Here is a 111,957-nt window from a genome sequence, read left to right on the forward strand (position 1 = left end):
AAGGAGCTTCATCCAAGGACGAGAATCAATCCCAATCTACTGACGCAGGCACCTTGGGGTAGCCTCTAGCAGTGGGTCAGTATTGCGTGATCGCGGTGGGTCAGTTCGATGCAATCGCCAACATGACTTTTCGCCAGATTCACAGGTTCATCAATGAACTGCGCAATGTATTGGGTCAGTTCTGGGGTTCCGAACTGGAAGTAGGTGATTTGGTGCTTGTCACACCAATCCGCATAAGTGGTACTCGACTTCTTGTTGAGCTTGGTCTTGGAGTTCTGGAAGACCATCACTATCTTGATATGCGGGTTCTGGGCGATAACGGCCTTCAACTTCGAGCGATCAGCAGATTCCCATCTGCCCTTGGTTTCGATGAAGTGGTTAGGGGCCAAACACCAGTCTGGTGTGTAGTGGTGGACTACCTTGTAGGCGAAACGCGATTGCTCATACGGTAGAGCAAAACTTTGATGAAACTTCTCTTCCAGCGTGGACTTGAATTTTGTGGCTTGCGACTGCATCCACTATTTAGGACCAAGGGTCGCCGGGAAGCATCGACAAACTCTTGATGCCAAGCCTGTTCCTGCAGCCAAAGCAGCAGCGAGGTCGTTTTCGGGATTCAGGTTTTTGGTTGAAAAGTGAGCCGAAAAATGTTTTGTCGTGTCGATAAGCTGTGCGGGAATAGATTACATATTAGTGAGGTCGCAAATAACCCTTACGGATCAAGCACTTGCATGACCTTCAGCCATCGTGTGCAAATTCCTTGCTAGAACACGGCAACGAGCAGTAGTGAGGGCTCCGTCTAGCATGTCACTAGACGTCATGGATCGTCACTGGTACGTCTTTCACACACCAGATGACGCTACATACACGGTTCATCAACTCGACAGGCGCGGTCTCAACTGAGATACGAAGAAATTGTGTCGTTTGACGGGTCATCTTGCAGGGCCGCTTGACGGGCTGTTCTCCCGTTTCATGTAGTTGAGCAGTTTGTTGCGATTGCCCTTAATGCCGCTTCGTATGGCTTGCTTTTCGCCAAGTCCCTCGCCATTCTCAGTATCAGTACTCCGTCCCGTTCCTCTGAGTATTTGGACTCGTAGTCGGGGATTGCCGGAATTTCCTCTGCCTTAATGCATGGTGTTGGCACTGGCACAAGAACTTCTTTGGGCATCTGCATTGGTTGTTGGGTCGCGCAGCCATATAGGGCCAACAGCAAAGCCAATAGGATTGGTTTCATGGGTTTAACTCCCTCAAGATGTCCCTGACTGCTGGCATTACTTCCGCGCAGGTTGTTTGTGTTTCAACCGGGTGTTGAGCCAGGACTTTCTCTACCCGTTGCTTCTCCACTTTCACCACCTTTAGTTCTTCGTGAACTTTGGTGGTCTTCTCTTCACCACCTTTAGCCAGTTCCTCTACGGCTTTGTTCTGGAGTGCTAGTTCCCTGGATAGGGCCGAGATTTGTTCCGTCTTAACCGCCAGTTCTTTGTTGGCGATGTTCAAGTCCGCTCGTAGGGCCTTGAGCGTCCAGTGTTGGACTGCGATAGTTCCAATCAAAGCCGTTACCAGCAGGGCAACCAGGGTTTGTTTCCAGTAGGTGAGGAGGAGGAGTAAGTTCATATTGCGAATATTTAGCGGGCTCGCCTTGTTGCCCAAGAAGCCGACATTTTTGCCTTCGATTCATCTGAATGTTTCTTGCCCTTCCTTGCTGCAGACATATTTGCCCTGTGTTCCTCTGTGCGCGTTGGCTTTTTCTTCCCCTTCATTGCCGCAGAAATATTTGCCCTGTGTTCCTCTGTGCGCGGTGGCTTTTTCTTCCCCTTCGTGGTGCGACTGTATACGTGTGTGCCTGGAATGCAGCGATTCAAAAGAAGTGGATGCCCCCAATATTCATCTATGACCGCCTGTTCGGCTTCCGCCAGTTCTTCCTTGGTGGTGTGGCAGGAAACAATTTCTTTCAGCCAATTCTCTGGTCGTTCTTTCCTAATGCCGTTTAGAAGTCGGCTGCTTCCCCAATAAGCCGTGTCTAGCTCAGGTGGAAGTTTGTTTGCGCTGCGTTGTCCGAAGTAAAAATTGCCGGTTTTGTGGTTGTGAATTTTGTAGATGTACATGGCTGGAAGAATATTTGTTGACCGGTGGTTAGCATTAATATTTATCAGCCAAAAAAAGGGCAGGTCACAAATAGTGCCTGCCTATAAAGGTGCGGGTTCTCACATTGTTGTTGGCGTCTAAGTACCCCGCAAGAGCCGCCTAGTTTTGCGAGCGTCCTCGCGTATTATCTCATTTAGACTTCATTGGCTGGATTCTCTGCCAGTATCTCCAGCCGCTCGGGCGAGCTAAACGCTACTGCCCAATAACCCAGGCAATGAATGTCCCTAACTTTCCTTCTTGCCACATCCCATGTGCAACCGCTGCTGACGAGTAATAGTCCCTCGCTTAGTTGTTGGACGTTGTGTTTGCTTAGGAATTGGTAAGCCTCAAGTCGCTTAACCGCTTTGAATGTGAAGTTGCCCTTGTCTTCCCTTGCCATTTGTCCTGGCAGCAGCATGATGAAGAAGCCCATGGTGTTATCGCGGATTGGGATAACGGCCAAATCCGCGTCATTGCAGAGCGTGCCATTGGGTTGAGGTGAAGTTGAAATCACCCGTTTTACCTTATGGGCTTCCTCGATTACGTTGAATAGTATTGCAGCCACGTTTTCAGCTTTCAGTTTGTTTGGGGCCGCGAGGATAATGAACGCGTCACAAACCATCAAGGCTTTTCAGTCAGTTTCTCCGCCTTCTGAATCCGTGCCAAGCGGTATGTATTCGGTGTTGAAGTTAATTCGGAATAGGATCGCATCTGACTCGCTCTTGAATGCGCGTGGGTGTGGTTGTTTGCTCCACAGGCCGCAATGGGCCAATGAGTCATCTTCCGCGTGGGTGTTGCACCATTCCTGCTGGTCCACATAGTCATCGGGGTTGCATTTGAAGAAGAAGCGATAGCCGCGTTTCTTCAGCCCAGGCATTACGCGAGCCCTATATGTGTGGAAGGGGTCGAACTCATCGAAGTTGAGCTTTAGCGCGAGGTCAATGGTTTGGGGGTCTGGCTGCTCCGTAACTGCGTTTGCGAGTTGCCAATTGGCTTCCAGTGCAGTGTTTTGCCTAGTCATGCGTTCGGGTTGGGATTTGCCGTGGAACCAATTCCGTAGTGCGCTGAGCAAGATGATCGTGGTGTCTTTGTTCGTCTTCATAAACTTCTCCTTGGCTTTATTGCCTCGGATTATTTATGGGCCGTTGATCACCAGATATGTGAGCAGTTTTCTCGATTCCGTTCCCTGTGTTGCTTCTGGGTTTCTTTGTTTATCCATTTCCTCACCCACTTCTTCCATCGCAGTTGTTCTTTGCGGGCTTTGTTGGTGCCATCCGTCAACATTGCATTGACGGAGAAGATTTGGTTGGTATGGCCCATGCGGTAGAGCAGCAGATGGGCCAAGTAGTGTTCACGTGCGGTGAGCAACACCATATTGGATGGGTGATCGCGTCCGTCCATGGAACTCGGCAGAACATGGTGCCATTCCGAATAACACGTGAGCGTTATTCGCCAGCGGGCTTTGTCCATCAACGAGTCATATGCGGCTTGGTAGTTCACCAGCATATTTAAGACTCCGTTCATCTACCCCAGGTAAGCCGTTTCCTGGCATTCGTTCCACCAAGCAGTTGGAGTTCCGTTCTTCATCGCAACCCAGAAAGGCCAGCATTCCTTTACTTCTTCGTATTTGGTTTTGGCCGCGAAGTCTTCGTGGTCTATATGGGGAATGTTTGCTGCGTGAGTGGTGATGAAGTTGAAAAGTTCGTTTGCCATTTGATTCACCTGTTTGTTTGCCGTAAGTCCATTGGAACTTCGCCATTCAGGTTCATCAAACAATGGTTGAAGAGAGCTTTCAACCCGGTATGTTTCTTTCCAAAAGATAAGGGCCGCAATTAGCGGCCCATTGTGTTTGTGCTGGTTTCGTTTCTTGCCGGTATTTTGAATAAATATTTGTCTCAAGGAGCAACAACAATGTGTATCAAATATGTTTCCACCAAAACCTATGGAGCCGAGCGAGGCTATGCTGTCGCCTACCGTCAATGGCGAGCTGAGTCGCACTGCAACCTCATCCACGGATATGCAATGGGGTTCCACTTCGAATTCGAATCTACTGAACTTGACGTCCGTAACTGGGTCGTTGATTTTGGTTCACTGAAGACACTGAAGGAAAAGATGGACGACTGGTTCGACCACACTTGTCTGGTGGCGCAGGACGATCCAGAGTTTGAATTCTTCGAAACCATGCACAAGAAGAACCTCATCAAGATGGTTGTTGTTGAGCGCACGGGCTGCGAGGGTCTGGCTACCTTCTTGGCCGATTACATCCAGGAAATCTGGTTGCCCGAGAATGGATATGCGGGTCGTGTCAAACTGCGTAAAGTTGAAGTCAGGGAAACACCAAGCAACTCCGCTATGTGGATCAACGAATAAGACGCGTCAAGGTCTGTCACCAGTCACGAAAAGGGCCGCAATTAGCGGCCCTTTGTATTTGTGCTGGTTTCGTTTAGGTTGTTGTTGCAGCAGGTGTTTCTGTCTTTGTCTGCTTCTTGGCTCGTTTGGTGCTGTTGAACACTTCGTCCAGTTCTGAGTTCTCAGATGCTGCTTTTGCGGCTTCCAAAAATTTAATGGCCGCTTCCGCGCTATCTACCGAGAAGTGTGTGTTGCCGTTAAGGGGCATGACGGTATTGCCGTTGCGGAGCGAGATCATGTACTTGTCCTTCAGCTTCTTGAAGAACTTACCCGCTTCGCTTGCGCTTTTAATCAGCTTCACATTCTCGTCAATGTTCTGCGCAAACTTCAATTTGGCGTTTGCCAGCGGGTCTTTCTGAATGCCCATCTGTGCTGCGTCTGTTACTGGCGTTGCCAGTGTTTGCAAGCTTGCCAGGAAACCCAGTGTTGTTGTTTCCGTTGTGGTTTCTTGAGCGGGTTTGTTGCGAGTGCTGGTAGCCATTTGCTGTTCTCCAAGTTGCGGCGTTGTTGCCGTAAAGACATTGGAGCTTCAGGTAAGTGGTTCATCAAGCGATAGTTGAAAGAGCAGTCGTAGCGGTATGGCACTTCTTGACCATTCCCTTGCATCAGCTCGATTCTCTTCGCCGGTCGCGCAATAACAGTTTTCAGATGAATACGGCCCAGTGTCGTTGTTCCTGCACATTTGGTACTGCTCGCGTCCACGTCCCCTTGAGTCAATTTTCCCCGTTTGAATCCACCACAATATCCATGTCAAAAAGTCAAACTTCCACTCGATGTTTCGACTGGTTGCTTGGCCTTTTTGCGCGTTGAATTTCTTGAACCAGTCTTGAGTGAAATACTTGTAAACGGAATGATTCGCATCGTATGCGCTGCACACCAATTCGCATTCAATATTGAATCGTTCAGTTGCAGCAATGTTCTTTACATAAAGGGCCTGCATGTCGGCTAGTCTTTCGCTCTTCGGCTTCTCTAGAAGCGGAGCGAATTCAGGCAGAAAACTTTTGACTAGCTCTGACAGTTTTGGCACCGATAGGTCGTAAGGAAGTCGAGGCCTGATTTGAGCCAAGGTGTCTCCGGTGCCTAGCTCTCTTATTAGAGCCCAGAAGAAAATATCTAAGCCACAAGAAGTCTCTATGCGTTTAAGGTTTTTTGTTATTGCATCGCGTTCCATTTTTATTCTCCGATAAGCCATTATTGTTGCTTCATATCCTGAAAGCATCAATATTTATGTCTTAAATCAGAGTTTTATCTGAGTTCGTAAGTCATTGGATAAATACCTAGCCACAAGGAGTTGGCTGGAGATTTTCACGATGACAACGAAAGAATATACAGATGCGGAATTAAAGAAACTGAAAGATGCGTACAAAGCACAGCGATGCGGCTGTAAGCGTCGAAAGGACAGACAAGGGACGCAGATTGAAATGCGTATGACCTTCGACCAATGGCTAGCTGTCTGGGAGGAGTCAGGCAAGCTGCATCTGCGTGGAGCAGGGAAGGGCCGCTATTGCATGTCGCGCTTGGATGACTTGGGTCATTACGAGGAAGGCAATATCGCAATCATTCTCACAACCGAGAACTGTCGGCAAGGACATCTTGGTAGGCCAAGCAAGATTAAAGGTAGGCCAAGTCCCAGAAAAGGAATGCCGTTGGCCGATGAGCATCGCGCTCATGTTGTTGAGTCGCTAAAGCGGCATCAACTAACCACCGTTGTTTGTCCGCATTGCGGGAGAACGGGTCAGCTACTGGTCATGCATCGCCATCACTTTGATCACTGCCCTACGGTACGCTTGAAGGCACTGTCGTGACTGTTGTTTGAACTGTCGTGGTTCATCTAGAACACACGGTTTGCACAAATTGAGCTATCGACGGCTAACGCTCGCCGTTAGCGGCATCCAGCGAAGCGCTTTCTAGCTGATGTATTGCAGCGCGCCGGCGACGCTTTCAACGAAGTCGCTGTATTTGATCGAAGTAGACATGGTGGGGCGGGGTCCAAGGAGGGATGAAACTGGCGTCAGTTTACTGAAACCGTCTTGCGGCCGGCTTTCAGCTCGGCTTATGGAGCTGGCTCCTACAATCGGCCGCCCTCAAAATCTTCTTTTGACCGATGAACCTGCTGCTCGCTACGGTTGTCCTTTTGCCCCTGTTGCTAGGCACTGTGCTGTGTGGCTGCTTGGGCGGTTTCAAAAGCCGGCCTCAAGCGCCTGCTTTAGCGGCCGCTTTGATCACCGCAGCGGTGTTTGGCTTGCTGCTGTCGGCTGCGCCCGAGGTGCTGCAGGGTCAGGTCTTGCTCAGTCATGTCGACTGGGTGCCTGCGATCGGCATGAATCTGGGCTTGCGCCTGGATGGCCTGTCGCTGTTGTTCGCAGGCCTGATCACCGGCATTGGGCTGCTGATCATTGTTTACGCCGCCTTCTACCTCAGTGCCGACGACCCCAAGGGCAAGTTCTACAGCCAGCTGATGCTGTTCATGGCGGCGATGCTGGGCATCGCGCTGTCCGATAACTTGCTGTTACTGGTGGTGTTTTGGGAGCTGACCAGCATTTCTTCCTTCTTGTTGGTCGGCTATTGGGGCCACAAGGAAGAAGCTCGGCAGGGCGCCCGCATGGCGCTGGCGGTGACCGGTGGCGGCGGCCTGGTGCTGCTGGCTGGCGTGATCGTGCTGGGCCAGATCTGCGGCAGCTATGACTTGGGCCAGATGTTGACCCAGCGCGACTTGGTGCAGGCCGACCCCCGTTACCCGCTAGCCTTGGGCTTGATTTTGGTGGGTGCCTTCAGCAAGAGCGCGCAAGTGCCCTTCCACTTTTGGTTGCCCGAGGCGATGGCGGCGCCGACGCCGGTGTCGGCCTATTTGCACTCGGCCACCATGGTCAAAGCGGGGCTGTTTTTGCTGGCCCGGCTGTACCCGGTTCTGGGCGGCACGGCGCTGTTTGAAGGGGTGGTGGCCAGTGTCGGTCTGGCGACCATGGTGTTCGCCGCCTTTGTGGCGATCTTCAAACATGATTTGAAGGGGCTGCTGGCTTATTCGACCATCAGCCACCTGGGCTTCATCACCTTCATGATCGGCTTGGGAACGCCAATGTCCGCGGTGGTGGCGGTGTTTCACGTCCTCAACCATGCCTGTTTCAAGGCGGCGCTGTTCATGACGGCCGGCATTGTTGATCATGAAACCGGCACGCGCGATATGCGCCGGCTCGGCGGCCTGATGAAGTTGATGCCCTGGGTTGGCAGTCTGGGTTTGCTGGCGGCGGCTGCGATGGCCGGTGTGCCGCCCTTCAATGGCTTCTTGTCCAAGGAGTTGATGCTGGAGCAGGCGCTGCTTGCGGGCTTTTGGGGTTCGCTGTCATGGGCGATTCCGCTTTTGGCGACGCTGGGCGGCCTGTGTTCGGTGGCTTATTCGCTGCGCCTGGTGCACGACGTCTTCTTCAACGGCCCGGCGCGTGAGTTGCCTCAAGCTCACCCGCATGAGCCGCCCTGGGGCATGAAGCTGCCGGTGCTGGTCTTGGTGGCTCTGTGTATCGCCATCGGCCTGGCGCCGATGTGGCTGGCGGCGCCCTTGGTGCAGGCGGCGGCCGGTGCGATGTTGGGTGAGCCCGCACCTGCTTTTCAATTCGCACTTTGGCATGGGCTGAATCTGCCCTTGTTGATGAGCGTGATTGCAGTGGCCGGCGGCGCGCTGCTGTACTTTGGCTTGATGAGCGGCGGGCGGCTGCATCGTTACTTGCCCGGGCCTCTCAGTGGCAAGGCGATGTTTCATGCCACGATCGACGGCTTGTTTGGCCTGGCCGGGCGCTGCACGCGCAGGCTGGAAAACGGCTCGCTGCAGCGCTATGCGGCCTGGATGGTGGCAACGGCCATTGCTTTGTCGGCTTGGCCTTTGCTGCGCAGTGAGGGGCTGACGAGCGGCTCGCGTGAGTTGCTGGCGGCGCCGCCCTTGGCGATCGGTGTTTGGCTGCTTTTGATCGTGATGGGCTTGGCGCTGGTCTTGATGCACCGGCAGCGCTTTGTGGCGGTCATTTTGGCCGGTGGCGTGGGGTTGGTGTGTTCGATGGCGTTTTTGGCCTTGTCGGCGCCCGATCTGGCGCTTACGCAGTTGTCGGTCGATGTGGTGTCTACCGCTTTGCTTTTGATGGGCCTGGCCTTGCTGCCGCAGGTCGGCAAGGTCGAATCCAGCTCCTTGCGGCGCGGCCGTGATGCCTTGCTGGCCTTGCTCGGGGGCGGCGGCATGGCCTGGTTGAGCTGGCTGATGCTGACCCGCAACCATGAGTCCATCTCCTGGTACTTTCTGGAGAACGCCTTGTCGGGCGGCGGTGGCGCGAATGTGGTCAATGTGATCCTGGTTGATTTCCGCGGCTATGACACCTTTGGCGAGATCACCGTGCTGGGCATTGCTGCCGTCGGTGTGCTGGCCTTGCTGGACGGCTTTCGGGTCAAGCGCCCCAAGACGGACGGCGCAGGTCGGGCTTGGAGTTATGCCCGCGAGCCCTTGATGCTGCGGGTGGTGGCGCGGCTGGTGCTGCCGCTGGCCTTGATGGCTTCGGCCTACATCTATTGGCGTGGCCACAACTTGCCGGGTGGGGGCTTCATCGCCGGCCTAGTGACTGGCGTTGCCTTGGTTTTGCAATACATGGCGAACGGCCAGCAGCGGGCCGAGGCCTTGATGCATGCCCAAGGAGGCCGGCGTTATGTGCGCTGGATAGGCACCGGGCTCTTGATCGCCTGGCTGACGGGCGTGGGCGCCTTCTTGTTCGGCCGGCCGTTTTTGAGCAGCGCGCATGGCCACCCCAGTCTGCCCTTGATTGGTGAGCTGCCCCTGGCCACGGCGGCGCTGTTTGATCTGGGTGTCTACATCACAGTGGTGGGGGCAACGATGTTGATGCTGTCGGTGTTGGGCTCGGCCAGCAAAGACGGGCGCAAAGCAGTGACGCGGGGAGGCGGCAAATGACGATTTCTATGGAGTTTTTGCTCGCCAGCGGCATTGGCTGGGTGACGGCCTGCGGCATTTATTTGCTGCTGCGCGGGCGCAGTTTTTCGGTCGTGCTGGGTTTGAGCGTGATCGGCTATGCGGTCAATGTGTTCATCTTCGCCATGGGGCGCTTGTGGAGCGGTGCCGCGCCGATATTGGGTCAGAGTGCTGCCTTGGTGGCGGACCCTTTGCCGCAAGCCTTGGTGCTGACGGCCATCGTGATCGGCTTTGCCACCACCGGCTTTGTGATCGAGTTGGCGCTGCGCAGCCGGCATGAAAACGGCAGCGACCATGTCGACGGCGTGGCGGAAGAGGGCACGCGATGAATTGGGTCGATCTGTCTTGGTTCTTTCAACCTTGGTTTTTTCAACATATGGCGGTATTGCCCGTTTTGCTGCCGGCGCTGACCGCTGTGGCCTTGCTGCTGCTGGGCGATCACGGCGGTGACAGCCACGGCGGGCATGGCCATCACAAGCTCTTGTGGGCGCGCCGCATCGGCATGGCTTCTGCCGCCCTGGGTCTGTTTTTGGCCGTGTTCTTGGTCATGCGCGCAGCTCAGGGGGAGTTGATCACCTACCGGCTGGGCGACTGGCCGGCACCGTTTGGCATCATTTTGCTGGTCGACCGACTCGGCGCCATGATGCTGCTCTTGAGCGCTTGTGTGGCGCTGCCGGTGCTGTGGTACGCCACCGGCGGCTGGGACGCCCATGGGCGCTATTTCCACGCGCTGTTCCAGTTTCAGCTGATGGGTTTGAACGGCGCATTTGTGACCGGCGATTTGTTCAATCTCTTCGTCTTCTTCGAGGTCTTGCTGATCGCGTCCTATGTGTTGATGGTGCATGGGCAGGGGGCCGAGCGGTTCCGGGTCGGCCTGCATTACGTGGTCTTGAATCTGGCCGCCTCGGCGCTGTTCTTGATCGGCCTGGCGCTGATTTACGCCAAGACCGGCACGCTCAATATGGCTGACTTGGCGCTGCGGGTGCCCGCCGTGGCCGCACCCGATGCGGCCGTGCTGCAGGTGGCGGCGATGCTGCTGCTGGTGGTGTTTGGCTTCAAAGCGGCGCTGATGCCGCTGGCCATGTGGTTGCCAGCGACCTACGCGGCGTCCAGCCCGCCTGTGGCGGCCTTGTTTGCCATCATGACCAAGGTCGGCGTTTACGCCATCGTGCGGGTGCATGGCGTTGTGTTTGGCGACAGCGGCGGGGCGAGTGCTTTTGCGGTCGCGCCGATTCTGCTGCCGCTGGCGCTTGCCACCAGTGTGTTGGCGGTCTTGGGCGCTTTGGCGGCCAAGACCTTGGCGCGTTTGGTGGCCTGGTTGACCGTGGTGTCGGTAGGGACGGTGTTGGCCGGCCTGGGCTTGTACGGCAGTGCGGCCTGGGGTGCTGCGTTCTACTACATGCTCAACAGCACCTTGGTGATTGCGGCGCTGTTTTTGTTGGCCGAGTTGGTGGCGGCGCAGCGCGGGGATGCGGATGGGCAGTTGGTGCCCGCCGCGCCGGTGGCGCAGCCAACGCTGCTGGGTTTGATGATGTTGTTGGCGGCAGCCTCCGCTGCGGGCTTGCCGCCGCTGCCGGGCTTTATCGGCAAGCTGATGCTGCTGGAGGCTGCCAGCAGTCATGCCTGGGCGCCCTTGGTCTGGACGGTGTTGCTGCTGGTGGGCTTTTTCACGCTTTTGGGCCTGGCCCGGGCAGGCAGTATTTTGTTCTGGCATGTGCGCCAGGACCTGCCGGCCAATGTCAGTGCCGGCGGCAGCCCCAAGCTGGTCAGGGCGACTTGCAGCTTGCTGGGTGCAAGCGTGCTGCTCAGCCTGGCTGCCGCGCCGATTCAGCGTTATACCCAAGCGGCAGCCGTGCAATTGAGCGACCGCGCAGCCTATGCGGCGGCGGTGCTGGGCGCTTTTGGAGAGCCGGGCAGTCAGCCGACGACTCGGCCCTATCTTGAGCCGAGCCAACCCGTTCCTCTGCAGGAGGTGAAGCAATGAAAAAGGATGCGCTTCTTGCGCGCAAGGCGTGGTTCAGCCATCCAGCCCTGTCGGTTCTGCTGTTCCTGGTCTGGCTGCTCTTGCAGCAAAGCCTGAGCTTCGCGCATGTGCTGATGGCCGCGCTGCTGAGTGTGGTGCTGCCGCGCTTGCTGCACGGATTGTTAGGCCCGGCCATGCGGCCCAAACGCTGGGCGCTGGCGCTGCGCTTTGGCCTGCTCGTGCTGTGGGACATCGTGCTCTCCAATGTGACGGTGGCGCGTCTGGTGCTGGCGCCCGGCGCCAAGCCGCAACCGGCCTGGGTGCGCGTGCCGCTGGCCCTGCGCCAGCCCGGCCCCATCATGCTCTTGGCGACCATCATCACCACCACGCCGGGTACGGTGTCTTGTGTGGTCGATGACGAAGCCCATGAAATCTGGGTGCACGCGCTGGACTGCGCCGATCCGCAAGAGATGGCCGCGCAAATCAAGCAGCGCTATGAGCAGCCTTTGCTGGAGATATTCGAATGACGACGCATTTGTTTTTTGATTGGCCGCTGCTGGCCTGGGCCTTGAACTTCGCCACTGCCGCCGTTGGCTTGGCGCTGCTGCTGACCGGCTGGCGCTTGCTGGTCGGGCCGACAGTCACTGACCGCGTGCTGGCGCTCGACACCATGTATGTCAATGTCGTCGCGCTAGTGGTCTTGCAGGGGCTGCGCGAAGGCAGCGGCCTGTTGTTCGAGGCGGCAATGATCATTGCGCTCTTGGGTTTTGCGTCAACGGTGGCGCTGGCGCGCTACCTCAGCCGCGGCGATGTGTTGGAGTAAATTGGAGTAAGCGAGACCATGGCTAACCTTGAAATCCACGGGCTGGCGCAAGTTGCCATCAGCCTGTTCTTGATCATCGGCGGCTTGTTCGCGCTGATCGGCGCGATCGGCATGTTGCGCTTCCCGGACTTTTTCATGCGCTTGCATGCGCCCACCAAGGCCACCACCTTGGGCGTTGGCGGCGTTTTGCTGGCCAGCCTTGTCTATCATTGGACGCAAGGCCAATTCGGCCTGCAAGAACTGTTGATCACGCTGTTCTTGTTCATCACCGCGCCGGTGTCGGCCAATCTCTTGGCAAAGGCGGCGCTGCATCTGCGCTTGCCCTCCAAGGCCGGGCTGCCGCCAGGGCAGCCGCGGCCTTGAATTGCATCAGGCCTTGTTGCTGGCCGGCTTGCGAAGCAAGCTGGCAATCAGGGTCAGCACGGTCAGCGGTATGAAGAACATCATCATCACTTTGCTGAACATGGGCAGCGCAGCATGCTGTTGGCTCATCAAAATCAAGTAAGCGGTGTAGGCGACGTAGTAGCCGATGAAGACAAAGCCTTCCCAGCGGGCAATTTCGCGCCCGCTGAGCATCACCGGCAGGCAGGCCAGCGCCACCACGAGCATCACCCAGATATCGAAGTTCAGTACCGAAGCGGCCACCGGCACGCCGGCCGGTGCAATCAGCGCAGTCAGCCCCAGGCAACCAAGGATGTTGAAGATATTGCTGCCCACGACGTTGCCGATGGCGATGTCGCGTTGGCCTCGGATGGCTGCCATGATGGACGTGGCGACCTCCGGCATCGAAGTGCCGGCCGCCACGATCGTCAGGCCAATCACCAGATCGCTAACGCCCAGGCTCTTGGCCACCGTGATGGCCGCATCCACCAGCCAGCCCGAGCCCAGCACCAGCAGGCCCAGACCCACCGCGATCAGCAAAATTTGCACCGCCCAATGCTTGTCCCAATTGGCCTCGGCCGGCATTTCTTCGGTGAACTCCGCCTGCGTCTCTTTCGACTCGCGCCGCGACTGCCGCACCAGCAGCACGGTATAGGCCAAGAACAGCGCCATCATCAACAAACCGTCGTTGAAGCTCAGCCGCCCGTCCAGCCCTAAGGCCAGCAGCAGCAGCGAGGCGCCTATCATCACCGGCACCTCTTGGCGAATCACCTGCGCGTGCACGGTCAAGGGCACGATCAGGGCCGAGATGCCCAGAATGAACAGCACATTGAAAATATTGCTGCCGACCACATTGCCAATGGCGAGGTCGGGCAGGCCGTCCAGTGCGGCGCCGATAGACACCGCAACCTCCGGCGCGCTGGTGCCCATAGAAACCACGGTCAAGCCCACCACCAAGGGTGAGATGCCCGCCGACAAAGCCAGCTTGCTGGCGCCGCGCACAAGCAACTCGGCGCCACAGACCAAGGCGATCAGTCCGAGCAAGAAGAATCCGAGCGTCAACATCTGGCTTTGAGCTTTTCAGTGAGCTTTGCTATTGCTGGGGCCACTGAGCAGCTTGTCGGTGTAGGCAATCGCCAGGGCCGAGAGCAAGAAAGTGAAGTGAATCATGGTCTGCCACATCAGCGTTTTCTCGGTGTAGTTTTCGGCGTTGATGAAGGTCTTGAGCAGGTGAATTGACGAGATGCCGATGATGGCTGTGGCCAGCTTGACCTTGAGCACCGAGGCGTTGACATGGCTGAGCCACTCGGGTTGGTCGGGGTGGTCTTCCAGGCCCATGCGCGAGACAAAGGTTTCGTAGCCGCCCACGATCACCATGATCAAGAGATTGGAGATCATCACCACGTCGATCAGGCCCAGCACCACCAGCATCAGAATGGTTTCATTCAACTTGGCCGGCGCCAAGGCGGACTGGTAGCCGATGCTCTTGACGAGAATATTGAGCGCCTCGGTGTTGCCGAAAGCGGCCTCGATCAAATGCACCAACTCGGTCCAGAACTGAAAGACGTAGACGGCTTGGGCCAGGATCAAACCCAGATACAACGGCACTTGCAGCCAGCGGCTGGCAAAAATCAGGTTGGACAAGGGACGCATCAAGCGGGTCGGAGGTGTTGGGGTGGACATCGGGTTTCCTCGGGGGTGTCGGAGTTTGAGGCGGATTCTATTGCGCCTCAGTGAAAATTCGAGGCCAAGGTACAGGCATTTACCACGTTAGAGTAAGCGCTTCGTCAGAGACAAGACGCACAGTAGCGCCCAGTTGTCCAAGTTAAGTCCTTCTTGTAATCCGCTCCTGTCAGAGGAATCACATCATGAGTCAGAACGAACTTTATCTGCCCAGCGCTGCTTGGCAAGAACAGGCCAATGTCAAAGGCATGGCCGGCTACCAGGCTTTGGTGGATGAATCCGAGGCCGATTACCAGGGCTATTGGGGGCGTTTGGCACGCGAGTTTGTGACTTGGCAGACGCCGTTCACCAAGGTGCTCAACGACAGCGAGGCACCGTTCTTCAAGTGGTTCGAAGACGGCCGGCTGAACGTGTCCTACAACTGCCTGGATCGCAATGTCGAGCGTGGCTTGGGCGACAAGGTGGCCATCATCTTCGAGGCCGACGACGGCTCCAGCACCAAAGTCACTTACAGCGAGTTGCTTGGCCGCGTCTCGCAACTGGCCAATGTGCTCAAGGCACGTGGCGTCAAGAAGGGTGACCGTGTGGTCATCTATATGTCGATGTCTGTCGAAGGCGTGGCAGCCATGCAGGCTTGCGCCCGCATCGGCGCGATTCACTCGGTGGTGTTCGGCGGCTTCTCTGCACAGAGCCTGCGTGACCGGGTGCAAGACGCCGGCGCGGTGATGGTGATCACCGCCGACGAGCAACTGCGCGGCGGCAAGGCCCTGCCTTTGAAGGCCATCGTGGATGAGGCGCTGGAGGGTGGCGTTTGCCCAACGCTGAAGGACGTGATTGTTTATAAGCGCACCGGCGGCAAGATTGGCTGGGTCGAAGGGCGTGATCACTGGCTGCATGAAGAGTTGGCAGGCAAGCCAATGACTTGCGAGCCTGAGTGGGTCGAGGCCGAGCACCCCTTGTTCTTGCTCTACACCTCGGGCTCGACCGGCAAGCCCAAGGGTGTGCAGCATTCCAGCGGCGGCTATTTGCTGCACGCTGCGCTGACGACCAAGTGGACCTTTGATCTGAAGGACAACGATGTGTTCTGGTGCACGGCCGATATTGGCTGGGTCACTGGCCACAGCTACATCACCTATGGGCCTTTGGCGCTGGGCGGCACCGAGATCGTCTTCGAAGGCGTGCCCACCTATCCGGACGCTGGCCGCTTCTGGGAGACGATCGCCAAGCACAAGGTGTCGATCTTCTACACGGCACCGACGGCAATCCGCTCTTTGATCAAGGCGGCGGAAGGTAATGCTGCCGTGCACCCGGACCGTTATGACCTGAGCAGCTTGCGCTTGCTGGGCTCGGTCGGCGAGCCTATCAATCCTGCCGCCTGGGAGTGGTACCACAAGCACATCGGTGGTGGCCGCTGCCCAATTGTCGACACCTTCTGGCAGACCGAAACCGGTGGCCACATGATCACGCCGCTGCCGGGTGCCACACCCTTGGTGCCGGGTTCTTGCACGCTGCCATTCCCCGGTATCACGACGGCCATCGTCGACGAGATGGGCAATGATGTGCCCAACGGGCAGGGCGGCATTCTGGTTGTCAAGAAGCCTTGGCCTTCGATGATCCGCACGATTTACAACGACCCCGAGCGCTTCAAGAAGAGCTACTACCCCGAGGAGTTGAAGGGTTATTACCTGGCCGGCGACGGCGCGATCCGCGATGCGGAAACGGGTTACTTCACCATCACCGGCCGAATCGATGATGTCTTGAACGTGTCGGGTCACCGCATGGGCACGATGGAAATCGAATCTGCCCTGGTCAGCTGCACCGAGTTGGTGGCCGAAGCAGCGGTGGTGGGTCGCCCCGATGACACCACCGGCGAGGCCATCTGTGCCTTCGTGGTGCTCAAGCGCGCCCGCCCAACGGGAGACGAAGCCAAAGCGATTGCCAAACAGTTGCGTGATTGGGTGGCCAAGGAGATCGGCCCGATCGCCAAGCCCAAGGACATTCGCTTTGGGGACAACCTGCCAAAGACCCGTTCCGGCAAGATCATGCGTCGCCTCTTGCGCTCGGTCGCCAAGGGTGAAGCCGTCACGCAGGACACGAGTACCTTGGAGAATCCTGCAATCCTTGATCAATTGTCGGAAGCCAATTGATCAAGGATGCGCGAGCGCAGCTCGCGCCGGCGCCACAGGCGCGTGCAGGATTCGGGGAGCACTCACGCGGCTAGCCGCGTGATGTGATCACCAGAACCCAGCCATCTTGGATCAGTTGTCGGAAGCCAACTGATCCAAGAGACGCCTGCGCAGCAGGCGTCAGCGCCAAGGGCGCTTGGCTGGGTTGGGGATCACTCATATCGCGAAGCGATGTGGGTAATCACAGAATCCTGCCTCCCAATAATCGCCCGCTCTGCGGGCGCTGTTTATGGTGGACCAGTTGTCGCAAGCCAACTGATCCAAACTAACGCCCGCCTCGCGGGCGTTCCCCATTGCGCCCGTTAGAATCCGCCCCGACTCGAATTGAACCTTTTCGATTGATCTGATTCCCTTAATCCTGGAGATTTTCACAATGGCTTCTTCCGACAAACAAGACGACAACGAACGCATCGCCCTGTGGCTTGTTGGCTTGGTGATCGCAATTTTGTTGGTCAGCATCACTTCTTACGTGCTGATCAAGCAGCGTCACCGTGCGGCCCCCGCACCTGTGGCCGTGGCCGCCATGTCCGATGCGGATCTGTACGACGCGCCGCTGAGTGGCGAGTTGCTGGCGACCGTGCACTTCGGTTTTGCCGAAGCTACCGTGCCGGTTGAGGCCGCCCCCGATCTGGCCCGTGCGATGGAAGCCTTGATGGCCGCACCAGCGCGCAAGATCGTTATCGCCGGTTTTCATGACGCCAGTGGCGACGCGGCCAAGAATGCCGAGTTGGCCAAGCAACGCGCCATCGCGACGCGCTCGGTGCTGACCGCCGCTGGTGTGGACGCTGGCCGCATCTTGCTGCGTAAGCCTGAGTCGACCTTGGCCGACGGCACGGCCGACGAAGCCCGCCGGGTGGAGATCCGTTTGCTGGACTGAGGAACGGATGGGCCGCTCTTGTCGGCCTTTGAATCATAAAAAACGCCGCCAGTGAATGATCGCTGGCGGCGTTTTTTTCTGGGCGTTCAATGCTCAGCGCAAGCGAAACACGGCAACGGTGGCGACCAAATCATCGGCCTGCAGCCGCAAGCTGCTGGCCGAGGCGGCCATTTCTTCCACCAAGGCCGCGTTTTGTTGGGTCGTGTGATCCATCTGTGTGACCGCCTCGCCGACCTGAGCCACGCCGCTGGCCTGCTCTTTGCTGGCCGAGCTGATTTCGCCCATGATGTCGGTGACGCGTTTGATCGAGCTAACCACCTCGCCCATCGTCACGCCGGCCTGGTCGACCAGTTGTGTGCCCGCTTCAACCCGCTCAACACTGTCATTGATCAGGCTCTTGATCTCCTTGGCCGCCTCGGCCGAGCGGCCCGCCAAGCTGCGCACCTCGCTGGCGACCACGGCAAAACCGCGCCCTTGCTCCCCCGCACGGGCCGCTTCGACGGCCGCATTCAGCGCCAGGATATTGGTCTGAAAAGCGATGCCGTCGATGACCGAGATGATGTCCGATATCTTGCGCGAGCTCTCATTGATGCCCTTCATCGTCTCTACCACCTGTCCGACGATATTGCCGCCCTCGATGGCAATGCTTGAGGCGCTGGCGGCCAGTTGGTTGGCGTGGCGTGTGCTTTCGGCGTTTTGCCTGACGGTGGCGCCGAGCTGCTCCATCGACGCGGCGGTCTGCTCCAAGGCGCTGGCTTGTTGCTCTGTGCGGGCACTCAGGTCCAAATTACCCTGCGCAATCTCGGCGCTGGAGGTGGCCACTTGCTCGGCCCCCTGGCGCACCGTGCTGACGACTTGGGTGAGGTTGTCCTGCATGGCTTTGAGCCTGGCCATCAGGCTGCTGTGGTCGCCGAAGCGCAAGTTCAGGGCTTGACTCAAATCACCGGAGCCGACACGTTCGGTGACCGCAGCGGCCTCGGCCGGCTCCGCCCCCAAAGCATGGCTGATGGCGCGGATGGTCAGCCAGCCAATCAGGCCTGAAATGCCCAGGCCCAACGCAATTGCGACGATTGATGCCCAGCGGATCGTCGAGTAGCGCGCCGCAGCCTCGTCGTATTCCTGCTTTGCCACATCGATTTGCAATTGCATCAAGGCCTCGGCCCCAGTTTTGACCGGCGCAAACAGCGCCGGCAGCGCGGTTTTGACCAGCTTTTCCACCGTCGGCATGTCATCGGCCTTCAAGGCCTCCACCGCCGGCAGCAAGCCTTGTTGTACGAACTGTTTGCGATCCGCGCCCCATGCCTTGGCCAAACGGGCCTCGTCGGGCGTCAGATAGGTCAGCAGATAAGCATCCCAGAGCTTGGTAATGGTGGCGATATTGGCCTCGACCGTGCTGATCGCGGCTCGCACCGTTTGCGGGGTTTGGTCCGCCAGCGCGGTGGTGATGGCCAGGCGGTTGCTGACCACCATGGACTCGATCTGGCCGATTTGCACCGCCGTGATGGTGCGGTCTTCATAAACGGTTTTCAGCGAGGCGTTGGAGCTGGAGATACCGTAGAGGCCAAGCCCGCCGACGAGCAGCAATGCCAATGAAAGAATGGCCAGCAACAGCAGCAAGCGCGTGGAAATCTTCATCGTCACTCCTTGGGGTTCGCATAACTTCGATGCGCAGGGGGCTACCGTCGATCTTTGCCGCTAGCCTATTCGAAGCTGCCCTGGTTTGTCCAGCGCTTTGGCAATGCAGCCCACCGGGACGGCGTCCATGAAACCATGTCGCCTGAAGGTGTCCAGCACCGCGTCCACTGCCTCCGGCGCGCAAGAAACCAAGAGACCGCCGCTGGTTTGGGGGTCGCTCAGCAGGGCCTGCGCCATGCTGGGGAACTCAGCCGGCAGATGAATATCGTGCCCATAAGCGGCCCAGTTGCGCCCCGACGCACCGGTGACGATGCCTTGTGCCGCCAAGTCCGCCACGCCCGGCAGCAAGGGCACCTGCTCCCATTCCAGCCACACATCGCAAGCCGCGCCGCGTGCCAATTCCAGCGCGTGGCCGGCCAGGCCAAAGCCGGTCACATCGGTCAGCGCATGCACGCCGTCCAGCGCCGCCAGGTCCGGCCCCGGCGTGTTCAATTTCGTCGTAACGGAAATCATCCGCGCATAGCCTTGCTCGCCGAGTAAATCTTTTTTGAGTGCCGCCGACATAATCCCAACGCCCAGCGGCTTGCCCAGCACCAAGACATCGCCCGGCTGCGCGTCGGCATTGCGCTTGACCCGGCTCGGGTGCACCAGGCCCAGCGCCACCAGGCCGTAGATTGGCTCGACCGAGTCGATCGTGTGGCCGCCCGCAATCGGGATGCCCGCCGCACGGCAGACCGAGGCACCGCCCTCCAAAATGCGGCCAATCGTCTGGGTCGACAGCACATTGATGGGCATGCCGACCAGAGCCAAGGCCATGATGGGCCGCCCGCCCATCGCATAGACATCGCTGATTGCGTTGGTGGCGGCAATGCGACCGAAGTCGAAGGGGTCATCGACGATGGGCATGAAAAAGTCAGTGGTGGCTATCAACGCTTGTTCGTCATTGAGCTTGTAAACGGCCGCATCGTCGGCAGTTTCGATGCCCACCATCAGCTCGGGCGGGATGGGGAAACCGGTCGTGCCTTTCAGAATTTCGGACAGCAGGCCGGGTGCAATCTTGCAGCCGCAGCCGCCGCCATGGGAGAGCGAGGTCAAGCGGGGTTCAGGCTTAGAGATGGTCATGCTTGAAGGGATCTGTTGAGCTTGTGGGGGAGGGTGGACAGCGGTCAGCATAGCCGGATCCTTGTGTTGTTCACACCGTGTTGTCATCTGCGGCAAGGCGAAGGCGATTGGTTTTCGCGTGGCCTTCCGCGCGGGCTTTGGGCACGCCCTGCCAACTTGAGTTCCAATGCCGGCTGAGAATTATTTTTGGAGTGAGCCATGTCTGTCGTCAATCGTCGCCATCTGAACCAAACCCTCGTTGCGGCTGTGTTGGCCTTTGCGGGCCTGTCCGCGCAGGCGCAAGCCCAAGTGTTCCGTGTCACCGCCATCCCCGACGAGTCACCGACCGAGTTGGCCCGCAAGGCCGCGCCACTGATGCGTTACCTGGAGGCCCAGCTGGGTATGAAGGTCGAGTTCACGCCGGTGACCGACTATGCGGCGGCCGTTGAGGCTCTGGTCAACAAGAAGGTTGATCTGGCCTGGTTCGGTGGCTTTACCTTTGTGCAGGCCAATGCGCGCTCGGGCGGCAAGATGCTGCCCTTGGTGCAGCGCGAGGAAGACAGCAAATTCCGCTCGGTCTTCATCACGTCTGATCCCGCCATCAAGAGCTTGGCTGACCTGAAGGGCAAGGACGTGTCTTTTGGCTCGCAGAGCTCAACCTCCGGCCACTTGATGCCGCGCAGCTTTGTGTTGCAAGCGGGCTTGAATCCGGACAAGGATTTCCGCCGGGTCGCCTATAGCGGCGCGCATGACGCCACCATCGCCGCAGTTGCCGCCGGCAAGGTCCAGGCCGGCGCATTGAATATCTCGGTGTGGGAGAAGTTTGTGGCCGATAAAAAGGTCGATACCGAGCGGGTGAGGGTGTTCTACACCACGCCTTCTTACTACGACTACAACTGGACCGTGCATGCCGATATGCCTGCGGCGCAGCGCGAAAAAATCACCAAGGCTTTTTTGAGTCTGAGCCGCGATGACGCCGCCGGCAAGGAAATTCTTGACTTGCAGCGCGCGACGCGGTTTATCCCCACCCAGCCCGACAACTACAAGGGCATTGAGGCCGCCGCGCACAGCGCCGGCCTGCTTTGACGCGAGTTTGCTGATTTGAAGCTGTCGCTTTGCGCCGTAGACGCCGCGCCCCTGGCTGCGGGCACTGCTCGGGCGCCGGTCTTGCGTGGCCTGAGTTTGAGCGTCGAGGCGGGGGAAGCTGTAGCGGTGATCGGGCCTTCCGGGGCCGGCAAGACCACGCTCTTGCAACTGCTGGCCTGCGCTTTGCGGCCGCTGGCGGGCCAGTACGAACTCGATGGCAGCAGTCCCTGGCGCTTGGGGTCCGGCGACTTGCGGGCCCTGCGTGGCCGGCTGTTTTTGGCGCCGCAAGTGCCGCCTTTGCCGCCCAGGCAAAGAGTGGTGACGGCGGTTCTGGCCGGCTGCTTGCCGGGCTGGAGTTTCACGCGCAGTCTGCGCTCGCTGCTCTATCCGGTCGATATTGGTGCCGCTCACGCCGCGCTGGCCGCCTTCGATCTGGAAGACAAGCTGTTCGAGCGCGTGGACCGACTCTCCGGCGGTGAGCGCCAGCGGGTCGGGCTGGCAAGGGCTTGGGTCAGCCCGGCCAAGCTGTGGCTGCTGGATGAGCCCCTCTCCGCCTTGGACCCGATGCGCACGAGCTTGGTCGCGCAAGCCTTGGTGCAGGAGGCGCGCCGGCGCGGCGTGACCCTGCTGGCCTCGCTGCATCATGTGGAGATGGCTCTGGCGCATTTCCCGCGCATCATTGGCTTGCGCCAGGGTCAGGTCTTGTTCGACCTGCCGGCGGCTGAAGTCACGCCGGCCTTGCTGGCGCAGCTGTATGCCCAGCACGAACTTGAACTGGCGTCCGGGCAAATGCCGGAGCAAGCCTTGCTTGCTCAGCCACCCTTGCCGCAGATGGTGTGTCGTTGAGCGGATCGTCCTCGGCCGGCGCAGTGCCATCACGCGACCCCGCTTGGCTGGGGCGCGTGTTTTGGCTGGGCGCGGCCGTGGCCTTGCTGTGGCCGCTGGCGGTGCTGACCGAGTTCCGCCCTTGGATATTGCTGGAGCCGCAGAGTTTGGCCGTCACGGCGCGATTTTTGGCGGACTTTTTCCCGCCCAAACTCGAGCTTGAGTTTTTGCGCATGGTGGCACTTGAGGCTTGGCGCACGGTGGCGATGGCCACTGCCGGCATCAGTTTGGCTTTGTTGGGCGCCGTGCCGCTGGGGCTGCTGGCCACGCGCAGCCTCTCGGTCTCGGCCCTGAGTGGCCGCATGGCTCAGGGGCCTGCTGCACTGCGCTTGGGCACCCGTTGGCTGTTGGTACTGTTGCGCAGCGTACCGGAGCTGGTCTGGGCCTTGATCTTTGTGCGGGTGGTGGGCCTGGGCGTCACCGCCGGCGTGCTGGCGATTGCGCTCAGTTACGCGGGTATGTTGGGCAAGGTCTATGCGGAAATCTTGGAGAGCGGCGACACCGAGTCCACGCGTACCCTACTGCGAAATGGCGCTGGGCGCATGCAGGCATTTTTTTACGCACTACTGCCTCAAAATGCCGCCGAACTCAGCAGTTACACCGTCTACCGTTGGGAATGCGCGATTCGCTCCTCGGTGGTGCTGGGCTTTGTCGGCGCCGGCGGCCTGGGCCAACAGATCGACGCGTCTATGAAGATGTTCAATGGCGCCGAGGTGGCCACGATGCTGCTGGTGTTTGTGTTCTTGGTCGCCCTGGCCGACACCATCAGCGCCGCGCTCAGAGGGGCGCTGCGGTGAAGCTTTACCCGCAAGCGCGGCTGAGCATAGGCCGGCGTGGCTTGGCTGCATGCTTGGCCCTGCTGGGCTTGGTGCTGGCGAGCTTTGCCACGCTTGATCTGCAATGGGCGCAGATGTTTTCACTCGAGGCTGCGCGCAGCATGGGGCGCTTTGTGGCGGAGTTTTTTCCGCCCGATCTGAGCCTGGCTTTTGTTGCCAAGGTGGCTTTTGCCTCGCTGGAGACCTTGGCGATGTCTGCGCTGGGCAGCTTGATTGCCGCATGTGCGGGGCTGCTGCTGGCCTTGGGTGCGGCGCGCTTGCATGGCCAGGATTCGGCGCTGGCGCGGCGCCCGACGCGCTGGCTCTTGAATGCCTTGCGCGCGGTACCGGAGTTGGTCTGGGCTAGCCTGCTCTTGATCTCGGCCGGCCTGGGGCCGTTTGCAGGCACATTGGCCTTGGCCGCACACACCACGGGCGTGTTGGGGCGGCTGTTCGCCGAGGCGATCGAGAACTGCAGCGAAGGGCCAGGTTTTGCCTTGCGCGTTCAGGGGGCCGGCAACTTGCGGGTGTTTTTGTATGCGACGCTGCCGCAGGTCTTGCCGCAGTTGATCAGCTACACCTTGTACCGCTGGGAGAACAATATTCGCGCGGCCGCCGTGCTGGGCGTGGTGGGAGCGGGCGGCCTGGGCCAGCTGCTGGGCTTTCATATGGGCTTGTTCCATATGAACAAGACCGCCACCATCCTGGCCGCGATGCTGCTGCTGGTGGCCTTGGTGGATTTGCTCAGCGACCGATTGCGCCGCGCGTTGGCTTGACAAGGGCTTTCCCGCCTCTCCGAATGGAGGGTATGCAAAGCCAATAGCTTGGCTCGCAAAGTCGGTCGCCTCGGCTCAGCTGCCGCCATCATCGGCAGCTGCAAAAACAAGCCGAACAAGAGGCGTCAAGATGCTGGAGCGAAAGCCGTGCGACAAGGTCGGCCAGGGCGCTGATGAGCCGATGTCGCGGCGCGACTATTGCTGGTTCCGCATGGACGGGGTCAGCAATTTGATGGTCATCAACAGTGTGTTGATGTTCGAGGGGCCGCTGGACTTTGACGCGCTGCGGCGCACGATCGCTCAGCGCCTGCCCAACTACGCCAGGTTTACGCAGCGGGTGCAGCTGAGGCGGCGGAGCCGCTTCTCTTTGCCTCAAGCCATTTGGGCTCAAGATCCTGACTTTGAGATTGCACGGCATGTGCAATTCGATGCCGGGGCGGCAGCGGTGAGCGAGTCTCAACTGCAAGCCTTGCTGGGGTTGCAGGCCTTGCTGCCCCTGGCCAAGGACAGGCCGCTTTGGCATATGCAGGTCTTGACCCGCGTCGGTGGTGGTTTTGCGATCGTGTTTCGCCTGCACCATTGCATCACCGACGGCCTAGGCCTCGTTCATGTGTTGAAGCATCTGACCGATGACAGCATGGCCCACGCTGGCCAGGCGGCGCTGGAATGGCACCCGGCCTATGCGCAGCCGCAAGCCCATCCCACACTTTGCAAACGCATGCACCGGCTGGTTTTTTGGACTCGCATAACCGCGCAGCTGGCCCGTTTGGCTTTGTTGATACCGGATTGCCGCAGTTCCCTGAAACGGCCGCTGAGCGCCGATAAATGCATGTTGCAACTGCCCGCGATGCAGCTCGATCTGGTGCGCAGCATCGCCAAAAGCATGCAAGCCACCGTCAATGATGTGTGGGTGGCCGCGGTGGCGGGTGCGCTGCGTGCCTATCTGCAGGAGCGCGGGGAGCCTGCGGCTCAGCGAGCGCTGCGCGCGGCGGTCACCTTCAATCTGCGCAACAAGGCCGACGCGTTTTTGCTGGGCAATCATTTTGGCCTGGTGGCTGTTGACCTGCCCATTGACACCGCCCGCGCCTTGGATCGCCTCGCGCTTGCCAGCGCGCGCATGAGGGCCATCAAGGCTTCGCATCAGCCGCACGCGACGATGTTCTTCTTGAGCTTGAGTGGCTATTTGCCGGCCGCGCTGCAGCGCTGGGTGCTCAAGCTCTTTACCTCCAAAGGCTCGGTGGTCCTGACCAATGTGGAGGGCCCGCCGCAGCCGCGCTTTTTGGCCGGCGCGCGGCTGCAAGACGCGATCTGCTGGGTGCCGCAGGCGGGCACCATGGGTGTTGGCTTCGCGCTGATGTCCTACGCCGGGCAAATCCAGATCAGCATGTTCGCCGACCGGAGCCAAGTCGCCGATCCGCAGCGCCTGATGGACTTGGTCGGCGAGGCCTTTGTGCAGCTGGAAAAGGAAACGCGCTTCAGCGCTTTTGCGCTGCTGCAGGGCCGCCCGGCCTTGCCGGCAGCGATTGTTGCGCCGACCGTCTCAGCGACCGTCGCGTCGACTATCTCGTCGACTATTTGGCCGGCCGAGTCGGCGGGTTGACGCCGCACAGATCGAGGTGATTGGGGTTGTGCACAAACCAGCCGCCCCGATTGCGCCGTGCCGCCAGCAACTCGGTCCAGGTCTCGCTGTCGGTGCGCAGCACTTGCAGGGCAGGGCGTTCCTCAAGCGGCATATCGGCCAGCAGACGCACGCGCTGGATCGGCTGACGCTGTTCGGCTTGCTCGTAAAAGCCCATGTTCGGGCCGCCACGTTGCAGGCTGGCCAGCAATTCCATGCCTTTCAAAACCCGGCCGACCACGGTGATGTTCAGGTCCAGGCCGCGCGGTGCCTGTCCAATCACCGCATAGAGCTCGGCGCCGGTGCTGGAATCAACCGCGTCACTGCGCCCGGCGCCAACGGTTCCATAGCAATGCGCGAGCCAGGCGCGGCCAGTCTTGGGGTCGGCGGCGACGGGAAAGCCGTCGACAAAGCCTGTTAGCGAGGCCCATCCGTCCAGGTCTGGCAGGCGGGCCAAGGGCAGACCTTTGAGCGGGACGGAAAACTCTGCCGGCAATTTGGGCGCAGCCGCACCCAGCGGCTTGGCCAGGGCCGGGTCGTCGGCATGGGGGTCACCCCATTGCGCGACAAAGTTGTCTTGCACGCGTACGACGGCCAGGCCGTCATAAAAGCCCCCGTGGGCCAGTGCACGGATATTGAGCGTGTGCAGCGGTGCGAAGCGCGGCGCCAGCTCGATCAAGACTTGACCCTTGACCTGTCCTTGGGTCAATTCCATCAGCAGCGTGTTCTCGGGGTCCAGCCCGCGCCAATGGCTGTCGGGCGATTGGGCCAGAATATCCGCGCCGCTGCGGGGATTGGCCTTGACGCCTGCCGCGGCTGTTGGCTTGGCGGCGACTGCCGAAGGTGCTGCTGCTGCTGCAGGTTTTGCGCCGGGCTTTTTCTTCGCCGGGGCTGTGGCGACAGTCTTGGTGGGCGTCTTTTTGACGCTGTTCTTCGTCGGGGGCGTGGCGTGAGCGGCCTGGCTGGTGAGCAAGGCGGCGGTGAGCAAGGCAAGCAAGGGTTTGAGTTTTCTTGGCATGGTTGGGGTCTTCTCCAGGTGCGGCAGCATACGTCCTTTGCGGGGTGGCCCCCTGGCCTCGGGGGGCAGGTGCAGGCAAGACTTGATCTTTTTCTGAATCCGGCGCGTCTCGGCGCATCTGCTCGTTCGGCACGATGCCGGGAGTTCGCCCCGGCGGGCGACCCTCTTTCTTGTCCGCACAAGAAAGAAGGCAAAGAAAGCGCCCCTGCCGCATGGCCCTGCGGGTCCGCTCGGATGCTCAAATTTGCCGGGCCGCGCCCAACTCACTGCGCTACGCTGCGTTCAGACAAGGGGCGCGAAGCCAGATGTTGAAGTCGCTGCGCGACGCCCGGCAAATTCTCCGCTCCTCGCCCATGCAGAAGGGGTTTCGAAAGAACACGGCTCGCTGCGCGTCGCCTTGAAGGGTGCTGCGTTGCGCGCATGCACCTTCCAAGTCGATCGCTTGAGGGGCAGGTCTTGCCTATACATTTGAGACCTGACCCTGCGCCTGTGACCCTGCGCCTGCGTGAAGTCGCTGCGCGACGCCCGGCAAATTTTCCGCTCCTCGCCCATGCAGAAGGGGGAACTCCAAAGAAAACGGCTCGCTGCGCGTCGCCTCGAAGGGTGCTGCGCTGCGCGCATGCACCTTGCAAGTGGGTGCCGCGCCGCTCAAGTCTTGCCGATATTCTTGAGACCCCGGCTTTCGGTGGCTAAATGGGACGCCGAAATGTTTGGGGGGTAGTTTTTACACCTGACCCTGGCCTTTACGATTCGCGTGGAATCGTGACCTTCACTGCTTATGAATGCATGGGACTGGACGGACAGAAGCCGAAGAAATGGATCTGAAATGGGCGTGCAAATGACGGAGTTTCAACTTACCTTGAAGAGTGTTGGCATCGATGAGATTGTGACGAGTGGAGGTCTTACCAGGCTACTTTCCCTACGGAAACTGTTACTTGCCGGGCTTGGCCTTTCTCTAGCGCTAACACTCTATGGCTGTGGACCATCTGAGCAGCAAAAGGCCGAGCAGCGGCGGATCGACTGCTTGAACAAGCCATGCGAAGGTGACGTCGTTCCGAAGGTAAGCGCTGGCAACGTAGCCATGAAAGTCGGCGGGCGCTATTTTTCTGTGCCCAAAGCCTATCGACTGGACTTTCTGGGCTTGGCCTTTTACTGGCCCAGCAAAACACATTTGACTGGGCCACCCGAAGGAGGGAGCTTTCCCGAGAAAGGGCAGCCGTTCTATGACATTGCCATCGAGCTCGACTTTGTCCCTGAGCCAGCCTCGATTGAACTCAGCGACATGATTGCAATGGCCGAGAAGAAGGGTCGGCCCGTGACCCTCATCAGCCAATCAACAAACCTTGATGTTGTGACTGTTCAACTTCGAGAACAGCCGACCGAGTTGAGCACGATCTACGTCGCAAAGAATGCGAGCTATCCATCTGGCAAACCGGCGGCCATGGGGTGTACACATGCCAGAAAAGATGACCGATGCTCGGCTTACTTTGCCTGGGGCCAAGGAATGCATATCAGCGTGAGCTTTAACCAGCGGCATGCCCAGGACTGGCCGCAAATCTACGCCGAGATCGAACGTGTCTTGGCGCTCGTGAAACCACTTTGAAAATCTACACCTCTCGGGGTCAGATCCCAAAAATATAGTGAAGACCCGACCCTCAAGCCATCGACTGGCGAGGTGCCAGCGCGCTGCGCGGCACCCATCGAGGCGATGCGCAGCGAGCCGAGTTCTTGGGTGTTCACCCCTTCTGCATGGGCGAGGAGCGGAAAATTTGCCGGGCGTCGCGCAGCGACTTCAAGAACTGGTTTCGCGCCCCTTGTATGAACGCAGCGTAGCGAAGTGAGTTGGGCGCGGCCCGGCAAATTTGAGCATCCGAGCGGACCCCGCAGGGGCCATGCGGCAGGGTCGCCTTCTCTGGCCTACTTCTCTTGGCGAGACAAGAGAAGTAGGTCGCCCGCCGGGGCGAACTCCCGGCATCGTGCAGGTAGAGCAATTCAGCCGGGGCCGAACAATGGCTCCGTACAATCGGACAAATGGCCTTTGTTCACTTACGCACCCACACCGAATTCTCCGTCGTTGACGGCACCCTCAGAATCGACGACGCGGCCTCCGCGGCCGCCAAAGACGGGCAAATCGCCTGCGCGATCACCGACCTGGCCAATCTGTTTGGCGGCATCAAGTTCTATAGCGGCATGCGCAAGAAGGGCGTCAAGCCCATCTTGGGCGCCGACTGCTGGCTGGAGCCCGAAGGCTCGGACAAGAACCCCAGTCGCTTTTTGCTGCTGGTGCAAAACAAACAGGGCTATCTGAACCTGTGCGAGTTGCTTTCGAGAGCCTGGATTCAGAACGTGCAGCGCAACCAGGCCTGCCTGAAATGGGAATGGCTGAGTGAGCTCAATGAAGGCTTGATCTGCCTGTCGGGCGCCCAGTTTGGCGGCCTGGGCGCTGCCTTGTTGGCCGGCGACAAGCCGCGTGCGCTGGACTGGGCCGGGCGCTTCCAAGAGATCTTTCCGCAGCGCTTTTACATCGAGTTGCAGCGTGCCGGGCTGGCCGGCCAAGAGGCGCTGGTCCAGACCAGCGTGCCGTTTGCGGCCGAGCTGGGCCTGCCGGTCGTCGCCACACATCCGGTGCAGTTCCTGGGCACCGAGGATTTCGAGGCGCATGAGGCCAGGGTCTGCGTGGCCGAGGGCGAGACGCTGACCAATCCCAAGCGCATCAAGCGCTTTTTGCCGGGCCAGTTCTTTCGCAGCCAGGCCGAGATGGAGGCGCTGTTTGCCGACATTCCTTCGGCGATCGCCAATACGGTGGAGATTGCACGGCGCTGCAGCCTGAGTCTGGTGCTGGGTAAGCCGCAGCTGCCGGAATTTCCGACTCCGCTGGTCGACGGCGTCAAGATGACGCCCGATGATTACTTCCGTTACGCCTCGCATGAGGGTCTGAAAGAGCGGATGGTGCTGCTCTACCCGAACGAGGAAAAACGCGCCGAGCAGATGCCGCGTTACATCGCCAGGCTGGAGTTCGAGCTCGAGACGATCGTGAAGATGGGCTTCCCCGGCTACTTCCTGATCGTGTCGGACTTCATCTGGTGGGCCAAGAACAATGGCTGCCCGGTCGGCCCGGGGCGGGGTTCGGGCGCGGGCTCGCTGGTCGCCTATGTGCTGAAGATCACCGACCTGGATCCGCTGCAATACAACCTGCTGTTCGAGCGCTTCTTGAACCCGGAACGGGTCTCGATGCCCGACTTCGACATCGACTTCTGCCAGGGCAACCGCGACCGCGTTATCGACTACGTCAAGGACAAATACGGCCGCCCTGCAGTCAGCCAGATCGCCACTTTCGGCACCATGGCGGCCAAGGCGGCGCTGCGTGACATCGGCCGCGTGCTGGGCATGGGCTATGGCCAAGTCGACTCGATCGCCAAGCTGATTCCGGCGCCTCCGGGCAAGACGGTGACCTTGGCCAAGCTGCCGGAGAACTTCGACCCGGCCAAGGAGAAGATGATCTACGCGCGCCACGAGGCGCCGGAGATTGATCAGCGCGAGGCGCAGGAAGAAGAGGTGGCCGAGCTCTTGAAGCTGGCCGCTCGCGTCGAAGGCATGGTGCGCAATATCGGCATGCATGCCGGGGGCGTGTTGATTGCGCCCGGCAAGATCACCGATTTTTGCCCGCAGTATCAGCAGCCCGGCTCGAACAGCGCGGTCAGCCAGTACGACAAGGACGACGTCGAGGCGGTGGGCCTGGTCAAGTTCGACTTTTTGGGTCTGGCGACGCTAACGATTCTGGAGTTGGCCAAGGACTTCATCATTGCCCGCTACCCCGAGCAAAAGAACTTCAGCTTCGAGACCATTCCGCTCGATGACCGCAAGACCTACAAGCTGTTCTCGGAAGGGCTGACCGAGTCGGTGTTCCAGTTTGAATCCAGCGGCATGCAGCGCATGTTGAAGGATGCCAAGCCTTCGCGTCTGGAAGACCTGATCGCGCTGAACGCGCTGTATCGGCCAGGCCCAATGGATCTGATCCCGACCTTTGTCGCGCGCAAGCATGGCAAGGAAGTGGTGGTCTACCCGCATCCCTTGACGGAGCCGGTGCTGAGCGAGACCTACGGCATCATGGTCTACCAGGAGCAGGTGATGCAGACCGCCCAGGTGCTGGGCGGCTACTCGCTCGGCGGCGCCGACATGCTGCGCCGCGCGATGGGCAAGAAGAAGGCCGAGGAGATGGCCGAGCACCGGGCGATCTTCCGCAAGGGTGCGGCCGTGAACGGTCTGGACGAGGCCCAGGCCGACGAAGTGTTCGACTTGATGGAGAAGTTTGCCGGCTACGGCTTCAACAAGTCGCATGCCGCCGCATACTCCTTGCTGGCTTATCACACCGGTTGGCTCAAGGTGCATTTCACGGCCGAGTTCTTCGCCGCGAACATGACGATTGAAATGGACGACACCGACAAGCTCAAGGTCTTGTTGAATGACGCTAAGCTGTTCGGCATCGCCTTCGAGCCGCCTAACGTCAATCTCGGTGTGCACCGGTTCGAGCCGATCACCAACAAGCTGATCAATTACGGCCTTGGCGCGATCAAGGGCACCGGCAAGGGCGCGATCGACTCGATCGTGGCGACCCGTAAAGCGGGCGGCGAGTTCAAGAGTTTTTATGACTTCTGCAACCGGATCGACCGCAAGTCGGTCAACAAACGGGTGGTCGACGCGCTGATCAAGGCCGGCGCCTTTGACAAGCTGGAGGCGGACCGTGCTCGCCTGCTGGCCAGCGTGGCGCGCGGCTACACCCACGCGGAGACGCAGGAGGCCAATGCCAATCAGGGCGGGCTGTTCGATTTTGGCGACTCGCATGCATCCAGCACCGCCGAGCCCGATCTGGTGGACGCCGCCCCCTGGAGCATCAAGGAGCGCCTGACGCTGGAGAAGACCGCGATTGGCTACTACCTGAGCGGCCATCTGTTCGACCAGAGCGGCGAGGAAGTGCGCCGCATGGTCAAGCGCCGGGTCGCCAATATCGAGGACGCCGCGCAGAGCCGCGAGGTGGTGATGCTGGCCGGCATCGTCAGCGATCTGCGGGTCATCAATGGCAATCGCGGCCGGGTGGCGATCTTCAAGCTTGACGACAAGAGCGACTTCATCGAGGCGGTGGCCAACGAAGAATTGCTGAACCTGCACAAAGACCTGCTGGTCGACGACGAGTTGCTGATTCTGCAGGGCAAGGTGCAGATGGACCGCTTTGCCGGCGGCTTCCGTTTCAATGTGCAGGCGGTATGGGATCTGGCCGGCGCGCGCGCGCGCTTTGGCAAGTATTTCTATGTGCCGGTGCGGCGCAGCCTGCCCGCGCTGCAGGATGTGATCAAGCAATGGCCTGCACGACTGCTGGAAACGGAGCAGGGTCAGGTCAGGCAGGGCTTGAAAATGACCACCCACCATTTTTTGTTCGGTGAACACGCGGGGGCGGAGTTCAAGATTGAGTTGGGCGAGGAAAGCCGCTTCTGGCCCAGCGATGAGGCCTTGGCGCAACTGCGCTTGGCGACGCAGGATCCGCAGGGCGGTCCAGTGTCGCAAATCATCTACGACTGAGGACGGCGCGGGGCTAACTTACGGTTTCCCGCCTTTTTTGAAGGCTTGAGCCCGCACAAATAGGCGATGATTCACCGCATTGCCGACCATGCCCAACGCCACCCCAACCCTCACCACAGCTTCAAGGCCAAGCTTTGGACCTTGCGGCCTTATCCTCACCGGAGGCGGCGCGCGTGCGGCCTATCAAGTGGGTGTGTTGGCGGCGGTGGCGCAGTTGCGCCGCGATGCCGGCTTCAGCGGTGCCAGCCCTTTTCCCATCATTGCCGGCACTTCGGCGGGTGCGATCAACGCGGCCACCTTGGCCTGCCATGCGGATGATTTTGACGGCGCCGTAGATGGGTTGGTGCATCTGTGGCAGAACCTGCATGTCGACCAGATTTACAGTGCCGACGCCTTTGGCATCATCCGCACCGGCGCGCGCTGGTTGCGCTTGATGAGTTTGGGCTGGGCGGTGGCGCGTTGGCGCCGCACCCAGCCGCGCAGCCTGCTCGATAACGCCCCGCTGGCCGCTTTGCTGCACCGGTGGATAGAGATGGATCGTCTGGACCAGATGCTGGCGGCCGGCCATATGCATGCGCTGGCGATCAGTGGCTCCAGCTATACGTCTGGGCAGCACATTACGTTTTATCAAACCCAAAAGCCCATCACGCCCTGGTCGCGTTCGCAGCGCATTGCCGTCAGAACGCAATTGACGGTCGAGCACTTGACGGCCTCCGCAGCGATTCCCTTCATCTTCCCGGCGCAGTCCTTGGATCTGGATGGTCAGCCCGAATGGTTTGGTGATGGTTCGATGCGCCAGAGTGCGCCGATTTCGCCGGCCATCCATCTCGGCGCCGAGCGCATTTTGGTGATTGGTGCGGGCCGCATGCATGAGCCACCCGGCAGCCGGCGCTCCGCGCTGGTAACGGGTCACCCCAGCATGGCGCAGATTGCCGGCCATGCCTTGTCGAATATTTTTTTGGACGCGTTGGCGGTGGACGTGGAGCGCTTGCAGCGTATCAACAATACGCTGGCCTTGCTGCCGCAGCAGGCCAGGGAAGCGACGCCTTTGCGGCCGGTTGAGGTCTTGGTGATTGCGCCCAGCCGGCGTCTGGATGACTTGGCGGCCGAACATCAAGGCAGCTTGCCGCCGACGATCAAAGGCCTTTTGCGCAGTGTCGGGGTGGCAGGCGAAGGCAAGGGCGCGAGCGGATCGGCGCTGACCAGCTACTTGCTGTTTGAGCCCTCGTTCACCGGCGAGTTGATCAACTTGGGCATGAGCGACACCTTGGCGCGGCGCGCGGAGGTACAGGCCTTTTTTGGTTGGCCGGAACAAGCCTTGCAATGCGACCCGGCCTCGATGCGGCGGCGCAAGGCCGGCTTTGCCGAGACGGTGCCCGGGGCGATGAATCACTCGGGGTAGGCTGTTCCGTTCACGCGCAGACCCAGCGCCGAGAGTTTGCTGGCTTTGGCCGGGCCTATGCCACGTACGCGGTGCAGCAGATCGGCCCAATCGCTGAAGAGGGCCAGGGCCCGCGCGTTCAGCAGCTTCTCCACTAAGCCCGGCCCCAGGCCGGGCAGCGACTCTAGCTCGGCGCGGCTGGCTTCGTTGGCTTCCAGCAGCTTCACTTGCGCCCTGGTGTGCCCGGCCAGGATGCACATGAAACCAGTCAGCAAACTGCGGCGCCGCATCAGGAGCAGGTCCTTAGGCTATTCGCCGTGTTGCGCCCGCACCATCGCGGCATAGGCGCCGTCGACGGCTATCAACTCGGCGTGCGAGCCGCTTTCCAGCACCCGGCCGGCGCCCAGCACATGGATGCTGTCGGCCGAGCGAACGGTGGACAAGCGGTGCGCGATGACGATCAGCGTCTTGCGACCCTGCCATTGCTCCAGCGCTTGTTGAACCGCGCGCTCGCTCTCGGTGTCGAGTGCCGAGGTGGCCTCATCAAACACCCAGACAGGTGCATCGCGGTAGAGCGCGCGCGCGATGGCCAGGCGCTGGCGCTGGCCGCCTGAGAGCTTGCTGCCATTGGCGCCAATGATGGTGTCCAGCCCTTGCGGCAGGCCAAGTGCAAAGTCCCATAGATTGGCGGCACGCAAGGCCTGCTCCAACTTGGCTTCATCGCGGGGTTGGGCATAGGCGATGTTGTCGGCCACCGAGGCGTCAAACAGCACGATGTCTTGCGACACCACCGCGAACTGGCGGCGCAGATTGCCCTTGCGAAGCTCGCTGACCTCAACCCCGTCGAGCGTGACGCTGCCAGAGTCGGCCTGACCGAAGCCCAGCAGCAGATGGACGATGGAGCTCTTGCCTGCGCCCGAGGCGCCGACCAGGGCGGTGGTTTGACCGGCTGCGAATTTGAGCGTCAGCCCATTGAGCGCCGGGCGGTCGGCGTCCGGATAGAGCAGATGGACATCCTGCATCTGGATCTCGCCCTTGCAGTCCTGAAGTTCCTTCGTCCCTTTGTCGGGCTCAACCGGCATGTCCAGCAAGCTCATGCAGCCGCGTGCGATCACCAGCGCGCTGGTGATGGGCGGCATCAAGTCGCTGAGATGGCGCAGGCGTGAGGTCAGCAAGAGCAGGCCGGTGATGAAGGCGGCAAACTCGCCCACGCCGGTATTGGCTTGGCGCGCTTGCAGCAAGGCCAGGCAGACGATCAAGGACAAGCCCCAGCTCGCGACGAACTGCGACAAGGGTTGCGTCATGGCTGCAGCCGCAGCCGACTTCAGGTTGTTGCGCTGCACCTGCCGGGCCAGTGCATTGAACTGAGCCCGCTCATGGTCGGCCGCATCAAAGCTGCGCACCACCCGCCAGGCGCGGGTCAGATCGTCGACCTTGTTGACCAACTGCAGTTGCGCGTCATAGGCGATGCCGCCGAGTCGGCGTACGCGCGAGGCGACCTTGCGCATGACGAAAGCCATCAAGGGCGTTGTAATCATGGACAGCAGCGTCAGCTGCCAGTTCAGCATGATCAGGTAGCCCAGAATGGCGATGGCCGGCAGGCCATCGCGCAACACGCTGATGAAGGGGTTGGTCAGCGTGCCCATGATTTGCTGCGGGTCGTTGACCACCTTGGTGACCGCTGTACCGGGCTGCAAGCTGGTGAAGACGCGTGCATCGGCCTTGAGCAAGGCATCCAGCAGCGCACAGCGGAAGTCCATCACCACCCGTGTAACCGACCAGTTGAGCAGGTACTGCCCCAGAAAACCCAGCAAGCCACGCAAGGCGAACAGGCCGATCAACACGACCGGCACCCACCACACCGAAAAGGAGCTGCTGGCGAAGCCTTGACCGAACACGGTCTTGATCAGATGCGGAATCAGCGGCTCGGTGGCCGCCGCTGCGGCGTAGGCCAGCAGAGTCAGCGAGAGGCCGGTACGGTAGGGTTTGACAAAGCGCATCAAGCGCTTGGCAACGGGTTTGAGTTCGGAAGAATCAGTCGTCATGGCGCGGATTGTCGCTGGCATTTTGGGTCGAGTAACGGGGGGCAATGCGCGTCTGCCTGCGTTGATAATGGCGTGATGTGATTGGCCAACAGCAGACGGCTGCGGCGCCCGAGCAACTCTTTACTTTTCATGGATTTTCATCAATGAATTCACTGTTTTTGCGCAACCTTGCCGAGCATCAGCAACTGATGACCGTGTTGCACGACTTGGACCCCGCTATCGCCCAGGCCGGACAACATTTGGCCAAGGTGCTCACGCAGGGCGGCAAGATCATGTTTTGCGGGAACGGTGGTTCGGCCGCTGACAGCCAGCATCTGGCCGCCGAGTTGACGGGCCGCTTCATCAAAGACCGCAGGCCGCTGGCGGCCATCGCGCTCAACACCGATACCTCGGCCTTGACCTGCATTGCGAATGACTACGCCTTCGAGCAGGTGTTCGCGCGTCAGTTGACGGCGCTGGCGCGCTCGGGCGACGCGCTGGTGGCGATCTCCACCTCGGGTAACTCGGCCAATGTCTTGCGTGCGGTCGAGGCCGCCAAGGCGGCCGGCGTCTACACCCTGGGCTTGTTGGGACGCGATGGCGGACAGCTGCGCGGCCTGTGTGACGGGTCAATCGTGGTGCCGCATCAGGTGACGGCGCGCATCCAGGAGGCGCATATCTTGATCGGCCATACCTTGTGCGGTTTGATCGAAGCCGAGCTGGGCTTGGACTGAGAGGGTCATGCCTGTGACTAAGAATTTACTTCAAGGCCTGCAAAGTTTGCCGACGCGCGAGCTGCTGGCGGCCAAGCGCGTGTTGGTGGTCGGTGACGTGATGCTGGATCGTTACTGGCACGGCGCGGTCGAACGGATCTCGCCCGAGGCGCCGGTGCCGGTGGTGCGGGTGGAGCGCGAGGAAGAGCGCTTGGGCGGCGCTGCGAACGTGGCGCTGGGCGTCAAGATGCTGGGCGCTCGCACGACCTTGCTGACCGTGGTGGGGCGCGATCAGCCTGCCGTCAAGCTGCGCGAGCTGCTGCACGCGCAGGGCGTGGAAACGGTCTTGCGCGACGACCCCAAGCTGCAGACCATCGTCAAGCTGCGCGTGATCGGGCGAGCCCAGCAATTGCTGCGCATCGACTTCGAAAACGAACCCGACCATGAGCTGCTGGGCGAGATGACCGATGCGTTTGAGCAGCAACTGGCCGACCATGATCTGGTGCTGTTTTCCGACTACGGCAAGGGCGGCCTGGCCCATATTCCGCAGATGATTGCGCTGGCCCGGGCGGCCGGCAAGCCGGTCTTGGTGGACCCCAAGGGCAGTGATTTTCAGCGTTATGCGGGTGCGACCGTGATCACGCCTAACCGGGCCGAGCTGGCACTGGTCAGCGGGCAATGGCGGGGCGAGGCGGATTTGAAGGCCAAGGTTGATGCGCTGAGAGAGGCTATCGGCGTCGAGGCCGTCTTGCTGACGCGCTCGGAGGAGGGCATGACCTTGTTCTCCGCCAACGGTATCAACCATGAGCCCGCTCAAGCGCGCGAGGTGTTCGACGTGACCGGCGCCGGCGACACGGTGATCGCCACTTTGGCAGTGATGATGGCGGCGGGCTTGAGCATGGATCAGGCGATGCGTTGGGCGAATCGGGCCGGCGGCATCGTGGTCGGCAAGTTCGGCACCGCCACGGTCAGCTATGAGGAGTTGCAAGCTTGAGCGCGACCTTGAATTGGGCCTTGCAGGATAAGCTGCTGGACGCGGCTGCACTGGATGACACGGCCTTGACGGCTCGTTTGGCCAGCCTGCCGCAGCCGCTGGTGTTTACCAATGGCGTGTTCGATATCTTGCACCGCGGCCATGTCAGCTATTTGCATGCGGCGCGCCAATTGGGCGGCAGCCTGATTGTGGCGATCAATACCGATGCTTCAGCGCGCGGTCTGGGCAAGGGCCCGGAGCGGCCGATCAACCGGGAGTTGGACCGCGCCTTGGTGCTGGCCGGCTTGGCGGCGGTGGACTGCGTGACTTTCTTTGACGAGCCCACGCCCTGCGCCTTGCTGGCCCGCATACGCCCCGATATCTACGTCAAGGGCGGTGACTACGATATGGAGCTGCTGGAAGAAACGCGCTTGGTGCGTTCCTGGGGTGGGCGCTCTGAGGCGCTGTCTTTTGTTGACGGCTACTCGACCACGGCCCTGGTGCGCAGCCTGCGTTCGACTTGATATGCAAAAAGCTGCCTTTCTTGACCGCGACGGCGTGATCAATATCGACCATGCTTATGTAGGCCGCTGGGAAGATTTTGAATTCGTCCCCGGCGCGATCGATGCCATGCGTCAGCTGCATCAGGCCGGCTATGCGCTGGTGGTGGTGACCAATCAATCCGGTATTGCGCGGGGCAAATACAGCGAGGCCGACTTTTACCGGCTTACCGAGCAAATGCGAAATTACTTGCTGACCCAGCAGGTGCCGCTGGCGGCGGTCGAGTTTTGCCCGCATTTGCCGGATGGACAGGTGGCCGAGTTCCGGATGGACTGCGGTTGCCGCAAACCGGCGCCGGGCATGATTTTGCGGGCGGCGGATGAGTTGTCGCTGGATCTGGCGGCCTCGGTGCTGTTCGGAGACAAGCCCTCCGATATCGAGGCGGCGAAGGCGGCCGGCGTATGGCGCGCATTCTTGTTGGCCAAGGATGGTCGGGGTGAGCCGGCTGAATTGCCAGTTGGCTTGAGCGCCGAGCGTTCAAGCAGTTTGGCGAGCGCCGTGGCCTCCTTGCTGGCTTAAGCGGCCTCCAGCTGGCGGCCGGCGCGCTCAACCAACTCCGCGCTGGCCTCGGCCCAGGTCCTGATTTTTGCTGCTTTAATCAAAGCCTCGCGGCCGTGCAATGCGTCGCGGTCTTCCAGATAGTGTTTGAGCTTGGCTTGCATCTCGTCCTCGTCCAAGGGGTCGAAATAGTCGGCATGAATGCCGGCCGCCTCGGGGATGGAGGTGGCGTTTGAAGCTAGGCAGAACTTGCCGTAAGCAACCGACTCGGCAGCCGGCAGGCCGTAGCCTTCGATGGTGGACGGGAAGACGGTGAACAGGCAGTTCTGGTATAGGGTGTTGAGCAACTGATCGGATGCTTTCTCCAGCAAGATCAGTTTGCCGTCCAAAGCCTTGGCGTCTTTGAGGTAGTCATGGAATTCGCGGTAGCTGCCGCTGAGCTCACCCAAAAGAACCAGCTTCACACCGCCGTCCGCGCCTGTCTGCACGAGCTTGTGCCATGCCTTCATCAAGCGAATCTGGTTCTTCGAGGCCGCAACCCGGCCCACGCACAAGAGATAAAGACCAGGCTCCAGGCCATCGGGTAGTGCTGTCGGAGCCAGACCCATGGCGTTGATGTTTTGCCCGAAGCCGAGTTTTACGACCGGCTTCTCATAGCCGACAAACTCATGCATGTACTTGATGATCTCTCCCCGGTTGTAGTCGGAACTGGTGAAGAAGCGGTCGAAGGTCTTGAATGCATCGGTGACGAAGGTCAAAAAGCGTTTGGCTGTGCCGGCCTGCTTTTCGCCGGGAATCGGGATCATGTCATGCAGAAAAAGCTGGGGACGGATGCCGTAGCGGTCCTTCAAGCGCTGAATATTGGCGACGTAACCCTCCATCGTCCAGTCGCGGCCGATGCTGAGCAGCGCATCACCCGGCTTGAAATCCGGGCTTTGAGCGGGGCGCTCAAACAGCCAGCGCTGGGTATGAAAGCGCAGATGGCCGCCAACGGTGTGCAGCCAGTATTTGACCGGACGGTGAGCGTATTTTTGGCTGTAGTCGGGCCAGGGAAAGAGCCGCGCGTTCGGGCACATCTCAAAAAACTTGCGCTTGTCCATCTTCACGCGGCTGCTCAGTACATCGCCCATGAAGCGCACGAACTCGTTGCTGACCAGGGCCACATCGCGGCATTCCCGGCCGTAAAACATCAGGCATTGAGCCCCGTGGTCCAAGGCATTGACGGCATAGTTGATGTGCACGCGTTGAATGCCGGTGACGGTGGATTTGCGCCGGACCCACAGGATGAGATCGGTGACGTCAATGTAGATCATGGGATGATTCGATTCTCAGGAAACGGTGCCGATCGACAGCGGCGTATTTTGCGGCAAAACTTTTTTATGAATTCGTCCAAACCACAACTCAGCCAGGTCAGCTTGGTTTGCGTTGAAACTCGTCGTACCCAGTTGGCGCGCTATGCCTTGGAGCGCTGCATGGCGGCGGCATCCTTCAAGGAATGCCTGCTGTTGTGCACCAGCCGACAAGCTTTGCCTGCCGACATCGAACAAGTATTGATTCCGCCCTTCAGTGATATGGAAGGCTATTCGTCTTTCATGTTGAAGGACCTGGGGGCTTATTTCAGCGGTGACTTCGTCTTGGTTGTGCAGTGGGACGGCTTTATTCTCAATGCAGATTGTTGGGACGATGAATTTTTGCAGTATGACTATATCGGTGCACCTTGGCCGCATCGCCCGGTTGCGGTCGGCAATGGTGGGTTTTCCTTGCGCTCAAGGCGTTTGATCGAGGCGCTGAAGAAAATTGATATTCAGCAGGTGCATCCCGAGGACTATGTGATTTGTGAGTTGCACCGCGAGCAATTGATCAAGGAGCATGGCATTAAATTTGCGCCCATCGAGTTGGCTTCAAAATTCGCCTTTGAATTTATTCCGCCGAGCGGCCCGACCTTTGGTTTTCACGGTTTTGCCAATTTCCATGCTGTGTTCAAAGACCCGCAGTTGGCCGAGTATCTTGCGCAATGTGAGCCCGCCATGCTCCAAAACAGGGCGGCACGCAATCTTTTCAAGAATTTGTGTCGCACCGGGCGTCAAGCCACAGCGCAGCAACTGTTCAAGAAGAATATCCGCAAGACAGCCAGAGGCATTTACGACGCGCTTGGTTTTTATTGTTGGATGAAGTGGCGCCAGCTCTCAGGCCGGTTTGACTGAATCCAGAACTGCAGTGACCTGCTCGGCGGTGATCGCCTTGACCCAGTCACTGCGACTCAGCGTCGTGATCACGGTGCTGTTCTTTTCGTCGATGGGCGCCCATTCCGGGTTCTTCTGACGCATCAGGGCGATCACCGGAATATGCACCGCATTGGCCAAGTGCATCACTGCAGTTTCCACCGAGATGATCAAACTGCATTGACTCAACATCGCTGGCAATTGGAAGAAGTTTTCTTCGGCGCTGAAGAGTTGTACTTGCTGCAAACCCTGTGTGGCGAAATAGGCTCGCACCTGGGTCATTTGCTCCGGCACCACATTGACGACAAAACAAGTGTTGGCCCAAGCCGGCAATTTGCGCATGGCCTGAATCAGCTCGACCACCCGGTTCAAGGGCCAGCAGCGCTTATTGTTTTTCGCAAACGGGTTGATAAATACAGGCCGCACGCCCTCATCGCTTGTGCCGGTAAAACCCCATTGCAGCAATTGCTGCTGGCTTGCGATCAACCACTGTGGCGGAACATCGAGAAAGGGGAAGCGCTCTTCTGCGGCCAAGTCCATGCCGAAGAAGGAATTGAACCAGCCGTTGTAAATGCCCGTGATGTGCTGACCGGCCTGCGTTCGTGCATCAGGATTGAGGGCTGCATCGAGCTTTCGATAGGCCCAGTGTCTGTGCAAGGCCAAGAGGCCGGGCTCATGCTTCATGCCGGCCACAAAACCGCTCGGGCTGATCTCGCGCGCCAAGGCCGCATATAGATGCGGGCGCAAAGTGGCTAGAGACACGACCAGCGGATAATGCTGCTGCCGAGCTTCTTGAATCGATTGCTGATACAGCGCTGGGCTGTAGGTCTTGTCATAGGTCTTGGCGACAAAAGGGCAGGCCGCCAACCAGTCGTACAAGGCGTACTTTTTCAGATGCACCCAATCAGCGGGTTTGCTGCTGCGGCGCAATTCGTCGACCCAGATATGCACTTCGATATGCGGAAAGTGCTTGGCAAAGGCCTGGAAAAAATTCTGCAAATAGGTGTAGTCGCCCAGCGCCAGGTGGGTGATGAACAGAATTTTTTTTGACTTCGCGAGCAGGTCGCTGGGCACGAGTTGATTTGACATAGGCTTGGCTGATCAGTGGGCTGTCGTCTGCTGGACTTCGGCAGCGGCTTTCAAGACGCGCGGGACATCAAGCAGGCGCATGCAATCAAAGCGGCCACCGCAGCTGGGTTTGCGGTTACAGGGCGAGCAGGGTAGTTGCTCATAAAGCACCTGGGTGCGCATGCTTGGCCCGCGCAAATAGGGTGTGGTCGAGCCAAACAAGGCCACGGTGGGAATGTCCAGCGCGATCGCCATATGGCTCAGGCCGGTGTCGACGCCGACCAGCAAGCTCGCTTCGCTGATGACGGCCACGGTCTCGTCGAGCTTGAATCGGCCGACCAAGTTGACGATGGCTGGGTTAATGGCGGCAATGCGCTGCGCCGCTTCCAGATCGCTGGGGCCACCTAGCAATAATGGCGTTAGGCCTTGCACGAGCAAGCCGTCTGCGAGCCCGGCCCAATGGCCTTCGATCCAGTGCTTTTGCGGCCGGGTGGTGAAGGCGGCCAGGACGGCGTATCTGGGGCCGACCTGGGCTTGTGCCAGGCGACTGCGAGCTTGCTGCCGGGCTGCCTCGCCGACGGCCAGGTCCATCCTATAGCTGTCGCTCTCGGCGCCGAGATAGACCGCCAGGTCGCGGTACTCATGCGCGATGATGGGCTGCATCGCATCAAGTCCCACGCCGGGGCCGGGGCGCACGCTCTCATGCATCAACCATTGGCTGGACTCGCGCGGTTTCAGGTTGACCCGCCGGGGCGCGCCGGTCAGCCAGGCCATCAGGCCGCTTTTGAGCAGGCCTTGCGGGTCGATGACCAAATCAAAGCTGGCGGCCCGCAGGGAGGCTCGAAAACGCCAGATCTCGCGCAAGGCCTGCAGCTTTTTGCCTTCTCGCCACAAGCTCTTCCACTTAGCGGTTGGCAAGACCATCAGCCGATGAAGTCGTGGGTTATGTTTGAGCAGCGGTGCTGCTGCCGGCTCCACCAGCCAGGTGATCTCGGCATGGGGCCAATGGCTGAGCAGCGCGGGAATCAGCCCCGAGCTCAACACGACATCACCCAAAGCACTCAGACGAACGATGAGGATGCGATCGGGGCTTTTGTCCGACCGCAGCGGCTTATTCGTCGACATGGTGAGGCGGGTAGGTGTCCCAATTCAAGCAACCAGGGCATTGCCAGAAGTAGTGCTGGGCCTCGAAGCCGCAGGCGGCGCAGCGGTAACGTTGCAAGGGGCGCACGGCCTGGTCCAGCGTCGCGGCGACCAGCGGAGCCTCGGACTCGCTGAGTTTGAAGCCACTTTGGGTCAGCAGCGAGCGAGCTGCTGAAAGATTGGGCTGCTCGCGCAAATGGCGGCTCAGGCGTTCGCGCTGCAAGTCGGGGCTGGGCTCGAGCTTGGCGATGGCTTGCAGCAAATGCATGCCGGGTGTGCGGCCATATTGATCACTCAAAATGGCCAGGGCGCGCTGCTGGCAGCCGCAGGTCTGCGCGGCCTCGGCAAAGTCGCGCGCAACCAGATTGAAGGCCTCGGGATTGACCGCCAGCAGTTCCGCATAGGCCGCCATCGCCAATTTGGGCTGGCCCAGCCTGGCTTGCATCTGTCCGCCCAACACATGGGCGCGCGCCGCGTGAGGCGCCACCTTGCGGGCTTCGGCGAGCAGGGTCAAAGCTTCGTCGTCTTGATCCCGAGCTTGCGCTTCCAGCGCCAATTCGCACAGGTAATGCGCTATGCGAGTGGCAAAAGAGGCGGTGCCGGTCCGCTCCAAATGGCGTGCCACATCGGCGGCCTTGCGCCAGTCGCGGGTGCGCTCATACAGGGCCAGCAAGGCCAGCTCCGCTTCGCTTTCAAACGGCGTGCCGGTGAGTGCGGTGAAGGCGGTTTCGGCGCGGTCAAACAGCCCGGCCTTGTAAAAGTCTTGCGCCAAGGCATGCTGAGCGCGTTCACGCTCCGAGCGGGGCAAGTCTCCGCGCTGCAGCAGATGTTGATGCACCCGCACGGCACGCTCATACTCGCCGCGGCGGCGGAATAGATTGCCCAGCGCGAAGTGCAGCTCCGAGGTGTCGGGGTCGTTTTGCACCGCTTCGATGAAGGCGTCAATGGCCTTGTCGTGCTGCTCATTGAGCAGCAGATTCAGACCTTTGAAGTAGGCTTTGGGTGAGTTTTTTTGCTCGCGCTTCCATTGCCTTGTGTCGAGCTTGGAGGCGAGCCAGCCGATGGCGAAAGCCCCCGGCAGTGCGAACAGCAGCCAGCGGAAATCAAATTCCATCACGGATCACGCTGGGTGGCTGGGCTTCATCATTTCCGCCTGGGTTTGCTGCCGAACCGGCGGCGGGGCCGCGGCTGGCAATGCGGCGGTGATGCCACCAAGCCGGCACCATCGCCAGCACGCCCAGAGCGCAGCCCATGCCAAAGGCTAGCAAGACCACAATGACCAGCGGCGAGCGCCATTCATGGCCAAAAAACCAGCGCACCACTACCTCGTGGCTGTTGTTCAGCGCAAAGGCAAAAAGGGCAAAAAAGAGGAAGGCTCGGAAGGCCCAAACAAGGATTCGCATTGAGCCGGATTCTAGTGTCTGTGCAGACTTGCCAGCCCGGACTTAGCCCTTAATCTGTTGCGCGGCGAGCAATTCTTTGTTGGCTGAATGGCCGGCGCTATTGTCAGCATCAACGCCTTCACGTAGCGCTTTGCCGGGCTTGAAGTGGGGCACCAACTTCTCGGGGATCAAGACCTGCTCGCCGCTGCGCGGGTTGCGACCCATGCGGGGCGGGCGCCGGTTGACTTGGAAGCTGCCGAAACCGCGAATCTCGATCCGGTGGCCACGCGAGAGCGAGTCGGACATCGCGTCCAGAATCGTCTTGACGGCGAACTCGGTGTCACGCTGCGCCAGTTGGCCGAAGCGCTCGGCCAGCAATACAACGAGGTCGGATCGGGTCATGTCTTGGAGGCTTCAGAGTTTGGACGTTTTCATAAAAAAGGCCCGCACTCCTTGCGGAGGCGGGCCTTCTTGACTTGATTCGAAACTTGGCCCGACCAAAGAGGTCGCGCCAAAGAGTTTCGATTTAGCCTTGGTTGTCCAGCTTGGCGCGCAGCAAAGCGCCCAGGCTGGTGGTGCCGGCGTTTTCACGCTCGGCTGTGGCCGACAGACGCTGCATAGCTTCTTGATTGTCGGCGTTGTCCTTGGCCTTGATGGACAACTGGATGTTGCGAGTCTTGCGGTCGATGCTGACGATCAGCGTCGAGACTTCGTCGCCTTCCTTCAGCATGGTGCGGGCATCTTCCACGCGGTCGCGGGAGATTTCCGAAGCGCGCAGATAACCCAGCACTTCGTCGGCCAACTCGATCTCGGCGCCACGTGCGTCAACCGTCTTGACCTTGCCAGTCACGACCATGCCGCGGTCATTGACCGTGGTGTAGGAGGTGAATGGGTCGCTGTCCAACTGCTTGATGCCCAGGGAGATGCGCTCGCGCTCGACGTCAACGGCCAAGACCAGGGCTTCGACTTCTTGGCCCTTCTTGAAGTTGCGCACAGCAGCTTCGCCAGTCTCGTTCCAGGACAGGTCGGACAGGTGCACCAGACCGTCGATGCCTTGAGCCAGGCCAACGAACACGCCGAAGTCGGTGATCGACTTGACGGGGCCCTTGACGCGGTCGCCGCGCTTGACGGTTTCAGCGAAATCTTCCCAAGGATTGGCCTTGCACTGCTTCATGCCCAGGGAGATGCGACGCTTGTCTTCGTCGATTTCCAGGACCATGACTTCGACTTCATCACCCAGGGTGACCAGCTTCGAAGGAGCAATGTTCTTGTTCGTCCAGTCCATTTCGGAGACGTGCACCAGACCTTCGATGCCCGGCTCGATTTCAACGAATGCGCCGTAGTCAGCGATGTTGGTGATCTTGCCGAACAGGCGGGTGCTGGTCGGGTAGCGACGTGCGACACCGAACCATGGATCGTCGCCCAACTGCTTCAGACCCAGCGAAACGCGGTTCTTCTCGGCGTCGAACTTCAGGATCTTGGCGGTCAGTTCCTGACCAACTGTGACCACTTCCGATGGGTGACGCACACGACGCCATGCCATGTCGGTGATGTGCAGCAGGCCGTCGATACCGCCCAGGTCCACGAACGCACCGTATTCGGTGATGTTCTTGACCACGCCCTGAACGATGGCGCCTTCGGCCAAAGTTTCCAGCAGCTTGGCGCGCTCTTCGCCCATCGAAGCTTCGACCACAGCGCGGCGTGACAACACGACGTTGTTGCGCTTGCGGTCCAGCTTGATGACCTTGAACTCCATGGTCTTGCCTTCGTACGGGCTCATGTCCTTGACCGGACGTGTGTCCAGCAGGGAGCCTGGCAGGAAGGCGCGGATGCCGTTGACCAGAACGGTCAGGCCGCCCTTGACCTTGCCCGACACGGTACCGGTGACGAAGTCGCCCGATTCCAGAGCAACTTCCAACGACAGCCACGAAGCCAAACGCTTGGCCTTGTCGCGCGACAGGATGGTGTCGCCGTAGCCGTTTTCGATTGCGTCGATGGCGACGGAAACGAAGTCACCGATTTGAACTTCCAGTTCGCCCTGGTCGTTCTTGAATTCTTCGATTGGCACGTAGGCTTCGGACTTCAGGCCGGCATTGACGACCACAAAGCTGTGCTCGATACGGACCACTTCGGCGGAGATCACTTCACCGGCGCGCAGGTCGGAACGCTGCAGCGACTCTTCGAACATGGCGCCAAAGGAGCCAGCTTCGAACGAAGTAACTTCGGCGAGGTTTTTGATTTTTGTCATGGTGTTTCCTGTGTCGGCGCGGCCAAGGCGTTTGACGGTCCGACTGTGGGTGTCTGACGTTTGACCGCCGGACGGGTTAGGTTGTGGATATCGCCGACTGCAGCGAACCTTGGCTTTGCACCAGGCTCAAAAGCCGAAGTCGGCGGGTTTTATTGAGCCTCGCCCGAATCAACGCTGATCCGAAAAAGGCCCCGCTTTGGCCCACCAAGCCAGCACCAAATCCTTTGATTCCTCAATGGACAGGGCCGAGTTGTCGAGCGCCAGCGCATCTGCGGCAGGAGCAAGTGGCGAGGCCTTGCGGGATTTGTCCTGCAAGTCACGCGCCTCCAAATCTTGACGCAAGCCCGCGATACTAGCCGAAATCCCCTTGGAAATCAATTGCTTATAGCGCCGCTGGGCCCTTGTTTCGGCCGAAGCCGTGAGAAAAACCTTCAGTCCGGCGTCCGGGAACACCGCCGTGCCCATATCGCGGCCGTCGGCAACCAGACCGGGCAGGCGACGGTAGTCGAGCTGCAACTGGTTCAGAGCGTGGCGCACTTCGGTGTGGGTGGCAACCTTGGAGGCCAAGAGGCCGGTGGTTTCCAGGCGCAGCGCCTCGGTGATGTCGACCTCGCCTAGCGTCACGCGGCCCTTGCGGAAATGCAGGTCCAGCCGGGCGGCGATGGCCGCGACCGCTTGGCCGTCGTCCAGATCGACGCCGGCGCGCTGTGCGGCCAGGCCGCTGGCGCGGTAAAGCATGCCGGAGTCCAGCACCACATAGCCCAAGGCATGCGCCACCTCGTCGGCCAGCGTGCCCTTGCCGGACGCGGTAGGGCCGTCTATGCAAATGACGGGAATGTCTTTGCTGCGCGCCTTGCTGACCTCGAACAGGGTTTCGAAATAGTCAGGAAAAGTCTTGGCCACGCAATGCGGCTCAAGAATCCGCACCGGCACGGCCGGGCTTGTTTTGCCTGCAGCCAATCCGTTGAAAGCCGCCAGCGAAAAGCACATGGCAATGCGATGGTCGTCATAGGTGTGGATGCTGGCGGCACTCCAACTCAGCAGCGGATGTACGCGCAGCCAATCCTGGCCTTCTTCGACCGTGGCGCCGAGCTTGCGCAGCTCGGCGGCCATGGCGGCAATGCGGTCGGTTTCCTTGACCCGCCAGCTGGCGATATTCGTCAAGGTGGTCGGGCCGTCGGCATACAGCGCCATCACGGCAAGCGTCATTGCCGCGTCGGGGATGTGATTGCAGTCCAGGCTGATGCCATGCAAGGGCCAAGCACCACGCCTTACTTCCAGCCAGTTCGGCCCGGCTTCGACGCGCGCGCCCATCGCTTGTGCTGCCTCGATGAAGCGCACATCGCCTTGCAGCGAGGCGCTGCCGACGCCCTCGATGCGCAGCGGTGCTTCTGTGGCGGCCAATGCGCCCAGCGCCACGAAGTAGGAGGCCGAGGAGGCGTCGCCCTCGACATGCACCGCGCCCGGCGAGCGGTAGCGGCTGCCGGCGGGGATGGTGAAACGCTGCCAATCTTCTCGCTGCACTTGTATGCCGAAACGTTTCAGCAGCTCCAGCGTGATGTGGATATAAGGCTTGGAGATCAGCTCACCGACGACCTCGATGACCACGTCTTGCTCGGTGGCGACCAAGGGCAGGGCCAAGAGCAGGGCGGTCAGGAACTGGCTGGAGACATCGCCGCGCACCTTGACCGGCTGGGCCAGGTTCAGCTTGGACGGGCCTGTGAGCTTCAAGGGCGGATAGCCTTCCTGACCCAGGCAGTCAATTTTGCAGCCGAGCAAACGCAGGGCGTCCACCAGGTCGCCAATCGGCCGCTCATGCATGCGGGCGACGCCGCTGAGTTCGAACTCACCGCCTTGGGTGGCGGCCAGCAGGGCTAGCGCAGCGGTCAGCGGGCGCATCGCCGTGCCGGCATTGCCAAGGAAGAGCTGCGCCGCATCGACCTTCAATTGCCCGCCGATGCCGGTGACTTGCAGCACGCCGTGGTCGGAGGTTTCGAGTCGGCAGCCCAGCGCTTTGAGCGAGTCCAGCATGACGGCGGTGTCATCGGAGTCGAGCAGGTCGTGCACTTCGGTCACGCCCTCGGACAAACCGGCCAGTAACAGCACCCGGTTGGAGATGCTCTTGGAGCCGGGCAAGCGCACGGTGCCGCCGGCACTTCGCAGTGGCGGCAGGTCGAGGAATGGAATTTTGAACATGGCTATCGAGAAAAGTTGGAGAGGCCGCAGAACAGCCGAGCGCGCCCTATTTGGGCTGCCGCGGAGCAGGCAAGGCCCATTGCGCGCGCGCTTCCGAGATCAGGCGGATACGGGCTTCCAGGCCGGTGGCGTCGTCATCCTTCAGCAGCGCTTCGATCGCGTCAAGTGCCTGGCGGAATCGTTGCGACTGAATCAAGACCTCGGCCTTGTTGGCCATCAGGATGTCGCGCCATACCGCCGGCTCACTGGCGGCGATCCGCGTGAAGTCGCGAAAACCCGGGCCGGCCAGGCTCAGATAGTCGCGACCCGCCGGTTGCGCTGCGACCGATTGGAAATAGGCAAAGGCGAGCAAATGCGGCAAATGGCTGACGGCAGCGAAGGCTGCGTCATGGTTTTCCGGTGTCATCTTGAGTACTCGTGCACCCAGCGCCGACCAGACATCGGTGGCGCGTTGCACCAGGTCAGCGTTGGTCTGTGGCAGAGGCGTCAGGATGACTTGGCAGTCGTTGTACAGCCCGGCATCGGCGTTTTGGACGCCGCCCGACTCTTTGCCGGTGATCGGGTGGGCCGGCACAAAGGCATCGATCTGCTTGCCCAAGGCGCGTTTGGCGGCGCTGACGACGTCGCCCTTGGTCGAGCCGACGTCCATCACCAGCACGTTCGGATTCACCATATGGCGGATCGCCTTCAGCGTCGCCTCGGTCGCCGATACCGGCACAGCAATCAGTACGATGTCCGAGCCCGATACGGCCAGCAGCGCCGATTCGGCCGCCACATCGATGACGCCCAGGCGTTTGGCCATCTCGGTGGTCGACGGCGACTTGCTATAGCCGACCACGCGCTTGACCAGGCCAGCTTTTTTCAGCGCCAAGGCGAAGGAGCCGCCCATCAGGCCGCAGCCGATCACGCCGAGTTGATTAAAAAACATTGCGGCCACTTGCCTTATGCTTTCACGGGGTAGGAGCCAATCACCTTGAAAAAGGCACTCAGCTCGCGCAACTCGGCCAAGGCCGCGGCCACATTGGGCTGCGAAGGGTGACCATCCAGATCGATGTAGAAGTAGTAGTCCCACTGGCCGGTACGGGCCGGGCGTGACTCCAGCCGCGTCATCGACACGCCGTGGGTCTTCAGCGGCACCAAGAGGTCATGCATCGCGCCGGGCCGGTTCGGCACCGAGACGATCAGGCTGGTGCAATCATGCGCCGACGCTGGCGGTGTGGCCATGGTCTGCGGCAAGCAGATCACGGCAAAGCGCGTGCGGTTATAGGCTTCATCCTGCACCGCATGGGCAACGATGTGCAGACCAAAAATTGTCGAGGCACGCTCGCTGGCGATCGCGGCCCAGGCCGGGTTGGTGGCCGCCAGCCTTGCGCCTTCGGCATTGCTGGATACCGCTCGTCGCTCGGCATTGGGCAGATGCTTGGCCAGCCAGTTCTGGCATTGCGCTAGCGCTTGCGGGTGGGCCAGCACGGCCTCGATGCCGTCTTGCGAGTTGTCCTGCCGCATCAGGTTGTGGCGGATCAACAGGCTGACCTCGCCGACCACATGGGTGGGGGTGTGCAGGAACAAGTCCAGCGAGCGCGTCACCACCCCCTCGGTCATGTTCTCGACACCGACCACACCGTACTGCGCGCTGCCCGAGGCGGTGGCGTGGAAGACCTCATCAAAGCTATTGCAATAAATCAGGTCTGCCGCGCCGCCGAAATACTCAATCGCGGCCTGTTCGCAAAACGTGCCCAAGGGGCCGAGCACGGCGACGCGCTGTGGGCTTTCCAGCGCCAGACAAGCCGACATGATTTCGCGCCAAATTGCACTGACATGCTCGGCCTTCAAGGGGCCGGTATTGGCAGTTTTGATCTTCTCGATCACCTGCGCCACGCGGTCGGGGCGGAAGAAGGGGGAGCCTTCGCGGCGCTTGATCTCGCCGACCTGCTCGGCCACATGGGCGCGTTCGTTCAGCAGGGTCAGCAGTTGTGCGTCGAGCGAATCGATTTGCTGACGCAGTGCCAGCAGTTCGGGCGCTGCCGTGTTGTTGGCCGTTTGCACGCCCGTCGTTGCAGCTGATTGTTCAGCCGGTACTTCAGCCATATTGAGCCTCAAAGTCCTTCAAATACGCCACCAGCGCTTGCACGCCTTCGAGTGGCATGGCGTTATAGATCGATGCACGCATGCCGCCCACGGACTTGTGGCCCTTGAGTTGCAGCAGTTGTCGCTCTTTCGCTCCGGTCAGGAAGGCTTGAGTGAGTGTCTCGGTATTGAACTTGCCGCTCAGGTAGAACGGGATATTCATGCGTGAGCGGCAATCCACCGCTACACGGTTTTCAAACATTGCAGATGCGTCCAGCGCTGCGTACAGCAACTGCGCCTTGTCGATATTGCGTTGCTCAATGGCGGCCACACCGGTTTTGCCGGCGTAGCTGAAGCGCTTGAGCCACTGGAACACCAGGCCGGCGACATAGATGCCAAAGGTCGGCGGCGTGTTGTACATGGACTTGGCCTCGGCCACGACCTTGAAATCAAAGGCCGAGGGGCAAATCGACATCGCATGACCGAGCAGGTCTTCGCGCACAAAGACGAGGGTCAGGCCGGCTGGGCCGATATTCTTTTGCGCGCCGCCGAAGGCCAAGCCCACCCGCGACCAATCAATGCTGCGCGAAAGTTGATGCGATGAGCAGTCGATTACCAAGGGCGCGTCGCAGCCCAGCGCCTTCAGATCGGGCAATTCGTGAAACTCGACGCCGTCAATCGTTTCGTTGGAGCAGAGGTGGACGTAGGCCGCATCACGGCGCAATTGCCAGGTGCTTAGGGCGGGCAGGGTGGTGAACTTGCTATCACTACTGCTGGCCGCCACCGCGGCATCGGCATAACGCTTTGCTTCTTCGGCGCTTTTCTTTGACCAGGAACCGCTGACCACAAAGTCGACCTTGCCGCCCTTGGATAGGTTCATCGGCACGATCGCGTTCTCGGCCAAGCCGCCGCCCTGCATGAACAGGATGCGGAAATTGGCCGGCACCTGCAGCAGCTCGCGCAGATCGGCCTCCGCCGCTGTGGCAATCGAGGTGAACTCCGCACCGCGGTGGCTCATCTCCATTACGCTCATGCCTGAGCCCTGCCAATCCAACATCTCCCCGGCCACTTGTCTCAGCACCTCTTCAGGCAAGGCGGCGGGGCCGGCGGAAAAATTGAAGGGGCGAAGGCTCATCTTTTCAGGGCGGGGGCAAGAGCAGGGCTAAGGGCGAGGAAGAAATTACTTTTTGGCGGGCGGGGCGGCCGGTGTGGCGGGCTTGGGTGCCACGCCCAGTTGTTTGGCGATGCTCTGCTGCAAGGCTTTGAACTTGGTGTCCAGGCCAGGGCCGACCTCGGCCATCAGCTTTTGACCCAATGCGTTTTGCATCTCGGCACCGATTTGCTGGTACTTTTTGCTGGCTGAGGACTCTAACCAAACAATGATTTGCTTGAGTTCGTCTTCGCTGAACTTTTCGTCCAGCATCGGCGCCCACACGCCGGCCGACATCTTGGCGCCCTTGTCCTTCACCATGGGCACGGCCTCATCGACGAACTTGCGCACTTCGGCTTCAATCGCTTTGGCGGTGGCTTCGCGCTTCTCGGCGGGCACTTGCGTTTGCAAGGCCTGACCTGCACCTTGCATCAATTGACCGACTGGCTGCTGAATCAGCATGCGGGCAATGTTCTCGACGCCGGGTTGCTGCAGCTGAATCAGCTTGGCAATCAGTTCCTTCTTGGCGGCCGACGGCGCGGCAGCAGCAGGCGTGGCGGCGGGCGTGGCAGCCTGTGCGAAACCGGCGTTAACACAAACTGCGAGGGCCGCTGTGGCCAAAATCTTCATGGACTTGTTCAAGCTTATTCCTTGTTAGCGTCGTCAGAGGCGTCACCGTTTTCGGTGGAGGCGCCGTCAGTGGTTTCGGTGTCGAGAGTGTTGCCTTCATTCGCATCGTTTTCGACGATGCGTTGCAGGCCCGACAGTTTAGAGCCGTCGTCCAGTGCAATCAGGGTGACGCCTTGGGTAGCGCGACCGAGTTCACGGATTTCCGAGACCCGGGTGCGCACCAGCACACCACGGTCGGTGATCAGCATGATTTCGTCATCCGGACGCACCAGCGTCGCAGCCACGACGCGGCCATTGCGCTCGGTCTGCTGGATCGCGATCATGCCCTTGGTGCCGCGGCCGTGGCGGGTGTACTCCAGGATGTTGGTGCGCTTGCCAAAGCCGTTTTCGGTGGCGGTCAGCACCGACTGCGTGCCGTCGTCTTCGGCCACCAGCATCGCGATCAAGCGCTGCTCGGGCTCGAGCATCATGCCGCGCACACCGCGCGCCGTGCGGCCCAGCGAGCGCACATCGTCTTCGTCAAAGCGCACCGCCTTGCCGCCGTCGCTGAACAGCATCACATCATGCTTGCCGTCGGTCAGCGCGGCGCCAATCAGGTGGTCGCCTTCGTCCAGCGCAATCGAGATGATGCCGGACTTGCGTGGGTTGGCGAAGTCTTCCAGCGGCGTCTTCTTGACCGTGCCCAAAGCCGTGGCCATGAAGATGAAATGGCCTTCAGGGAAGACGCGGAATTCGCCAGTCAGCGGCAACACGACGGTGATCTTCTCGTCTTGCTGCAGCGGGAACATATTGACGATAGGCTTGCCGCGCGATGCGCGCGAGCCCTGCGGCACTTCCCAGACCTTCAGCCAGTAAACGCGGCCGCGGTTGCTGAAGCACAGCAGCCAGTCATGCGTGTTGGCGATGAAGAGCTGGTCGACCCAGTCGTCGTCCTTGGTCTGCGTCGCTTGCTTGCCGCGTCCGCCGCGCTTTTGGGCCCGGTATTCGCTCAAGGCCTGGCTCTTGATATAGCCGGTGTGTGAGAGCGTCACCACCATATCGGTCGGCGTGATCAAGTCCTCGGTGCCGAGTTCTTGCGGGTTGTGTTCGATCGAGCTGCGGCGCGCACCGATCTTGGTCTGGCCGAACTCCAGGCGAACTTGGCTCAGTTCGTCAACGATGATGGCAGTGACGCGGGCAGGCTTGGCCAGGATATCGAGCAAATCGGCGATCTGCGCCATCACTTCGCGGTATTCGGCAACGATCTTGTCCTGCTCCAGGCCGGTCAAGCGCTGCAGACGCATCTGCAGAATTTCGCCGGCTTGCTCGTCCGACAGGCGGTACAGGCCATCGCTCTGCAGGCCATAGGCCGGCGGCAGACCTTCCGGGCGGTAGGCATTGCGGCCGCCTTCGGTGTCACCCTCGGCGCGTGCCAGCATCTCACGCACCAGCGAGGAATCCCAGCTCTTGGCCATTAAAGCGGCCTTGGCCACAGGCGGCGTCGGCGAGGCCTTGATGGTGGCGATGAACTCATCGATATTGGCCATCGCAACGGCCAGGCCTTCCAGCACATGGCCGCGGTCGCGGGCCTTGCGCAGCTCGAAAATCGTGCGGCGCGTCACCACTTCACGGCGATGCTCCAGGAAGACGATGATCAGCTCTTTCAGATTGCACAGCTTGGGCTGGCCATCGATCAGCGCGACCATATTCATGCCGAAGGTGTCTTGCAGCTGCGTCTGCTTGTACAGATTGTTCAGCACCACTTCGGGCACTTCGCCGCGCTTGAGCTCGATCACCACGCGCATGCCGGACTTGTCGCTCTCGTCCTGGATGTGGCTGATGCCTTCGATCTTCTTCTCGTGCACCAGTTCGGCGATGCGCTCGAGCAAGGTCTTCTTGTTGACCTGGTAAGGGATCTCGTCAACGATGATCGATTGGCGCGAGCCCTTGTCGATGTCCTCGAAGTGGACCTTAGCGCGCATCACCACCTTGCCGCGGCCGGTGCGGTAGCCGTCGCGGGCACCCGACAGGCCGTAGATGATGCCGGCGGTCGGGAAGTCCGGCGCCGGGATGATTTCCATCAACTCGTCGATGGTGACATCCGGGTTCTTCAGCGCATGCAAGCAGGCGTCGATGACCTCGTTGAGATTGTGCGGCGGAATATTGGTCGCCATGCCGACGGCAATACCAGTCGAGCCGTTGACCAGCAAACTTGGCAGCCTTGTCGGCAACACCAGAGGCTCGCTTTCCGAGCCGTCATAGTTTGGTCCGAAATTGACGGTTTCTTTGTCAATATCGGCCAGCATTTCGTGGGCTATTTTCGCCAAACGAATTTCGGTATATCGCATCGCTGCGGCGTTATCGCCGTCGACCGAGCCGAAATTACCCTGGCCATCCACCAACATATGGCGCATGGAGAAATCTTGCGCCATCCGTACGATGGTGTCATACACCGCGGTGTCGCCATGCGGGTGGTATTTACCAATCACATCGCCGACGATACGGGCGGATTTTTTATAGGGGCGATTCCAATCATTATTGAGCACGTGCATCGCGAAGAGCACGCGCCTGTGCACCGGCTTGAGGCCGTCTCGTGCATCGGGTAGAGCACGACCAACAATCACGCTCATTGCGTAATCGAGGTATGAACGCCGCATTTCCTCTTCGAGGCTGATGGGCAATGTTTCCTTGGCGAACTGGGTCATGCGCTTTGTGCTCGGCCCGCACCCAGCGGGGGCGGCCTGCATCGTTGGGGACAGGAACTGGCATTCTAAAGGCCTGCGGCTGTCGCAGCGACGCAACAATGCCACTTACCTTCACATCAAGCACCGCCACAATACGAAGTTATCGGTGCCCTATGGCACAATCGATGAGTCCCTAGGAGAAACCCGTACTGCGGGAGTTTCCGAGGTTTTTTTGTTCCAGTACTAGGCAATCGCAGGGCAACTGCGGCATTCCTTGAGAGGAGAATCATGAAGAAATTGAATCGAGTGGCGTCGCTTTTCGCTATCGCAGCGGTTGCCGCGTCCGGCGCCTTCGCGCAGACCACGCAGCAAACCATTGATAACTGGCGCGCTACTGATGGCACCGCTGTCAAGAACGGTACCAACGAGCTGTGCTGGCGTGACAGCAACTGGACGCCTGCTACGGCACTCCAGGAATGCGACGGCGCTTTGAAGCCAGCTGTCAAGGCTGCTCCAGTTGCTCCAACACCTGCTCCCGTGGTTGCTCCTGTTGCACCTAAGCCAGTGGTTGTGCCTCCAAAGCCAACCAGCGAGAAGGTGACTTTCGCTGCTGACGCATTCTTCGACTTCGACAAGTATGTGTTGAAGCCAGAAGGTAAGACTGTTTTGGCTGACCTGTACGGCAAGACCAAGGCTCTGAACCTGGAAGTCATCATCGCCGTCGGTCACACTGACTGGATCGGTACTGAAGAGTACAACCAGAAGTTGTCGGTCCGTCGCTCCGAAGCCGTTAAGGCCTATTTGGTGAGCTTGGGCGCCGAGAAGAACCGCGTCTACACCGAAGGCAAGGGCGAGAAGGCTCCTATTGCTGACAACAAGACTGCAGAAGGCCGCGCCAAGAACCGTCGCGTTGAGATCGAAGTGGTCGGCACACGCGACACCAAGTAATCAGTTAACAAGCGCCTAGGCGCTTGGTTTGCTGAAATTGAAAGCCCCGCTGATGCGGGGCTTTTTCGTTGCGGAGACCGGCTTGTGGCTTTAGGGTCAAAGCTGGCATCCAACTGTCGAATTCAACCCGCTACGATTGCGCCATGATGATCAATGCAGACCCTCAAGAACTCGCCAAATTTGGCGACCTGGCCCACCGATGGTGGGACACCGAGAGCGAATTCAAGCCGCTCCACCAAATCAATCCGCTTCGCCTGGACTGGATTTGCAGCCTCAGCCCCTTGAGCGGCAAGCAAGTGCTGGATGTGGGCTGCGGCGGAGGAATTCTGAGCGACTCGATGGCCCGTCGCAACGCGCAGGTGTTGGGCATTGACCTGGCAAGCAAGGCGCTCAAAGTTGCGCAGTTGCACGCGATGGAAGCCGGCACCGAGGGGGTTGAATACCGTGAAATTGCCGTGGAAGCGCTGGCTGCTGAGCGTCCGGCCAGTTTCGATGTCGTGACTTGCATGGAAATGCTGGAGCATGTGCCTGATCCCGCGTCTGTCGTGCGCGCTTGTGCGGACCTGGTCCGGCCCGGCGGCTGGGTGTTTTTGTCGACCCTGAATCGCAACGTCAAGTCCTTTCTTTTTGCAATTGTGGGTGCTGAGTACGTGCTCAAAATGCTGCCTGCTGGTACGCATGAATACGCACGCTTCTTGCGCCCGTCTGAGTTGGCGCAGTTTTGCCGAGAGGCTGGTTTGGAACTGCAATGCAGTCGCGGCTTGACCTATAACCCCTTCACTCAGCGCTACAGCCTGGGCTCGGATACCGGCGTCAATTACTTGTTTGCATGCCGCAAGCCACTATGAACTTGGGTTTTTCTCAGAAATGGCAAGATTCACCAGCTGCTGTTCAGGCTTTTTTGTTTGATCTCGACGGCACCTTGGCTGACAGTGCGCCAGATCTTGCCGGCGCGGCCAACGAAATGCGCTTGAGTCGTGGCCTGGAGGCGCTGCCCTTGGCGATCTTGCGGCCCATGGTCGGCGCAGGTGCGCGGGGCATGCTCGACGTGGCCCTGCAAATCACACCCGCTGACAGTGATTTTGAGGCAGTCAAAACCGAGTTCCTGGATCGTTATGAAGCCCGCATTTCGCAGGAAACTCGGCTGTTCGATCAGGTGTTGGAACTTCTTGATGCGCTGAAAAAAGCCGGCACGCCCTGGGGCATTGTGACCAACAAGGCCGAGCGTTTTGCCTTGCCTTTGACTCGCCATCTGGGTCTGCACGGCGCCGCTTTTGCGGTGATTGGTGGCGACACCACCGCGCATGCCAAGCCGCATCCGGCGCCGCTGCTTGAGGCGGCCAAGCGAGGCGGCGTTGATCCGCAGCGCTGCGTTTATGTGGGCGACGATGAGCGAGACATCCAAGCCGGCCGCGCGGCCGGCATGGGTACGGTGGCGGCCGGCTGGGGATATTTGGGCAATGGCAAGCCGATTGAGTCGTGGAATGCCGATATTGTTCTTTCTTCTCCGGTCGGCATCTTGAAACTGCTCGGATTGGCCTAAAATGCAAAGTTCTGGGGCCGACCAGGTTTCGACGTGGGTGCGGATCCGGAGTAGGGCATGCCGAGCACCAGTTCGCTCGTAAAACCACTGGAAACAAAGTAACTGCAAACGACTCTACGTTCGCACTCGCCGCTTAATTGCGCGTGAGCTTCTCAACGGTTGGCCAATGGGCCGGGCTTAAGTCGCAAGACTGAAGGCTGAGAAGTCATTCACATTGGCTGGTTCTGCATCGGGTTACAAGGTACAGAGCAAGATTAAGTGACTGGCGGGAAGGATAGCGTGCCACTGCGCGATTCAACCGTGAGATTCAAATCAGACGGCTAAGCATGTAGAACTGCCCGGTGATGGCTTGCGGACGGGGGTTCAATTCCCCCCGGCTCCACCAATTTAAAGGCCGCCAAGGTGCGGCGAAACGCCATAGAAGGCCCCAAGTCATCGAAGACCTGGGGCTTTTTTCTTGCCCAATCGGTGCAAGGTCAACACAAACTCGCATAACCGAATATGAAAACTATCCTGCCTTTGTCAGTTTTGTTTGCCCCATCTGTGAGCGACCCTCAGCCCTTGATTCTTTATCACGGCAAAGGCTGCTCCGATGGCTTTGCGGCGGCGCTGGCAGCTTGGATTTTTTACGAGGGCAAGGCCGAGTTCATTGGCTTGGATCATGGCCAAGTTCAAACATTGGCGGATATGCCGCCGGTCGCGGGCCGAGCGGTCTATGTGCTCGACTTTTCCTTCCCGGCGGAAATTTTGAGTGCTATCGAGGACGGCGGTGCCGCCAAGCTTGTGCTGCTGGATCATCACAAGAGCGCGGCCGAAAAGCTCTCGGGATTCAATTGCCGCTGCGGTGTGGTGCATTTCGACATGAGCAAGTCCGGCGCACGCTTGGCATGGGAGTTCTTCCATCCCGAGCAGCCCTTGCCAGACCTGGTGCGCTTTGTCGAAGACCGCGACATTTGGGCTTGGCAATATCCTGAGAGCGGCGCTTTCCTGTCTGCGCTGGACATGGAGACCAAGGAGTTTGCTCGCTGGCAGGAGATATCGGCTTTCAGTCCAGAGCAGGTCAATGCCTTTATGGCGCGCGGCGCGGCGATGGACGAAAAATACCGCAAGCTGTGTGCCGACTTGGCCGAAGGCGCTCAGCCGCTGAGCTTCAATGGCATCGACGGCTTGATGGTCAATGCGCCGGGCATGTTTCACAGCCTCATAGGCGATTTGCTGTCGGCCAAGTCCGGCACTTTTGCCCTCATGTGGAGTGCAGGGCAGGGCGGCGCGGTGAAATGCGGCCTGCGCTCACAGCGCAGCTTTGACTGCATTGCGCTGGCCGAAAGCATGGGCGGCGGCGGGCATGCGCAGGCTTGTGGGTTCAGGATGGGCGTAGAGCGCTTGCCCGAGTTGCTCGGCGGCGTATTCAATGCGCGAAGCGACGGCCAAGTTGAAAAGCCCTGAATCCAATTCGGCATGACAACTGTGTTCACCGACGCCAGTGCCCAAACCATCTCCACCGCCGTGCCCCACGCGGTGCGCACGGCGACGGTGCGTGACGATCTGGTCGGCTGGGTGATGGCGGGCCATAAGCGACTGGTGACGCCGGCCGGTGAAGTTAGCTTTGCGGCAGGCAGGGTGTTTGTGATCCCACGCCTGACGCAATGGGACATGGTCAATGAACCCCGGCCGGGCGGTCGTTATGAGGCGCGCCTGATCGCGTTCGCGCCGGCGCTGATCGAGCGCTTTCACGAGCAGTTCGGCCAGTTTGCCGGCTCGCCGCCGGTGCAGGGCTGTGCCAGCTCTGTCGCCGATGAGGAATTCACCGCGACCTTTGGTCTTGCCATGTCGGCGCTCTTGTCTTCGACCTCCGACGGCAAGTCTTCACCTGCCGTTTGTGAGCACCGGGCGCTGGGCGTCTTGCTCTTGCTGGCGGAGCGCGGCCTGGTGTTCTCGGCCGCCCGCGAGTTGGCTTGGGGCGACCGGGTGCGTCGTTTGGTCGGTCAGCGGCCGCAGGCGAATTGGTCTTTGAACGAGGTGGCGGCAGCCTTCCACCTGAGCGCCAGCACCTTGCAGCGTCGCCTGGCCGACGAGTCGGAGACCTTCAGCCAGTGCATTCGCGAGGTTCGATTGGAGACCGCGATAGCCTTGCTGCAAGATTCGGCGCTGCAGGTTTCCGAGGTCGCGGCCCGCTGTGGCTACGATTCCCACAGCCGGTTTTCGGCTGCGTTTCGTGAGCGCTTCGGATTCACGCCGTCCCATCTACGGCCTTGATCGATTGGCCAAACTTGCAAGCTTGCGCTATGGCGCACAGCAATTGAGGCCTGCGGGCTAAAGCTAGGCCGCAAGTCGGCGCACCATAGCGCTTCTGTCAATTTTTGAAAGTTTGAAGATGAAAAGCATCCTCCTGGCCAGCGCACTGATCGGCGCATCCTCCCTCATTCACGCCGCCGGCTTCCAGCTCGGCAGCCCCGAGATCAAGGCCGGCAGCCTGATGGATAAGAAGTTCGAGTTCAACGGTTTTGGCTGCGCGGGCGAGAACAAATCGCCCGCGCTGCAATGGAGCGGCGCACCCGCCGGCACCCAGTCTTTTGCCGTGACGGTGTATGACCCCGACGCACCCACCGGTTCCGGCTGGTGGCATTGGTCTGTCATCAATCTGCCGGCCGATGTCAGCTCGCTGGCGGTCGACGCCGGTCTGGTCGGCGGGGCCAATCTGCCCAAGGGCGCCAGCCATGTGCGGATTGACTATGGCGTCGCCGCTTGGGGTGGCACCTGCCCGCCGCAAGGTGACAAGCCGCACCGCTATATCTTCACCGTGCACGCGCTCAAGACCGACAAGCTGGAGATCCCGGCCGACGCCACCGCCGCATTGGCCGGCTACATGATCAACGCCAACGCACTGGGCAAGGCCAGCTTCACGGCCAAATACGGGCGCCCCAAGGCCCAGTAAAGCCCAGTAAGGCCCAGTAAGGCCGGGATCAGTCGAAGTCAGTCGACGAATTACCCACTTCGTCGGCTTCCAGCCGGACCGGTCGCACAGGGCTTTCCGGTCGATCTTGGCCGCTCAACAATGGGCGTAGACGAGCGAGCAAGCGTGGATGCGGGTCCTAAGTCGCCCCAATCCATCCGTCAATCGCTCGCTCGCATAATGACGCTCCGCCTTGCCCTGCCTCGATGAAAAAAGCCTTTCTGTCGATCTTCAATCTGCGCGTGATCGCTGCCATGCTGGCGCTGAGTCTGCTCATGGCTTTGGCGCGGGCGCTGACTTGGTATTCAGACGAAGGCGCGGACGCAGGGGTGCGGCAATGGCTGCTCTTTGTCGCCTCTTATGCGGGCCTGGCGTTGTTGCCGGGCGTGCTTGTTTTGCTGAGCGCCGCCTGTGCCGAGGCCGCCTTGGCGGCTTGGCGCAAGCAGCATGCCATCGGGCCGCGAGGCGAATGGCTGCTTCGTGTGGGGCTGGTGGTGTCGGGTCTTGCTTTTGCCATGCTGCTGCGCTTGGCCTGGGTCAACTACAAGGCCCCTGAGGTGCCGATTTATTGGGGCTTTTTCTTGACGCGCTTGGCGCTCTACAGCTTGTTGGGCTGCATGGCTTATGCGGTGCTGATTGCGCGCATGAAAGACCGGCAGCTCCAAGAGAGCTTGGCGGCGGCCCGGCGCCAGAGCGAAGCCTTGCGCACGCAGCACATGGAAGCGCAGATGGTGGCCTTGAACGCGCAGATCGAGCCGCATTTTCTTTTCAACACCCTGGCGACCACCCGCCGCTTGTACGCGACGACGCCCGACCGGGGGCGCGACATGCTGGGCAGCTTGATCGCCTATTTGCGCGCAGCGCTGCCCGGCATGCGCGAGCAAATGTCGAGCTTGGGGCAGGAGCTGGAGCTGCTGCGCAACTACCTGCACATCCTTCAAATGCGCATGGGCGAGCGGCTGAGCTTTGAGATCACCGCCGAGCCCGGCTTGCTGGGCCTGCGCCTGCCGCCCTTGATGCTGGCCACCTTGGTGGAGAACGCCATCAAGCATGGGCTAGCGGCGCTGACCGAGGGTGGGCATCTGCAAATCAGCGCTCAAACCCTGGCCAGCGCTGATCGCAGCGAGGTGGTCTTGGAGGTGCGTGACAACGGGGTCGGCTTTGGCGCGAGCGCCGGCAGCGGCAGCGGCAACATAGGCGGTAGCGGCGTCGGCCTGGCCAACACCCGGGCCAGATTGCTGGCTTGCTTTGGCCCTAGCGCCAAATTGGAATTGGAGGCGCTGCAGCCCCGAGGCGTGTTGGCCCGGGTTCGCCTGCCGTTGCCACAGGGGGAGGTGCGGTGAGCAACGTTTCCTTGGCCATGGCTCATCTGCTGCGCAGTTGGCGATCCCTGCGCGGCCGTGAGTTGGCTTGTGCCTTGTTGGTGGCGCTCTATCTGGGGACCGAGAGTTTGGGTCCCATGCTGGACTTTGCCCCGGTCGCCCAGCCCTGGGCGCCGCTGGTCGTCGCCACGGCTCGGCTGTTGTTTCAAGCGCTGGTGTTTTTGCTGTGTTGGTTGCCGGCCGATCGCAGCGAATCTGCTGACCCGGCTGTTCGCACCCGACGGCTGGTCTTGGCGGTAGGGGTCGGGGCCGGCGCTGCGGCGGTCTTGTCAAACTTGGTTTTTCCGCTGCTCCTGCCTTGGCTGCTGGACCCCGCTACGTTGCGATTGGCCTGCAGTGTCTGCCAGGCTGAAAACCCTTTGCCTAAATCATGGGTCACTGTGCTGGGCGAGGCCTTGTATGTGGGGCTTGTGGGCGGTTTGCTGGTGGCGCTGGCCGAGATGCGCGCGCGCCGCCGAGCCAAGGACTTGGCGCTGCAGCGCTTGCTGGCTGAGCAGAGTCGTTACGCCGAGGCCGCGATGGCCGCCCGGCTTCGCGCCAAGATTGCTCAAGTTGACCCACAGCAGTTGTTTGATTCGCTGCTGTCGATTGAACAAGCCTACGCCCAAGGGCAGCCCCAAGCGCCGGCGCAATTGGATCAATTGATTGCGCGCTTGCGCAGCGCCATGAGCGCTGGCCGGCAAGCTTAAGTTGCAGCATTGATGGAGTTGAATGATGAGCCGGATCTATACCGCTGTGGTCGCCGAAGACGAGGCCACGCTCAGGCAAGAATTGATCGAGGCGCTGGGCCAAGTTTGGCCCGAACTGTGCATTCTGGGCGAAGCCGCCGACGGTATCGCGGCGCTGCGTTTGGTGGCCGAGCATCAGCCGGATGTCGTGTTTTTGGACATTCAGATGCCGGGTGCTACCGGGTTGGAAGTAGCCGCTCAGCTAGCTGGGCAGGGGCGCTCGCATATTGTTTTCGTGACGGCTTACGACCAGCACGCGATCGAGGCCTTCGACGCCGGCGCAGTGGACTATTTGCTCAAACCCCTGTCGGTGTCGCGCCTGTTCACCACCATCCGCCGCCTCAAAGAGCGCCTGCTGGGGGCCCCCGCAGAGTTGGGTCATGTGCTGAAAAAGCTGGCGCTCGGTCCGCCTGAGGCGCAGCCGAGTTCGCCTGCGCGAACACCGCTGCGCTGGATCAATGCGTCGGTCGGGCAGACGCTCAGGCTGCTGACCGTTGACGAGGTCTTGTACTTTCAGGCCGACACCAAATACACCCGCGTCGTAACGCGTGACGCCGAGGCCTTGATTCGCAAGCCGCTCAAAGAACTGGCGGAGGAGCTCGATGCCCATCAGTTCTGGCAAATCCATCGCTCGACGCTGGTCAATGTGGCGGCCATCGCCGGCGCCAGCCGAGACTTTCGCGGGCGCCTGCAATTGAAGCTGAAAGATAGACCCGAGTCGCTGCTGGTCGCCGAGAGCTATACGCATTTGTTCAAGCAGATGTGAGTGCGGTGTCAAGCGTCGTTATGCGCAGACCTGCGGCTCCAGCATCCGCCCCGCAGCCAGGCTGATCTGGCGCCCGCAGCGCGCCGCCAGCCCCTGGTCATGTGTGACCATCACCAGCGTGGAGCGATGCTCGCGGGTCAGGTCGAACATCAATTGCATCACGGCTGTTCCGGTGGCCGAGTCCAGACTGCCGGTCGGCTCATCGGCCATCAACAGCGCCGGCGCGGTGACAAAGGCGCGTGCCAGCGCCACCCGCTGCTGCTCACCGCCCGACAGGTATTTGGGGTAATGGCGCAGCCGGGCTGTCAGACCCACCCGGTCCAGCATCGCGCGCGCCTTCTCGCCGGCTGACTTGTCGCCACGCAACTCCAGCGGCAGCGCCACGTTTTCCAGCGCGTTGAGATGCGGCAAGAGCTGGAAAGACTGAAACACGAAGCCGAGCTTGTGCTTGCGCAGAATCGCCCGGCCGTCTTCGTCGAGTGCAAAGATGTCCTGACCTTCCAGCCAGACGCTGCCTTGGCTGGGGCTGTCCAGGCCGGCCAGCAGGCCCAGCAAGGTGGACTTGCCGGAGCCCGACGCCCCGAGCAAGGCGACGGTTTCGCCCGCTTGTACCGAGAACGAAATGTCTTGCAGAATCGTCAGCGCACCACCGGCATCGGGGACTTGTTTGCCTAGGTTCTTGACCGCAATCGTGGGCGTGGGCTTGTTGTGGGTCATGGCTTGAAGCAGTTGATGGAAAGAGTTACGGTCTAGACACCACGCAAGCTGAGCAGCGGTGCTTGTGTGAGGATCTTGCGCAGGCCCAGCCAGCCGCCCAGCACCGCGCAAACGGCGCCCAGGGCCAGGCCGGCCAGCCAGAGTTGTGGTGAGAGGCTCCATGCGAGGTGGAAAACAAATTTGGCCAACGCCCAGTTGATGGCCGCAGCGCCGCTCGCGGCGAGCAGGCCGGCCAGGCCGCCCATCAGCAGGTATTCGAGCCACTGCGCGCTGCGCAACTGCTGGCGCGTGGCGCCCAGGGTTCGCAACAGGGCCGCTTCTTGCATGCGCTGGTCTTGCGAGCCGGCCAGCGCCGCATACAGTACCGCCACGCCGGCAGCCAGCGTAAAGGCAAACAAGAACTCCACCGCCGCCGCGACCTGATCCAGCATCTCGCGCGCTTGTTGGAGCAGGGTGCCAAAGTCGAGCACGCTGAGGTTGGGGAATTCGTGCAGCAGCTCGGTGATCAACCGCTGCTCGCCGGCCGGCAAGAAGAAGTTCGTCAGATAGGTGCGGGGCAGATCGACGCTGCTGTCGGGCTTGAGCAAAAAGTCGAAGATCAGGCGCTGGAGCTGCACTTCGTCCTTGCGCAGGCTGGTGATGCTGGCGCTGTAAGTCTGGCCGGCTAACGCGAAACTCAGGCGGTCACCCAGTTTCAGCCCCAGCCGCTTGGCGATTTGCTCATCGACCGATACCTCGGCCTTGTTCGGCTCATCGGGTCCTTGCTGGTGCCAATGACCATCTGTGATTTTGCTGTTCGGCGGCAGCCGGGCGGTGTCGGACAGATCGAACTCCCGCTCGGCCAGCGCCTGCGCCTTGGCGTCGCTGAACTTGATGTCGGCGATATTTTTGCCGTTGATTTGCGCCAAATGGCCGCGCATCTGGCTTTGCAACTCGGGCGAGCCGATGCTGGCCAGCTTGGCGCTGATCGGGGCAACTTGCTGCGGCATGATGTTGAAGATCACATGGTTGGGGGCGTCGGCCGGCGTGCTGTCTTGCCAGGACTTGATCAAGTCATGGCGCACCAGGGTCAAGAGCAGCAAGGCCATCAAACCGATGGCCAAGGCGACGATCTGGGTCACGGTGGCGGCTGGTCGGCGCTGCAGCGCGGTGACGGCGAAGCGCCAGGTGGGCAGGGTGGGGAAGGCCCCCGCTGTCAGCTTGAGCGCCCGCAGGCTCAAGACCGCGGCAGCAGCGAAAAGCGCAAAGCCGAGCAGGAAGCCGACTACGCTCAAGCCGGCCAGTCGCACATCGCCGGTCTGCCACAGCAGCAGGCCGACAAAGGCCAGCAGGCCCAGGCCGTAGCTCGCCAGGGTCAACCCCTTCATCGGCAGCGGTTCTTGGCGCATCACGCTGACCAGCGGCACATGGCGCAGTTGCAGCAAAGGCGGTAGCGCAAAACCCAGCAGCAAGACCAGGCCGCTGGCCAGACATTGCAAGGCCGGCAGCCAGCTTGCTGCAGGCAGCTCCTTGCCGAGCAGTTTGCCCAGCCATTCCAACAACACGAAATGGCCGGCGAAACCGATGGCCACGCCGGCCGCGCTGCCGAGTAGGCCGACCAGCAGAAATTCGATAAAGAAGACGGCGCCGAGCTGGTTTTGCGTCAGGCCCAGCACGCGCAGCATCGCGCTGGCGTTCTGGTGGCGCAGCATGAAGCGGCGCGCCGCCATCGCCACCGCCACCGCTGCCAACAGCGCCGAGAGCAGGCTCACCAGGGCTAAAAATTGCTCACCCCGCTGCAGCACTGCGCCCAGTTGCGCGCGGCTGGAGGCCAGCGAATCGACCTGCAGCTTCTTCAGTTTGCGCGCCTCGGCCTTGGCTTGCAGCTCGGTCTTGAACGCCTCCACCGACGCGGGCGCGCCGGCCAGCAAGAGGCGGTAAATCACCAGCGAGGCCGGCCCGATCAACTGGGTGGCGGCCAGATCGGCCTGTGCAATCATCACCCGGGGCGCGAACCTGCGCATGGCGCCGCTGCTGTCGGGCTCACTGCTGATGATGCGCGTGACCCGAAAAGTCTTGTCGCCGAGTTGCAGCGGCTCACCCAGCTTGAGCTTGAGCTCGCTCAACACCAGCTCGTCGACCCAGGCGCTGCCCGGTGGCGGTGTAGCGGGCGTGTCGTGCATGGCCAGGCCGAACTCGGCGTGCTTCAAGCGGAGCTCGCCGCGCAGCGGGTAGCCGGCGCTGACCGCCTTGACCCCGACCAGGTGCGAGCGGGCGTCGGCGCCCTGGCCGGCCATAGCCACGCTGAGGGTTTCAATGGTTTGGGCCGCCTGCAGGCCGCGCTGCAGGGCGGCGGCCTGCCAATCGGGGCTGAGCGGCGTGTCGCTGGCGACGCGCAAGTCGGCGGCCAGCATCTGGCCCGCGTCGCGGTCCATGCCGGCCCGGATGCGGTCGACAAAAAAGCTCACCGAAGCGATCGCAGCGACCGACAGCGTCAACGCGATCAACAGGAACTGCAACTCACCGGCGCGCCAATCGCGCAGCGTCATCGAGAGGGAAAACTTGGGGGTGTTCATGGGCCTCCATCGGAACTGGGTGGTCCAATGTAGAAGGCCGGGCGCGGCCTGGCTGGGGGATTGCGACCAAGCACGCATTGCGCAGGACGAAATTGGCCAGGGCGGTCTGAAATTTATCCACGCCCGAAACGCAAAGCCCTGTGCCAGGCGTTTCAGACGGCGCTGGTGGACAATCTGCCGCCATGGATTTACCTCTTAATGCACTCGATAGCGACGCCATGCCCCAGCCGCCCTCAGCGGCGGACCTCGATGCCTGTTGCGGCAATGGCTGCGAGCCCTGCATCTTTGATTTGCACGACTTGGCCATGGACCAATACCGGCAGGACCTGCGTGCCTGGCGCGCCCGCCATACCGAGTCCGCCCAGGACCCTCAGCCTTAGCCCGCCGCGATCAAGAAAGACGCCGCTATGCCCATCACGCTTTACGACTGCGCCAGCGCGCCCAGCCCCCGCCGCGCCCGCATCTTGCTGGCCGAAAAAGGCATTACTCATGACACGGTCGAGATCGACTTGCGCCGTGGCGAGCAGATGGGCCAGGCCTATCGGCAGCTGAACCCGCAATGCACGGTGCCGGCGCTGCGCACCGACGAGGGCCTCATGCTGAGTGACAACGCGGCCATAACTGCCTATCTGGAAGCGCGTTTTCCGCAGCCGCCCTTGCTGGGCATCTCACCCGAAGAGAAGGCCGAAATCGCCAGTTGGAACTGGCGCATCGAGTTCGAGGGGCTGCTGGCCATTGCCGAAGCGCTGCGCAACTGCTCGCCCGCGATGGTCAATCGCGCGCTGCCCGGCCCGGTGGACTATGCGCAGATTCCCGAGCTGGCCCAACGTGGTTTGGCAAGAGTGCAGCAGTTCTTCACTGTCTTGAACGAGCGCTTGCAAGGCCGTGAATTCATCGCCACCGAGCGCTTCAGCGTGGCCGATATCAGCGCTGTCGTGGCGGTGGATTTCGCGCGCGTGCTGCGCATCAAACCCGATGAACTGAGCCAGCCCGATCTGTGTCGCTGGCGCTCGGCAATGGCGCAGCGAGCGACGATGGCGCTGCCGTCCAAGGCATAGCCAAGCCTATTTTTCGAACTTCAGCAAGTCGCTGGGCCGCACCTTGATAGCGCTCATGCATTCGCTTTTGGATTCGGTGAACCAGTGCGAGCATCAACGAACTGCTCCGCAAAATGCAAAGCTTTAGGCCAACAAGAAGCTCAGGCGCGCCTCGCCTTGAACGCCCATGCTGTTGACGCGCAACAAAAAGTCCGAGCGTCCCGCGTTGGTTTCGATCAGGCCGGCCAGCTTGTCTTGCGGCTGGCTGCTGACGCGGGCGGCGTTGAGCGCTGGGGCGTCGCTGGGGGAGCGTTTTTTCAGCAAGCCGGCCATTGAGCGCATAAAGCGCGATGCTTGCTCGATTTGCTTTTGGCTAGGTGTTTGCTGGTTGCGGCTGGCCTGCATCTCTTGCGCGCTGCAGCCGGCCGCCAGCCCGCCGATCAGCACGCAAGCGCTCAGATCCAGCAATCCGACAGCGTAGACGCCCTTGCGGCCTGCGCTGCCGTAAAGCGCAATCAGCTGCGGCGATTGTTGAACATAAGGCCCCTGTGTGTGGATGCGCTCCAACTCAAAGCCCCGCATGCCCAGGTGAGTGAACAGGGTTTGCTGCGTTTGCGCCAAGGACTCGATGGCAGGCAGCTGCGTCTGCGACTGAGCCTGGGCGGGCGGCGGCAACTCAGACCCCCGAGCCTCGCGGGGCTTGGCGCTGGGCCGGAGGAAGGAGCTGCGGCCCAGACCCAGCGCCACGGCGCTGCGCAAGGTACGGTCATCAAATGGCTTGTTGAGCAGGAACAAGGCGCCGTTGCTACGCGCCTGGGTTTGGCATTCGGCGGCCGTGTCGGTGGTGATGAAGCCCACGGCAATATGGTTGTGGCCGGTTTGCCGCAGTGTTTGCAGCATCTCGATGCCCGAGACGCCGGGCATATGCCAGTCCGACAGGACCAGGTCAGGTTTGAATGACGCCACCTTGTCGAGCGCATCGGCGCCGTCGTTGGCGGTTTGAAAAAGCAAGTCGCCCAACTCCTCGCATTCAAGCGTGCGGCGAATGATGGCCTGAATGGCCCGGCTGTCATCAACAATCAAGATGCGCTTACTTTTTGCGTTAGCAAAGGCGGACATCGGTGCTTCCCTCGTAGCCCTGTGATGACGTCGGGCCTGATCTTTACTGCGCTTGCTGAGCTCCCCGTGACCATGCCGCGTGTATCTGGTGCTGACGCGTGCTGGTTGATTGCCCTTGACAGCAGGGCTTGTTGGGAGCGCAGTTTCAGTGTTTCAAGATGGAGCATTCGCTGGAGTAGAGGTGCGAATACCTGCCAAATTAGACGTTAGGGTTTACGCGCGCAGCAGCTTGTGAAAAATTGCGCGCCCCGCCTCATCGCGGTCTAAGTGTTTACGCGAGCCCGACCGAGGAGCCGCACAATGTCGGGGTGGACGCAGCTATAGAAGAAGTCGATGCGGTGGTGATAGGTGCCGGTGTGGTGGGGCTGGCTGTCGCCCGCGCGCTGGCGCAGCAAGGCTTGGAGACCTTGCTGCTTGAGCGCGCCGAGCGCATAGGCAGCGGCGTGAGTTCGCGCAGCAGCGAGGTCATACACGCCGGCCTCTACTACCCGCCGGGCTCGCTCAAGGCGAGGCTGTGTGTGCAAGGGCGCGCGCTGCTGTACGACTATTGCGAATCGCATCAAGTCGCCCATCGATGCTGCGGCAAGCTGGTGGTGGCGACCGACGCCGCTCAAGTGAGCGCTTTGCAGCGCTTGATGCAAACGGCGCAGCGCAATGGGGTGCACGATCTGCGCTGGCTTGATGCCGCGCAGGCGAGCGCCCTGGAGCCGGCGCTGCGCTGTGAGGCTGCGCTGGCTTCGCCGTCCACCGGCATCATCGACAGCCACGGCCTGATGCTCGCCTTGCTGGGTGATTTTGAGTCGGCCGGCGGCGCCCTGGGCCTGTGCTCCACCGTGACCGGGCTGCGGCGCGTCGGCCAGGCCTGGCGCTTGCAAGTGCAAGCGGAAGGGGCCGAGATGAGCTTGCAGGCCGGCATCGTGGTCAACGCGGCCGGTCTGTGGGCGGCTGGCCTGACGCAGGCGATAGAAGGCCTTGCGCCGGCCCAGCAGGCCAAGGCTTACTTCAGCAAGGGCAGCTATTTCGCCCTGGCCGGTCCGGCGCCATTCAGCCGCCTAATCTACCCCATGCCACGAGACGATTGTTTGGGTGTGCACCTGACGCTGGATCTGGCCGGCGCGGCTCGCTTTGGGCCGGATGCACAGTGGCTGCAGGGCATCAGCGAGCCGGCGCAACTCGACTACGCGCTCGACCCGCGCCGGGCCGATGCCTTCTATGCTGATGTGCGGAGCTACTGGCCGGCCTTGCCGGACGGCGCGCTGCAGCCGGATTACAGCGGGGTGCGGCCCAAGATCCATGGCCCGGACGAGCCCGCGCCGGACTTCCGCATCGACGGGCCGGCCCAGCATGGCTTGCCTGGTTTGGTGAATCTATTGGGTATTGAGTCGCCCGGATTGACCAGCTGCCTGGCGCTGGCGCAAGAGGTCTTGGTGCGGCTGGCGGGGGATCAGGCTTGGTCGTCACCCGTGTCCACGCCATCCACCCAAGTGCCGCCCTGTAGCAACTGATAGGGCTTGAAGCCGGTTTTATAAGCCATCTTGGGGCTCTCGGCGATCCAGTAGCCCAGGTAGAGATGGCTCAGCTGCAGGTCTCGGGTTTGCTGAATCTGCCACAGCACGTTGTAGGTGCCATAACTGGTCTTTTCCTCGGGCTCGTAAAAGGTGTAGACGGCCGACAAGCCATCGCTGAGGATGTCCAAAATTGAGACCATCTTCAGCGCCAGCGAGCCATCTGGCTGCGGCTCGCGGAACTCCACCATGCGTGAATTGATGCGGCTTTGCAGCAAGAACTGCGTGTATTGATCGACGCTGTCGTGGTCCATGCCGCCGCCCGAGTGCCGACCGGTTTGGTAGCGCAAATAGAGTTCGTAATGCTCTTGGCTATAGCCCAGGCGCATCACCTTGGCTTGCAGATGGCGGTGTTGATGCCAGGCCCGGCGCTGGCTGCGGCTGGGCTTGAAGCTGGCGGCCGGCACCCGCATCGGCACGCAAGCCTTGCAGCCGTCGCAGTAAGGGCGGTAGGTGAACAGGCCGCTGCGCCGAAAGCCCGCCGCCACCAGGCCCGAATAGGCGTCGGCGTGAATCAAATGGCTGGGCGTGGCCACTTGCGAGCGAGCTTGCCGGTCGGGCAGGTAGCTGCAAGCGTAGGCGGCAGTCGCATAGAACTGCAGCTGCGCCAAGGGTAGTTCTTTGGGATGTGTCACGGCGTGGCTCGCAAGGGGCTAGTCTTGATCCAGCAAGGCCCAAAGGGCTGGATGATAGGCCCAGTTGCTTGGTGCTGCCTCGCTCACGGCTTGGCCCACATGTGCTTCAAACGCGCTGCGCGGCACTTCGGCCGCGCCCAGCGAGGCCAAGTGGCCAGTGTTTTGTTGGCAGTCTATCCAGGGGATGCCATGCTTGCGGCACAAGCAGACCAAGGCGGCGAGTGCAATCTTGGAGGCGTCGCTGCGGCGCATGAACATCGACTCGCCGAAGAACATACGGCCCAGATTGACGCCGTAAAGGCCGCCGACCAGTTCGCCGTCCATCCAAGTCTCGATGCTGTGAACTGCGCCCGATTGCTTTGCCCAGTCAAGATAGGCTGCCTGCATCTCGGGCAAGATCCAGGTGCCGGACTGGCCTTCGCGCGGCGCGCCGGCGCAGGCATTCAGCACTTCCGGCAAGGCGGAGTCAACGCGGATTTCGCAATTGGCCGAGCGTCTGAAATGGGCGATGGTTTTGCGCAGCGAGCGCGCGAGCTTGAAGTTCTGCGTTTGCAGCACCATGCGTGGGTCGGGCGCCCACCACAGCGGCGGCTGGCCGGCGCCATACCAAGGGAAGACGCCGCATGAATAGGCCGCGTGCAGGCGCTGAGGGCTCAAGTCTCCGCCGGCGGCGAGCAGGCCAGGGGCGTCCGAATCGGCGCCCAAGGCGCGCGCGCTGGGCGGAAATTCCAAAGAGTTGTCATCAAGCCAATCGATCATGCCTGCCATGGTAGCGTGTAGCCCAAGATGAACTTTCAACTGGCCTGCGCCCCATGATTACCCTTTTTGGAATTTCGAACTGCGACACCGTGAAGCGCGCGCGCGCCTGGCTCACTGAGCAGGGCTTGAGCTACGAATTTCATGACTTCAAAAAGGCCGGTGTGCCACCGGGCGACTTGGCCGCGTGGTGCGAGCAGCTCGGCTGGGAGCGGGTCTTGAACCGCGCCGGCACGACCTGGCGCAAGCTCGACGAAGCCACCCGCGCAGCGGTCGTTGACAGTGCCTCGGCACAAGCCTTGTTGCTCACCCAGCCCAGCGCCATCAAGCGCCCGGTCATGCGCTGGGCCGACGGGCGCCTGAGCGTGGGGTTTTCGGCCGAGCTGTTCATTAGCCATCTCAATAGCCAAGTTTGATCCTGTTTTGGTGCGTGTCGCCCCTTGTTTGTGCGTGTCACGATGAGTCAGCGCCACTTTTTGGTGTGAGTTGGCTTGATTTGGTGCGCGACAGTGAGCCAAAAGCGGGCATGTATCTTGCTGATCTGGTGCATTAATTCCCGAGTCGGTGCGCTGCACTCGGGATGCCGTGCTCAATGATTACCGCAGGACTCAGAGAACCCGATGGAGAACTTCAAACAAAGCGCTGATGCGCTGTTCATTCTGCTGGGCGCCATCATGGTGCTCGCCATGCATGCCGGCTTTGCTTTTCTGGAGCTTGGCACGGTGCGCAAGAAGAACCAGGTCAATGCGCTGGTGAAAATCTTGGTGGATTTTTGCGTGTCGACCGTCGCGTATTTTTTATTGGGCTACACGGTTGCTTATGGCAGCAACTTCTTCACCGGGGCCGAAACGTTGGCCCTGAAGAACGGCTATGAGCTGGTCAAGTTTTTCTTCTTGCTGACCTTCGCCGCGGCGATACCGGCGATTATTTCTGGCGGTATCGCCGAGCGGGCCCGCTTTGGCCCGCAGTTGGCCGCCACGGCCGTGATCGTCGGTTTGATCTACCCTTTGTTTGAGGGCGTGGCCTGGAATCAGGCATGGGGCCTGCAAGCCTGGTTGAAGGCTCAATTCGGCGCCGAATTTCATGACTTTGCCGGCAGCGTGGTGGTGCATGCGGTGGGTGGTTGGATAGGCTTGGCGGCCGTGTTGCTGCTGGGGCCGCGCTTGAATCGCTACCGCAAGGACGGCGCCATCAGCGCGCATCCGCCCTCCAGCATTCCCTTTTTGGCGCTGGGCGCCTGGGTGCTGACCGTGGGCTGGTTTGGCTTCAATGTGATGAGCGCACAAACGCTGGACAAGATGAGCGGCCTGGTGGCGGTGAACTCGCTGATGGCTATGGCCGGCGGAACCTTAGTGGCCGTCTTGCTGGGCCGCAATGACCCCGGATTTGCCTACAACGGCCCCTTGGCCGGTCTGGTTGCGGTGTGTGCGGGCTCCGACCTGATGCATCCGCTGGGCGCATTGATCGTCGGGGGTGTGGCCGGCGCCATCTTCGTCAAGATGTTCACCCTGACGCAGAACCGCTGGAAGATCGATGACGTGTTGGGCGTTTGGCCGCTGCACGGCTTGTGCGGCGCCTGGGGCGGTATTGCCGCCGGCATCTTCGGCCAGTCGGCGCTGGGCGGCCTGGGTGGGGTCAGCCTGGCGGCGCAGTTGCTGGGCACCTTGGCCGGTGTGGTCTGGGCTTTGCTCGGCGGCTTCACGGTGTATGGCTTGCTGCGGCACTTTGTCGGCCTGCGCCTGACGCGGGAAGAAGAATTCGACGGCGCCGATCTGTCCATCCACAAGATCGGCTCCACGCCGGAGCGTGAGGTCAGCTGGTAAGCTCCCGATCTTTCGGTTTCCAAGACCTTTCGCCCATGTTTACAGGCATTGTTCAGGCCGTCGCCAGCGTCGCGGCCATCACCGACCGGCCCGGCCTGCGCAGCTTTGCGCTGCAGTTTCCGCCCGGCTTTTGTGTCGGCCTCGAGATCGGCGCCAGCGTGTCTTGCGACGGCGTGTGCCTGACCGTCACGGCCTTGGGTCCGGGCGACCAAGCCAATTTTGACGTGATGCAGCAAAGCCTGAGTCTGACAACCTTGGCCGGCTTGAAGCAGGGCAGTTTGCTCAATGTTGAGCGCGCCGCGCGCGACGGCGCCGAGATTGGGGGCCACCCACTATCCGGCCATATCGATTTCATGGCGACGGTGGCGGCCGTGCGGCGCCCCGAAAACAATGTCTGTGTGCGCATCCAAGTACCACCGACCTGGATGCGCTATATCTTCGCCAAGGGTTATATCGCCATCAACGGCGCCAGCCTGACCGTCGCCGAGGCCGATCGCCAAGCCGGCTGGTTCGAGGTTTGGCTGATCCCCGAAACGCTGCGCATGACGACCTTTGGCGCCAAGGCCGAGGGTGATTTGCTCAATATCGAAATCGAGCGCCAGACGCAAGTCTTTGTGGATACCGTGCGGGCGGCGATCGACGAGCGGCTCGGCCCCTTGCTGCCGGCCCTGGAGAAGCTGCTGGCCGCCCAGGGCCAGAGCCTGGATGATCTGGGCCAGCCGCCACTCAAGCCGGTCGGCTAAGGCCAAAAATCGGCTTTGCTGAGCTGGATCAAGCCTGCGAAAAAAAAGCCGGCAATATTGAAGGAATAGGCGTTTCCTAGGGTTGTCCCGCATACACTGCCTGCCAATTGTTCGGGCCTTGTTGTAGCCGGTCCGGAAGAGGAAAACCATGGAACAGCCGACGACTCCGATTCAAGCGCTGCAGGCTTGGTTGGCCGCGCAGACACCAGGTGCCGCGCTGGCCGGTGTGCCGGTGGGCAGCTTGCTGACTCATTTTCTGCAAGCGCAGGCACAGGGTTTGCCGTCAGCCGGGCATGAGCTGCGCGTGCTGCAAGTGCTGGTCGATCATTGGCTCAAGCGCATGCACGCCGATATTGAGAGCTTCCCGCCCGGCGCCGTGGCGGTGCTGAGCGAGCAAAAAAAGCAATTGCTCAATATGCACAAAGCCTTGAGCGAATTGCAAAGCTGTTTGCAGGTCTTGCACTTGAGCCGGGCCAAATCGATCAAGCCCGCTGCTTCTGCTGCTCTGAGTGCTGCAAGCGCTGGACCGGCCCCGCGAGCCAGCGAGCGACCCAAGTCTTGGCAGTCCAGCCCGCTCAAGAAGCGGGACAAGGAGCGGGACAAGGCAAGTGCTCAAGTAGCTTGAGCCTGCGGCATGGGGCCACCCGGGTGCCGGGTTCAAGCATCAATCGCTGCCGTGCAATTTGGCGTGCAATTTTGTGTGCACGCGCCGCGTCGCGCGCCAGACGGACCAAAGCACCAGCGGTATCAAAACCCCCACCGCAATTTCAGGGTTGATGGGCAGGCCCGAGGACTTCAGCGCTTTGGCGCCGTAGAGCAAGAGGCTCACCACATAGTAGGAAATCGCCGCGATGGAGAGCCCCTCCACCGTGGTCTGCAGGTTCAGCTGCAAGTCCTGACCCCTCGTGAGCTTGGCCAGCAACTGATGGTTTTGCTGCTCGGTGGCGATGTCGACCCGGGTGCGCAAGAGTGCGCTGACGCGCTCGATGCGCTGCGATAAGGAGGCCAGCCTCTGCGCGGTGGCCGCGACCGTGGCAATCGCCGGCGAGAGCCGGCGCTGCATGAATTCCCCCAGGGTTTGCGTGCCCGGAATCGGCTTTTCGCGCAGTTCGGCAATGCGCTGGCGCACCAGCGTGTCGTAGGCCTGGGTCGCGGCGAAACGGTAGGCATGTTGGGCGGTGGCGCGTTCAACCCCCGCAGCGACATGGATCAAGGTGTCCAGCAGCTCGCTCTCGGACGCCTGCCTACCCTCGAGTTTGAGCGTCACCTCGGCCAAGCTGGCCTCGGCCTGCGCAAGCACCGGCGCAATGTCTTTGGCCACCGGCAGGCCGCGCAAGGCCATCAGGCGGTAGACCTCCAGCTCCAGCAAACGCTGAGAAATGCGGCCTGCGCGTGTCGGGCTGGTGCCGGGCGGCGCAATCACCAAGATGCGCTCAAAGCCGCTCGCTGCCAGGCGAAAATTGGTCACCACCACCGAGTGCCCGCCAGGCCCGGACTCTTCCGAGTTGCCCATCAACGAGGCCAGGACGGTGCGCCCGCCAAACCATTGCTGACCCAGGGCTCTTGCTTCATCGGGGTGGCTGATGTCATGTTCGAGCATGACTAGCTTGACGGCAGCCACCGTGCGCCCGGGCAGCGTGCGCAGCCAGTCGGCATCGACGCGCAAGGCCGACATCAGCTCCGGCTGCTGGCTGCCCAGGAGTGCCTGTTCGGGTAGCGGCTGCACGATCGCATAGCGGGTGAACTCGCTGTGGCGTTCCCATTTGACCGTGTGCCCGTCGCCGCGCAGCCGTAAAAAATTACCCTGCATCTCGTCCAGTTGCAAGCCTTCTTGGCCGGGCAGGCGGCGCAGGTGTTCGCACTCGGCTTCGCGGCTCACGCCCTCGTTGAGCACGGCCACGCTGATGATCAGGGCCGGCAAATGAATGCGCGCCGAGGGCCGGGCATGCACCTCGTTGTGAAGCAGATAACGCAGCCCATCATCGGGCGGCAGGATGGAGCGGGCGGCGGCGTTGGCGTCGGCTGAGTTGGGCATGGGGTTGGTCTTGGGCAAGAAAAAGGGGGCAAAAGCAGGAGGCATAAAGCAGACCAGCACTGAAAAGCGCTCATCGCCAGGCTGCCAACATGAGCGCGCCGGCTGGATAAGCCGGCGCGCAGGTTCATGTTTCTTGCTCTGCCCCTTGTCTTGCAAGGGACCCAAGCCGGATGTCAGCTTAACCCGATTTGCTCAAGTTAAGCTCAAGTGGAGTTCAAGCCAAGTTGCGCAGCTCGCGCAGTGCAACCGACAGCATGGCCAGATCCACCGCCTTGGCTTCGCTGAATTCGCCCAAGAGCTTGTGCGCGCGCTCCAGTGCATCTTGGTTGCGGGTGGTCCAGTTGCTGAGCAGTTCGGGCGCGGCTTGCCCTTCACCTTGCCCCAGCACATCCAAGGCGATAGCGCGTTGCAGACCGGACAGATCGTCGCCCAGCGCGGCCTTGGCCTGCGTCTGCCAATAGCTGTCTGCGGCCAAGGCATCGATCTGTTGGCGCAGGCGCTCCAGGCCGAGCTTCTGACCCAGCTTGGCGTGGACCTCGCAAACGACTTCCAGCGAATGCTGGGTGGCATCGGCGATCTCGGCAATATCGAGCGCGGCAAACAGCTCCTCGGCATGGCTGACGTCGCGCGCAATGTCGATCGGCACACCCGCCGCGACCCGCGCCGCAGCCCGCGCCGAGAGATCGTTGTGCTGAACCAAGGTGGTGCGCAAGACCTCTACTGCAGGTGCAAAGCGCTTGATCACCTGCTCCATCGGCTCGGCCAGGCGGCGCGAGCGCAGGAACCAGTTGGTGGCATGCGCGCCCAAGCGACCCAACTCGTCGATCATGTCGGCTTGCACCTCGTCTGCGACCTGATTGTCCAGCGCCTCAATCTTCAGCCACAGCGGCACATAGCCGAAGACCTCGCGAGTGGCCAGGTAGGCACGCACGATTTGCGCCGGTTTAGCGCCGCTGGATTCACTGAGCCGGTGCACAAAGGTAGCGCCGACACGGTTCAACATGCTGTTGAGCACGTGGGTGACGATGATTTCACGCTTGAGCGGATGGCGCGGGATGTAGGCGCCGAACTTCTCGCGCAGCAGCGCCGGGAAGTAACGCTCTACCGCCGTGCCAATCCAGCTGTCCTCAGGCAGATCGGAGCTCATCAACTCGTCGGACAACCACATCTTGCTATAAGCCAGTAACACCGCCATTTCGGGCGTGGTCAGGCCGACGCCGCGCGCCTTGCGTTCCTTGATCTGGTCATCGGTGGGCAAGAATTCGATCGCCCGGTTCAAGCGTCCAGCGCGCTCAAGGAAGCGGATAAAGCGCGCCTGCTGGTCAATCAGCGCCGCGCCCTGGCGGTTGGCGATCGACAGCGCTTGGGTCTGGAAGTAGTTGTCACGCAGCACCAGCGACGCCACCTCGTCCGTCATCTGCGGCAGCAAGGTGTTGCGCTGCTTCAGCGTCATCTCGCCGTCGCCCATGGCCAGACCCAGCAAGATCTTGATATTGACCTCATGGTCCGAGGTGTCCACGCCGGCCGAGTTGTCGATCGCATCGGTGTAGATGCGCACGCCGGCCAAGGCGGCCTCGACGCGCCCACGCTGCGTGCAGCCCAGGTTACCGCCTTCGCCGACCACCTTGCAGCGCAGCTCGGCGCCATTGATGCGCAAGGCATCGTTGGCGCGGTCGCCGACATCCGCGTGCACCTCGCTGCTGGCCTTGATATAGGTGCCAATGCCGCCGTTGTAGAGCAGGTCGACCGGCGCCTTCAAGATGGCACTGAGTAACTCGTTAGGGGCCAGGCGGTCGGCGCTGATGCCGAGCACGGCCTGTGCTTGCGGCGAGATCGGAATCGATTTTTCCGAGCGCGCCCAGACGCCACCGCCGGCTGAAATCAGCGCCGTTTCATAGTCGGCCCAGCTGGAGCGCGGCAGCTTGAACAGGCGTTCGCGCTCGGCAAACGAGGCTGCTGCGTCCGGGCTTGGGTCGATGAAGACATGGCGGTGATCAAAAGCGGCCACCAAGCGGATATGGGGTGACAGCAACATGCCGTTGCCGAACACATCGCCCGACATATCGCCGACGCCCACCACGGTGAACTCTTGGCTCTGCGTGTTGATGCCGATCTCGCGGAAATGGCGCTTGACCGATTCCCAGGCACCGCGTGCGGTGATGCCCATGGCCTTGTGGTCATAGCCAACACTGCCGCCCGAGGCGAAGGCGTCGCCCAGCCAATGGCCATACTCCAGACTGACGGTGTTGGCGTAGTCGGAGAAGGTGGCGGTGCCCTTGTCGGCCGCGACCACCAGGTAGGGGTCATCCTCATCCAGACGCACGACCTGCGGCGGCGGCACGACCTGACCCCCCGCATAGTTGTCGGTCAGGTCCAGCAGCGCACGCAAATAGTCCTGGTAGCAGCTGATGCCTTCTTTCATGAAGGCTTCGCGATCAGACTGTGGCGGGGCCTTTTTCAATACAAAGCCGCCCTTGCTGCCCACGGGCACGATGACAGTGTTCTTGACCATCTGCGCCTTAACCAGGCCCAGCACTTCGGTGCGGAAGTCTTCCGGCCGGTCCGACCAGCGCAAGCCGCCACGGGCGACCTTGCCGCCGCGCAAATGGATGCCTTCAAAGCGCGGCGAGTAGACCGAAATTTCGTACAGCGGACGCGGCTCCGGCAGGCCGGGGATCTTGGCCGAATCGAGCTTGAAGCTCAAGAAACTGCGGCGCGGGCCGGCCGCACCGCTGTGGCCGACGCCGGTGCGCCAGAAGTTGGTGCGCAGCGTGGCCTGCATCAAGGCCAGCAGTTGGCGCAAGACGCGGTCTTCTTGCAGATTGCTGACCTTCTCCAGCGCCTTCTCAATCCCGTTGACTTGGGCGTTAGCGCCCAGCTCATCATGGGCTGCGGGGTCAAAGCGCAGCTTGAACAGCGTCACCAACATGCGCGCGATGCGGGGGTGCGCGGCCAGGGTGGCTTCGATGGTGGCTTGTGAGAGCGCAAAACCGATCTGGCGCAAATACTTGGCATAGGCACGCAGCACGACGATTTCGTCGTTGGCAAGGCCTGCGCGCAGCACCAAACGGTTGAAGTCGTCGTTCTCGACCTCGCCGCGGAAGACGCGCGCAAAAGTGTCCTCGAACAAGCGGGCCAAGGCCTCGGGCTCGATCTCATCCGACACCGCTGCCTGCAGCTCGAAGTCATGCAGCGACACGCTATTGCCTTGGCCGGCCGGGGCCGAGGCGTCGAGGATGCGGTGGTTGTGTTCGCCCAGCACGCGCACGCCCATATGCTCCAGCATCGGCAGGCTGTCGGACAAGACCACCGCCTGACCCAGGCGATAGACCTTGAAGCCCAGCGTGCCCGGCTCGGCGCCAAAGGGGCGGTACAGGGCCAGCGCCAGCGGCGCCTCTGGGCTCAGGCTGGCGAGCTTGACGACGTCGGGCACGGCCGCGCGCGCGCTGATGCGCTCGCGGTAGCCGGCGGGGAAGCCAGCTGCCCAGCGCTTGAACAGCTCCAAGCCGCGCGCTTCGCCTTCGGCATCAACCAAGGCCTCGCGCAGGTCATCATCCCAGCGCCTTGCCGCAGCCGTCAGCTTGGCCTCGACATCCTTGCAATCAAACACAGGCACCTGGCCCGGCGTCGTGCGCACGGTGAAATGGATGCGCGCCAAGACCGCGTCGCTCAACTGCACATCAAACTCGGCGCTGCTGCCGCTGAAGACCTGCATCAGAATGGCCTGGAACTTGATCCGCATATCGGTCGAGTAGGCCTCGCGCGGCACATAGACCAAGCAGGAGAAGAAGCGGTCAAAGGGGTCGCGGCAAACGAACAGACGAAGGCGCTGGCGCTCACCCAAGGCGAGGATGCCCAGCGCGGTTTCGTACAGCTCGTCGTTGGAGATTTGGTAGAGGTCGTCGCGCGGATAAGTCTCCAGAATATGCTGCAAAGCTTTGGCTAAATGGCCGCCCGCAGGCAAGCCGGCGCGCTGTGTGATGGCGCCGACGCGGCCGCGCAGCAGCGGGGTCTCGGAGACGCGCGCGCTGTAGGCGGTGGAGGTAAACAAGCCGATGAAACGGTGCTCGCCGGTTACTTCGCCGGCCGCGTTGTAACGCTTGATGCCAACGTAGTCGGTGTAGCCTGCGCGGTGCACGGTGGAGCGGGTATTGGCCTTGGTGATGACCAGCAAGGGCGAGGGCGCACGTGCGAGGGCGCGGGCATTGGCGGGCAACATCGAGAAGCTGCTGGAGAGCTTTTCCTCCGACGTTTCTCTCAGCAGGCCCAGGCCGCTGCCGGAAATCAGGCGCAAGGCGTCCGCACCAGCTTCGCTGACCAACTCGTGGCAGCGGTAGCCCAGCAGGGTCATGTGGTCGTCGGCCAGCCAATGCAAAAAGGCCAGGCTTTCCTGGACTTCGGCTTTGTCCAGGGCAGCCGGTGCTTGCTCAAGCTCTGTGATGGCCGCGTGCAAGGCGCCGACCATGGGCTTCCAGTCCTGCACGGCCGCGCGCACGTCGCCGAGCACACGCTCGATGCCTGCCAGCAATTCATGGCGCTGCCCGGCATCGATGATGCGGTCAACCTCGATATGCATCCAGGACTCGCGCTTGAGCCCCGGCGCGTCAGCCGCCTCGCTGCGTGGGCGAATGGCCAGCAGTTGGCCGTCGGCGTCGCGCTCCACGCCAAAAATCGGATGCACGATCAGGTGCAAGGTTAGGCCTTGGCGGTTGATCTCGATGGTCGTGGTGTCGACCAAAAACGGCATATCGTCATTGATGATGTCGATCACCGAATGGCGCGAGGCCCAGCCGTTGTCGGCGACGCTGGGGCTCAAGACCCGCGCCAGGGTCTGGCCCGGCTGGCGCTTGGCGCCGAACTGCAGATGCGAGAGCAGGGCGCCCAGCAGGTCTTCGGGTGTGCGGGCCAGCAGGTCTTCGGTGTCGACGCGGCGGAAATACTCGCGCCCGAAGCTTTCTATCATCGCCGCTTGTTCGGGCGTTTTTTGACGCGTGGCGGCCAGCGCCAGCACCGCATCGATCCGTTCGCTCTGTAGGGCGTTGAGAGGTTCAGTCATTGCTTGTCTCCTAGGAATCAGTAAGGCCGTGGGCTCGTGGCCATGCTCAGCTTGTGCCCGGCAGTGTGCCTCAGGCGGCAGGCGCCAAAGGGTCTGGCTGTCTGAAAAACCCCTCTATATGCATTTTCTGCATTGCCTATGTACTTCGGCAATGTTGCCCGGCAATCCAGGCGTCCACCTTGCGGTCCAGCAGATCCAGCGGCAGTGCGCCGCCATCAAGCAGCATGTCGTGATAGGCCCGGACATCGAATTCTTGAGCCAGCGCCGTCTCGGCACGAGCCCGCATCGCCAGCACCCGCAGCTGGCCAATCTTGTAGGACAGCGCTTGGCCCGGCCAGCCGATGTAACGGTCTACTTCGTTGACGATATCGACCTCGGTCTTGGCCGCATTGGCGCGGAAGTAGTCAATTGCCTGCTTGCGCGTCCAGCGTTTGGCGTGCAAGCCGGTGTCCACCACCAAACGGACCGCCCGCCACATGTCATAGGTTAGCTGGCCAAAATGTGAATAGGGGTCTTGGTAGAGCCCCAGCTCGAAACCGAGCTTTTCGGCATACAGCGCCCAGCCTTCGAGATAAGCGTTGTAGCCGGCAAAGCGGCGGAATTTGGGTAAGTTTTGCTGCTCTTGCGCCAAGGCAATCTGCAAGTGGTGTCCAGGCATCGCCTCATGGGCGGTCAGCACCTCGATCTCGTAGATAGGCCGCATCTCGGGGCGGTAAAGATTGACGTAGTAATAACCGGCGCGTCGGCCGTCGTCGGACGGGCCGCTGTAATAAGCGGCAGTGGTGTTGGGCGCGCTGGTAGCGGGAATAGCGCGTACACCGTAGGGCGTGCGCGGCAGTTTGCCGAAGAGTTTGGGTAACTCCGGTTCGATCTTCTTGGCCGCCAACACGTAGGCGGTGAATAGCTCTTGCTCGCTCTTGCAATAGAACTTGGGGTCGCTGCGCAGATGCTCGAAGAACTCGGCCTTGCTGCCGCCGAACTTGAGCTGATCCATCACCGCTTGCATTTCGCGGTGGATGCGTGCAACTTCATCCAAGCCGATCTGGTGGATCTGCTCGGCGTCCAGCGTGGTGGTGGTGTGAAAAGCGATGCGGTTGGCGTAATAGGCCGCACCGTCTGGGCTATCCCAAATGCCGACCGTCTCGCGACAGGCGGGCAAATAGACCGCGGCAAAAAACTGCCTGAACTGCCGGTAAGCCGGCACGACTTGCTCGCCGATGATCTGACGCGCCGCTTCCTCGAGCCGCGCTGTTTCGACGGCGCCGATGCGAGGCGGCATTTGTCTGAAGGCGCTGAAGAAGGGGCTTTGCTCAGGGGCGTCCACCACTTGCAAATCTAGCTGCGGCATCACGCGCTGCATCAAGAGGCGGGGCTGCGTGCGGCCGCTACTGGCCGCGTCGCTCAGAAGCGCTTCGTACTGAGCGAGGTAGGCGGGCAGGCCGCGCATGCGTTGCAGCCAGATCTCGAAATCCGCTGCCGTGTCCAGCGGCATGAATTCCGCAATTTCATTTAGCGACTGCGGCCCCTCACGCGCAGAAATTGCCCAGGCCAGCGGCTGAAAAGCTGCAACGGCCAAACGGGCCTGCAATTCGTACTTGAAGAGCTGGGCGTTCAGCTGCTCCTCGGTTGGCAAACCGGCCTCCACCAAGGCATCTAGCTCGGCAAGCGCAGCTTGATTGGCGGTGGTGATGCGGGCTTGTGCGGTGGGGCTCAAATCCGGCCACAAGGCATTGAAGCGCGCATCGCCGATGTAACTCGCCTGCAGCGGGTTCTCCGCCAACTCGCGTTCCCAACAAGCATCAAACAAGGCGTGCAGGCGCTGCACCGAGGGGCTCAAGGTTTGGGTCATATTGAACGGGCCTTGACGGCGCGTGTTGGGTTGTTTTTGGCTGAATGACGCCTGCGCATTCTTGCCCATTTGTGCGTGGCAAAGCCGCCGGCTTGGGAAAACCCTCGGTGCATTGCGTCCTGCCGCGCCTATGGCCTGATCTAGACTCAGTCCATGCATGAAGACTTCGAGCCCCGACTTGTGAGCCGCCGGCTGGCGCTCACTGCCACTGTGGCCTCTGTCGCCACCTTGTATGCAGCGCCATGCATGGCAGCCACCAAGGGCGAGCCGGTGACGGTCAAGCACGATATGCAGCCTCTGCAAGGGGAGGCCGATTCTTTTCCCTTGGCGGTGCTGACCCTGTTGATGGACAAGACCATTGCCAGCTACGGCCCCTATCAATTTGAAGCGCTGCCGCCGCGCGACAGCATCACCCAGAGTCGCACGATGTTGGAGTTGCGTGCGGGCAGTTTGGATGTGGTGGCCAGCATGAACTCGCTAGCGCGTGAGGCCGACGGCATCCAGGTGCGCGGCTGTCTGAGGCGTGGCTTGAATGGCTTGCGCTTGCCGGTCTGCTTGGCCAGCCGGCAGGCCGAGCTTGAGGGCATCAAGGACTTGGCGCAGGCCAAAAAACTACGCGTCGCGCAGGTCTCGCATTGGCCCGACGCCACGGTGCTGGAGCGCAATGCCTGGCCGGTGCAGCGGATTCAGAGGCTCGGCGTTTTCGATGCGATGTTGGAGCTGGGGCGCTTCGATGTTTTTCTGCTGGCCTCGGATGAGGCTTTCGGCATCGTGCAGGCCCTGCCCAAACTGGTGGTGCTCAAGCAATGGCTGGTGGCCTACCCGTCCACCTTTGCCTTTATGGTCAACCATGCGCGGCCCGAACTGGCCGAACGCCTGCGCCATGGCTGGAAGCTGGTGCAAGCCGACGGCAGCTTTGAGGCCTTGCACGACAAGGCAGTGGGTTGGCAAGTCAGGCAGGCGCAGCTGGCCGAGCGGCGCTGGCTGATCCTGAACAACCCGGACCAGCCGCCGCCGGCACTGCAGCAAGATGCCAAGCTCTGGCATCCGCTGGTGCGGCAGCGCTTGATCGAGCCTTTGTTGAAGGGCTGAGCTTCGTTACAGCAAGTCAAGCACCGCGCCTGAACTGGCGCTCGATGCGTTCTTGGCGAACTTGGCCATCACGCCGCGGGTGTAGCGCGGTGCCGGCGCCACCCAGGCCGCGCGGCGACGTGCCAGCTCTTCCTCGCTGACGTGCAGTTCCAGCAGCAGCTTGTGCGCGTCGATGGTGATGCGGTCACCTTCTTGCACCAGCGCAATCACGCCGCCTGCGTAGGCTTCGGGCGCGACATGGCCGACCACCATGCCCCAAGTGCCGCCGGAGAAGCGCCCGTCGGTGATCAAGCCAACGCTTTCGCCCAGACCTTGGCCGATCAAGGCGCCTGTCGGGGCCAGCATTTCCGGCATGCCGGGGCCGCCTTTGGGGCCCAAATAGCGCAAGACCATCACATCACCGGCGACGATTTTCTCGGCCATGATGGCGGCCAGCGCTGACTGCTCGTCCTCGAACACGCGCGCCGGCCCGCTCATCACCGGGTTCTTGAGGCCGGTAATCTTGGCGACGCAGCCTTCGGGCGATAGATTGCCCTTCAGGATCGCCAGATGACCTTCGGCATAAATCGGGTTGGTGACCGGGCGGATGACTGTTTGGTCGGCGCGCAAGTCCGGTACGTCGGCCAGGTTCTCGGCCACGGTCTTGCCGGTGATGGTCATCGCGTCGCCATGCAGCAGGCCGTGCTTGAGCAACTCCTTCATCACCGCCGGGATGCCGCCAGCATGGTGCAAGTCAATGGCGAGGAATTGGCCGCTGGGCTTCAAATCGCACAGCACCGGCGTTTTGCGGCGCATGCGCTCGAAGTCGTCGATGCTCCATTCGACTTCGGCTGCATGGGCGATGGCCAAGAAATGCAAGACCGCGTTGGTCGAGCCGCCGGTCGCCATGATGACGGCCACGGCGTTCTCGATCGCTTTCTTGGTCACGATATCGCGCGGCTTCAGATCCTTCTTGACCGCCTCAACCAAGACGGCCGCTGCCTTCTTGACGTTCTCGGTCACCTCGTCTTCGACGTTAGCCATGGTTGACGAGTAGGGCAGGCTCATGCCGAGCGCCTCGAAAGACGAGCTCATGGTGTTGGCCGTGTACATGCCGCCGCAAGAGCCGCTGCCGGGGATGGCGCGCTTCTCGATCTGGCAGAAATCTTCCTCGCTCATCTTGCCGGCCGAGAACTGGCCGACCGCCTCGAACACGCTGACGATATTGAGATCCTGGCCCTTGTACTTGCCCGGCAGAATCGTGCCGCCGTAGACATACAAGGCCGGCACATTGGCGCGCAACATGCCCATCATGCCGCCGGGCATATTCTTGTCGCAGCCGCCAATCACCATCACGCCGTCCATCCATTGGCCGCCGACGCATGTCTCCACGCAGTCGGAGATCACTTCGCGCGAGACCAGGCTGTACTTCATGCCTTCGGTGCCCATGGCCATGCCGTCCGAGATCGTCGGTGTGCCGAAAACCTGCGGGTTGGCGCCGGCTGCTTTGAGGCCAATCACGGCTGCGTCGGCCAGCTTTTGCAAGCCGGAGTTGCAGGGCGTGATGGTCGAGTGGCCGTTGGCAATGCCGATCATCGGCTTGCCGAAGTCGCTTTCCTGGTAGCCCATGCCGTAATACATGGAACGGTTCGGCGCACGGGCTACGCCCTCGGTGATGTTCTTGGAGCGGCGGTTGGCAGCGGTCATGAGCGTGGTCTCCGGTTCTTGAAAAGCTGGGATGCTGGCAGTATGCGTTGGCGTTGCCTGTTGTTCAAATATATTATTCACTTCTGATTAATACAATTGGCATATCAATGATTGAGTTGCGAACGCTGCGCCAGTTTGTAGCCGTGGCGGAAGAACTGCATTTTGGGCGCGCCGCCGAACGCCTGCACATGACGCAGCCACCTTTGACGCAGGCGATACAAAAGCTGGAGGGCAGCTTGGGCACGCCCCTGTTCGAGCGCAGCAGCCGCTCGGTCGCCTTGAGCGCGGCCGGCCTGGGCCTGCTGCCGCAGGCGCGCGCCATCTTGGCGCAGGCAGAGGCCTTGCCGGCTTTTGCGCAGGCGGCGGCGCGCGGCAGTCGCGGCCGGCTGCGCCTGGGCTTTATATCGACCGTAGGTTTTGGCGATTTGCCGCGCTGGTTGAGGCTGTTCCGCGAGGACTTTGCCGACATTGAACTGACCTTGCGCGAAGCGACCTTGGACGTGCAAATGCGCGAGTTCGCGCAGAACGATCTGGATGCCGGCTTCATCATCCATGCGCCCGGCGCTCAGCCGCCCGGCTTTGAAAGCTTGAGGATTTCCAGCGAGGCCATGGTGCTGGCGCTCAGCAGCGAGGAGTCCTTGGCGGTGAGCGCCAGCCTGGATGTACAGGCGGTGCTGCGCCGGCCGCTCGTGATATTCCCGCGCGAAATTGCGCCGTCCCTGTTCGATGCGCTGCTGGCGTTCTATCGCCAGCATGGCTTGGAGCCTCAGGTCGTACAAGAGGCGATTCAGATGCAGACCATCGTCAATCTGGTTTCTGCCGGAATCGGCCTGGCCTGGGTGCCGGCCAGCGTGATGGCCTTTCAGCGCGCCGGCGTCGTCTACCGGCCTTTGATTGGGGCGGCGCCGGTGTGTGAAACCAGCCTGATTTGGCGCCGCGACGCCGCACCGACGGTGCTGCGGTTTGTCGAACATATTCAGCGTTTGATGCTGTCTTGAATTCGAACCAGCGTCTGAAGCGTTTGTTTCTGCACTTCGTCGCAGAACTTGCCTGGGCGCAGCGTGGATGCGCACAATCAAGACATACTCTCTTTGTCGAAATCACTTCAAACTCGCTTCGAGTCATTTTTGCCTATGCCCTTCAAGCCCTTGCCCCGCCGTATTCACGCCCTAAGCTCCTTGATCTGCCTGCTCGCTCTGTTGAGCTTGAGCCCCGCCGCGCAGGCCGCGTTGTTCAAGGATGCGCAGCTGCAAAGCCTGCTGGACGCCGGCCGTTATGAGGACTTGGAGCGTGCCTCTAAGGTGCGCCTGAAGCTCAAGCCCGACGATGTGCAGGCCTTGGCGGGCGCGGCCTTGGGCAGCAGTGATGCCTATGACGTGGCGCGGCTCGACGTTGCGGCCAAGTTGGCGCAGACCTGCCGCGAACGGGGCCCGCAAGAAGCCATTTGTTATTACGCCGCAGCCGAGGTGATGGGCCACCAGGTGCAAATGATCAACCCCTTGAAAGCGGTGGCGATGGTGGGGCGCCTGAAGGACGCTTTGCACAAGGCACTCGAACTTGACCCGACGCTGTATGCCGCGCGCAGCAAGCTGGTGCAGCTCTATTTGTTCACGCCGCAGATGTTGGGCGGTAGTGCGGCCAAGGCCAAGGCGCTGGAGGCCGAGATTCGCGCCAGCCAGCCCGAACAGGCGCGCTTGCTGCGATCGCTGGTGGCCGCTGCGGCCGAAAAATGGCCCGAGGCCGAGCGTGAGTTGATGGCCGTGCGTGCGGGCAGTGACGGCGCCTTGCTGGCCGATGTGCGCGAGGCTACGTCGCAGCTGGGCCGGCACTGGATGAGGGAGCAGCAGTTCGACAAGGCGCGCAGCTTGTTCGAGCAGTTGCAGCGTGATCAACCCAGCCAGGCCATGGCGTCCTATTGCCTGGCTCGTCTGGCGTTGGATCAAGGGCAAAACCAGGCGGCGGTCCAACATCTGGAGCGCGCTAAAAACCTGGCCGGCGCGCAGCAGCTGCCCATCGACCACCGGCTGGGCGAGGCCTGGTTGGCGCTGGACGACAAGGCCGCGGCCAAAGCAGCCTTCAGCCGCGCCGCCTCGGATAAACATATCCGGCCTAACTACGCCAAAGATGCGCGCAAGAGCTTGGCCGAACTGGGCTGAGGCTTCCGGCCGGCCGCGCGCCTGAGCCGGCACCTTATGATGCGCGGCTGATTTCCCGGCGCAGCAAGATTCATTCAAGCGCTCTTCAAAGGACGACGCAATGTGGGTTCACCCCCAGTTTGACCCGATAGCCATCAAGCTCGGCCCCCTGGCCGTGCATTGGTATGGCCTGACCTATCTGGCCGCCTTTGGCCTGTTTTTGTTTTTGGCCAACCGCCGGGTCGCGCAGCCGCAGTTTGCGGGCTTGGGTTGGAGCCGCCGCGATGTGGACGATCTCTTGTTCTTCGGCGTGCTGGGCGTGGTGTTGGGCGGGCGGCTGGGCTTTGTGCTGTTCTACAAGCCTGACTACTACATGCATAACCTGGGTGAAGTGCTGGCGGTCTGGAAGGGCGGCATGGCGTTTCACGGCGGTTTGCTGGGTGTGATTGCCGCTATGGCCTTGTTTGCCAAGCTGCGTGGGCGCAAGTTCTTCGAAGTCACCGACCTGATCGCGCCCTGCGTGCCGACCGGGCTGGCCATGGGCCGTCTGGGCAACTTCATCAACGGCGAGCTGTGGGGGCGCGCGGCGGACCCCAGCCTGCCTTGGGCAATGGTGTTTCCGCAGTCGGGCTCAGCCTTGCCACGCCACCCTTCGCAGCTCTACCAATTCTTCGGCGAAGGTTTGCTTTTGTTTGTTTTGCTGTGGCTGTATGCGCGCAAGCCGCGCCAAACCGGCCAGGTCTCGGGCATGTTTTTGATCGGTTACGGCATCTTCAGGTTCATGGCCGAGTATTTCCGTGAGCCCGATGAGTATCTGGGCCTGCGCGCGCTCAACCTGAGCCAAGGCCAATGGCTGTGCGTGCCCATGGTGGCGGTGGGCATGTTGATCTGGGTTTACTCCAGCCGTCGCAAAGCCTGATTTCTAGTTTTCCCCGAGTCCCCATGCGTCAAATCTTTTTCGACACCGAAACCACCGGTCTGGCCGCCGAGGGCGGCGACCGCATCATCGAAATCGGCTGCGTCGAGATGGTCAACCGCCAGTTGACTGGCAACAACCTGCACCTCTACGTCAACCCGCAACGCGCCAGCCATGAGGACGCGCTGCGTGTGCACGGCCTGACCGAAGCGTTTTTGTCCGACAAGCCTTTGTTTGCCGACATCGCCGATCAGTTGTTGGATTTTCTGGCCGGCGCCGAGCTGGTGATCCACAACGCACCCTTCGATATTGGCTTCGTCAATGCCGAGATGAAGAGGCTGCGCCGCCCGCCCATCACCGACACCGTGGGCAGCGTGCGCGACACGCTGTTGATGGCGCGTGATTTGTTCCCGGGCAAGGCCAACTCGCTGGATGCCTTGTGCCGCAGGCTGGAGGTTGACAACTCCAACCGCAAGTTGCACGGCGCTTTGCTCGACGCCGAGTTGTTGGCCGAGGTCTATATCCGCCTGACGCGCGGCCAGGATTCGCTGGTCATGGATGACTCGGGCGGCAATGCGCAGTCGGCTGAATTCAAGCTGGCCGCGATTGATCTGAGCAGCTTTGTGCTGCCGATTTTGCAGGCCAGCGAGGAAGAGCAGCTCGCCCATGAGCGCGTGCTGGGCGAGCTGGACAAGGCCAGCGGCGGAAAAAGAATCTGGCAATCTGCTTGAGTCGCCAGCAAAATCCGTGGCATAATTGTGGGCTTCGCAGTTAGCGAAGAGATGAAAAAAGTCGGGCGGTTAGCTCAGGGGTAGAGCACCACATTCACACTGTGGGGGTCGCAGGTTCGAAACCTGCACCGCCCACCAGAACATCATCAGCATGGCTGCATGCCGTGCGTTTAGATGGACTGGTGGATTTGATTCACAAAATTCAGGGCGGTTAGCTCAGGGGTAGAGCACCACATTCACACTGTGGGGGTCGCAGGTTCGAAACCTGCACCGCCCACCAGATCAACCTCGCCAAGTCTGACGACTTCGCGAGGTTTTTTCTTGCCCGCTCAATTTGCTCGCCAGGAGGCTGCTCGGTCTGTGCGATGCTGCGGGTTTTTGTCGAGTGGCTGGCCCGCCGCCAGCATCGACACTTGAGTTCTAAGCTTCAAGCAAGGAGTAGCCGAGCATGCCCCGTCAAAGCCCCGCCTGGTTCGATCAGCAATACAACAACCGCGCTCGCGTGGCCGACAGCGCCGACATTCTGGGCCGCTGGGCGCGGGCCTCGCAGTTGGTGCGTGAACGGTCGCGCTGCCTGCTTGATGTGGCCTACGGCGAGTCTGCGGCGGAGAGGCTGGACGTTTTCCCCTCGGACGTGCCGAACGCGCCGGTGCTGGTGTTTGTGCACGGTGGTTATTGGCGCGCGCTGGATAAATCGGACAGCTCTTTTGTGGCCAGCTCCTTCACCGATGAAGGGGCCATGGTCGTGATTCCAAACTATTCGCTTTGCCCAGATGTCGGCATGGACCGCATTCCCTTGCAACTGGTGCAAGCACTTGCCTGGGTCTGGCGCCATGCGGCCGAATATGGCGGCGACCCCATGCGGGTGGTGCTGGTCGGGCATTCGGCCGGGGCGCATCTGGCGAGCATGCTCAATTGCTGCGACTGGAAGGCTGTCGCGCCGGATTTGCCCCATCACCTCGTCAAGGGCGTGTTGGCGATCTCGGGTGTCTACGATCTGGCGCCGCTGCGCCAGGCCCCGTTTTTGCAGGCTGATCTGCGCCTGGATGCCGACAGTGTGCGCCGCCTCAGCCCGGCACAGTTTCCCGCCCCCGAGGCGCCGGTCTATGCCATCGTGGGCGCGCTAGAGAGTGAGGAGTTCAAACGCCAAAACCGTTTGATCCGCCAGGCCTGGGGCCGCCGGGTCGTGCCGATTTGCGAAGAAATCAAGGGCTGCAACCACTTCGATATCTTGCACGATCTGGCCGACCCTGCAGGGCGCAGCCACCAGCTGGCGCGGCGCTTGCTGGACTTGCGCTGGTATAGCGCATTGCTTTGACAAGAAGTTGGCGGGCTCAGTAAATCGGCAGGGCCATGAACAGCTTGATGATCAGCGCGTTGGCGATATCGATAAAAAAGGCGCCCACCATGGGCACGACGATGAAGGCCAGATGCGAGGGGCCGAAGCGATGCGTAACCGCCTGCATATTGGCAATTGCGGTGGGCGTCGCCCCTAAACCAAAACCGCAGTGGCCGGCCGCCAGCACCACGGCGTCATGGTTGCTGCCCATGACGCGGAACGTGACCAAGATCGCATAGGCCGCCATGGCCATCGCCTGTACCGCCAGAATCAGCAGCATGGGCAGGGCCAGATTGGCCAGCTCCCACAGACGCAAGCTCATCAAGGCCATGGCCAGAAAAAGCGCCAAGCTGACATTGCCGAGTACCGAAACTTCGCGGTCAAAAACTTGGTGAAGCCCCAGTCCGGCCAAGACGTTGCGCAACAGGACACCGATAAAGAGCACGCAAACAAAGGTCGGCAGTTCGAACGCCGTACCTGCGATGGCGGCGCTGAGCATGTCGCCGCCGGCCAAGCACAGCGCAATCAAGGCCAAGGACTCAATGAAGGAATTGACCGTGATCAGGCGGGTGGCTTCGGGCTCTTCAAAGTTGCTTGGCGCCTGAGCCGGCTGCTGCGCTGCGGCTTGAGGCTTCATCTTGCTCATCAAAAATTTCGCCACCGGACCGCCGATCACGCCGCCCAGCACCAGGCCGAAGGTGGCGCAAGCCATCGCCAATTCGGTCGCGCCCTGCAGGCCAAACTGTTCGCTGAAGACCTTGCTCCAAGCTGCACCCGTACCGTGCCCGCCCGACAAGGTGATGGAGCCGGCCAGCAGGCCCAGATGTCGATCCAGGCCCAGCAGCGAAGCCATGCCTAGGCCTATCATGTTTTGCATCAACAAGAGGCCCAGCACGACCCCCAGGAACTTGACCATGATGCTGCCGCCGGCCTTCAGACTGGCAAGGTTGGCAGACAGGCCGATGGTGGCGAAAAACGCCAGCATCAGCGGGGTTTGCAAAGAGGTATCGAACTTGACCGTGTAGCCGCTCAGCTGCTGCACCAGCAGCATCAGCAAAGCCACCACCAAGCCGCCCGCGACTGGTTCCGGGATCGTCAAGGCCTTCAGAACGGCAATGCGTGTCACCAGCATGCGGCCAAACAGCAGCACAAGCGAGGCGGCGACGAGGCTGCCGTATCCGCCGATATTACTGACATTCATCGTTGCGCGTCCCAGTAGTTGGCAAGTTAGCGAGCTTACAGGACTTGCGTGAACAACTACACCGCCATGTAGCGGCCGGGCCGGTGATTGATGGCCAGCGCGGCGTTGATGGCCAGCATGCCCACAATTGACAGGCCGATTCGATCGGGTGGCACAAAGGCCAAGCCACAAAGCAGAATCACCAGGTCCAGGCCAGCCTGCACATAGCCGGCGCGCCAGCCGTATTTCTCCTGCAGATAAAGCACCACCACATTCAGCCCGCCAAGAGAGGCGCGGTGACGGAACAGAATCAACATGCCCGCACCAATCAGCAGGCCACCGGCAATCGCCGCGAACCAGGGGTTGAGCTGGGCAAACTGCAGCCAGTGCGGCAGTGCTTCAGCTAACACGGCCATCAAGCTGACCGCGGTGATGGTCTTGAGGGTAAAGGGCAGACCCATGCGCTTATAGGCCAGCCAGTAAAAAGGCAGGTTGATGCAAAAGAACAGGGCGCCGAAGGGCAGGCCGCTGGCGTAATGAAGCAAGAAGGCGATGCCGACCGTGCCGCCGGTCAACATGCCCACCTGCTTGAACAGCGCCACGCCCAGGGCGACGAACAAGGTGCCGGTGAGCAGGGCCTGCACATCCTCAAGCCTGGAATGCTTGAAGCTGCGGGTGATGGTGTCGCGCAGGCTCATCGGGAATCTATCCGCCGATGCCCGTCATAAACCATTTGATGGCGCCCTTGGCCAAGTAGCCGACCATGCCGAAGCCCAGGCCCAAGAGCAAGACAAAAGTGCCGAAACGCCCGGCCTTGGACTCGCGCGCCAGCTGCAAGATGATGAACACCATATAGACCATGAAGAGGCCTACGCCCCAGCTCAGGCCGAACTGGGCAATTTGCTGCTCGCTGTATCCGAACATACTGTGCTTGGGCCTCCGCGGTCAGTCGGTGTTGGAAACGAGGTCACGGTAGGCGTGCCAGCTGGCGTGGCCCAACCAGGGCAAGACCACGACGAAGCCCAGCATCAGGCTGGCCATGCCGAGCAAGGTCAGCAACATGATCAAGCCTGCCCACAAAGCGACCGCCGCCGGATAAGCCATCACCACGCGCCAGCTGGTGAACACGGCGCCCAGCACGCCAACGTCCGTGCGGTCCAGCAGCAGCGGCACGGCGATCAAGGTCGAGGCGAACATGGGTGCAGCCAAGACCGCCCCCATGGCCAGCCAGATCTCGAACAAATGAGATTCTTCATTCAGCACCACATGACGCAAAAAGTCCGCCGGCTCTCGAATGGGTGCGCCCGCAAAGCCCGTGATCAAGGAGGCAGATGTCATCACCCAGCCGGTGCCGGCAAAGGCCAGCAACACGCCGAATACCACCAAGCGCCCGTCGCGTGGCCGCCAGGCCTTGATGATGGCGGCAAAACTCGGTGTGCGGCCATGCTCAAGGTCGCGGCTGATCACATACAAGCCGGTCGCCAGAATCGGGGCCACCAGCAAGAAGCCGCTGAAGGCGCCGGCCAGCAGCCAGAAATGCTGGCGCGCCAACACAAAGATCAACGCCCCGAGCGCCGCCAACACCAAGCCATGGGCGAGCGAGGGGCCGGGGCAGCGCACCAAGTCCTGCCAGCCCCGGGACAACCAACCCAAGGGGCGTAGCACGGGCACCGGCTTCACCCCGAATTGGCGTGATTGACGCAGGGCATTTTCAGTTTCTAGAAATTGCATCTGTACTCACTTTGAATAAAGTATCTTGCCACGCAGCAGGGCTTCAGGCCTTGACCGCCATCAAGTCCAGCGCGAGGGCATGAAGGCAAGGGGCGGAGCCATCGGCGAGCTGGATGCGCCTTGCCCGCTCAAGCTGCGGGTAATGTCCGGCCAGGGAGCGCTCGTAGCCGGGGTCGTAATGATCGCGCATCAGTTCTGCGAACACCGTGCTCCAATCGCCGGCGCGCGCCAGTGCCTGCCAGCCTTGCACGCGTTCGCGGCCACGCATGCTGATCAAGGCGTCGAGCTTGGCGCAGAAGTAGTCGGGCCGCTCGAAGAAATGAGCATAGTCTTGCAAGAGCAGCTCCACACGGGCCGCGCCCGGCATCTCCAGCCAATAAATGTGGTCGCTGGCCCGCATCGCTTCGTACATCGATTCGGGCATGCGGACCTGGCCGATCTTGCGGCTTTCGCTTTCCACAAAGACCGGCCGGCTTGGGTCCAGCTGGCTCAGCTGCTGCCACAGCAAGGTGTCAAAGCCTTTTTGGCTGGGTTGGGGTTGATCCGGCAATGCGCCCAGGATTGAGCCTCGATGGGCCGCCAATTTTTCGAGGTCAAGCACTTGCGCGCCTAAGCCGGCAAGCGTCTGCAGCAATCTGGTCTTGCCGCTGCCGGTTCGGCCGCACAGCACATGAAACTCGAAGGCGGCCGGCTGCGTCAGCAAGGCTTCGCGAACCTGCGCCCGATAGGCTTTGTAGCCGCCCTGCAGCTGGCGTGATTTGAAGCCGATCTGCCCGAGAAACCAGGTCATCGCGCCCGAGCGCTGACCGCCGCGCCAACAGTAGACCAATGGCCGCCAGTTGCGACTCAAGGGCTCGGCATGGGCCTCGATATGACGGGCGATATTGCGCGCCACCAAAGCCGCACCAATCTTGCGCGCCTCGAAGGGCGAGCTTTTGTAGAGCAGGCCGACCCGGTGGCGCTCCTCGTTATCCAGCACGGGCCAATTGAGCGCGCCGGGCAGATGGTCTTCGGCATATTCGGCCGGCGAGCGCACGTCGATGATGGCGTCAAAGGCCTTCAGCGCGCTAATCGCTTCCTCGGCGGCTATCAGCGGCGAAGGTGGGCCATGTTTGGCTGTGGTTTCTGCGTTCATTTTTGCAGCGCCACTGCATCGAGCAGCTCGCTCTCGATTTGAAGTTGAGCCTTGTTGTGCTGCAAAGCGGCACCGTCGACCAGGAAGGTATCTTCGACCCGCTCGCCCAGGGTCGAGATCTTGGCCAATTGCAGATTGATGCCGTGGCGCGCCAGCACGCGGGCAATCGCATAGAGCAGGCCGGCGCGGTCACTGGTGCTGATGGTCAACAGCCAATGTTGGGCGCGCTCATCCGGGCGCAGGGCGATGCGCGGCGTATAGGGGAAGGACTTGACCCGACGCGACAAGCGCCCGCGCCGCGGCTCGGGCAAGGGCCCGGCGTTCAGCAGCGCCTGTGTCAGCTTGTTCTCGACCAGCGACACCAGGTCGCGGTGGTGCAGGTCCAGATCAGGGCTCAGCACCTGGAAGGTGTCGAGCGCGTAGCCGCTGCGCGTGGTGTGCACCTTGGCATCCAGAATATTGAAGCCGGCGCCGTCAAAGTAACCGCATATGCGGGCGAACAGATCCTGCGCGTCGGGCGAGTAGACCAGCACTTGCAGGCCTTCGCCGACCGGCGAGGGGCGGGCCTGCACCACCGGCACCGGGCTTTGCACATGGCGCCAGAGCGAGCGCGCATGCCAGGCCAAATCGCCCGCTTCGTGGCGAGCGAAGTAGCTGATCTCCAGCGTTTGCCATAGCGGCGCTTCGGTACCGGGCAGCATCGAATGCAGGGCCAGTGCTTGCCGGGCCTCTTGCTTGCGGGCTTCGATATCGGCCGTCAAATTGGGCTGCGCGCCGCCCAGGGCGCGCAGGCTGACACGGTACAAGTCCTCCAGCAGCTTGCCCTTCCAGGCATTCCAAACCTTGGGACTGGTGCCGCGGATATCGGCCACCGTCAGCAAATACAGGCCGGTCAGATGCCGCGCATCGACCATCTTCAGCGTGAAACGATTGATCACGTCGGGGTCGGACAGATCTTCCTTCTGTGCCACTCTGGAGAGGGTCAGGTGTTGCTGTACCAAGAACACCACCAGGTCCGCATCGGCCTTGTCCAGGCCATGGTCGCGGCAAAAGCGCCTGGCTTCTAGGGCCCCGAGATCGGAATGGTCACCGCCGCGCCCCTTGGCTACATCATGGAACAGGGCGGCAATATAAAGCAGCTCCGGTTTGGCCCATTGCGCGGCCAGCTGCGAGCAAAAGCTGTACTCATGCGCATGCTCGGGGATGAAGAAGCGCCGCACATTGCGCAGCACCATCAAGATGTGCTGGTCGACCGTGTAGACGTGGAACAGGTCATGCTGCATCTGACCCACGATGCCGCGGAACACCCACAGATAGCGCCCCAGCACCGAGGTCTGGTTCATCAAGCGCATGGCGTGGGTCTGCCCCTCGGACTGGCGCAAGATCTGCATAAAAGTCGCGCGGTTGACCGGGTCACGCCTGAACGCGCTATTCATCAGCTGGCGCGCGTTGTAGAGCGCGCGCAGGGTACGGGCCGACAAACCTTTGATGCCGCGGGTCTGCTGATAGACCAAGAAGGTGCGCAAAATCGCATGCGGCTCGCGCTGATAAAGGTCGTCCGAGGCGACCTCCAGCATGCCGGCCCGGTCCAGAAAATGCGCGTCGATCGGGCGCATCAGGCCTTGCTGCGAGCCGTTGATCTGCTCCTCCAGATTCAGCAGCAGAATCTGGTTCAGCTGCGTGACAGCCTTGGCAGCCCAGTAGTAGCGCCGCATCAGCACTTCCGAGGCGCGCTGGCCGGCGCTGCTTTGATAGCCAAAACTCTCGGCCACGGCGGTTTGTTGATCGAACACCAGCCGGTCTTCGCGCCGGCCGGCCACGCAGTGCAGGCGCGCCCTTATCAGCTTGAGCAGGCCTTCGTTATGCTGCAGTTGACGGCTCTCGAAGGCGGTGATCAGGCCGGCCTGCGCCAAACCCTTCCAGGTCTGCCCCAGGCCGGCGGCGCGGGCGATCCAGATCAGCACTTGCAAGTCACGCAGGCCGCCGGGGCTTTCCTTGCAATTGGGCTCCAGGGAGTAGGGCGTGTCGTCGTATTTGGTGTGGCGCTGGCTCATCTCCAGCGTCTTGGCGCGCAAGAAGGCGCTGGCGTCCATGGAGGCCGTTAGTAATTTTTCCAACTGTTGGACCAGGGGCCGGTCGCCGGCCAGCCAGCGCGCTTCCAGCAGCGCTGTTTGTATGGTCACATCGCCGGCAGCTTCATGGCGGCATTCGTCCAGCGTGCGCACCGAGGAGCCAATCTCCAGGCCGATGTCCCAGCAAGCGGTGATGAAGGCCTCGATGCCGGTCTTGACCGCGCCGCATTGATGCGCTTCGACACCGTCGGGCAGCAGCAGCAAGACATCGACATCGGAGTAGGGGAAGAGTTCAGCACGCCCGTAGCCACCCACGGCCAGCAAACTGGCACCTGCGGGCATGGTGCTGCGGGCCCATAGCCCTTGCAGGGCGGCGTCGACATGCGCAGCCAGTGCGCTGAGCAGACCGGCCGCTGCCGCGGCCGTAGGGCGGCCCTTGCGGAAAGCCTCAACCAGCGCTTGCTTGCCGGCTTTGAAGTCTTGGCGCAACTCGGCCAAGCTTTTGGGCTCGACACTTGGGACCGCCTTGCCCACGCCCTTGCTCACCTGATCAAGCAGTGATGAATGCAGGCGGCGGCGGGCTGCCGGCCGAGAGTGTGAACACCTCGTAGCCGGTTTCGGTGACGATCAGCGTGTGCTCCCACTGGGCCGACAGCGATCTGTCTTTGGTCTTGATGGTCCAGCCGTCATTGCCTTCCTTGATCTCGCGCCGGCCGGCATTGATCATGGGCTCGATGGTGAACACCATGCCCTCGACCAGTTGCACCAGGGTGCCGGGGCGGCCGTAATGCAGCACTTGCGGTTCTTCGTGGAAGACCTGGCCGATGCCATGGCCGCAGAACTCGCGGACGATGCTGAAGCCGGCATTCTCGGCATAGGTCTGGATGGCGTGGCCGATGTCGCCTAGGTAAGCGCCGGGCTTGACCTTGGCAATACCCTTCCACATCGCTTCGTAGGTAAAGGCGCACAGGCGCTTGGCCGCGATCGAGCCTTCGCCGACGACAAACATGCGACTGGTGTCGCCATGCCAGCCGTCCTTGATCACGGTGACGTCGATATTGACGATGTCGCCGTTCTTCAAGGCGCGGTCGTTTGGGATGCCGTGGCAGATCTGGTCGTTGACCGAGGTGCAGATCGACTTGGGGTAGGGGATGTAGCCGGCCGGCGTGTAGTTCAAGGGGGCTGGAATCGCTTGCTGCACATTGACGATGTAGTCGTGTGCCAGTTTGTCGAGTTGGTCGGTGGTGATGCCGGGTTTGACATGCGGCGTGAGCATGTCCAAGACTTCGGAGGCCAAGCGCCCGGCAATGCGCAAAGCGGTGATATCGGCGCCGGATTTGATCGTGATCGTCATGGCTCGCAGTTTAACTGGGGGAAGCCTAAGCCTCGTCGCTGTGCCGAGGGAATCACCCCAGATGCTTGGGGCGATCGCCGACCTAATATCCAAGCTAACAAACGGCCTTCCTCAACATCAGCTCCCGACCGTGAATCATTCTCCCTCCCAGCGGCTGTTCGCCATTGATTTGCTGCGCGGCCTGGTTATCGTCTTGATGGCTTTGGATCACACGCGCGATTTCTTTGCCCCGACGCCCTTCAATCCCCTGGATCTGCAACTGGGCTCACCCGCTTGGTTCTGGACGCGCTGGATTACCCATTTGTGCGCGCCGATCTTTGTCTTGCTGGCCGGCATGTCGGCGTACTTGCGCTCAAAGCGACGCAGCAAGCTCGAGATGACGCGTTACTTGCTCGGGCGCGGCGCTTTGCTGGTCTTGCTGGAACTCACCTGGGTCAGTTTCAGCTGGCAGTTTGGCTTTAATGTGCTGATCTTGCAGGTGATCTGGGCGATCGGTATGGCCATGATGGTCTTGGGCTTGTTGATCTGGCTGCCGCTGCCCCTCATTGCCCTGGTGGCGGCGGCCTTGATCTTGCCGCACAACCTGCTGGACGCTTGGCATGGCAAAGACGCCTCCTGGCCGATGATGGCCTGGCATCAGGGCGGCTACCGGCAGCTTTGGCCGGGCCTGGGCGTCGTGTTTGCCTATCCCTTGATGCCTTGGGTCGGGCTGATCGCGGCCGGCTACTCCTTGGGGCCGGTGCTGGCCTGGGAGCCCGCGCGCCGGCAGCGATTTTTGCTGAGCGCTGCAACGGCCTTGTTGTTCGCTTTTGTGCTGCTGCGCAGCGGCAATTTTTATGGCGACCCGCATAGCTGGCAGGCGCGTTTGGGGCAGGGCAGCGGCTTGGCGCTGGAGCTGATGGCTTTTGTCGATGTGCATAAATACCCGCCCTCGCTGCTCTATCTGTGCATCACATTGGGCCTTGGCTTGGCGGCATTGGCCCTGATCGAGCGTTGGGTGCAACACCCGCTGCGCGTCTTGATGCTGTTCGGCAGCCGGCCAATGTTTTTCTACCTGGTGCACATCGCCTTGATTCATGCCCTGGCCTGGGTCTATATGCAGTGGCGCTTTGGCGGCCAGGTGCTGGAGCATCAGGGCTGGCAGGCGCCGCCGGGCTATCAGCCTTCATTGCTGGTGTGCTATTTGGCCTGGTTCTTGGTGTTGTTGCTGATGGCTGTTTTGACCCGGCTTTGGGTGAGGCAAACCCGCCACTGGCGCGGGTAAACCCACGGACAAGCGACTGACTCGCTGGCGACACAATCGCTGCAACCATTTCTCTGCGCGCAACACCATGAAAAAACTGTCCTTGCTTGACCTGGGTTTCTTCGTCGCCGAGTCGCAGGCCAGCCCCAAGCATGTGGGCGGGCTGCTGATGTTCAAGCGGCCGGCCAAAGCGCCGGTGAGCTTTGCCAAAAGTCTCTACCGCGAATACCTGGGCTTCACCGAGGTGGCGCCGCCCTTCAACCGAGTGATCCGCTTTTCGCTCACCGCCATGCCCTGCTGGCAAGACGCCGAAGTGGACCTGAGCCAGCATATTTTTTATCACAAGCTGCCGCGCGGCGCGAATGACCGGGAGGCGCTCTACGCTTTTGTGGCCGGCCTGCATGAGCCGATGTTGGACCGCTCGCGCCCGCTGTGGGCCTTGCATGTGATCGACGGGCTTACCGAGGGGCGCTTCGCGATCTATCAAAAGATGCACCATGCCTATGCCGACGGCGTCACCATGGCGCGCTGGACGGCCGAGGGTCTGGCCGATTCGGCCGAAGAGCTGGAGCTGACGCCGGTGTGGACGCTCCAGCATGGCGGGCATGGCAAGGGCAAGCGTCGGATTGGCGTCAAACGCCAAGACGAGATGCTGGCCGCTGTCTGGAAAGAACTCAGCGGCACCAGCCTGCGGATTCTGGGCATCAGTCGCCTGGCGGCGATGTTGTTCTTGGAGAGCGTCAAGCTGACCAAGAACGCGATCGCCTTGCCCTTTGTGTCCAGCGCCAAGACACCGCTGACCGGCCAAGTGACGTCGGGGCGCCAGTTCACCACCGCTGGCGTGTCTATGGCCCGTGTCAACCGCATTCGTGAGCGCACCCGCTCCACCATCAACCATGTGGCGCTGACCTGCTTGGATGGTGCTTTGCGCCGCTACCTCTTGGACCAAGGGGTGGAGCTACGCCGGCCGATCACGATTCAGATGCCTGTCAATCTGCGCAAAGAGGGCGAGAAGACCGCCGGTAACAAGATCGGCATCATCCAGGTGGAGCTGTCCGCGCCGACCGAAGACCCCTATGTGCGCCTGCGCAATATCGGCTTCTCGCTGCGCAATGTCCGGACCATGATCGACAGCGTGTCGGCCGAAGCGATCGAGTCCTACACCATCATCACCGGCCTGGTGGCGCAGATCGCCGAGATGCTGGGCCTGAGTAACACCTTGCCGCCTATGGGCAACACGCTGGTGTCGAATGTGCCGGGCCCGAAGTCGCACCTGTACGTCAAAGGCGCGCGGATGGAAGAAATGCATCCCATCAGCACCTTGCCGCCGAGCAACCTCCTGAATATCACGCTGTTCAGCTATGCGGGCGAGCTGTTCTTCGGCCTGATTGCGACCGACGAGTTGCCCAATCTGCCGCTGCTGGGTCGCTATGTGCAGGAGGCCTTCACCGAGTTGGAAGCCTCGGTGAGCGATGCCCATGCAGCTTGATCAATCCTTCCAGACAATCGCGCCGGTGTAGGCGGTGACCAGAATCAAGATGCCGAAGCCGATGCGGTAGTAGGCAAATGGCGTGAAGCTGTGGCTGGAGATATAGCGCAGCAACCAGCGCACGCAAACCCAGGCGCTCAGGAAGGAGAACAACAGGCCGACGCCGAACATCGGCACATCGGCCATGCTCAGCAGCGCACGTTCCTTGATCAGGCTGTAAGCGCCGGCGCCAATCAGAGTCGGGATGGCCAGGAAGAAAGAGAAATCGGTCGCCGCTTTGCGCGACAAGCCCATCAACATACCGCCGATGATGGTGGAGCCCGAGCGGCTGGTGCCGGGGATCATGGCCAGACATTGAATCAAGCCCACCTTTAGCGCGTCCAGCGGTGTCATATCGTCGACCGAGTGGATGCGGACCTCCGCTTGCTGGCGCTTCTCGGCCCACAAAATAATGAAGCCGCCCAAAATAAAGGTGCTGGCCACCACGATGGGTGTGAACAGATGAGCCTTGATGGCCTTGCCGAACAAGAGGCCCAGGATCACTGCCGGCAAAAAGCCGATAGCGACGTTGATGACAAAGCGGCGTGCCCGCGCGTCATTGCCCAAACCGGCCGCCACTTCACGCAGGCGCTGCCAGTAAACCAGGATGACGGCAAAGATGGCGCCGGTCTGGATGGCGATATCAAAGACCTTGCTCTTTGCATCATCAAAGCCCAGCAGCGAGCCGGCCAAAATCAAATGCCCGGTGCTGGAGATCGGCAAGAACTCGGTCAGGCCTTCCACGATGCCCATGACGGCGGCCTTGATCAGCAAAATGGCGTCCACACGGGGCTCCCTTGTTTTTTGAGTGGGCGCGATGATAACAAGTGGCTATGTCCACCCATCTTCGGCGTGGCTGCGTGGGGCGCTGGATTGAGAGCCGAGGTGGGCCTTGTGCCCGGAGCGCGGCAGAACGGCCGTCGAATCCCCGCTCCGGCCGCTTTTCCGACTTCAGCGCGAAACTTTGTGCCTTGATCCGATCTCCGCCAAACCCAGTTCGAGCGAAGAGCCATCCGCGCGGCTCGGGCCGGCCCGTGCTGCCCAATGAAGCCTTGGTTTTGGCTTTTCGCGGTTTACGCCGTTGACCCCCACGGAGCCCTGGCCTATATTACTGACCAATTGGTCATTAGGTATAGCCGCACTTGAGTACAAGCCCCCGTCAACGTCGCAAGGAAGCCCGCCCGCAGGAGTTGCTGGCGGCAGCATTGACGCTGTTTGTTGAAAAGGGCTTTGCGGCAACGCGCACCGAAGAGGTGGCGGCGTTGGCGGGGGTATCCAAGGGCACGCTTTACCTGTATTACCCGAGCAAGGACGAATTGTTCAAGGCGGTGGTGCGTGAGAACTTGTCATCGCGCATCGCCGAGGCCGCCGTGCTGGCCGCGCAGCACCAGGGTTCGGTGGCCGATTTGCTTTGCCATGTGATGGGGGAATGGTGGCGGCAGGTGGGCCTGGGAACGGCCGGCGGGATAAGCAAGATCATGATGGCAGAGGCGCGCAACTTTCCCGAGTTGGCGCGCTTTTATGTTGACGAGGTGGTGCAGCCGACGCACCAACTGCTGGGCAGCTTGATCGAACGCGGCATCCAGAGCGGCGAGTTTCGCCCGGTGCCGGTTGCCGACACCGTGCATGTGCTGGTCGGGCCGATGCTGCACATGATTCTTTACCAACACTCACTCGGCGCCTGCAAGCTGCACGGCCCCACAATCGACCCGCCCGCCGTCTTGGCGGTGCAAATGGACTTGATGTTGCGAGGCCTTTTGAGCCGCAATTCGAAAGCAAGAGATCAATGAAAACCTGGTTGAAGATTTCTCTGGCGGTGGCCGTCGTGGCCCTGCTTGGCGTCGGTGGCGTGCGCCAAATGAAGGCGATGAAGTCGGCCAAAGATGCGCAGGCTCAGGCGCAGGCCAAACCGCGCAGCGGCCTGAGCTTGGCCGATATCGATGTTGCTGTGGTCAAGCGCGAACGCTTCGCGGGCAAGCTTGAAATTTCCGGCAGTTTGCGGGCCTTTGAGACCGCCATCATCAAGGCCAAGGTGGCGGCCGAACTGGCCAACTTGACGGTGCGTGAGGGCGACAGCGTGCGTGTGGGCCAAGTCTTGGGCAAACTCGATACGGTTGAGTTGGACTTGCGCCTGCGCCAAGCCGAGCAAAACGCGCGCGCCGCCAAGTCGCAACTCGATATTGCGCGGCGCGCGCTGGAGAACAACCGCGCCTTGGTCGGGCAGGGCTTTATTTCCAGCACCGCTTTGGATAACGCCGTGGCGAGCATGGCCGGCAGCGAGGCCACTTATCAGGCGGCCCAATCTGCCGTCGATCTGGCGCGTAAGGCCCATGGCGACGCCACATTGATTGCCCCAATCAACGGCCAGGTTTCACAGCGCCTGGCCCAGCCGGGCGAGCGGGTTCCCGTTGACGGCCGGGTGCTGGAGATCGTCAACCTGAGCCAGCTGGAGCTGGAGGCGGCCATTCCGCCCGAAATGGCGGCCGAGTTGAAGATTGGCGCCAAGGCGCTGCTGCAGGTGGACGGCATGGCGCAGGAAGTGCCCGCCACCGTGGTGCGCATCAACCCAGCGGCTCAGGCCGGTACACGGGCTGTGCTGGTCTACCTGAAGGTGGCCGGTCAGGCGGGCTTGCGCCACGGCATGTTCGCGCGCGGACGGATTTTGCTGGATGAGAGCGAGGGCTTGGTGGCGCCGGTATCGACCGTGCGTTTCGACAGGGCGCGGCCCTATGTGCTGCAAATCATCGACGGCAAGGCGCGGGCCCGCGAGGTAGAGCTGGGGCGTAGCGGCGAGCTGCGCGGCCAGCCGGTACAGGCCTTGCGCAGCGGCGTGCCCGAAGGTGCGCAGCTCTTGACCGGCACGGCGGGGCAGGTGGCTGATGGCACGCTGGTGACGTTGCCGCCACGTGCAAGTGCAAGCGCCGCGCAGGCTTCGGCTTCAGCGCCCTGAGCAGGAGCCGGCACCATGTGGTTCACCCGCGTATCGATCAACAACCCCGTCATGGCCGTGATGGTCATGCTGGCTTTGGTGGTCTTGGGCCTGTTCAGCTATCAACGTCTGTCGGTCGATCAGTTCCCGAATATTGATTTCCCCACCGTGGTGGTGCAGATGGACTATCCCGGCGCCTCGCCGGAGATCGTCGAGAGCGAGGTCACCAAGAAAGTCGAGTCGGCGGTCAACACGGTGGCCGGTATCAGTGCCTTGACCTCGCGCTCCTACGAGGGGACTTCGGTGGTCATCATCGAGTTCAATCTGGATGTTGATGGCCGCAAGGCCGCCGAGGATGTGCGCGAGAAGGTCGCCCTGATGCGCCCACTCCTGCGCGACGAGGTCAAGGAGCCGCGCATCTCTCGTTTTGACCCGCAGAGCACACCCATATTCAGTGTGGCGGTCTTGGCTGACGACAAGAGTCGAAGCACACAAGAGCTGACCACCTGGGCCACCCAGGTCTTGCAAAAGCGGCTTGAGAACGTGCGCGGGGTCGGCTCGGTGTCGGTCGTCGGCGGGCTGCAGCGTCAGATTCAGCTGCAACTGCGCCCTCAAGACATGGAAGCGCTGGGGGTAGGCGTTGATCAGGTGCTGGCCGCCGTCAAGAGCGAGAACCAGGAATTGCCGCTCGGCACGATCCGCTCGAATGAGCAGGAGCGGGTCGTGCAAATCAACGCGCGGCTGAAGGTGCCGGCGGACTTTCGCGACATCGTGGTGGCGCGCAAGGGCGGCGCCTCGGTCAAGCTCTGGCAGGTCGCCGATGTGATCGACGGGCCGCAGGAAGTCGAAAGCCTGGCGCTCTATAACGGCCAGCGCACGGTGCTCTTGAGCGTGCAAAAAAGTCAGGGCGAGAACACCATTGCGGTGGTTGACGGTTTGATGAGTGCGCTGAAAGACTCGGCCAATGTGACGCCGGCGGGTATACGCACCGAGATCAACCGCGACAACTCGCGCGCGATCCGGGTCTCGGTCGCCAATGTGCAGCGCACCTTGTTCGAGGGCGCGGCGCTGACCATCCTGATCGTCTTTTTGTTCCTCAACTCCTGGCGTTCCACCGTCATTACCGGACTGACCCTACCGATTGCCTTGATCGGTACGTTTTTGTTCATGTATGCCTTCGGCTTCACGATCAACAACATCACGATGATGGCGCTGAGCCTGTGCGTGGGGCTCTTGATCGACGACGCCATCGTCGTGCGCGAGAACATCGTGCGCCATGTGCAGATGGGCGCCAGTCCCAGGCAGGCCGCACTCGACGGCACGGCCGAAATCGGCCTGGCCGTGCTGGCCACCACCTTGTCCATCGTGGCGGTGTTCTTGCCGATCGGCTTTATGGGCGGCATCGTTGGCAAGTTTTTCCATGAATTCGGCATCACCATCGTCGCGGCGGTGCTGATTTCGATGTTCGTCAGCTTCACGCTCGACCCGATGCTGTCCAGCATTTGGCATGACCCGCAGGCGCACGGTGTGCACCGGGGGCCGCCGGTGACGCTGTATGACAAAACGCTGGGTCGCCTGACTCTGCAGGTAGATCGCTTCACCGAATGGCTATCGGCCGCTTATCAGCGCATATTGGGCTGGTCGCTGCGCCACAAGGCCACCACCTTGTGGATCGCGTTTGGGACGTTTTTGTTCAGCTTTGTCTTGCTCGGCGGGGTCGGCAAAGAGTTCGTGCCCAAGGCCGATTTGTCCGAAACGCAGATCAATTTCTACACGCCGGTGGGCTCTGCGCTGGAAGTCACCGAGGCGCGGGCGCGCCAAATCGATGCGCTGTTGCGCGAATTGCCCGAGGTACGCTACACCGTCACGACGATCAATAGCGGCTTCGCGGCCGGCAAGATTTACGGCGCGATTTATGTGCGCCTGGCCAACCGCGCCGAGCGCAGCCGCAGCGTGGCCGATCTGGCCCAGCCTATGCGTGACAAGCTCGCCGCCGTGCCGGCCATCACCATCACCAATATTGGCCCGACCGATTTGGGCGGTGGCAAAAGCCTGCAGTTTTCGATTCAGGGGACGGATCTGGGTGAGTTGGAGCGGCTGTCCAAGCAGATCCAGGCCGAGATCATCAAGATCCCCGGGCTGGTCGATCTGGATAGCTCGCTGAAGGCGAACCGGCCGACGATTGCGATCGAGGTCAAGCGTGACGCCGCCGCCGATGCCGGCCTCAATGTCAATGCCTTGGCCGGCTCGCTGCGGACCTTGCTGGCCGGCACCACAGTCGGCAACTGGCGCGCGCTCGATGGCGAGAACTACGACGTGATCGTGCGGCTAGGGCCCGCCGGACGCAAGGCTTTGGCCGATTTGCAGCAGTTGCCCATCAATGTGACGGCGGCGGCCGATGGCTCCGCGCGCGTTGTGCGCTTGTCGCAAGTGGCCGAGGTGAGCGAGTCGAGCGGGCCGAGTCAGATCAATCGGCGCGATATGAGCCGCGAGATCACCATCGACGCCAACGCCTTGGGCCGCAGTTCCGGCGAGGTGTCGAGCGATATCAAGGCGGTGCTCGAGCGAACCGCTTTCCCGCCCGGCTATCGCTACACCTTCGGCGGCTCGACCAAAAATATGAACGAGTCTTTCCAGTATGCGGTCGGCGCTTTGGCGCTGGCGATCGTGTTCATCTACATGATTCTGGCCAGCCAGTTCAAGAGCTTTTTGCAGCCGCTGGCTTTGATGAGCTCTCTGCCTTTGACCTTGATCGGTGTCGTGCTGGCCTTGTTGATGTTCCGCTCGACGCTGAATATGTTCAGCATCATCGGCATCGTGATGTTGATGGGCTTGGTGACCAAGAACGCGATCTTGTTGATCGACTTTGCGATCCGCTCGCGCGCCGGGGAGCATGGCCACGGCGTTGATGCTGAGCCGATGGGGCGTGAAGAAGCATTGCTTCATGCGGCCAAGGTGCGCTTGCGGCCCATTTTGATGACGACGATGGCGATGGTCTTTGGCATGGTGCCCTTGGCCTTTGCGCTCAGCGAAGGCTCGGAGCAGCGCGCGCCGATGGGGCAGGCCGTTATTGGCGGCGTGATCACCTCCTCGCTGCTGACGCTGGTGGTGGTGCCGGTGATCTATTGCTACCTGGATGACCTCGGGGCTTGGGCAAAACGCAAGTTTGCAGGCCCTAGAATCCCGGGCTGATGGAATTAGCTTTTCCCAAGGACTAGACATGAATATCGAACAAGCCCGCTTCAATATGATCGAGCAGCAGATCCGGCCCTGGGATGTGCTGGATGCCGGCGTTTTGCAGTTGTTGGCGGTGGTCAAGCGCGAAGACTTTGTGCCGCCGTCGTGCAAGGCCTTGGCCTTTATGGACGTCGAGATCCCTTTGCCCGGCGGCCAGTGCATGTTGGTGCCGCGCGTGGAAGCTCGCTTGCTGCAAGAGTTGAAGGTCGCTCGGCATGAAAAAGTGCTGGAAGTCGGTGCGGGCAGCGGCTTTATGGCGGCTTTGCTGGGCCACCGTGCGCAGCGGGTGATTTCGCTCGAGATCAACCCCGAGCTGGCCGCTTTTGCCGCCGCCAATCTCAAGCGCGCAGGCCTGGCCAATGTGGCCGTGCGTGAGCAGGACGGCGCCAATGGCTTTGCGGCGGAAGGCCCGTTTGACGTGATTTTGCTGTCCGGCTCGGTTGCCGAAGTTCCGGCTGCGCTCTTGGCTCAGCTCAAGCTGGGTGGGCGTTTGGCGGCAATCGTCGGTGAGGAGCCGGTGATGCGCGCGCAGTTGATTGAACGCGTCGGCGAGCAAGACTATCGCACCAGCAATTTGTTCGATACCGTCGCACCCCGCTTGCAGGGCTTTGCGCCGGTCAGCGCTTTCAGCTTCTGATTGTTGAGATGCGGCAGATTGGCTCCGACGAGTTGCTGGCGATGTGCGCCGGCAGCCATCCGCCTGTGCTGCTGGATGTGCGCGAGCCCTGGGAAGCGCAGCTGTCCCGCATTGTTGTTGACGGTTTACGCAGCGAGTTGATACCGATGGGGCAGATTCCAGCGCGCGTTGGAGAGCTGGACCGGGCGCAGCCCATCGTCTGTTATTGCCATCACGGGGTCAGAAGTCTGCAAGTCGTCGCATTTTTGCTGCGCGCAGGCTTCGATTCCGTCTATAACCTCGCCGGTGGTATTGATGCGTGGTCGCTTTCGACCGACCCATCGGTGCCGAGATATTGACGCTTGTCATTTGTAATTGCTAACGAGGAAGTTCATGTCAGACCAACGCGTATCTAATTCGCTCCGCCCACTGACCAAGATTGGTGTGGCCTTGGCCTTGGCTTTCGGCGCTGCCGCAGGTGCGCGGGCGCAGAGTCTGCTGGAGCTGTACGACGCGACCCGTGCCTTCGATCCGACCTATTTGTCTGCACGTGCTCAGGCTGATTCGGCCCAGTATCGGGTGGGTCAGATCGAAGCCTTGGAGAAGCCGACTCTGGGTATTGGCGGCACCGCCAAGCACGAGCAGGTCGATCTGCCTAAGCGTGACTGGGTGGGTGCCAGCACCTTTCAAGCTGGACTGACCGGCAAGTATTCGCTCTACAACAAGGGCAATCGCCTCACCGTCGAACAAGCGCGTCTGGGCCTGGACATTGCGGCGGCCGATCTTGAGAGCGCCGAGCAAGACTTGATCGTGCGCCTAGCGCAAGCCTATTTCGACGTGTTGGGTGCCGAGGACACATTGGCAACGACGCAGGCGGCCAAGGCTGCATTTGCAGAGCAGTTGGCCTCTGCCAAGCGCAATTTTGAGGTCGGCACCACCACCATCACCGACACCCGTGAGGCGCAGGCCAAATATGACTTGGCCACGGCCGCCGAAATCGCTGCCGACAATGATTTGCGCGTCAAGCGCTTGAAGCTCAACCATGTCGTCGGCAAACAGGTCACGCCTAAGGCGCTGGCCTTGCCGGTGGCCTTGCCGGCGATCGCGCCGGCCTCCGTCGAGCCTTGGGTCGAGCGTGCCGAAGAGCAGCATCCACTGATCCGCAAGGCCCGTGTCGGTGTTGACTCCTCGGTCTTGGAAACCGGCAAGGCCCGCGCCTCCGATGGCCTGACGGCTGATTTGAGCGCTACTGCAGGCGTGATCAATGCGCGCGGCAATGGCTCGCAGATTCTCGGCACGACCAATAGCGGCAATATTGCGCTGTCGGTCAATCTGCCTTTGTATACCGGCGGCGCCACGCAAAACCGCATCAAAGAGGCCTTGGTGCTGGAAGAGAAGGCCAGGCAGGATCTGGCCAACGCGCGCCGCAGCGTGTCAGAGGGAACGCGGAGTAACTTCTTCGGTGCTTTGTCGCAGGCTGCGCAGGTCAAGGCGCTGGAAGCGGCAGAGTCCTCGACCAAGCTGGCCTTGGATGCCACGCAACTGGGCTTCAAGGTCGGCGTGCGGGTCAATCTGGACGTCTTGAACGCGCAGACGCAGCTCTTCACCACCCAGCGTGATCTGGCCAAGGCACGCTATGACGCGGTGCTCTTGAACCTGAAGTTGCGCCAGGCGGCTGGCGTGCTGAAGCCGGAAGATGTGGCCGCAACCAATCAGTTGCTGGTGAAGTAAGTAAGTTTTCCGGCCAGAAGTAGCCGGCGAGATGCGTCCGGGCTGACTCAGCCGGCCCAACTCAAACTGACCCGCTTCGGCGGGTCTTTTTTTGCTTGCTCGCGCTTGCCGAAGGAGCTTCACTGGGATCGAGCTCAAGCGGCGGCGCCGGGCGCAGCGGCGCATGTTCACGCAAGACCTTGAGGATGATGGCGGTGGAGGTTTGGGCCAGCTGGCAATAGCGCTGCAGCACCTGGTCCAAATGCGCCACATCGCGCACCGCGATCTCCAAGATCCAGCTGTCTTCGCCGGTCACGTTATAGGCCGTCAAGACCTCGGGGCTGGCCTCCAGCGCACGCAATACGCGCGACTCATCGCAGCGGCCGACCCGGATCACTGCGCGCATCGCATAGCCAAGCTTGGCGCTGTTGACGATCGCTTGGTAGCCGCTGATGACGCCCAGGTCCTCCAGCTTGCGCACCCGCTCGGTCACGGCCGGTTGGCTCAGGTGGACGCGCCGGCCCAATTCGGCCATGGGCAGGCGGGCGTCGGCCTGGAGTTCAGCCAAGATTCGGTGGTCGTGGCTGTCGAAATCGGAGTTGTCCATGTTTTTGAAGGCGATGCTGCGGAAATTCCTTCAATGTTAGTTTGAATTCTGCTGAGTGCCTTTGAAGTTGCCTTCAATAAATGGCGGCCTTTCTTTACGATTGCGGCCATGAATAGCACCACTGTTGCCCCCACTCAAGCGGGCTTGAGCCCCCGTATCTTGGTTTGCCTGGCGGCCACTTGGCTGGTCTGGGGGTCGACCTATCTGGCGATCAAATTCGCGCTGATCAGCTTTCCGCCTTTTTTCCAGATGGGCACACGCTTCCTGGCGGCAGGTGTCTTGCTGGCGGCTTGGATGCGCTGGCGCGGCAAGGCCTGGCCGAGCGCGCGTCAATGGCTGAACGCGCTGGTGATTGGCGCTTTGATGCTGGGCGGCGGCATGGGCTTCACCGCCACGGCCGAGCAAACCGTGGGCTCGGGCCTGGTGGTCGCCTTTATCGCGGTGATTCCCTTGATGACGGCAGCGATGAACCTGTTCTGGAAGGTGATCCCGACACGGCTGGAAATGCTGGGCATGGCCATCGGCCTGGTCGGGGTGTTGATGCTGATGCAGGGGCAGGGCTTCAGTGCCTCGCCGGTCGGTTTGCTGGCCATCAGCATCGCTTGCCTGACCTGGTCCTTGGGCAGCGTGTTGTCGCAGCGGGTGTTCCCCTTGGCGCCGGGCGCGATGGGCTTTGCCAGCGAGATGCTGGCCGGCGGGGTGGTGCTGATCTTGATCAGCTTGCTGCGCGGCGAGGCGCTGCAATGGCCGCTGCAGCAGGAGTCCGTGCTGGCTTGGGTCTATCTGGTGGTGTTTGGATCGCTGATTGGCTTCAACGCCTATATGGTCTTGCTGGCCGAGGCGCCGGCAGGTTTGGCGACCAGCTATTCCTTCGTCAACCCGGTGATTGCGATGTTGCTGGGCGTGGCGATTGCCGGTGAGCACATCAGCAGCTTCGAGTGGGCGGCGGCTGGCGTGGTGCTGATGGGCGTGGTCTTGCTGCTCAAAGGCCGTCGGAGCTGAGGGTAAGCTCAGGAGCGGCGACAATCAGGTCCATGCTCTATTTGCTCTCTCCCGCCAAGTCGCTCGACTACGAAACCCCAACACCGCCGGATCTGCTGGAACTTGCCAGCCAACCCCAGTTTGTGCCGCAGTCCAGCGAGTTGATCAAGCTGCTGCGCGCCAAGACGCCGGCCGATATTGCCAACATGATGGACCTGTCCGAGTCCTTGGCCGAGCTGAATGTGGCGCGCTTTGCAGCCTGGAAGCCCAACTTCAGCCACGTCAACAGCAAGCCGGCGGTGCTGGCCTTTAACGGCGATGTGTATGAGGGTTTGGCGGCCAATAGCTTGAGCATCGCGCAGCTGCAATGGGCACAAGAGCATGTGGCGATTTTGTCGGGCCTGTACGGCGTGCTGCGGCCGCTGGATTTGATTCGACCCTACCGTTTGGAGATGGGCAGTCGCTTGGCTAACCCGGCCGGTGCGAATCTGTATAAATTCTGGGGCGAGCGCCTGGCCCAACATCTGAATGCGCGCACACGTGCCGCACAGGTGCCGGTGATCGTCAATCTGGCCTCTCAGGAGTATTTTCGCGCCGCCAATCGGCCGGACCTGCAGCCGCGCGTGATTGAATGCGTGTTCGAAGACTGGAAGAACGGCCAGTACAAAATCATCAGCTTCTTTGCCAAACGCGCG

General features: G+C 61.2%; 102 protein-coding genes, 2 tRNA genes and 1 other RNA gene (1 of these 105 only partly in view). 58 read left to right on the forward strand and 47 right to left on the reverse strand.

What is annotated here, in order from left to right; genetic code table 11:
• Positions 1 to 65 precede the first annotated feature (65 nt).
• The 7 genes from PRZ03_RS18440 to PRZ03_RS18470 form a co-directional block, all read right to left on the reverse strand.
• Entirely contained in the window at positions 66 to 515 is a 450-nt protein-coding gene (locus PRZ03_RS18440) for a PDDEXK family nuclease (RefSeq protein ID WP_273601745.1), read from the reverse strand.
• Between the two features lie 712 nt (positions 516 to 1,227).
• On the reverse strand, positions 1,228 to 1,611 hold the full coding sequence (locus PRZ03_RS18445) for a hypothetical protein (RefSeq protein ID WP_273601746.1): 384 nt from the start codon (positions 1,609 to 1,611) through the stop codon (positions 1,228 to 1,230).
• 11 nt (positions 1,612 to 1,622) lie between these two features.
• On the reverse strand, positions 1,623 to 2,102 hold the full coding sequence (locus PRZ03_RS18450; RefSeq protein ID WP_273601747.1) for an NUMOD3 domain-containing DNA-binding protein: 480 nt from the start codon (positions 2,100 to 2,102) through the stop codon (positions 1,623 to 1,625).
• A 173-nt stretch (positions 2,103 to 2,275) separates the two neighbouring features.
• Positions 2,276 to 2,746, reverse strand: a complete 471-nt coding sequence (locus PRZ03_RS18455; protein ID WP_273601748.1) for a hypothetical protein — start codon at positions 2,744 to 2,746, stop codon at positions 2,276 to 2,278.
• 6 nt (positions 2,747 to 2,752) lie between these two features.
• Positions 2,753 to 3,223, reverse strand: a complete 471-nt coding sequence (locus PRZ03_RS18460) for a hypothetical protein (protein WP_273601749.1) — start codon at positions 3,221 to 3,223, stop codon at positions 2,753 to 2,755.
• A 47-nt stretch (positions 3,224 to 3,270) separates the two neighbouring features.
• Complete coding sequence (locus tag PRZ03_RS18465; protein WP_273601750.1) at positions 3,271 to 3,627, reverse strand: HNH endonuclease signature motif containing protein; 357 nt, start codon at positions 3,625 to 3,627, stop codon at positions 3,271 to 3,273.
• An 18-nt stretch (positions 3,628 to 3,645) separates the two neighbouring features.
• Positions 3,646 to 4,020, reverse strand: a complete 375-nt coding sequence (locus PRZ03_RS18470; protein WP_273601751.1) for a hypothetical protein — start codon at positions 4,018 to 4,020, stop codon at positions 3,646 to 3,648.
• 12 nt (positions 4,021 to 4,032) lie between these two features.
• On the opposite strand from PRZ03_RS18470, the gene PRZ03_RS18475 reads away from it, so the two are divergent.
• Entirely contained in the window at positions 4,033 to 4,491 is a 459-nt protein-coding gene (locus PRZ03_RS18475; RefSeq protein WP_273601752.1) for a 6-pyruvoyl trahydropterin synthase family protein, read from the forward strand.
• Positions 4,492 to 4,564: 73 nt separating this feature from the next.
• Here PRZ03_RS18475 and PRZ03_RS18480 read toward each other — a convergent pair whose 3' ends face one another.
• Positions 4,565 to 5,011 carry a hypothetical protein gene (locus PRZ03_RS18480; protein WP_273601753.1) on the reverse strand — a complete coding sequence of 149 codons (447 nt, stop codon included), beginning with the start codon at positions 5,009 to 5,011 and terminating at the stop codon, positions 4,565 to 4,567.
• A gap of 48 nt (positions 5,012 to 5,059) precedes the next feature.
• The gene (locus tag PRZ03_RS18485) at positions 5,060 to 5,701 is read right to left on the reverse strand and encodes a hypothetical protein (protein ID WP_273601754.1); all 642 of its coding nucleotides are present in this window, start codon (positions 5,699 to 5,701) and stop codon (positions 5,060 to 5,062) included.
• Between the two features lie 139 nt (positions 5,702 to 5,840).
• Here PRZ03_RS18485 and PRZ03_RS18490 point away from each other — a divergent pair, with 139 nt between their 5' ends.
• The 7 genes from PRZ03_RS18490 to PRZ03_RS18520 all read left to right on the forward strand — a co-directional run bounded on the left by PRZ03_RS18490 (position 5,841) and on the right by PRZ03_RS18520 (position 12,639).
• Positions 5,841 to 6,335 carry a hypothetical protein gene (locus PRZ03_RS18490; protein WP_273601755.1) on the forward strand — a complete coding sequence of 165 codons (495 nt, stop codon included), beginning with the start codon at positions 5,841 to 5,843 and terminating at the stop codon, positions 6,333 to 6,335.
• Between the two features lie 299 nt (positions 6,336 to 6,634).
• A complete protein-coding gene (locus PRZ03_RS18495) occupies positions 6,635 to 9,472 on the forward strand; it encodes a monovalent cation/H+ antiporter subunit A (protein WP_273601756.1) in 2,838 nt (945 codons plus the stop codon).
• Positions 9,473 to 9,480: 8 nt separating this feature from the next.
• Positions 9,481 to 9,819 carry a Na+/H+ antiporter subunit C gene (locus tag PRZ03_RS18500; protein WP_273601857.1) on the forward strand — a complete coding sequence of 113 codons (339 nt, stop codon included), beginning with the start codon at positions 9,481 to 9,483 and terminating at the stop codon, positions 9,817 to 9,819.
• A complete protein-coding gene (locus PRZ03_RS18505; protein ID WP_273601757.1) occupies positions 9,816 to 11,474 on the forward strand; it encodes a monovalent cation/H+ antiporter subunit D in 1,659 nt (552 codons plus the stop codon). The genes PRZ03_RS18500 and PRZ03_RS18505 overlap by 4 nt, the downstream gene beginning before the upstream one ends.
• A complete protein-coding gene (locus PRZ03_RS18510; RefSeq protein ID WP_273601758.1) occupies positions 11,471 to 11,980 on the forward strand; it encodes a Na+/H+ antiporter subunit E in 510 nt (169 codons plus the stop codon). The genes PRZ03_RS18505 and PRZ03_RS18510 overlap by 4 nt, the downstream gene beginning before the upstream one ends.
• The gene (locus tag PRZ03_RS18515; protein WP_273601759.1) at positions 11,977 to 12,276 is read left to right on the forward strand and encodes a K+/H+ antiporter subunit F; all 300 of its coding nucleotides are present in this window, start codon (positions 11,977 to 11,979) and stop codon (positions 12,274 to 12,276) included. Before PRZ03_RS18510 ends, PRZ03_RS18515 begins: the two co-directional genes overlap by 4 nt.
• Before the next feature lie 18 nt (positions 12,277 to 12,294).
• The gene (locus tag PRZ03_RS18520; RefSeq protein WP_273601760.1) at positions 12,295 to 12,639 is read left to right on the forward strand and encodes a Na+/H+ antiporter subunit G; all 345 of its coding nucleotides are present in this window, start codon (positions 12,295 to 12,297) and stop codon (positions 12,637 to 12,639) included.
• A 6-nt stretch (positions 12,640 to 12,645) separates the two neighbouring features.
• On the opposite strand, the gene PRZ03_RS18525 is transcribed toward PRZ03_RS18520, so the two are convergent.
• A complete protein-coding gene (locus PRZ03_RS18525) occupies positions 12,646 to 13,722 on the reverse strand; it encodes a calcium/sodium antiporter (protein ID WP_273601761.1) in 1,077 nt (358 codons plus the stop codon).
• Between the two features lie 15 nt (positions 13,723 to 13,737).
• Positions 13,738 to 14,340 (reverse strand): TIGR00645 family protein, encoded by a 603-nt coding sequence (locus PRZ03_RS18530; RefSeq protein WP_263532149.1) that lies wholly within the window; start codon positions 14,338 to 14,340, stop codon positions 13,738 to 13,740.
• A gap of 185 nt (positions 14,341 to 14,525) precedes the next feature.
• Between PRZ03_RS18530 and acs the strand changes: the two genes are divergently transcribed.
• The gene (acs, locus tag PRZ03_RS18535) at positions 14,526 to 16,487 is read left to right on the forward strand and encodes an acetate--CoA ligase (RefSeq protein WP_273601762.1); all 1,962 of its coding nucleotides are present in this window, start codon (positions 14,526 to 14,528) and stop codon (positions 16,485 to 16,487) included.
• A gap of 412 nt (positions 16,488 to 16,899) precedes the next feature.
• A complete protein-coding gene (locus PRZ03_RS18540) occupies positions 16,900 to 17,403 on the forward strand; it encodes an OmpA family protein (protein ID WP_263532151.1) in 504 nt (167 codons plus the stop codon).
• A gap of 93 nt (positions 17,404 to 17,496) precedes the next feature.
• On the opposite strand, the gene PRZ03_RS18545 is transcribed toward PRZ03_RS18540, so the two are convergent.
• Both PRZ03_RS18545 and selD read right to left on the reverse strand, forming a co-directional pair.
• On the reverse strand, positions 17,497 to 19,038 hold the full coding sequence (locus tag PRZ03_RS18545; protein WP_273601763.1) for a methyl-accepting chemotaxis protein: 1,542 nt from the start codon (positions 19,036 to 19,038) through the stop codon (positions 17,497 to 17,499).
• A gap of 60 nt (positions 19,039 to 19,098) precedes the next feature.
• A complete protein-coding gene (gene selD, locus PRZ03_RS18550; RefSeq protein WP_273601764.1) occupies positions 19,099 to 20,160 on the reverse strand; it encodes a selenide, water dikinase SelD in 1,062 nt (353 codons plus the stop codon).
• 198 nt (positions 20,161 to 20,358) lie between these two features.
• Between selD and PRZ03_RS18555 the strand changes: the two genes are divergently transcribed.
• The 5 genes from PRZ03_RS18555 (at position 20,359) to PRZ03_RS18575 (ending at position 25,301) form a co-directional block, all read left to right on the forward strand.
• Positions 20,359 to 21,225, forward strand: a complete 867-nt coding sequence (locus PRZ03_RS18555) for a putative selenate ABC transporter substrate-binding protein (protein WP_273601765.1) — start codon at positions 20,359 to 20,361, stop codon at positions 21,223 to 21,225.
• 15 nt (positions 21,226 to 21,240) lie between these two features.
• Positions 21,241 to 22,071 carry a phosphonate ABC transporter ATP-binding protein gene (locus PRZ03_RS18560; protein ID WP_409993977.1) on the forward strand — a complete coding sequence of 277 codons (831 nt, stop codon included), beginning with the start codon at positions 21,241 to 21,243 and terminating at the stop codon, positions 22,069 to 22,071.
• Positions 22,068 to 22,907: a PhnE/PtxC family ABC transporter permease gene (locus PRZ03_RS18565; protein WP_273601766.1), complete on the forward strand. Its 840-nt coding sequence runs from the start codon at positions 22,068 to 22,070 to the stop codon at positions 22,905 to 22,907. Before PRZ03_RS18560 ends, PRZ03_RS18565 begins: the two co-directional genes overlap by 4 nt.
• Complete coding sequence (gene phnE, locus PRZ03_RS18570) at positions 22,904 to 23,701, forward strand: phosphonate ABC transporter, permease protein PhnE (protein ID WP_273601767.1); 798 nt, start codon at positions 22,904 to 22,906, stop codon at positions 23,699 to 23,701. Before PRZ03_RS18565 ends, phnE begins: the two co-directional genes overlap by 4 nt.
• A gap of 130 nt (positions 23,702 to 23,831) precedes the next feature.
• Positions 23,832 to 25,301: a WS/DGAT domain-containing protein gene (locus tag PRZ03_RS18575; RefSeq protein WP_273601768.1), complete on the forward strand. Its 1,470-nt coding sequence runs from the start codon at positions 23,832 to 23,834 to the stop codon at positions 25,299 to 25,301.
• Here PRZ03_RS18575 and PRZ03_RS18580 read toward each other — a convergent pair.
• Positions 25,273 to 26,337 (reverse strand): peptidylprolyl isomerase, encoded by a 1,065-nt coding sequence (locus PRZ03_RS18580; protein ID WP_273601769.1) that lies wholly within the window; start codon positions 26,335 to 26,337, stop codon positions 25,273 to 25,275. The two genes, PRZ03_RS18575 and PRZ03_RS18580, sit on opposite strands and share 29 nt — an antisense overlap.
• Positions 26,338 to 27,163: 826 nt before the next feature.
• Between PRZ03_RS18580 and PRZ03_RS18585 the strand changes: the two genes are divergently transcribed.
• The 3 genes from PRZ03_RS18585 to PRZ03_RS18595 all read left to right on the forward strand — a co-directional run bounded on the left by PRZ03_RS18585 (position 27,164) and on the right by PRZ03_RS18595 (position 33,313).
• Complete coding sequence (locus PRZ03_RS18585; protein WP_273601770.1) at positions 27,164 to 27,940, forward strand: hypothetical protein; 777 nt, start codon at positions 27,164 to 27,166, stop codon at positions 27,938 to 27,940.
• 428 nt (positions 27,941 to 28,368) lie between these two features.
• Positions 28,369 to 31,911 (forward strand): DNA polymerase III subunit alpha, encoded by a 3,543-nt coding sequence (gene dnaE, locus PRZ03_RS18590; protein ID WP_273601771.1) that lies wholly within the window; start codon positions 28,369 to 28,371, stop codon positions 31,909 to 31,911.
• Positions 31,912 to 31,999: 88 nt separating this feature from the next.
• Positions 32,000 to 33,313: a patatin-like phospholipase family protein gene (locus PRZ03_RS18595; protein ID WP_263532160.1), complete on the forward strand. Its 1,314-nt coding sequence runs from the start codon at positions 32,000 to 32,002 to the stop codon at positions 33,311 to 33,313.
• On the opposite strand, the gene PRZ03_RS18600 is transcribed toward PRZ03_RS18595, so the two are convergent.
• Both PRZ03_RS18600 and PRZ03_RS18605 read right to left on the reverse strand, forming a co-directional pair.
• On the reverse strand, positions 33,301 to 33,582 hold the full coding sequence (locus PRZ03_RS18600; RefSeq protein WP_273601772.1) for a ComEA family DNA-binding protein: 282 nt from the start codon (positions 33,580 to 33,582) through the stop codon (positions 33,301 to 33,303). The genes PRZ03_RS18595 and PRZ03_RS18600 overlap by 13 nt on opposite strands.
• 18 nt (positions 33,583 to 33,600) lie before the next feature.
• Positions 33,601 to 35,337, reverse strand: a complete 1,737-nt coding sequence (locus PRZ03_RS18605) for an ATP-binding cassette domain-containing protein (RefSeq protein ID WP_273601773.1) — start codon at positions 35,335 to 35,337, stop codon at positions 33,601 to 33,603.
• A 143-nt stretch (positions 35,338 to 35,480) separates the two neighbouring features.
• On the opposite strand from PRZ03_RS18605, the gene PRZ03_RS18610 reads away from it, so the two are divergent.
• From PRZ03_RS18610 to gmhB, 4 genes are read left to right on the forward strand one after another with little or no spacing between them, the layout of a single operon-like run.
• On the forward strand, positions 35,481 to 36,050 hold the full coding sequence (locus PRZ03_RS18610) for a D-sedoheptulose-7-phosphate isomerase (RefSeq protein WP_273601774.1): 570 nt from the start codon (positions 35,481 to 35,483) through the stop codon (positions 36,048 to 36,050).
• A 7-nt stretch (positions 36,051 to 36,057) separates the two neighbouring features.
• Positions 36,058 to 37,023, forward strand: a complete 966-nt coding sequence (rfaE1, locus tag PRZ03_RS18615) for a D-glycero-beta-D-manno-heptose-7-phosphate kinase (protein ID WP_273601775.1) — start codon at positions 36,058 to 36,060, stop codon at positions 37,021 to 37,023.
• A 32-nt stretch (positions 37,024 to 37,055) separates the two neighbouring features.
• Positions 37,056 to 37,526, forward strand: coding sequence for an adenylyltransferase/cytidyltransferase family protein (locus tag PRZ03_RS18620; RefSeq protein WP_273601859.1), 471 nt, complete (start codon positions 37,056 to 37,058; stop codon positions 37,524 to 37,526).
• A 1-nt stretch (position 37,527) separates the two neighbouring features.
• Positions 37,528 to 38,082: a D-glycero-beta-D-manno-heptose 1,7-bisphosphate 7-phosphatase gene (gene gmhB, locus PRZ03_RS18625; protein WP_273601776.1), complete on the forward strand. Its 555-nt coding sequence runs from the start codon at positions 37,528 to 37,530 to the stop codon at positions 38,080 to 38,082.
• On the opposite strand, the gene PRZ03_RS18630 is transcribed toward gmhB, so the two are convergent.
• Complete coding sequence (locus PRZ03_RS18630) at positions 38,079 to 39,374, reverse strand: glycosyltransferase (protein WP_273601777.1); 1,296 nt, start codon at positions 39,372 to 39,374, stop codon at positions 38,079 to 38,081. The genes gmhB and PRZ03_RS18630 overlap by 4 nt on opposite strands.
• Here PRZ03_RS18630 and PRZ03_RS18635 point away from each other — a divergent pair.
• The gene (locus tag PRZ03_RS18635; protein WP_273601778.1) at positions 39,306 to 40,265 is read left to right on the forward strand and encodes a DUF5672 family protein; all 960 of its coding nucleotides are present in this window, start codon (positions 39,306 to 39,308) and stop codon (positions 40,263 to 40,265) included. The two genes, PRZ03_RS18630 and PRZ03_RS18635, sit on opposite strands and share 69 nt — an antisense overlap.
• Here PRZ03_RS18635 and PRZ03_RS18640 read toward each other — a convergent pair.
• The 12 genes from PRZ03_RS18640 to gyrA form a co-directional block, all read right to left on the reverse strand.
• Positions 40,248 to 41,372, reverse strand: coding sequence for a glycosyltransferase family 9 protein (locus PRZ03_RS18640; protein WP_273601779.1), 1,125 nt, complete (start codon positions 41,370 to 41,372; stop codon positions 40,248 to 40,250). The genes PRZ03_RS18635 and PRZ03_RS18640 overlap by 18 nt on opposite strands.
• Positions 41,373 to 41,384: 12 nt before the next feature.
• A complete protein-coding gene (locus tag PRZ03_RS18645; RefSeq protein WP_273601780.1) occupies positions 41,385 to 42,476 on the reverse strand; it encodes a glycosyltransferase family 9 protein in 1,092 nt (363 codons plus the stop codon).
• Positions 42,463 to 43,608: a lipopolysaccharide assembly protein LapB gene (gene lapB / locus PRZ03_RS18650; protein WP_273601781.1), complete on the reverse strand. Its 1,146-nt coding sequence runs from the start codon at positions 43,606 to 43,608 to the stop codon at positions 42,463 to 42,465. The genes PRZ03_RS18645 and lapB overlap by 14 nt, the downstream gene beginning before the upstream one ends.
• Positions 43,598 to 43,897: a LapA family protein gene (locus PRZ03_RS18655; RefSeq protein WP_273601782.1), complete on the reverse strand. Its 300-nt coding sequence runs from the start codon at positions 43,895 to 43,897 to the stop codon at positions 43,598 to 43,600. Before PRZ03_RS18655 ends, lapB begins: the two co-directional genes overlap by 11 nt.
• Positions 43,898 to 43,939: 42 nt before the next feature.
• Positions 43,940 to 44,278: an integration host factor subunit beta gene (locus tag PRZ03_RS18660; RefSeq protein WP_263532172.1), complete on the reverse strand. Its 339-nt coding sequence runs from the start codon at positions 44,276 to 44,278 to the stop codon at positions 43,940 to 43,942.
• 124 nt (positions 44,279 to 44,402) lie between these two features.
• On the reverse strand, positions 44,403 to 46,124 hold the full coding sequence (rpsA, locus tag PRZ03_RS18665; RefSeq protein WP_263532173.1) for a 30S ribosomal protein S1: 1,722 nt from the start codon (positions 46,122 to 46,124) through the stop codon (positions 44,403 to 44,405).
• Between the two features lie 168 nt (positions 46,125 to 46,292).
• Complete coding sequence (locus tag PRZ03_RS18670) at positions 46,293 to 48,320, reverse strand: bifunctional 3-phosphoshikimate 1-carboxyvinyltransferase/cytidylate kinase (protein ID WP_273601783.1); 2,028 nt, start codon at positions 48,318 to 48,320, stop codon at positions 46,293 to 46,295.
• A 46-nt stretch (positions 48,321 to 48,366) separates the two neighbouring features.
• The gene (locus PRZ03_RS18675; protein WP_263532175.1) at positions 48,367 to 49,248 is read right to left on the reverse strand and encodes a prephenate dehydrogenase; all 882 of its coding nucleotides are present in this window, start codon (positions 49,246 to 49,248) and stop codon (positions 48,367 to 48,369) included.
• A gap of 14 nt (positions 49,249 to 49,262) precedes the next feature.
• Complete coding sequence (gene pheA / locus PRZ03_RS18680) at positions 49,263 to 50,408, reverse strand: prephenate dehydratase (RefSeq protein WP_273601784.1); 1,146 nt, start codon at positions 50,406 to 50,408, stop codon at positions 49,263 to 49,265.
• Entirely contained in the window at positions 50,401 to 51,522 is a 1,122-nt protein-coding gene (gene serC / locus PRZ03_RS18685) for a 3-phosphoserine/phosphohydroxythreonine transaminase (protein WP_273601785.1), read from the reverse strand. The genes pheA and serC overlap by 8 nt, the downstream gene beginning before the upstream one ends.
• Before the next feature lie 45 nt (positions 51,523 to 51,567).
• On the reverse strand, positions 51,568 to 52,179 hold the full coding sequence (locus tag PRZ03_RS18690) for a DUF2059 domain-containing protein (RefSeq protein ID WP_273601786.1): 612 nt from the start codon (positions 52,177 to 52,179) through the stop codon (positions 51,568 to 51,570).
• Between the two features lie 2 nt (positions 52,180 to 52,181).
• Entirely contained in the window at positions 52,182 to 54,851 is a 2,670-nt protein-coding gene (gene gyrA / locus PRZ03_RS18695) for a DNA gyrase subunit A (RefSeq protein WP_273601787.1), read from the reverse strand.
• A gap of 267 nt (positions 54,852 to 55,118) precedes the next feature.
• Between gyrA and ompA the strand changes: the two genes are divergently transcribed.
• The 10 genes from ompA (at position 55,119) to PRZ03_RS18745 (ending at position 63,150) form a co-directional block, all read left to right on the forward strand.
• Positions 55,119 to 55,778 carry an outer membrane protein OmpA gene (gene ompA / locus PRZ03_RS18700; RefSeq protein ID WP_273601788.1) on the forward strand — a complete coding sequence of 220 codons (660 nt, stop codon included), beginning with the start codon at positions 55,119 to 55,121 and terminating at the stop codon, positions 55,776 to 55,778.
• A gap of 143 nt (positions 55,779 to 55,921) precedes the next feature.
• Positions 55,922 to 56,626 (forward strand): bifunctional 2-polyprenyl-6-hydroxyphenol methylase/3-demethylubiquinol 3-O-methyltransferase UbiG, encoded by a 705-nt coding sequence (gene ubiG / locus PRZ03_RS18705; protein ID WP_263532181.1) that lies wholly within the window; start codon positions 55,922 to 55,924, stop codon positions 56,624 to 56,626.
• On the forward strand, positions 56,608 to 57,321 hold the full coding sequence (gph, locus tag PRZ03_RS18710; protein ID WP_273601789.1) for a phosphoglycolate phosphatase: 714 nt from the start codon (positions 56,608 to 56,610) through the stop codon (positions 57,319 to 57,321). Before ubiG ends, gph begins: the two co-directional genes overlap by 19 nt.
• Positions 57,322 to 57,334: 13 nt before the next feature.
• Positions 57,335 to 57,706, forward strand: a transfer-messenger RNA (tmRNA) gene (gene ssrA / locus PRZ03_RS18715).
• A 116-nt stretch (positions 57,707 to 57,822) separates the two neighbouring features.
• Positions 57,823 to 58,767 (forward strand): DHH family phosphoesterase, encoded by a 945-nt coding sequence (locus PRZ03_RS18720; protein ID WP_273601790.1) that lies wholly within the window; start codon positions 57,823 to 57,825, stop codon positions 58,765 to 58,767.
• A 12-nt stretch (positions 58,768 to 58,779) separates the two neighbouring features.
• Positions 58,780 to 59,577 (forward strand): helix-turn-helix transcriptional regulator, encoded by a 798-nt coding sequence (locus PRZ03_RS18725; protein WP_273601791.1) that lies wholly within the window; start codon positions 58,780 to 58,782, stop codon positions 59,575 to 59,577.
• A 118-nt stretch (positions 59,578 to 59,695) separates the two neighbouring features.
• Positions 59,696 to 60,256: a YbhB/YbcL family Raf kinase inhibitor-like protein gene (locus PRZ03_RS18730; RefSeq protein ID WP_273601792.1), complete on the forward strand. Its 561-nt coding sequence runs from the start codon at positions 59,696 to 59,698 to the stop codon at positions 60,254 to 60,256.
• A 224-nt stretch (positions 60,257 to 60,480) separates the two neighbouring features.
• On the forward strand, positions 60,481 to 61,617 hold the full coding sequence (locus tag PRZ03_RS18735; protein ID WP_273601793.1) for a sensor histidine kinase: 1,137 nt from the start codon (positions 60,481 to 60,483) through the stop codon (positions 61,615 to 61,617).
• Positions 61,614 to 62,345 (forward strand): hypothetical protein, encoded by a 732-nt coding sequence (locus tag PRZ03_RS18740; protein ID WP_273601794.1) that lies wholly within the window; start codon positions 61,614 to 61,616, stop codon positions 62,343 to 62,345. The genes PRZ03_RS18735 and PRZ03_RS18740 overlap by 4 nt, the downstream gene beginning before the upstream one ends.
• A gap of 25 nt (positions 62,346 to 62,370) precedes the next feature.
• Positions 62,371 to 63,150: a LytR/AlgR family response regulator transcription factor gene (locus tag PRZ03_RS18745; RefSeq protein ID WP_273601795.1), complete on the forward strand. Its 780-nt coding sequence runs from the start codon at positions 62,371 to 62,373 to the stop codon at positions 63,148 to 63,150.
• A gap of 18 nt (positions 63,151 to 63,168) precedes the next feature.
• On the opposite strand, the gene PRZ03_RS18750 is transcribed toward PRZ03_RS18745, so the two are convergent.
• Both PRZ03_RS18750 and PRZ03_RS18755 read right to left on the reverse strand, forming a co-directional pair.
• Positions 63,169 to 63,867: an ABC transporter ATP-binding protein gene (locus PRZ03_RS18750; RefSeq protein WP_273601796.1), complete on the reverse strand. Its 699-nt coding sequence runs from the start codon at positions 63,865 to 63,867 to the stop codon at positions 63,169 to 63,171.
• A 32-nt stretch (positions 63,868 to 63,899) separates the two neighbouring features.
• Positions 63,900 to 66,422 (reverse strand): ABC transporter permease, encoded by a 2,523-nt coding sequence (locus PRZ03_RS18755; RefSeq protein WP_273601797.1) that lies wholly within the window; start codon positions 66,420 to 66,422, stop codon positions 63,900 to 63,902.
• Between the two features lie 182 nt (positions 66,423 to 66,604).
• On the opposite strand from PRZ03_RS18755, the gene PRZ03_RS18760 reads away from it, so the two are divergent.
• Positions 66,605 to 66,802 carry an oxidoreductase-like domain-containing protein gene (locus PRZ03_RS18760; protein WP_273601798.1) on the forward strand — a complete coding sequence of 66 codons (198 nt, stop codon included), beginning with the start codon at positions 66,605 to 66,607 and terminating at the stop codon, positions 66,800 to 66,802.
• Positions 66,803 to 66,829: 27 nt separating this feature from the next.
• Positions 66,830 to 67,480, forward strand: coding sequence for a glutathione S-transferase family protein (locus PRZ03_RS18765; protein WP_273601799.1), 651 nt, complete (start codon positions 66,830 to 66,832; stop codon positions 67,478 to 67,480).
• 123 nt (positions 67,481 to 67,603) lie between these two features.
• Here PRZ03_RS18765 and PRZ03_RS18770 read toward each other — a convergent pair whose 3' ends face one another.
• The gene (locus PRZ03_RS18770; protein WP_273601800.1) at positions 67,604 to 68,578 is read right to left on the reverse strand and encodes a response regulator; all 975 of its coding nucleotides are present in this window, start codon (positions 68,576 to 68,578) and stop codon (positions 67,604 to 67,606) included.
• A 308-nt stretch (positions 68,579 to 68,886) separates the two neighbouring features.
• Here PRZ03_RS18770 and PRZ03_RS18775 point away from each other — a divergent pair, with 308 nt between their 5' ends.
• Positions 68,887 to 70,083 carry an NAD(P)/FAD-dependent oxidoreductase gene (locus PRZ03_RS18775; protein WP_273601801.1) on the forward strand — a complete coding sequence of 399 codons (1,197 nt, stop codon included), beginning with the start codon at positions 68,887 to 68,889 and terminating at the stop codon, positions 70,081 to 70,083.
• Here the strand turns inward: PRZ03_RS18775 and PRZ03_RS18780 are convergent.
• Together PRZ03_RS18780 and aat are read right to left on the reverse strand one after the other, a co-directional pair.
• Positions 70,023 to 70,778 (reverse strand): arginyltransferase, encoded by a 756-nt coding sequence (locus tag PRZ03_RS18780; protein ID WP_263532195.1) that lies wholly within the window; start codon positions 70,776 to 70,778, stop codon positions 70,023 to 70,025. The two genes, PRZ03_RS18775 and PRZ03_RS18780, sit on opposite strands and share 61 nt — an antisense overlap.
• Positions 70,779 to 70,796: 18 nt before the next feature.
• The gene (gene aat, locus PRZ03_RS18785) at positions 70,797 to 71,537 is read right to left on the reverse strand and encodes a leucyl/phenylalanyl-tRNA--protein transferase (protein ID WP_409993978.1); all 741 of its coding nucleotides are present in this window, start codon (positions 71,535 to 71,537) and stop codon (positions 70,797 to 70,799) included.
• A gap of 53 nt (positions 71,538 to 71,590) precedes the next feature.
• Here aat and PRZ03_RS18790 point away from each other — a divergent pair, with 53 nt between their 5' ends.
• The 4 genes from PRZ03_RS18790 (at position 71,591) to PRZ03_RS18805 (ending at position 74,725) form a co-directional block, all read left to right on the forward strand.
• On the forward strand, positions 71,591 to 71,950 hold the full coding sequence (locus tag PRZ03_RS18790) for an ArsC family reductase (RefSeq protein WP_273601803.1): 360 nt from the start codon (positions 71,591 to 71,593) through the stop codon (positions 71,948 to 71,950).
• 204 nt (positions 71,951 to 72,154) lie between these two features.
• On the forward strand, positions 72,155 to 73,357 hold the full coding sequence (locus tag PRZ03_RS18795) for an ammonium transporter (RefSeq protein WP_263532198.1): 1,203 nt from the start codon (positions 72,155 to 72,157) through the stop codon (positions 73,355 to 73,357).
• A gap of 35 nt (positions 73,358 to 73,392) precedes the next feature.
• Complete coding sequence (locus PRZ03_RS18800) at positions 73,393 to 74,100, forward strand: riboflavin synthase subunit alpha (RefSeq protein ID WP_273601804.1); 708 nt, start codon at positions 73,393 to 73,395, stop codon at positions 74,098 to 74,100.
• Positions 74,101 to 74,248: 148 nt separating this feature from the next.
• Positions 74,249 to 74,725 (forward strand): hypothetical protein, encoded by a 477-nt coding sequence (locus PRZ03_RS18805; RefSeq protein ID WP_273601805.1) that lies wholly within the window; start codon positions 74,249 to 74,251, stop codon positions 74,723 to 74,725.
• Positions 74,726 to 74,764: 39 nt separating this feature from the next.
• On the opposite strand, the gene PRZ03_RS18810 is transcribed toward PRZ03_RS18805, so the two are convergent.
• From PRZ03_RS18810 to PRZ03_RS18820, 3 genes are all read right to left on the reverse strand, one after another.
• Positions 74,765 to 76,135 carry a DUF3422 family protein gene (locus PRZ03_RS18810; protein ID WP_273601806.1) on the reverse strand — a complete coding sequence of 457 codons (1,371 nt, stop codon included), beginning with the start codon at positions 76,133 to 76,135 and terminating at the stop codon, positions 74,765 to 74,767.
• Positions 76,136 to 76,349: 214 nt separating this feature from the next.
• Positions 76,350 to 81,191: an NAD-glutamate dehydrogenase gene (locus PRZ03_RS18815; RefSeq protein WP_273601807.1), complete on the reverse strand. Its 4,842-nt coding sequence runs from the start codon at positions 81,189 to 81,191 to the stop codon at positions 76,350 to 76,352.
• A 136-nt stretch (positions 81,192 to 81,327) separates the two neighbouring features.
• Positions 81,328 to 83,040, reverse strand: coding sequence for a DUF885 domain-containing protein (locus tag PRZ03_RS18820; RefSeq protein WP_273601808.1), 1,713 nt, complete (start codon positions 83,038 to 83,040; stop codon positions 81,328 to 81,330).
• A 246-nt stretch (positions 83,041 to 83,286) separates the two neighbouring features.
• On the opposite strand from PRZ03_RS18820, the gene PRZ03_RS18825 reads away from it, so the two are divergent.
• Positions 83,287 to 84,132: a type 2 periplasmic-binding domain-containing protein gene (locus PRZ03_RS18825; RefSeq protein ID WP_273601809.1), complete on the forward strand. Its 846-nt coding sequence runs from the start codon at positions 83,287 to 83,289 to the stop codon at positions 84,130 to 84,132.
• Positions 84,133 to 84,138: 6 nt separating this feature from the next.
• On the opposite strand, the gene ilvD is transcribed toward PRZ03_RS18825, so the two are convergent.
• Positions 84,139 to 85,818 (reverse strand): dihydroxy-acid dehydratase, encoded by a 1,680-nt coding sequence (ilvD, locus tag PRZ03_RS18830; RefSeq protein WP_263532205.1) that lies wholly within the window; start codon positions 85,816 to 85,818, stop codon positions 84,139 to 84,141.
• Between the two features lie 107 nt (positions 85,819 to 85,925).
• Here ilvD and PRZ03_RS18835 point away from each other — a divergent pair, with 107 nt between their 5' ends.
• The 7 genes from PRZ03_RS18835 (at position 85,926) to PRZ03_RS18865 (ending at position 90,918) form a co-directional block, all read left to right on the forward strand.
• A complete protein-coding gene (locus PRZ03_RS18835; protein ID WP_273601810.1) occupies positions 85,926 to 86,816 on the forward strand; it encodes a LysR family transcriptional regulator in 891 nt (296 codons plus the stop codon).
• 135 nt (positions 86,817 to 86,951) lie between these two features.
• Positions 86,952 to 87,974, forward strand: coding sequence for a tetratricopeptide repeat protein (locus tag PRZ03_RS18840; RefSeq protein ID WP_273601811.1), 1,023 nt, complete (start codon positions 86,952 to 86,954; stop codon positions 87,972 to 87,974).
• A 100-nt stretch (positions 87,975 to 88,074) separates the two neighbouring features.
• Positions 88,075 to 88,872 carry a prolipoprotein diacylglyceryl transferase gene (lgt, locus tag PRZ03_RS18845; RefSeq protein WP_263532208.1) on the forward strand — a complete coding sequence of 266 codons (798 nt, stop codon included), beginning with the start codon at positions 88,075 to 88,077 and terminating at the stop codon, positions 88,870 to 88,872.
• A 23-nt stretch (positions 88,873 to 88,895) separates the two neighbouring features.
• Positions 88,896 to 89,600: a DNA polymerase III subunit epsilon gene (dnaQ, locus tag PRZ03_RS18850; protein ID WP_273601812.1), complete on the forward strand. Its 705-nt coding sequence runs from the start codon at positions 88,896 to 88,898 to the stop codon at positions 89,598 to 89,600.
• Between the two features lie 63 nt (positions 89,601 to 89,663).
• A tRNA-Val gene (locus tag PRZ03_RS18855) sits at positions 89,664 to 89,738 on the forward strand.
• A gap of 67 nt (positions 89,739 to 89,805) precedes the next feature.
• Positions 89,806 to 89,880 (forward strand) — tRNA-Val (locus PRZ03_RS18860).
• Between the two features lie 168 nt (positions 89,881 to 90,048).
• Positions 90,049 to 90,918 carry an alpha/beta hydrolase gene (locus PRZ03_RS18865; protein WP_273601813.1) on the forward strand — a complete coding sequence of 290 codons (870 nt, stop codon included), beginning with the start codon at positions 90,049 to 90,051 and terminating at the stop codon, positions 90,916 to 90,918.
• Positions 90,919 to 90,934: 16 nt separating this feature from the next.
• Here the strand turns inward: PRZ03_RS18865 and gltS are convergent, their stop codons facing one another.
• Genes gltS through map form a run of 7 tightly spaced genes read right to left on the reverse strand, consistent with a single transcriptional unit; the run spans position 90,935 to position 98,411 of the window.
• On the reverse strand, positions 90,935 to 92,140 hold the full coding sequence (gene gltS / locus PRZ03_RS18870) for a sodium/glutamate symporter (protein WP_263532211.1): 1,206 nt from the start codon (positions 92,138 to 92,140) through the stop codon (positions 90,935 to 90,937).
• 56 nt (positions 92,141 to 92,196) lie between these two features.
• Positions 92,197 to 92,817, reverse strand: coding sequence for a YitT family protein (locus tag PRZ03_RS18875; RefSeq protein ID WP_273601814.1), 621 nt, complete (start codon positions 92,815 to 92,817; stop codon positions 92,197 to 92,199).
• A gap of 7 nt (positions 92,818 to 92,824) precedes the next feature.
• Positions 92,825 to 93,043: a DUF2788 domain-containing protein gene (locus PRZ03_RS18880; RefSeq protein ID WP_263532213.1), complete on the reverse strand. Its 219-nt coding sequence runs from the start codon at positions 93,041 to 93,043 to the stop codon at positions 92,825 to 92,827.
• 21 nt (positions 93,044 to 93,064) lie between these two features.
• The gene (locus PRZ03_RS18885; protein ID WP_263532214.1) at positions 93,065 to 93,850 is read right to left on the reverse strand and encodes a DUF2189 domain-containing protein; all 786 of its coding nucleotides are present in this window, start codon (positions 93,848 to 93,850) and stop codon (positions 93,065 to 93,067) included.
• 43 nt (positions 93,851 to 93,893) lie between these two features.
• Positions 93,894 to 94,985 carry a tRNA 2-selenouridine(34) synthase MnmH gene (gene mnmH, locus PRZ03_RS18890; protein WP_273601815.1) on the reverse strand — a complete coding sequence of 364 codons (1,092 nt, stop codon included), beginning with the start codon at positions 94,983 to 94,985 and terminating at the stop codon, positions 93,894 to 93,896.
• On the reverse strand, positions 94,982 to 97,603 hold the full coding sequence (locus PRZ03_RS18895) for a [protein-PII] uridylyltransferase (protein WP_273601816.1): 2,622 nt from the start codon (positions 97,601 to 97,603) through the stop codon (positions 94,982 to 94,984). The genes mnmH and PRZ03_RS18895 overlap by 4 nt, the downstream gene beginning before the upstream one ends.
• Before the next feature lie 4 nt (positions 97,604 to 97,607).
• Entirely contained in the window at positions 97,608 to 98,411 is an 804-nt protein-coding gene (gene map, locus PRZ03_RS18900; RefSeq protein ID WP_263532217.1) for a type I methionyl aminopeptidase, read from the reverse strand.
• Between the two features lie 130 nt (positions 98,412 to 98,541).
• On the opposite strand from map, the gene PRZ03_RS18905 reads away from it, so the two are divergent.
• Both PRZ03_RS18905 and PRZ03_RS18910 read left to right on the forward strand, forming a co-directional pair.
• On the forward strand, positions 98,542 to 99,675 hold the full coding sequence (locus PRZ03_RS18905; protein ID WP_273601817.1) for a DUF1624 domain-containing protein: 1,134 nt from the start codon (positions 98,542 to 98,544) through the stop codon (positions 99,673 to 99,675).
• A gap of 67 nt (positions 99,676 to 99,742) precedes the next feature.
• Entirely contained in the window at positions 99,743 to 101,143 is a 1,401-nt protein-coding gene (locus tag PRZ03_RS18910; protein WP_273601818.1) for a wax ester/triacylglycerol synthase family O-acyltransferase, read from the forward strand.
• Here the strand turns inward: PRZ03_RS18910 and PRZ03_RS18915 are convergent, their stop codons facing one another.
• Positions 101,144 to 101,968, reverse strand: coding sequence for an undecaprenyl-diphosphate phosphatase (locus PRZ03_RS18915; RefSeq protein ID WP_273601819.1), 825 nt, complete (start codon positions 101,966 to 101,968; stop codon positions 101,144 to 101,146).
• A 356-nt stretch (positions 101,969 to 102,324) separates the two neighbouring features.
• On the opposite strand from PRZ03_RS18915, the gene PRZ03_RS18920 reads away from it, so the two are divergent.
• Genes PRZ03_RS18920 through PRZ03_RS18945 form a run of 6 tightly spaced genes read left to right on the forward strand, consistent with a single transcriptional unit; the run spans position 102,325 to position 109,695 of the window.
• Positions 102,325 to 102,972, forward strand: a complete 648-nt coding sequence (locus PRZ03_RS18920; protein WP_263532221.1) for a TetR/AcrR family transcriptional regulator — start codon at positions 102,325 to 102,327, stop codon at positions 102,970 to 102,972.
• Positions 102,969 to 104,132, forward strand: coding sequence for an efflux RND transporter periplasmic adaptor subunit (locus PRZ03_RS18925; protein WP_273601820.1), 1,164 nt, complete (start codon positions 102,969 to 102,971; stop codon positions 104,130 to 104,132). The genes PRZ03_RS18920 and PRZ03_RS18925 overlap by 4 nt, the downstream gene beginning before the upstream one ends.
• A 15-nt stretch (positions 104,133 to 104,147) precedes the next feature.
• Positions 104,148 to 107,303 (forward strand): efflux RND transporter permease subunit, encoded by a 3,156-nt coding sequence (locus PRZ03_RS18930; RefSeq protein ID WP_273601821.1) that lies wholly within the window; start codon positions 104,148 to 104,150, stop codon positions 107,301 to 107,303.
• Between the two features lie 28 nt (positions 107,304 to 107,331).
• Positions 107,332 to 107,985, forward strand: a complete 654-nt coding sequence (locus PRZ03_RS18935; RefSeq protein WP_273601822.1) for a protein-L-isoaspartate O-methyltransferase family protein — start codon at positions 107,332 to 107,334, stop codon at positions 107,983 to 107,985.
• Positions 107,986 to 107,993: 8 nt separating this feature from the next.
• On the forward strand, positions 107,994 to 108,323 hold the full coding sequence (locus PRZ03_RS18940) for a rhodanese-like domain-containing protein (RefSeq protein WP_263532225.1): 330 nt from the start codon (positions 107,994 to 107,996) through the stop codon (positions 108,321 to 108,323).
• A gap of 34 nt (positions 108,324 to 108,357) precedes the next feature.
• A complete protein-coding gene (locus PRZ03_RS18945) occupies positions 108,358 to 109,695 on the forward strand; it encodes a TolC family outer membrane protein (RefSeq protein WP_263532226.1) in 1,338 nt (445 codons plus the stop codon).
• A gap of 61 nt (positions 109,696 to 109,756) precedes the next feature.
• Here PRZ03_RS18945 and PRZ03_RS18950 read toward each other — a convergent pair whose 3' ends face one another.
• Positions 109,757 to 110,281, reverse strand: a complete 525-nt coding sequence (locus PRZ03_RS18950; protein WP_273601823.1) for an Lrp/AsnC family transcriptional regulator — start codon at positions 110,279 to 110,281, stop codon at positions 109,757 to 109,759.
• Positions 110,282 to 110,389: 108 nt separating this feature from the next.
• On the opposite strand from PRZ03_RS18950, the gene yedA reads away from it, so the two are divergent.
• Positions 110,390 to 111,283: a drug/metabolite exporter YedA gene (yedA, locus tag PRZ03_RS18955; protein WP_273601824.1), complete on the forward strand. Its 894-nt coding sequence runs from the start codon at positions 110,390 to 110,392 to the stop codon at positions 111,281 to 111,283.
• Between the two features lie 32 nt (positions 111,284 to 111,315).
• Positions 111,316 to 111,957 carry the 5' portion of a peroxide stress protein YaaA gene (gene yaaA, locus PRZ03_RS18960; RefSeq protein WP_273601825.1) on the forward strand. The gene runs 153 nt beyond the window's last position, so the window shows 642 of its 795 coding nt (coding positions 1-642); the start codon lies at positions 111,316 to 111,318; the stop codon falls past the right edge of the window.

The sequence above is a fragment of the Roseateles albus genome (genome assembly GCF_028595345.1).
In the GTDB taxonomy this organism is placed as follows: Bacteria; Pseudomonadota; Gammaproteobacteria; order Burkholderiales; family Burkholderiaceae_C; genus Paucibacter_A; species Paucibacter_A albus.

Bases quoted from the DNA above. Each gene is read 5' to 3' on its own strand.
- dnaE (WP_273601771.1), top strand. From the start codon at position 28,369: ATGGCCTTTGTTCACTTACGCACCCACACCGAATTCTCCGTCGTTGAC.
- PRZ03_RS18825 (WP_273601809.1), top strand. From the start codon at position 83,287: ATGGCAGCCACCAAGGGCGAGCCGGTGACGGTCAAGCACGATATGCAG.
- PRZ03_RS18450 (WP_273601747.1), bottom strand. From the start codon at position 2,102: ATGTACATCTACAAAATTCACAACCACAAAACCGGCAATTTTTACTTC.
- pheA (WP_273601784.1), bottom strand. From the start codon at position 50,408: ATGGCTGAAGTACCGGCTGAACAATCAGCTGCAACGACGGGCGTGCAA.
- mnmH (WP_273601815.1), bottom strand. From the start codon at position 94,985: ATGAACGCAGAAACCACAGCCAAACATGGCCCACCTTCGCCGCTGATA.
- gltS (WP_263532211.1), bottom strand. From the start codon at position 92,140: ATGAATGTCAGTAATATCGGCGGATACGGCAGCCTCGTCGCCGCCTCG.
- PRZ03_RS18820 (WP_273601808.1), bottom strand. From the start codon at position 83,040: ATGACCCAAACCTTGAGCCCCTCGGTGCAGCGCCTGCACGCCTTGTTT.
- rfaE1 (WP_273601775.1), top strand. From the start codon at position 36,058: ATGCCTGTGACTAAGAATTTACTTCAAGGCCTGCAAAGTTTGCCGACG.
- PRZ03_RS18815 (WP_273601807.1), bottom strand. From the start codon at position 81,191: ATGACTGAACCTCTCAACGCCCTACAGAGCGAACGGATCGATGCGGTG.
- PRZ03_RS18445 (WP_273601746.1), bottom strand. From the start codon at position 1,611: ATGAACTTACTCCTCCTCCTCACCTACTGGAAACAAACCCTGGTTGCC.
- PRZ03_RS18790 (WP_273601803.1), top strand. From the start codon at position 71,591: ATGATTACCCTTTTTGGAATTTCGAACTGCGACACCGTGAAGCGCGCG.
- dnaQ (WP_273601812.1), top strand. From the start codon at position 88,896: ATGCGTCAAATCTTTTTCGACACCGAAACCACCGGTCTGGCCGCCGAG.
- PRZ03_RS18735 (WP_273601793.1), top strand. From the start codon at position 60,481: ATGAAAAAAGCCTTTCTGTCGATCTTCAATCTGCGCGTGATCGCTGCC.
- PRZ03_RS18630 (WP_273601777.1), bottom strand. From the start codon at position 39,374: ATGATCTACATTGACGTCACCGATCTCATCCTGTGGGTCCGGCGCAAA.
- PRZ03_RS18645 (WP_273601780.1), bottom strand. From the start codon at position 42,476: ATGTCGACGAATAAGCCGCTGCGGTCGGACAAAAGCCCCGATCGCATC.
- lgt (WP_263532208.1), top strand. From the start codon at position 88,075: ATGTGGGTTCACCCCCAGTTTGACCCGATAGCCATCAAGCTCGGCCCC.
- lapB (WP_273601781.1), bottom strand. From the start codon at position 43,608: ATGGAATTTGATTTCCGCTGGCTGCTGTTCGCACTGCCGGGGGCTTTC.
- PRZ03_RS18655 (WP_273601782.1), bottom strand. From the start codon at position 43,897: ATGCGAATCCTTGTTTGGGCCTTCCGAGCCTTCCTCTTTTTTGCCCTT.
- yedA (WP_273601824.1), top strand. From the start codon at position 110,390: ATGAATAGCACCACTGTTGCCCCCACTCAAGCGGGCTTGAGCCCCCGT.
- PRZ03_RS18660 (WP_263532172.1), bottom strand. From the start codon at position 44,278: ATGACCCGATCCGACCTCGTTGTATTGCTGGCCGAGCGCTTCGGCCAA.
- rpsA (WP_263532173.1), bottom strand. From the start codon at position 46,124: ATGACAAAAATCAAAAACCTCGCCGAAGTTACTTCGTTCGAAGCTGGC.
- ompA (WP_273601788.1), top strand. From the start codon at position 55,119: ATGAAGAAATTGAATCGAGTGGCGTCGCTTTTCGCTATCGCAGCGGTT.
- selD (WP_273601764.1), bottom strand. From the start codon at position 20,160: ATGACCATCTCTAAGCCTGAACCCCGCTTGACCTCGCTCTCCCATGGC.
- PRZ03_RS18725 (WP_273601791.1), top strand. From the start codon at position 58,780: ATGACAACTGTGTTCACCGACGCCAGTGCCCAAACCATCTCCACCGCC.
- PRZ03_RS18675 (WP_263532175.1), bottom strand. From the start codon at position 49,248: ATGTTTTTTAATCAACTCGGCGTGATCGGCTGCGGCCTGATGGGCGGC.
- PRZ03_RS18800 (WP_273601804.1), top strand. From the start codon at position 73,393: ATGTTTACAGGCATTGTTCAGGCCGTCGCCAGCGTCGCGGCCATCACC.
- PRZ03_RS18945 (WP_263532226.1), top strand. From the start codon at position 108,358: ATGTCAGACCAACGCGTATCTAATTCGCTCCGCCCACTGACCAAGATT.
- map (WP_263532217.1), bottom strand. From the start codon at position 98,411: ATGACGATCACGATCAAATCCGGCGCCGATATCACCGCTTTGCGCATT.
- PRZ03_RS18730 (WP_273601792.1), top strand. From the start codon at position 59,696: ATGAAAAGCATCCTCCTGGCCAGCGCACTGATCGGCGCATCCTCCCTC.
- acs (WP_273601762.1), top strand. From the start codon at position 14,526: ATGAGTCAGAACGAACTTTATCTGCCCAGCGCTGCTTGGCAAGAACAG.
- PRZ03_RS18460 (WP_273601749.1), bottom strand. From the start codon at position 3,223: ATGAAGACGAACAAAGACACCACGATCATCTTGCTCAGCGCACTACGG.
- PRZ03_RS18555 (WP_273601765.1), top strand. From the start codon at position 20,359: ATGTCTGTCGTCAATCGTCGCCATCTGAACCAAACCCTCGTTGCGGCT.
- PRZ03_RS18495 (WP_273601756.1), top strand. From the start codon at position 6,635: ATGAACCTGCTGCTCGCTACGGTTGTCCTTTTGCCCCTGTTGCTAGGC.
- gyrA (WP_273601787.1), bottom strand. From the start codon at position 54,851: ATGACCCAGTTCGCCAAGGAAACATTGCCCATCAGCCTCGAAGAGGAA.
- PRZ03_RS18500 (WP_273601857.1), top strand. From the start codon at position 9,481: ATGGAGTTTTTGCTCGCCAGCGGCATTGGCTGGGTGACGGCCTGCGGC.
- PRZ03_RS18810 (WP_273601806.1), bottom strand. From the start codon at position 76,135: ATGCCCAACTCAGCCGACGCCAACGCCGCCGCCCGCTCCATCCTGCCG.
- PRZ03_RS18515 (WP_273601759.1), top strand. From the start codon at position 11,977: ATGACGACGCATTTGTTTTTTGATTGGCCGCTGCTGGCCTGGGCCTTG.
- PRZ03_RS18765 (WP_273601799.1), top strand. From the start codon at position 66,830: ATGCCCATCACGCTTTACGACTGCGCCAGCGCGCCCAGCCCCCGCCGC.
- PRZ03_RS18485 (WP_273601754.1), bottom strand. From the start codon at position 5,701: ATGGAACGCGATGCAATAACAAAAAACCTTAAACGCATAGAGACTTCT.
- PRZ03_RS18525 (WP_273601761.1), bottom strand. From the start codon at position 13,722: ATGTTGACGCTCGGATTCTTCTTGCTCGGACTGATCGCCTTGGTCTGT.
- PRZ03_RS18760 (WP_273601798.1), top strand. From the start codon at position 66,605: ATGGATTTACCTCTTAATGCACTCGATAGCGACGCCATGCCCCAGCCG.
- PRZ03_RS18840 (WP_273601811.1), top strand. From the start codon at position 86,952: ATGCCCTTCAAGCCCTTGCCCCGCCGTATTCACGCCCTAAGCTCCTTG.
- PRZ03_RS18885 (WP_263532214.1), bottom strand. From the start codon at position 93,850: ATGCAATTTCTAGAAACTGAAAATGCCCTGCGTCAATCACGCCAATTC.
- PRZ03_RS18490 (WP_273601755.1), top strand. From the start codon at position 5,841: ATGACAACGAAAGAATATACAGATGCGGAATTAAAGAAACTGAAAGAT.
- PRZ03_RS18795 (WP_263532198.1), top strand. From the start codon at position 72,155: ATGGAGAACTTCAAACAAAGCGCTGATGCGCTGTTCATTCTGCTGGGC.
- PRZ03_RS18585 (WP_273601770.1), top strand. From the start codon at position 27,164: ATGGGCGTGCAAATGACGGAGTTTCAACTTACCTTGAAGAGTGTTGGC.
- PRZ03_RS18640 (WP_273601779.1), bottom strand. From the start codon at position 41,372: ATGTCAAATCAACTCGTGCCCAGCGACCTGCTCGCGAAGTCAAAAAAA.
- serC (WP_273601785.1), bottom strand. From the start codon at position 51,522: ATGAGCCTTCGCCCCTTCAATTTTTCCGCCGGCCCCGCCGCCTTGCCT.
- PRZ03_RS18440 (WP_273601745.1), bottom strand. From the start codon at position 515: ATGCAGTCGCAAGCCACAAAATTCAAGTCCACGCTGGAAGAGAAGTTT.
- PRZ03_RS18670 (WP_273601783.1), bottom strand. From the start codon at position 48,320: ATGTTCAAAATTCCATTCCTCGACCTGCCGCCACTGCGAAGTGCCGGC.
- PRZ03_RS18475 (WP_273601752.1), top strand. From the start codon at position 4,033: ATGTGTATCAAATATGTTTCCACCAAAACCTATGGAGCCGAGCGAGGC.
- PRZ03_RS18880 (WP_263532213.1), bottom strand. From the start codon at position 93,043: ATGTTCGGATACAGCGAGCAGCAAATTGCCCAGTTCGGCCTGAGCTGG.
- PRZ03_RS18930 (WP_273601821.1), top strand. From the start codon at position 104,148: ATGTGGTTCACCCGCGTATCGATCAACAACCCCGTCATGGCCGTGATG.
- PRZ03_RS18910 (WP_273601818.1), top strand. From the start codon at position 99,743: ATGAAAAAACTGTCCTTGCTTGACCTGGGTTTCTTCGTCGCCGAGTCG.
- gph (WP_273601789.1), top strand. From the start codon at position 56,608: ATGCCGCAAGCCACTATGAACTTGGGTTTTTCTCAGAAATGGCAAGAT.
- PRZ03_RS18750 (WP_273601796.1), bottom strand. From the start codon at position 63,867: ATGACCCACAACAAGCCCACGCCCACGATTGCGGTCAAGAACCTAGGC.
- PRZ03_RS18755 (WP_273601797.1), bottom strand. From the start codon at position 66,422: ATGAACACCCCCAAGTTTTCCCTCTCGATGACGCTGCGCGATTGGCGC.
- PRZ03_RS18770 (WP_273601800.1), bottom strand. From the start codon at position 68,578: ATGTCCGCCTTTGCTAACGCAAAAAGTAAGCGCATCTTGATTGTTGAT.
- PRZ03_RS18925 (WP_273601820.1), top strand. From the start codon at position 102,969: ATGAAAACCTGGTTGAAGATTTCTCTGGCGGTGGCCGTCGTGGCCCTG.
- PRZ03_RS18600 (WP_273601772.1), bottom strand. From the start codon at position 33,582: ATGCGGCGCCGCAGTTTGCTGACTGGTTTCATGTGCATCCTGGCCGGG.
- ubiG (WP_263532181.1), top strand. From the start codon at position 55,922: ATGATGATCAATGCAGACCCTCAAGAACTCGCCAAATTTGGCGACCTG.
- PRZ03_RS18745 (WP_273601795.1), top strand. From the start codon at position 62,371: ATGAGCCGGATCTATACCGCTGTGGTCGCCGAAGACGAGGCCACGCTC.
- PRZ03_RS18480 (WP_273601753.1), bottom strand. From the start codon at position 5,011: ATGGCTACCAGCACTCGCAACAAACCCGCTCAAGAAACCACAACGGAA.
- PRZ03_RS18510 (WP_273601758.1), top strand. From the start codon at position 11,471: ATGAAAAAGGATGCGCTTCTTGCGCGCAAGGCGTGGTTCAGCCATCCA.
- PRZ03_RS18595 (WP_263532160.1), top strand. From the start codon at position 32,000: ATGCCCAACGCCACCCCAACCCTCACCACAGCTTCAAGGCCAAGCTTT.
- PRZ03_RS18505 (WP_273601757.1), top strand. From the start codon at position 9,816: ATGAATTGGGTCGATCTGTCTTGGTTCTTTCAACCTTGGTTTTTTCAA.
- PRZ03_RS18835 (WP_273601810.1), top strand. From the start codon at position 85,926: ATGATTGAGTTGCGAACGCTGCGCCAGTTTGTAGCCGTGGCGGAAGAA.
- ilvD (WP_263532205.1), bottom strand. From the start codon at position 85,818: ATGACCGCTGCCAACCGCCGCTCCAAGAACATCACCGAGGGCGTAGCC.
- PRZ03_RS18935 (WP_273601822.1), top strand. From the start codon at position 107,332: ATGAATATCGAACAAGCCCGCTTCAATATGATCGAGCAGCAGATCCGG.
- PRZ03_RS18520 (WP_273601760.1), top strand. From the start codon at position 12,295: ATGGCTAACCTTGAAATCCACGGGCTGGCGCAAGTTGCCATCAGCCTG.
- PRZ03_RS18605 (WP_273601773.1), bottom strand. From the start codon at position 35,337: ATGACGACTGATTCTTCCGAACTCAAACCCGTTGCCAAGCGCTTGATG.
- PRZ03_RS18805 (WP_273601805.1), top strand. From the start codon at position 74,249: ATGGAACAGCCGACGACTCCGATTCAAGCGCTGCAGGCTTGGTTGGCC.
- PRZ03_RS18545 (WP_273601763.1), bottom strand. From the start codon at position 19,038: ATGAAGATTTCCACGCGCTTGCTGCTGTTGCTGGCCATTCTTTCATTG.
- gmhB (WP_273601776.1), top strand. From the start codon at position 37,528: ATGCAAAAAGCTGCCTTTCTTGACCGCGACGGCGTGATCAATATCGAC.
- PRZ03_RS18540 (WP_263532151.1), top strand. From the start codon at position 16,900: ATGGCTTCTTCCGACAAACAAGACGACAACGAACGCATCGCCCTGTGG.
- PRZ03_RS18940 (WP_263532225.1), top strand. From the start codon at position 107,994: ATGCGGCAGATTGGCTCCGACGAGTTGCTGGCGATGTGCGCCGGCAGC.
- PRZ03_RS18530 (WP_263532149.1), bottom strand. From the start codon at position 14,340: ATGTCCACCCCAACACCTCCGACCCGCTTGATGCGTCCCTTGTCCAAC.
- PRZ03_RS18950 (WP_273601823.1), bottom strand. From the start codon at position 110,281: ATGGACAACTCCGATTTCGACAGCCACGACCACCGAATCTTGGCTGAA.
- PRZ03_RS18575 (WP_273601768.1), top strand. From the start codon at position 23,832: ATGCTGGAGCGAAAGCCGTGCGACAAGGTCGGCCAGGGCGCTGATGAG.
- PRZ03_RS18580 (WP_273601769.1), bottom strand. From the start codon at position 26,337: ATGCCAAGAAAACTCAAACCCTTGCTTGCCTTGCTCACCGCCGCCTTG.
- PRZ03_RS18610 (WP_273601774.1), top strand. From the start codon at position 35,481: ATGAATTCACTGTTTTTGCGCAACCTTGCCGAGCATCAGCAACTGATG.
- PRZ03_RS18865 (WP_273601813.1), top strand. From the start codon at position 90,049: ATGCCCCGTCAAAGCCCCGCCTGGTTCGATCAGCAATACAACAACCGC.
- PRZ03_RS18720 (WP_273601790.1), top strand. From the start codon at position 57,823: ATGAAAACTATCCTGCCTTTGTCAGTTTTGTTTGCCCCATCTGTGAGC.
- aat (WP_409993978.1), bottom strand. From the start codon at position 71,537: ATGATCGATTGGCTTGATGACAACTCTTTGGAATTTCCGCCCAGCGCG.
- PRZ03_RS18875 (WP_273601814.1), bottom strand. From the start codon at position 92,817: ATGAGCCTGCGCGACACCATCACCCGCAGCTTCAAGCATTCCAGGCTT.
- PRZ03_RS18465 (WP_273601750.1), bottom strand. From the start codon at position 3,627: ATGCTGGTGAACTACCAAGCCGCATATGACTCGTTGATGGACAAAGCC.